Raw genomic sequence first — 115343 nt, 5'->3', positions numbered from 1 at the left:
CCTCGTGATTGACCACGTACTGCCGGTAAGAGCCGACATCACCTTCGAAAGGCATCGCCCCGCGTATCCAACGTGCCTCGTTGATGAAGACTCGGGATTGCCGGTCCGGCCCGAATGACGGGTTGTAGCAAGAGGTCTCGACGGGGAACTCGTAACCGCAGCCCACCCGGACCGTCAACGGCGACACCAGCGACACCCGGAAGTCGGGCTTGCCTCCGGTTGCGTCGATCCTGATGAACGCGAACTGCGGGTTGTGCGTCCAACTCTTGGGGTTGTCCAGCGTGAGATCGACCATCTGGGCAAATGCATCGTCACCGCCGTACATCGCCGGATCCAGACCGTCCTCGATCTCCACGGTGTATCGAAATACCTTGCCGGTACCCTGCCCTACCTGTGGCGTACCGCCTGCGACCACTCGCCACGTCTTGTCACCCGCCTGAGTGAACGGTCCCCCATCCGGCAGCGTGCCGGACGGCAGATTCGCATCGAAGGCGACCAGTCCGCGCGGCGGCGTGTCGATGATCGACGTGCCCACCGCACCGATGGTCGGCGGGTCCATGTGGGCCGCGTGGGCCGCGGGCTTCGGAGTGCTCTCGCCGGTCACTGTTTGATAGGCCACAATCAGCGTGATCACCGTCAAAACAGGCAACGCGTAAGCCCGCCAACCGTAGGTCGACACGAACCGCCCAAGCCACGTTTGTTTGCGCCATTGACGCGGCCGGTCTCGATCGGCACGGACCCGCCCCGCGTCCTGGCCGAGTGGGTCTCGCTGGGCCCGCAGCGGCTCGCGCCAATCGTCGCGCAGTACAGGCGCTCGACCGGTGCTGCGGGCAGGCCGCGGGGACGTCATTTTCCCAGGATGGCACAGCGACACGGGGCCACCTGCCCTGGCGCGCCCGAAAATCGCCGCAAACTACGGTCCGTTTGGGGCTTCCGACGCTGGAAAACGCCAGTTCGGATCGGTTAAACGCCTTTGGCAGTCCCCAGGTAGTAATGTCGTTGCGACATACTGTGCGGCCGCGGGGATGCCAATTGGCCGCAAATACGTTCGATCAGATTGAGGACGGATGAGCGAACTCGCCAAGGCGGTGCAGCGACGTTCCGTCCGCTCGGCGGACGGTGTCCGGCCGATCGAGGGCGCTCCGTCGTCGAACCGCCGAGGTAATCGGATGCCCCGCGACGAACGTCGCGGGCAACTCCTGATCGTGGCCAGTGACGTGTTCGTCGAGAGCGGTTACCACGCTGCGGGCATGGACGAGATCGCCGACCGCGCAGGGGTCAGCAAGCCGGTGCTTTACCAGCACTTTTCCAGCAAGCTGGAGCTTTACCTGGCTGTTCTGAATCGGCACGTCGACAAACTCGTGACCGGGGTGCAGCAGGCACTTGACCGGACGACCGACAACCGGCGGCGGCTGCACTCAGCGGTCCAAGCGTTCTTCGATTTCATCGAGCACGACAGCCAGGGCTACCGACTGATCTTCGAGAACGACTACGTCACCGAACCCGAAGTCGCCGCGCAGGTTCGGGCAGCCACCGAGTCATGCACCGACGCGGTTTTCGCTCTGATCGCCGAAGACTCCGGACTGGATCCGCACCGCGCCCGCATGATCGCGGTTGGCCTGGTCGGAATAAGCGTCGACAGCGCCCGCTACTGGCTGGACTCAGATCGTCCGATCTCGAAGTCGGACGCCGTCGACGGCACGGTGCAGTTCGCCTGGGGCGGACTGTCACACGTGCCACTCGCGCGGTAGTAACTCCCTCTTTACGACTTGGCCGCGTCAGCCTTCGCTGCGGTCTCCGCGCCGATACCGAAACCGACCCGGCGCGTGTCGGCGACACCGATCTCGACATAGGCGATCCTGGCCGAGCTGATCAGGAATCGACGGCCGCGTTCGTCGTTCAGGCTCAACAGACCGCCGTCGCTCAGCGCAGCGGCAACCAGTTCCTCGACCTCAGCGGGTGTCTGCGTGCTGGACAGCACCAGCTCGCGAGGACTGTCCGTGATACCGATCTTGACCTCCACGCGGGCCCCTTCCGTTGGCTTTTCCGTCTCAGGCGTCTCTGCAGAAGGCTAGTGGACGCGCTCAGTCTCCATCGCCCCCTGCCCCCCGCTCCGATGGTCTCGACCCGCTGCGCGCGGCCATGCCGCGCTTGCGATCGAGACGGGCCAGCAGTTCGCGTTTAGCGAACGAACCCATCACGATTCGGTTTAGCTACCCGGCGAGCCCCCGGTTCAGGCAGTACGCGTCGATACCATCGACACCATCAGCAACATACGTAACACCCTCTACGACACCGTCCGGGGAACCAAGGACTACCCGGATGATGACGCCTACCTCGATGACGCAGACGACTACGGCGATTACCAAGACTTCGGGGACTACGACGACGGCTATGACGACGCCGATGACGCCGACGAGACCGACGGCGACACCGACAGCTGGGACGCAGACGAAGACGAGTGGGCTTGGCCCATGGATCGCCGCTTGCGTCCGGTCGCGGTATTCGTAGGCGCCCTAGTGGCGATTGGGGCCGTCGCGACCGCGGTCATCATCAACAGCGGAGACAGCGCAACGACCAAGGCAACAGTCGCGCCTCCCATGCCTCGCTCAGCGGTGTCCACCACACCTCACACGTCGGCTCCCCCCAGCCTCTCCGCCACGCCGAGCGCACCCTCCGCCACGACGCCGCGTGCGCTACCGCCCGAGACGGTCACTTCGGTCGTCCCGCCCCGCACCGCCGACCCGCGAATGCCGACCGCGGCGCCCGCGCCGACGGCGACCATCCCCGGTCCGCCGCGCGCCGCACTGAGTCCGAGCACCGTGGTCTACAGCGTGTCCGGGTCCAAGCAGATGTTCGACCTGGTGAACATCGCCTACACCGACGCGCGCGGATTCCCGGTGACCGAGTTCAACGTGGCGCTGCCGTGGACCAAAGTGGTGGTGCTCAACCCCGGCGTCCAGACCGAGTCAGTGATCGCGACCAGCATCTACGGCCAGCTGAACTGCTCGATCGTCAACGCGCAGGGCCAGTTGGTCAAGGTGTCGGCGAACAATTCGTCGATCGCCACCTGCACCCGCTGAGTTCAGTCAGATGGTGGCGACCCGCTGCGCCCGGCTCCGCCGCGCTTGCGATCGCCACGCTGAGGGCGGGTCAGTTCAGCCCGAGTTCCTGCATCCGCTGGGTGTGAGTCTGCTGCAGCCGGTCGAAGAACGCGCCGAGCTGACTGAGTCCACCTGTGCCGGCAACAACGAGGTCGACGAGTTCATCGTGGTCAGCCAGCAGGAACTGGGCCTGGGTGATCGCCTCGCCGAGCAGCCGACGAGACCACAACGCCAGCCGACTGCGCTGCTTGCCGTTGGAAGTCACCGCCCGCCGCACCTCGGCGACGACGAACTGCGAGTGCACGGTCTCTGACAGCGCTGCCCGCACCACGTCCGCGACCTCGTCCGGCAACCCACCGGCGATCTCCAGATACAGATCGGCCGCCAGGGCGTCTCCGACGTAGGTCTTCACCAAAGCTTCGAGCCACGTACTCGGAGTGGTCAACCGGTGGTAGTTCTCCAGCGCCGAAACATACTTCGACATCGCCGGCACCACGTCGACACCGCGGCTCTCCAACGCGTCCCGCAGCAGCTCGTAGTGCCCCATCTCGGCGGCGGCGATGCCAGCCATTGAGATCCGACCGCGCAGATCCGGAGCCATCCTGGCCTCGTCGGTCAACCGGTAAAAGGCTGCCACCTCGCCATATGCAAGCAGGGCAAAGAATTCGTTGACGCCGGGATGATCCGCCGACAGCCGAGGTCTGGGCGGATCCGCCGAGTCGGTCGATGCGGGCCCGGACGAGGGCGAAGTCATGGGCAACACTGTAGTCGGCAGAAATAGAAGAATATGGGTGCCCGCTGGCCGACCAGCTATCATGCATATAAGTAGTGGCTGAATCTGTGCTGCCACCGCCCAAGAAATGTGCGTGCACTAACAGGCTTCCCCGCCCAGAACGAGATGGGTAGCTGGGCCTCGGCGACGTAATCGTAGTCGGAAATCGTGCGCGCGAACCGCGACACAGAAGTACCGACACCAGATCGATTACTGTCCCCGAAAGGCTCTCCTTCGCGTATGACCGCACTCAAAAACACACCTGAACTGACCTTTGCCAATCTCGGAGTCCGCGACGAAATAGTCCGCGCTCTGGCCGAGAAGGGCATCGAAACCCCGTTTGCTATCCAGGAACTGACCCTGCCACTCGCGCTCGACGGCGAGGACGTGATCGGCCAAGCCCGCACCGGCATGGGCAAGACCTTCGGGTTCGGCGTGCCGCTGCTGCAGCGCGTCACTACCGAAACCGCGAAGCGCCCACTGACCGGCGCCCCTCGGGCGCTGGTGGTCGTACCCACCCGCGAGCTGTGCCTGCAGGTCACCAACGACCTGGCCACCGCGGCCAAGTACCTGACCGCTCCAAAAGACGTTGAGGACGCCGAAGGTGCCCAGCGCCCGCTGTCGGTGATCGCCATCTACGGCGGCCGCGCCTATGAGCCACAGCTCGAAGCGCTACAGAAGGGCGCCGATGTCGTCGTGGGCACCCCAGGCCGGTTGCTCGACCTCTGCCAGCAGGGCCACCTGCAGCTGGGCGGGTTGTCGGTGCTGGTGCTCGACGAGGCCGACGAGATGCTGGACTTGGGCTTCCTGCCCGATATCGAGCGCATCCTGCGTCAGATCCCCGCCGACCGGCAGTCGATGCTCTTCTCGGCCACCATGCCGGACCCCATCATCACGCTGGCACGCACCTTCATGACCCAGCCGACCCACATCCGGGCCGAGGCCCCGCATTCGCTGGCCGTCCACGACACCACCGAGCAGTTCGTCTACCGCGCCCACGCGCTGGACAAGGTGGAACTGGTCAGCCGGATCCTGCAGGCCGAGGGCCGCGGCGCCACGATGATCTTCACCCGCACCAAGCGCACCGCCCAAAAGGTGGCCGACGAGCTGCAGGAACGTGGCTTTGCGGTCGGCGCCGTGCACGGTGACCTCGGGCAAATTGCCCGTGAGAAGGCACTCAAGGCATTCCGCAGCAAAGACATCGATGTGCTGGTCGCCACCGACGTCGCCGCCCGCGGCATCGACATCGACGACATCACTCACGTCATCAACTACCAGTGCCCCGAGGACGACAAGATGTACGTCCACCGCATCGGACGGACCGGCCGCGCCGGCCGCACCGGCATCGCGGTCACCCTGGTGGACTGGGACGAGCTGGAACGCTGGGCAATGATCGACAAGGCGCTGGGTCTGGGTTCACCCGATCCGTCCGAGACGTACTCGAACTCGCCGCACATGTACACCGAGCTCGGCATCCCGACCGAGGCCGGCAGCACCGTCGGCACGCCGCGTAAGGCGCCGGCCAAGCGCCGTGAGGCCAGCAGTGCAGATTCCGAGCGCCCGGCCCGCCGCGAAGACCGCCGTAAGCGCACCCGCACCCGCGGCGGCAAGCCAGCCGGACATCCAATCACCGGTCCGACCGCAGGTTCGGAGGCCGCTCCTGAAGCGGCTGCATCCGGCGCTGCAGCGACGGCACCCAGTTCTCCGTCCAGCAGCACCCGGCGTCGCCGGCGTCGCCGCAAGCCCGCCGACGCCGCTGCGGCGGCGGCCAACTAACTCCAGCCACACGCACCGAATGGTCCGACCCGAGCGCCGCACCAAGGCCGATATCGCGGCCGCCGCGACGATCGCGGTTGTCGTCGCTGTCGCCGCGGCTCTGATCTGGTGGACCAGCGACGCCCGGGCCACCATCAGCCGGCCCGCGGCGGCCCCGGCGCCCACTCCGACAGCAGCGCGAGAGGTGCCGGCCAACCTGCGCCAGCTCTGGACCGCGCCGAGTCCTGCCACCCGGGTGCCCGTGGCCGTGGCGGGCAGCGTGGCCACCGCAAGCGGGCGCGAAGTGCAAGGGCGCGACCCCAGCACGGGCCAGGTCATGTGGAGCTACTCTCGCGATGCCGATCTGTGCGGGCTGACGTGGGTCTATCACTACGCCATCGCGGTCTATCGGGACGACCGGGGATGTGGTCAGGTCAGCGCCATCGACGGGTCAACCGGCCGGCGCGGCCCCGCCCGCAGCAGCTACGCCGATCCGACGGTACGGCTGTCGTCCGACGGCACGACCGTCTTGTCAGCGGGCAGCACCCGCCTGGAGATGTGGCGTTCAGACCTGGTCCGGATGATGGCGTACGGCGAGATGGACGCACGGGTGAAACCGGTGAACCGGGGCCTGCACTCGGGCTGCGCGCTGGAGTCGGCCACCGCCAGTTCCTCGTCGGTCGCGGTGCTCGAATCCTGCACGAACCAGGCCGACATGAAGCTCGTACTGCTGCACCCGGGCAAAGAGGACGACGAGCCCCAACAGCAAGTGGTGCAAGAGTCTGGCGTGCGGCCGGGCACCGGCGCCCGCGTTCTGGTGGTGTCGCAGAACCGCACCGCGGTGTATCTGCCGACACCGCAACCCCGGTTGGACGTCGTCGACGACACCGGCACCACGGTGTCGAGCACGCTGCTGGCCAGTCCGCCGTCGGCGTCGGCCGTGGTGTCTACGAGCGGAAACCTGGTCACCTGGTGGACCGGCGATTCGCTGCTGGTGTTCGATGCGAGCAGCCTGAACCAGCGTTACACCATCGCCGCAGGTGAGACGGCGGCGCCGCTCGGGCCAGGGGTGATGATGGCCGGTCTGTTGCTGGTGCCGGTCACCGGTGCGATCGGGGTGTATGACCCGATCAGCGGTGAGGCCAGCCGCTATATCCCGGTGCAGCGCGAGCCGAGCAATGCCGCGGTGATCCCCGCCGTTACGGGTTCCGAAGTGATCGAGCAGCGCGGCGACACCGTCGTGGCGCTGGGCTGATTTTCCTCGCGCCTATTCGTCCAGGGTGAACGTCGGCAGCGCTTTACCCGTCTTCCAGTGCTTGAGCAGGGACTGCGCCAACTCTTGGTAGGCCAACGCACCCTTGTTCTTGCGGCCGGAGAGCACCGATGAGCCCGACGCGCTCGCCTCGGCGAAGCGCACTGTGCGCGGAATCGGCGGAGCCAGCACCGGCAGGTCGTAGCGGTCCGCGACGTCGAGCAACACATCGCGGGTGTGGGTGGTCCGGGAGTCGTACAGCGTCGGCAGCGCCCCCAACAGCCGCAGGTTCGAGTTGGTGATCTGCTGGACATCGGCGACGGTGCGCAGAAATTGGCCCACCCCCCGATGCGCGAGCGTCTCGCACTGCAGCGGCACGATGACTTCGTCGGCGGCGGTGAGTCCGTTGAGAGTGAGCACACCCAGCGACGGCGGACAGTCCAGGATCACCACGTCGAAATCGTCGGCGAGTTTGGCCAGTGCCCGCTTCAGCGCGTACTCGCGACCTGCCCGCATCAACAGCATCGCCTCGGCTCCCGCGAGATCAATGTTGGCCGGCAGCAACGTCATGCCCTCAGCTGTGGTTACCAGCGCGGCGCTGGGTTCTACCTCGCCGAGCAACACCTCGTGCACCGAGACGGGCAGCTTGTCAGGATCCTGGCCCAGCGAGAAGGTCAAACAGCCTTGCGGGTCCAGGTCGACGAGCAGCACCCGGTTTCCCTTTGCCACCATCGCTGCCCCCAGCGAGGCAACCGTCGTCGTCTTGGCCACACCGCCCTTCTGGTTGGCAACCGCCAGTACGCGCATTTGTGTCACGGTGCCCATCCTGACATGTATCACCTGATGTGGTACGGGTGGCGGTCCCGGCATGGCCCTGGCGTGTCTCGGGCACAATCTGTCGACATGGGCGCGCACAATTCCTCGTCAGGGCATCGTCTGCTGTTGTTGCGCCACGGTGAGACCGAATGGTCGAAATCAGGCCAGCACACCGGCCGCACCGACATCGAGTTAACCGATGCCGGTCGCACACAGGCTGAGCGCGCCGCAACAGTGCTACAGGAACTCAAGCTCGAAGACCCGTTCGTGATCAGCAGCCCGCGCAAACGCGCGCTGGTCACCGCGGAGCTCGCGGGCCTGACCGTCGATGAGGTGTCGCCGCTGCTCGCCGAGTGGGATTACGGGTCCTACGAGGGGCTGACGACTGCACAAATCCAGGAGTCCGACCCGGATTGGCTGGTGTGGACGCACGGCTGCCCCGAAGGCGAGAGCGTCCCCGAAGTCAGTGATCGCGCTGACCAGGCGATCGCGATGGCTCTTGAGCAGGCGTCGTCGCGCGACGTGGTGTTCGTCAGCCACGGACATTTCTCCCGCGCGGTGATCACCCGCTGGGTCGAGCTGCCGTTAGGCGAAGGCAGCCGTTTCGGCATGGGCACCGCCTCGATCGCTGTCTGCGGGTACGAACACGGCGTTCGTCAGCTCGCTGCGCTCGGGTTGACCGGTCATGGGCGCTTGTGAATTCCGACGAGCCGCCCTTCGTACTCAGCGGACCCAGTGGAACCCTGATCGCTGAAGGGGTGCACGCCCGCTACGGCGACATACCGTCGGCGCAAGCGGCCCTGCGGTCGGGCGAAGCCCCAATCGTGATGGGCGCGTTGCCATTCGATACAAACCGACCCGTCGCATTGCTGGCCCCGGGTGCATTGCGGCGCACTGATGCCCTACCGGACTGGCCGGTCGGATCATTGCCGACGGTCCGGATTGAAGCCGCTCTCCCATCACCCGCCGACCACCGGGCCCGGATCAGCCGCGCTCGGGAGCAGCTGGCGGCGCCCGACAATCCGCTGAGCAAGGTAGTGCTCGCTCGCGCGCTAGGACTGGCCGCCGACGCCCCACTCGACGGCCGCCTCATCCTGCGCAGGCTGGTCGACGCCGACCCGACCGCGTACGGATACCTCGTAGACCTGACCGCCGGCGGCGCGAGCTACGCCGGGTCCGCGCTAATTGGCGCCAGTCCCGAACTCCTGGTCACGCGATTCGGCGCGAATGTGATGTGCCGTCCCTTCGCCGGGTCAGCGCCCCGCTCCCCCGATCCCGACATCGACGCCGCCAACGGTGCCGCGCTCGCCGCGTCGGCCAAGAATCGTCACGAACACCAACTGGTCATCGACACCATGCGCGCGGCCTTGGCGCCGCTGTGCGATGAACTGACCTTGGCGGCCGAGCCGCAGCTCAGCCGCACCGCGGCGGTATGGCACCTGTGCTCGCCCATCGTCGGCCGGCTACGCGATACCTCCACTACCGCAATCGATTTGGCGTTGGTGCTGCACCCCACCCCCGCAGTCGGCGGGGTGCCCACCGAAGCCGCTACAAAGCTGATCGCGGAACTCGAAGGCGACCGCGGCTTCTACGCCGGTGCAGTGGGCTGGTGCGACGCGCACGGCGACGGCGACTGGATAGTCTCGATCCGGTGCGCCGAACTGTCCGCCGATCGCCGGACGGCGGTCGCGCGCGCCGGCGGTGGCATTGTTGCCGAGTCTGACCCTGACGACGAAGTTGACGAAACCACAACGAAATTCGCGACCATTCTGACCGCATTGGGAGTCGAGCAGTGACCGAGAACATCCGTCGCGCCACAACGGACGACGTTGCCGACATCACCGCCATGATTCACGAACTCGCCGAATTCGAGCACGCCGCCGACGAATGCGCTGTCACCGAAAGACAAATAGACACAGCGCTTTTCGGCGATCACCCAACGGTCTTCGGACATGTTGCCGAGGTCGACGGCGAGGTCGCCGCCATGGCGCTGTGGTTCCTCAACTTCTCGACGTGGGATGGTGTGGCCGGCATCTATCTGGAAGACCTTTACGTGCGGCCGCGCTTTCGCCGCGCCGGTCTGGCTCGCGGGTTGCTGGTCGCGCTGGCCGACGAATGCGTGCGTAATGGTTACACCAGGTTGGGGTGGGCAGTACTCAACTGGAACACCGACGCCATCGCCCTGTATGACCGTGTCGGCGGCCAGCCCCAGCGTGAGTGGACTACCTACCGGGTGTCCGGCCCCGAGCTCGCCGCGCTGGCCGGACCACGCTGATCGCCGCCGGCGGCCCAGCGCACGGCCGGAGCGCTGAACAGCAAACCCAGCGTGGCCAGTGCCATCAGCCCGACCGGGATGCCGAACACCATCTGATGCGAGCCCACCCCCAGATACCAGGCCACCGGCAGCAGCAATAGCTGCGTGAACACCGCCAACCCGCGACCCCAACGCTTTCCGATCACCAGGGCGTAGCCGCCGGCCAGTACTCCGGCGCCGATAATGGCGAACCACAGGGCGGTGCCCAGACCATTGACCACGTGCTGGTCGGCTCCCCCGAAGCTGCGGACCGCCAAGATGACGGCCACGACCAGCGCTGCCACGCCCTGCGCCACGACAATGAAACCGGCAGTTCGGACGACGGAGGGAGCGCGGGCGGTCACGACATCAGCGTAGTCAAGCGGCCCGGCCACGCGCCGCTGCGCAGCGCGCATCGCCGCCCCGCTTAAGCTCGTTGACCATGCGCGCCATGTTGATCACCAACCCGATCGCCACCACCATCACGCCGGCCGCTCGAGAACTGGTCACCCACGCGCTCGAAAGCCGCCTCGACCTCACCGTCGCTCCCACTACCCACGCCGGCCACGCGGAAGAACTCGGCGCGGCGGCCGCCTCCGAGGGGTACGACCTCGTCGTCGTACACGGCGGCGACGGCACCGTGAGCGCAACAGTCAACGGCATGCTCGGCAAGCCCGGCTCCACCCCGCCAGGCCCGGTGCCTGCGGTCGGAGTCATTCCCGGCGGATCGGCGAATGTGCTGGCCAGGGCGTTGGGGATTCCGCGAGACGCGGCCGCTGCGACCAACCAGCTGATTAAACTGCTCGATGAATACGAGCGCCACCGGCAGTGGCGCCGCATCTCGCTGATCGACTGCGGAGAGCTCTGGGCCCTCGTCAATACGGGGTTGGGCGTCGACGCGGAGGTGTTGGAGGCGGTCGAGGCGGCCCGAAAACGAGGCGTCAAGGTCACGCCGATGAACTACTGGCGGATTGCCGTGCCCGTCTCGATCAAATTCAGCCGCCGCCCGCCGAACCTGATCCTGGAGCAGCCCGGCGAGCAGGCCGTGCCGGGCGTGCACTTCGTCTGGGTTTGCAACACCAACGTGTGGACCTACAGCGACGACACGCCCATGGTCACCAACCCCGGCGCCAGCTTCGAGACGGGCCTGGGCATCTTTGCGCTCACCCGCATGAAGCTGATTCCCACCGTCAGGGTGCTGCGCCAACTTCTGGTGAAGCGACCCGATCCGAAGGCCCCCCAACTCATCCGAAATGACGATGTGAGTTACGTGACCGTCACGAAGATGGACACCCCCGCCGCCTTCCAGTGCGACGGCGAGTACCTCGGACTGCGCGAATCGATGACTTTTCGGTGCGTTCCGGACGCCTTGGCCGTAGTTGCTCCGCCACCAAAATAGGGTTCCTGACCTGCACGGAACTAACCTGTGACGAGCCCGCTACAAAAAGTGGGGCGAAATTCCCCAGATAGTGTAGTACAACTGAGTAGGGGCCTGGGTCATAGATCGTCAAAGTGAGATACCCCACGGGCTCACGTAACACTATTGACATCTGTTGAGCCTGTGAAAGCATTAAAAGGTTGCATGCAGAGATATGTAGAAGGTACGGAAACCTTTCTTGTGCAAGCGTTAACAGCCAAGGAAAACGCCCGTGCGCGTTGTCGCGCACATAGTGAGGAGTAACTACTAATGGATTGGCGCCACACTGCGGTCTGCCGTGACGAAGACCCGGAACTGTTCTTCCCAGTAGGGAACAGCGGTCCGGCGCTCGCGCAGATCGCTGACGCGAAACTGGTCTGTAATCGCTGTTCAGTCACCACAGAGTGTCTCAGTTGGGCTCTGAACACTGGCCAAGACTCAGGCGTTTGGGGCGGGATGAGCGAAGATGAACGTCGCGCACTGAAGCGACGTAACGCCCGGACGAAAGCCCGTAGCGGAGTCTGACAACTCGGTTGCGCAGCTTGTACGGGCCCCTGCAGAGACTGCCGGGGCCCGTATCTTTTGCCGCTAGTGTCGCGACTCGGGCCCGCAGCGACCCTGGTTAGACAAGCAATCGGCCCATTCGGCCGATCGGTACCCGCAGCACCACATCGGTGCCGCGGTCGGTACCTTCCCGCATTCCCAGCGAGCCGTCCAGCTCCGCAGAAACCAGAGTCCGCACGATCTGGAGCCCCAGGCTTTCGGACTGCTCCAGGCTGAACCCCTCGGGCAGGCCGCGGCCATCGTCGTGAACCACGACGTCGAGCCAGCGGGCCGAACGCTCGGCGTGGATCGTCACAGACCCGCCGGAGGCCGCCGGATCGAAAGCGTGCTCGATCGCGTTCTGCACCAGTTCGGTGATCACCATGATCAACGCAGTTGCCCGGTCGGAATCCAGCACACCCAGGTCACCGACCCGGTTGATCCGGATCGGCCGGTCCACCGACGCCACATCGTTCATGATCGGCAGAATCCGGTCGATGACCTCGTCGAGGTTGACCTGCTCGTCCACTGACATCGACAGCGCGTCGTGCACCAGGGCGATCGACGACACCCGGCGCACCGATTCGATCAGAGCCTCCCGGCCCTCCGCGTTCACGGTCCGCCTGGCTTGCAACCGCAGCAGCGCCGCCACCGTCTGCAGATTATTTTTCACCCGGTGGTGAATTTCGCGGATCGTCGCGTCCTTGGAAATCAGCGCGCGGTCGCGACGCTTCACCTCGGTGACGTCACGGATCAGGATCGCGGCACCGGCGTTCTCGCCGCGCACCACCAATGGCAGCGTCCGCAGCAGCACGGTGGCGCCGCCGGCGTCGACCTCCATGCGCATGCTCGTGCCGCCGGCCAGCAGGTTGAGCACGTGTTCGGCCACCTCCTGCGCCTCGAACGGATCCGAGATCAGGGGCCGGGTCACCTTGATGAGGTTGTGGCCTTCCAATTCGCTGCTCAAGCCCATCCGGTGATAGGCCGACAGCGCATTGGGGCTGGCGTAGGCGACGGCGCCGTCGACATCAAGTCGGATGAAGCCGTCACCGGCCCGTGGCGTCGACCGTGACATTGCCACGTCACCGACGTCGGGGAAGTTGCCCTCGGCGATCATCTGCAGAAGATCATGGGCACAGTCCCGGTACGCAGTTTCCAACTGACCGGAAAGCCGCTGAGCCGCCGATTCTGTTTGGTGCTGCGTCAGCACCGCCACCACCTGTTCGCGATACCGCACCGGCGACGTAGCCACGTGTTGGCCGGGCAAATGCCACGAAAGCGGTTCGACCGCTTCGCTTTCCTGCACGCCGGCGCCGGAGGCGAAGGTCTCGGCGACGAACGGCAACCGGTCCGCCGGGACCACGCTGCCCACCGAGTCGGTCTGCAGGACGGTCGGCGCGGTATTGGGCCGACATTGCGCGACACACACCAGCACTCCGTCGTCGCGACGCACCCACATCAGGTAGTCGGCGAAGGAAAGGTCGGCCAGCAACTGCCACTCCCCCACGACGGCATGCAAATGGTCGACGGCGTTCCCGGGCAGCACTGTGTGCTCGGCGAGCAGATTACCGAGCGTAGACACGAATTTGGCTGGCTAGCTTATGACGGCGATGAGATCGCCGGCCTGAATGACGTCGCCGACGGACACACTCACCTTGCTGACGGTTCCACCGACCTCGGCGAGGACTGGAATCTCCATCTTCATCGACTCGAGCAACACCACGATGTCGCCCTGGCCTACCTGGTCACCTTCGCTGACAACGACTTCGAGCACGCTGGCCACGATCTCGGCGCGAACCTCCTCGGACATCATCACCCCACTCGTTTCGGCCACTGTGCTTGCTGACTGCCGGTCAATCAGGCTCCTGTATATCGAACCATAAGGCCGATCGGGTCAGTGGCGCGCGGGCTACTGCGGGCGCAGTGCGGTTCGCATGAGAGACTAGGTGGCAACCGAGCGGCGTACCAGCCGCCCTGCATCTGCAGAAACATGACGAAAGAGGGTAGGACGATGGCCAAGCGTGGTCGTAAGAAGCGTGACCGTAAGAACAGCAAGGCCAACCACGGCAAGCGGCCCAACGCCTGAGATTCTCAGGGACCACCACGGATGATGGTGGTCCTACGGATCTCTAGCCGCAGGCGCTCACGCAGCCCCTCCGGCGCCTTGTCGCCACTGCACTTCGTCGAGATCAAGGACTTGATCCGCTCTTCGATCCCGTAATGCTTGAGGCAGCCGGGGCATGCCTCCAAGTGATCGCGCAGCTTCTGGCGAGTCTCCGCGGTGCATTCGCCGTCGAGCAGAGTCCAAACCTCGGCGATCACCTGCGCGCAGCCCATTCCGCCGTGCGTGTCCCTGCTGTCCGGGCAGGAGCCGGCCGAGCCGGGGAATTCACTCATGACGACACCTCCTCGTGTGCGTGCTCACCACGGATGAAGCCACGCTCTTTGGCGACATCCGAAAGCAGCTCGCGCAGCTGACGACGGCCGCGGTGCAGCCGCGACATCACCGTACCTATCGGGGTTCCCATAATCTCGGCGATCTCTTTATAGGGGAAGCCCTCTACGTCGGCGTAGTACACCGCCATGCGGAACTCCTCGGGAAGTGCCTGCAGGGCTTCTTTGATCTCGGTGTCCGGCAGCGCCTCCAGCGCTTCGACCTCGGCCGAACGCAACCCGGTGGAGGAATGCTCGGCGTTGGCCGCCAGCTGCCAGTCCGTGATCTCGTCGGTCGGATACTCCGACGGCTGCCGCTGTTTCTTGCGGTAGCTGTTGATGTAGGTGTTGGTCAGGATCCGGTACAGCCACGCCTTGAGGTTGGTGCCCTCCCGAAACGACCGGAATCCGGCGTAGGCCTTCACCATCGTCTCCTGCAGCAGGTCCTCAGCATCGGCAGGATTGCGCGTCATGCGCAGCGCACCGCCGTAGAGCTGGTCGAGCAGCGGAATTGCGTCGCGCTCGAAGCGCGCCGTGAGTTCCGCGTCCGTCTCGGGCGGGCCCGTCTGGGCAACGCCGGAGCCGGTCACCTCATCGATCTCGGCCATCTTGGTTAGCACGGTCCCTTCGGTTGCGGTGTCGCCGGACAGCGCCGACAGCGCCACCGGACTCGCAAGGAAGCGATCCAACTGCTTAGCACTGGACACGATCGTCGCAGTCGCCGTTGCAGTAGACATCAGGCTCCCTCCTCCCAATCTAAAGGCCGCAACCGACACTGTCTGCTCCGGACCGCTCGTTGTTCATTGTGAGCGATGTCGTTAAGCAAACCGTCTCAATCAACGGCAATAACCGGCGTCGTATTTCCGAGCCGTTCTCGTCGGCATCTGTCGGTGCCCCCTGGAACACTCGCGGTGTGGCTGAACGAACTCACACGAGCGACCTGGAGGTCCGCGGTCCATGGTCGCTGACCACCAGCCGCGACTTCTGGGAGGGCTTCACCCCCGCCGCTCTCGCCGGGCAGGACCGGGGGGCCACGCTGTCCACCACTTTCCTGGTCGAGGCGGACTGGTCGCGCGCCGAGGCGACTGTTTCCCAACACGGGTCGAGTGCGTCGATCACGGTGACCGGCAGCGGGGACCTTGGCCAAGCGGCCGACCAAGTGGCGCGTTTCCTGGCACTGGATGTGGACGCGCGCGGCTGGGTAGACGTCGCGCAGCGGGATCCGGTGATCGCCGACGTTCAAGCGGAGCTACCGGGATTGCGACCGTGCGGGTTCCACTCACCGTACGAAGCCGCCGCCTGGGCCGTGCTGTCACAGCGGATACGGATTGTGCAAGCAGGTCGACTGCGCGCCGATATCGTGGCGCGTCACGGCGATGGCGGCGCGTTTCCCAGCCCGCAGCGACTTGCCGCACTGGATTTGGATCTGCCTGGCCGGAAAGGCGAGTACCTGCGCGCGGTCGCGGAGGCAGCACTCGAGGGTCTCCTCGACGGCCCGCGGTTGCGCTCGATGAATGCCGACGAGGCGATCACGGCCGTGCAAGAGATCAAAGGGCTGGGACCGTTTGCCGCTGAACTGGTGGTATTGCGCGGGGCCAACGCGCCCGACGGATTGCCGACGCACGAGCGCCGGCTGGACGCCGAGATCACCGAGCGGTACGGGCCGGACCGCACCCTCCCCGAGGTATCGGCAGCCTGGCGCCCGTTTCGGACCTGGGCGGCCGTTCACCTGCGCGCGTCACGGGAGCGGCGCACCCGAGAAATCGCCGAGCCGACCGGGCGTTAGTGTGACGCCATGTCCCTTTCTGGCAAAACCATGTTCATCTCTGGCGCCAGCCGCGGTATCGGCCTGGCGATCGCAAAGCGTGCCGCCGAAGACGGCGCCAACATCGCCTTGATCGCCAAGACCGCCGAGCCGCACCCGAAGCTCCCGGGCACGGTGTACACCGCCGCCAAGGAACTCGAGGAAGCGGGCGGTCAGGCATTGCCGATCGTCGGAGACGTGCGTGACCCGGACTCGGTCGAGTCCGCGGTGGCCAAGGCCGTCGAGCAGTTCGGCGGCATCGACATCGTGGTGAACAACGCTTCGGCGATCAACCTGGGGTCGGTCCTCGATGTGCCGATGAAGCGCTTCGACCTGATGAACGGTATCCAGGTGCGGGGCACGTACGCCGTGTCCCAGGCGTGTATCCCGCACTTGAAGGGCCGGGAGAACCCGCACATCCTGACGCTGTCGCCGCCGGTGCTGCTGGGCAAGGAATGGCTCAAGCCGACCGCGTACATGATGGCCAAGTTCGGCATGTCCCTCTGCGCTCTCGGACTCGCCGAGGAGTTGCGCGAAGACGGCATCGCGTCGAACACGCTGTGGCCGCGCACCCTGGTCGCGACGGCGGCCGTGCAGAATCTGCTCGGCGGCGATGAGGCGATGGGGCGCGCACGCAAGCCCGAGGTCTACTCCGACGCCGCCTACGTGATCCTCAACAAGCCGTCCAAGGAGTACACCGGCCAAACGCTGCTGTGCGAGGACGTGCTGCTCGAGTCGGGGGTCACCGACCTATCGGTCTATGACTGCGTGCCGGGCGGGAAGCTCGGCGTCGACTTCTGGGTGGACGGGGTCAACCCGCCGGGGTACGTGCAGGCCTAACCCCGCCGTGATCGCAAGCGCGGCGCAGCCGGGTGCAGCGGGTCACGGCCAATCGGCCCCCGTGATCGCAAGCGCGGCGCAGCCGGGTGCAGCGGGTCACGGCCATCGGTGATGGCCGGAGCCGCAACACCCGGGATCGCCGCGCTCGTCAAAGCCGGTGTGCCGCACGAGATTCGGCACTTCGAGGTCGTCACTGACCTGTCCGACGGCACCGATATAGCACCGGAGCAGGTCTTCAAGACGCTGATCATCGCGCTGCCCCGCGAGCTGGCGGTGGCTATTGTTCCGGTGCCGTCGAAGTTGTCGTTGAAGGCGGCGGCAGCGGCATTCGGCGTGCCGAAGGCCAGCATGGCCGAGCCCGCGGCGGCGGAGCGCTCCACCGGCTACGTCGTCGGCGGGATCTCTCCGTTCGGTCAGCGCAGAAAGCTGCGAACGGCGTTGGACAGTTCGGCGCTGAACTGGGATCGAATGCTCTGCAGCGCCGGCAAGCGGCATTGGGATGTGGCGGTGGCCCCGCAGGATCTGATCCGGTTGACCGGCGCGATCACCTGGGATTTGATTGCGCCGCCGTAGCGCTACTTGCCTTCAGCCTCCGGAACGGTGATTTCGCGCTTGAGCACCTTGCCGGTCGGACCCTTGGGCAGCTCGTCGACCAGCCAGATCTTGCGCGGGTACTTGTAGGCAGCAACTCTGGCCTTGACGTACTCGCGGAGTTCGTCGGGTTCGACGGTCTCGCCCTCCTTGAGCGCCACCGCAGCGCCGACATCTTCACCCAACTCGGCATGCGGCACCCCGACCACGGCGGCTTCGGCCACAGCGGGGTGTTCGTAGAGCACTTCCTCGATCTCGCGTGGGTACACGTTGTAGCCGCCGCGGATGATCATGTCTTTGGTGCGGTCGACGATGTAGAAGTAGCCGTCCTCGTCGACGCGTCCGATGTCGCCGCTGGCAAACCAGCCGTCGGATGAGATCGCGGCTTTGGTGGCGTCGGGCAGATTCCAGTAGCCCTTCATCACGTTGTGGCCGCGGATCTGGATCTCGCCCGGCTCGCCCTGAGCGACCTCGGCGCCGCTCGTATCCACCACGCGCATCTCGACACCTTCGACCGGGGTGCCGATCGAGCCCGCCTTGCGCGGGCGGTCAGGGTGGTTGAACGAGGCCACCGGCGAAGTCTCCGACAGCCCGTAGCCCTCCAGGATGATGCAGCCGAACGCGTCCTCGAAGTCGTTGAGAACTTGCACCGGCAATGACGCGCCGCCGGACGCGCACACCCTCAGTGTCTTGGTGGCTTCCTTTGCCTCATCCCCCGCAAGGCTGAGCAACGCCGAGTACATCGTCGGCACGCCCTGGAACAGGGTGACCGAGTCCCGCTGGACCACCTCGATCGCCTTGCGCGGATCGAACCGGGGAATGAGTGTGAGCGTCGCTCCCGCGAGGATGGATCCGTTGAGTCCGCAGGTCAGGCCGAACACGTGGAACAGCGGTAGGCAGCCCATCACCACGTCGTCGGGACCGATCTTGAGCAGGGTGCCGACGGCGACATCGACGTTGCGACGCAGGTTGCCGTGAGTGAGCATGGCGCCCTTGGGTTTTCCGGTAGTGCCAGAGGTGTGCAGGATGACCGCGACATCGTCGTCGTCGCGATCCACCGGCGCATCCTGGGCGGGTAGATCCTTGGTCAGGTCGGCCAGCGCCGCGTCGTCGACCAGCCAGCACTGCGCATCCACCTCAGCGGCTCCGGCCTTGGCCTCGTCGGCGAACAGGGGCGTCGCGAAGATCGCCTTCGCGCCGCTGTTGGAGAGGTAGTAGGCCACTTCCCGGGACTTCAGCAGCGGGTTCATCGGGACCGCTACCGCGCCGCGATAGATGATGCCGAACAACGCGATGGCGAATGCGGGCGTGTTGGGCAGCATGATCCCGACGCGGTCGCCGGCTTCGATGCCCGCCCCTTCCAACAGCGTTGCCACGCGGGCCGCGGCGGCGTCGAACTCTGCGTACGTCAGTTCCAGGTCGTCGCAGCGCAATGCGATGCGGTCGCCGTAACGCTCCTTCGAGGCCACGAGGTTGGCGCTCAGTGCGGTCACTGTCTGCTCCCGGTTTCCGATAAGTGAGGGACGACTCCATTGTCCCAGTACCTCGATTGTGGTCACACGAAGGCGCTCAGGGCGGTCAACGGCCGCCCGACGATCAGGGTGTTCATCTCCCGCGTTCCTTCGCAGGAGTAGATCGCCTCGGCATCGGCGACGAACCGGCCGACGTTGCGCTCCAACAGGATTCCGTTTCCGCCGAGTAATTCTCGGGCCCAGCCGACGGTTTCACGCATCCGCACGGTGCAGAAAGCCTTCGCCAGTGAGGACCAGCTCGCGCATGCCGGGAACGATCTCGAGCGGGAAGGTGGCCCGCGACCAGTGCTTAAGAAGTAGCGGCGCCACATCGGTCTTCATGAACGTGCGAACCGCATACGACAGGTCGCGGTCCGTGTCACTCAACAACTGCTCGTAGGAATAGAAGTCGGCGGTGTCGAATTGGCTCATGGTCTCTCTCCTGGTTCGCGCAGAAATCTGTCGATGACGGGTGCGAGTTCGGCCGCGTTCTGCACGAGGTCGATGTGCCCGCCGGAATGCAGGTGGAGCTGCGCGCGCGGCAGCAGCGCGCGCATGATGTGGGCGTTGGCGACCGGGATGATCGGATCGTCGGTGCCTGCCACGATCAAGGTCCGCTGCCGGATCCCGGGCAGCGCGAACAGGCTGGTCCACACCGAGCCGGCGAGCAACTGGTGCAGGTAGCCGATCTTCGACCCGGCATGCAACTGCCGGACGAACAAGCGCGCCACCTCGTCGCCGTGGGCGCGGACCGTGCCCCCGTACAACTCGCCCGCGACGGACGCAGCGTAGTCAGGATCGGCGAACCTGCGCGGTGTCAGCATCTTTGCGAGCACCCGCGGATGTGCGGGCACCATCAGTGCACCGGTTCCCGTAGCTACCAGCACCAAACGCCGGCAGCGGCGCGGGTTCTGGAAGGCGAACTGCTGAGCCAGTGCGCCTCCCCAGGACAGCCCGAGCACATCCACCACGCCCATGCCCAATTTGGACAAGACGCGGCCCAGCACCCAGGCGAGGTAGGGGAACCCATAGGGGGCAAAGGATGTCGGCGATCCGCCGGCTCCGGGCACATCGAATCGCACTACCGCGCAATCCAATTGCTCAACGAGCGGATCAAGGACCTCGAGGCTGGCCCCGATGCCGTTGCACAGTACCAGCGGCACGCCGGTTCCGTGACGCACGTTGACCCGGATTCGTTGCCCGCCCGCGGTGACGTAACGCTCCTGCGTAGTGGGCATGGCTCACTTCTCCATCACGTAGCGGCCCGGAGCCGAGCCAAGCGGCGGCAGGTCCTCTCCGCCAAGCGCTTTCGGCGCGTCGATCTCTGGCCCGCTGCGCTCGGCGAGCCAGCCGACGTAGTCCGACCACCAGGAGTCACCGAGCTTCTGAGCCGAGTCCAGCCACTGCTCGGGATTCTCGGCAGACACCGAACCGACCCGATATGACGCTCTCGGATTGCCCGGCGGATTGACCAGTGCCGCAATGTGACCGTTGCTGGACAACACGTAGCGGTTGTCCTTGCTGCCGAGCAGGCGCGCGCTGCGATAGGTGGCCTGCCACGGCGAGATGTGGTCCGCGATGCCGCCGATGACGTAGGCGTCCGCGGTGATCACGGACAGATCGACCGGGCTGCCCAGCATCGTGACGGCGCCGGGGTTGACCAGCGCGTTCTGCAGTCCCATCAGGACCATGTCGCGATGCAGTGCGGCGGCCATCCGGGTGGTGTCGGCGTTCCAGAACAACACATCGAACGGTGCCGGCTTGCGGCCCTGGACGTAGTTGTTGACCCAGTAGCGCCACACCAGGTCGGTTGGGCGCAGCCAGGCGAACATCTCGGCCATGTCCCGCCCATCCAGGAAGCCTTTCCTCGCCGACGTCCGGATCGCCGCCTGGGCGGCGCGGTCGCTCATGGCCGCCGCGGCGAAACCGGCGCGGGTCTCATCGAGCACCGTGACCGCCAAGGTCAGGCCGGCGACCCGGTCCCCCTCGCCGATGTGGGCGAGGTGCGCCGCCGTCATCGCCGCGATGATGCCGCCCGAGCAGGTGGCCAACAGGTGGGTGCTGTCGCTGCCCGAGATCTTCTGGACCGCATCCATCGCTTCGACGATCGCCGCCCCGTAAGCGTCGAAGCCCCAATCACGATGGCGAGCTTGCGGATTGCGCCAAGAGATAACGAAAACCTGCTGGCCCTGCCGCACGAAGTGCTCGATCATGCTGCGCCCCGGCGCGATATCCATGATGTAGTACTTGTTGATCACCGGCGGAACCATGAGCAACGGAACCGCGCGCACCTTGGGTGTCTGCGGAACGTATTGGATCAGCTCGAACATCGAGGTCTGCAGCACCACTGCCCCTTTGGTGACGGCGACGGTCTCGCCCACCGCGAACGCGTCCGGCTCGACCATCGCCGGCACCCGAGGCTTCGAAAGCAGATCGCGAGCAAGGGCTTTCACGCCCCGCACCGCGCTCAAGCCGCCGGTGTCGATGAGCGCCTTCCAGCCGAGCGGGCTGATCAGCGGGTTGTTGCTGGGCGCCAGACCTTCCACCACATTATCGACGACGAACCGCATCTTCTCGTTGTCGCGCCAATCCAGCTGGGCGTCTTCGAGCAGCCCTTCGGCGGTCTCGGCACCCGCGAGATATGCCTGCATGATGCGGTGCAGCAGCGGATTCTGCTGCCAGGCCGGGTCGACGAATCGCTTGTCGGCACGGGCCGGCGCGCGATGGGACTTGCCCACGGCAATGTTGCCGAGTTCACGACCGAGCGAGGAGAACCGGTCCGCGACCGCGCCGGGTTGCTTGGCCAGGTTGGCACCCAGGTGGCTCCAAGTGGCGCTGGGCATCATGCGACTGGCGAACGGCTTGGTGGCGCTGGTCAGCAGCAGGTCGAGCGGTGCGGCGAGTTCGTCTGGTTTTGTCTGTTGGGTTGCCATGATCATCGTGCGCTTTCTGTTGTGGGAACGATTGCAGGAATAGCGATGTCGCGCTTTTGGACCTTTCCGGTGGGCCCCTTGGGTAGCTCGTCGACGAGCCACACCCGGCGCGGATACTTGTAGGCGGCCACTCGGGCCTTGACGTACTCGCGCAGTTCATCCGCGGTCGCCGTGGCATCTGTCTTGATCGCGACGGCGGCGCCGACTTCCTCACCGAGGGAGTCGTGCGGGATACCGACGACGGCGGCCTCGGCTACCGCCGGGTGCTCGTAGAGCACTTCTTCGATCTCACGGGGATAGACGTTGTAGCCGCCGCGGATGATCATGTCCTTGGTCCGGTCGACGATGTAGAAGTAGCCGTCGGAGTCCATGCGTCCGATGTCTCCGGTGTTCAGCCATCCGTCGGGCGTGATAGTGGCCGTGGTCGCATCGGGAAGATTCCAGTAGCCCTTCATCACGTTGTGCCCGCGAATCTGAATCTCGCCGGACTCCCCTCGAGGCACCTCGACTCCGCTGAGGTCGACCACGCGCATCTGCACGCCGTCGATCGGGGTGCCGATCGATCCGGCCTTGCGTGGCCGCTTCGGGTGATTGAATGCGGCCGCGGGAGAAGTCTCTGAAAGTCCGTAGCCCTCGAGAACAGCACACCCGAAAGCCTTTTCGAAGTCCGCGACAACCTGGACGGGCAGGGCCGCGCCGCCGGACACGCAAATCCGCAGACTGCGGGTCGCCGCTGCGGAGACCTGCCCCGCGACGCTGAGCAATGCCGAATACATGGTCGGCACCCCCTCGAACACCGTGACGCCGTCCCGCTCGATCACCTCGATCGCCTTGCGCGGATCGAACCGGGGAATCAGCGTCAACGTCGCGCCGGCCAGCACCGCGCCGTTGAGCCCGCACGTCAAACCGAAGACGTGAAACAACGGCAGGCAACCCATCACCACGTCGTCGGGGCCCGTCTCGACCAGGGTGCGAACGCTGACCTCGGCATTGCGGGACAGATTCCCGTGAGTGAGCATGGCGCCCTTGGGCTTTCCGGTGGTACCGGAGGTGTGCAGGATGACGGCAACGTCGTCGTCGTCGCGTTGCACCGGTGCGTCCTGGGCCGGTAGGTCGGCGATCATCGCCAGCAGATCGGCATCGTCGACCAGCCAGCACCGCGCACCGGCATCCTCGGCACCGGCGGTGGCCTCCTGGGCGAACGTCGGGGTGGCGAACAGCGCCGTGGCGCCGCTATTGGCGAGGTAGTAGCCGACCTCGCGCGCTTTGAGCAACGGGTTCATCGGGACCGCGGCGGCGCCGCGGTACATGATGCCGTAAAACACGACCGCGAATGCCGTTGTGTTGGGCCACATCACGCCCACCCGGTCGCCCGGGTCGACGCCGGCCCGTTCGAGCAGCGTTGCCACGCGGGCTGCCGCCGTGTGGAATTCGGTGAACGTCAACTCCAGGTCATCACACCGCAGCGCGATGCCATTGGGGTTGTTGTCCTTTGATGCAACAAGATTGGCGCTTAGAGCCGTCATGGGGTGCCTCCGTCAGGTGCTTGTGGTGCTACTTCTAGCGTGATCTGGGCGCTGCCGCGGGACAATGTTCACCGAAACAACAACATGGCCCGTTCGGTGTTGCCGTTCACACCCACCGGTGCCGGGCATAGGCTTTCACTATGGGTGTGGCATCGAAATCCCATCGCGACCGGCCAGGCGCAACAGTCGATCCGCACGTCGTCAAACTCGGCCAACTGATGTTGGATCGCGCCCAGGACCTGGGCATGGCGATGGCGGAGTTACTGTGCCGGGAGATCGACGCCTACCGCGACGGCGGCGTCGTCACGCAGCAGCAAGTGGCCGAAAGTTGCGTAGCGAACGTGACATTCATCTTCGACTCGCTCACCGGCAATGCCGACCCCGACGTCGCCCCGGCGGCGCAGACCGGTACCGAACGTGCGCTGACCGGTGTCCCACTGCCTGCGGTGATGACGGCGTACCGAATCGGCTTCCGGTTCATGTGGGAAGAGACGATCGCTACCGGGCGCGCCGCGTCCATCCCGACCGACTCGATCCTGGATGCCACCGCCCGGGTGTTCCTGGCTCAGGAGACCTTCACCCAGGCGATGAGCGACTCCTACCGTCAGCAATTGACCGCGCAGGTCCTGGAGCGGGAAGAGGAGCGATCGGCGCTGGTAGAAGCGCTGCTGTTGCACCGCATTGATGACGGTCAAAGCCTCTGGGAGGCAGCCGATCTGCTCAGGCTTCCTACCTCAGGGCCCTATGTCGTGGTGGCGGCGGAGTTGCCCGCGATCGGGAAGTTGGGCCTACCGACGATCGAGAGCAAACTGGCCGCGCGCGACATCCGGTCGGCGTGGCGACTGCTGCCCGACCTGCAGGTCGGGATAGTCCATCTGACCGACCCCGCGGTGTCAGCAACACTGAGCACGCTCGTCGAGGTGCTACGCGGCGTCGCGACTGCCCGAGTGGGCATCAGCCCGCCGTTTCAGGGACTTTCTGAGACAAGTGAGGCATTACGATTCGCTCGCCTGGCGGCGGCCGGGAAATCGTCGGAGTCGTTGGTCTGCGTGTTCGACAACACTCCGCTGGGTGTCGCGGCCGTGAGCGCTCCCGAGGTCATGACGAAAATCAGGGCATTGATACTGCACCGGCTGGACGAATTGCCCACGGAGGAAAGCACAATCCTGGTCGACACGTTTCGGGCTTGGGTAGAGGCGGGCGGTTCCGCCAATGAGACCGCGGCGAAAATCTTCTGCCACCCCAACACCGTTCGTCACCGGCTGCGTCGGATAGAGGAGTTGACCGGCCGAACGCTCTCGCGCCCGAGGGACGTCGCCGAACTCTGTCTGGCCTTTGAGGTCGACCGCCGCTTGCCTTGATCGGCAGCCGGGCTTTGTCTCCAGAAGACAAATCTGACGGTGAAATTGGTACTCCGGCGACATCGTGAAACGAGCTGGATTCCATTAATTTCTCTCACCACCGCAGCGTCGCGCCTGCGAAATCTTCTGTAACACAGTCTAGTTCCGCCGCTGCGGAGAATGTGAGCCAATCATGATGCCGTACTTGACCATCGTCGCAATGCTCGTACTGATCCTGTGGCCAGTGTTGTTGCCGGCGGGTATCACGCTGGCGCACGCCCTTTCCGAGCCGAGTTCCTGATCCGGGCTATTCCGGCCGCAAAACCGCGGTTCCGTACCAATGGCAGGCGAGTAATGCTAATTACACCTCGAGTCGGTCGCTTTCGATCTCCCGGCCGCGCCGGGCGACGGCGCGGCCGACTCGATACTTCACCGTGTTGAAGTGCATGTTGAGTTCTTCGGCGGCCGCCTTGTAGCTGGACCCGCAACTGAGAAACACCCGCAGTGTTTCGCGCAGCCGCGCGTCCGCCTCATCGTCGGCCGCGAGGTTCCCCAGTACCGCGGCCACCCATTCGCGGGTGCCCGCCACATCGCTGCTGAGCCGGGCCACTACTGACAACCCCGGGTCACTGGCCGCAATCACCGTCGGTGACCGCCGCTCGCGAACCACGGCAACGCCGCGGGCGTCGGCCGCCGCGCGATGAGAGCGGCGAAAACCCTCGATGCCGGCGGCCAGGGATCCGATTGCCACGCTGGGCGGGTCGGTCTGCGCGGACGCGAACTGGCGGACTCTTTCGACACCATCGACGGTGGGCTCCGCGCGGTACGGCAGCCAGCCCCATCCGCAGCTGCGATCGGCGGCGACGAAGAGCGGGGCGGCGTCAGTGCCCGCGGCATCCCCGAGGTCGCGCAGAAACCGTTGCAGCCGAGGCAGTTCGTCGTCCTCGGCGGCCTGGTCCGGATACCACATGACCACGCCGAGGTGATACCACTGCAGCGGGTATCGAATCGACGTGGTTGCGGCGTCGACGTCGATGGGCTTTGTCGCGGAGAGGATCTCGCGTACCCGGACGCCGCGCAAGCTGTTCTGATTTTCCAGCCAACGTTCGCGTTCGTCTTCGTAGATGACGACGACCTGCTGCGACATCCAGTCGATGTATTCGAATATCGCCGAAGTCATCGCCTCTATTACGGCTACCCGCATAGCTTCTGGCATGTCGGTCACGCGCAGTTCGGTGAAGATCAGTTCAGTCATCCGGCGCTGGCCGAGCCGGTAGGCCCGTACCAGGGCGTTGACCGGGACCCCGTGCTGAGCCAGTCGACGGGCATATTCCAGCGCCACGGTAGGCGCCTCGACGCGCTCAACGGCGATGTCGTAGCGCAACGCCCGCAACATCGTGTCCACATTGCCTTCGATGCTGGCCCCGAGCAGTTCCAGGATTCGGTCGTCGCGTTGCAGTTCGGGGATCTGATCGTCGAGGAACTGCCGAATGTCGGCCGCCGCCGCGGCCAACCGCTCGTGCAATCGGGTGGCGATCTCGGCGACGTAGTCTTTCACCTCAGCGTCGCGATCGAGGTGTGGCTTCTCCACGCGCTCGACGTTAGCCCCTTCGGGTTGTCTTCCGGCGATAACCCCTCGGCCCGGTTTTGTCGCTTCGCCACTGTGGCACAGCGCACCCGATTTCCTAGTTTGACGTGACAGCTCATCGACGACAAGGAACGAAAGTCATGGCACTCACTCAACCCCATCTTCCCGCGGTCGATCCGGACACGTTCTTACGCAAGCCATTGCTGGAGCGGATGCGCATCCTCACCCTTGACTGGGCTGAAAACGGCTTTGGCTCACCACGATTGGTCCATCTCATTTACATCGTTAAACTGGTCGTGTTCGCGATCGGCGGCATCACGGTGGCGACGGCGACTTCGGGGCTGCCGGCGTTCTGGCACGTGGCGCAGTGGTGGGACCAGCCCATCGTGTACCAGAAGGTCATTCTGTGGACGGTTCTGCTGGAATCCATCGGCATTGCCGGATCCTGGGGTCCGCTGGCCGGCAAGGTGAAGCCGATGACCGGCGGCATCTTGTTCTGGGCGCGCCCTGGAACGATCAGGTTGCGGCCGTTCACGTGGGTGCCGTTCACTGACGGTGACCGGCGCAGCTGGCTCGACATCGGGCTCTACGTGTCATTGCTGGTGAGCCTGGCCGTCACGCTGGCGTTGCCCGGCGTACACAGCGAATCGTTGTCAAACGCACTGCCGGACAACGTCTCTGGTCTGGTCAACCCTGCCTTGTTGGTGGCGCCGATGGTGCTGCTGGTGCTGATCGGCCTGCGGGACAAGGCGATCTTCCTGGCAGCGCGCGGCGAACAGTACTTTCCGGCGTTGCTCTTCTTCACCGTGTTGCCCTTCGCCGACATGATCATCGCGCTGAAGATGCTGATCGTGGTGGTGTGGGTGGGTGCCGGCTTCTCGAAGTTCGGCAAGCACTTCTCCAACGTCATTCCGCCGATGGTCAGCAACAGCCCGTTCATCCCGTTCAAATGGCTCAAGCGGGCGCACTACCGCCAGTTCCCGCACGACCTGAAGCCGTCGCGGGTGGCGGGGTTCATGGCGCACGTCAACGGAACCTTCGTCGAGATCGTCGCACCCCTGACGCTGTTCTTCTCCACCAACAAGTGGCTGACACTGGCCGCGGCGTTGCTGATGGTCGGCTTCCATCTGTTCATCATCTCGACCTTCCCGCTTGCCGTGCCCCTGGAATGGAACGTGGTATTCGCCTACACCACAGTCTTTTTGTTCCTCGGCTTCCCCGCCTGGCACGGCTATTACGTCACCGACATGTCCTCGCCGTGGTTGACGGCGGTACTGGCGGCCGGCTTGCTGTGCTTCCCGGTGCTGGGCAACCTGCGACCGGACAAGGTGTCGTTCCTGCCCTCACTACGTCAGTACGCCGGCAACTGGGCATCCGCTGTGTGGACATTCGCCCCCGGCGCGGAGGCGAAGCTGAACCGGGTCACCCGGCCGGCCGGAAATCAGCTCGATCAGTTCGTCGCCTTCGGATATGACCCGCAGTGGGCCGAGATCACCTGCCAGAAGACGATCGCGTGGCGATCCATGCACAGCCAGGGCCGCGGCCTGTTCTCACTACTCATCGGCCGGTTGCCTGACATCGACGTGCGCACCGTGCGGGAAGGCGAGTTCGTGTGCAACTCCACGATCGGCTTCAACTTCGGCGACGGGCACCTGCACAACCTAGATTTGATCCGGGCCGTGCAGCAGGAAGCGGGCTTCGCGCCGGGTGAGTGCATTATTGCGTGGGTGGAGTCCGAGGCGTTCGGTAGCGGTGTGCAGCACTACCAATTGATCGATGCGGCCCTCGGCGTCATCGAGCGCGGCACCTGGAAGGCGGCGGACGCCGTCGCCGAGCAGCCCTGGCTGCCCAATGGACCCATCCCGCTTCAGGTGACGTGGGCGCGCCCGTCGAACGAGTTGGGAGCGGTCGCATGAGTACAGCAGTGGTGGTGGGCGGCGGGCCCAACGGCCTGGCCGCCGCCATTGCCCTGGCCTCCGAAGGCGTACAGGTCACCGTGCTCGAAGCCGGCGACGAGGTTGGCGGCGGCGCCCGCAGCAGCGAAGCCATCCTGCCCGGCCTGCTGCATGATCACTGCTCGGCGATCCACCCGATGGCCGTCGGCTCTCGCTTCTTGGCCGACTTCGGCCTGCAACGGTATGGATTGTCCTGGCGCTGGCCGGAAATCGACTGCGCGCACCCACTGGACGACGGGTCGGCCGGGGTCTTGTACCGCTCGGTGGAGCAGACCGCGGCAGGTCTCGGCCGCGACGGCTCGCGGTGGCGGCGCACCTTCGGCTATCCGGCGGCCCGGTTTGACGCGTTGAGCGAGGACATCCTGCGACCGCTGTTGCGGGTGCCGCGTCACCCGTTGGCGTTGGCCCGCTTCGGCGCGCCCACGGTGCTGCCCGCCTCCGCGTTCTCCCGGGTGTTTCGCACCGAACAGGGCCGGGCGTTGTTCGGAGGCGTTGCCGCCCATGCCTTTCGGCCGCTGCACTACCCGATGACGTCCGCGATCGGCATGGGTATCCTCGCGGCCGGACATCGGCACGGCTGGGCGGTGGCTGAAGGCGGCTCGCAATCGATCACCGATGCGATGGTGGGTTTGCTCGGCGACCTGGGCGCCAAGATCGAGACCGGGGTGCGGGTTTCGGCGGCATCCCAGTTGCCCGCCGCGGATGTGACGATGTTCGATCTGGCCCCTGAGGCGGTGGCCGGGATTCTGGGTGAGCGCCTGCCGCGGCGAGTTTCTCGTGCCTTCAGCAGGTTTCGCCGTGGCCCGGGGGCGTTCAAAGTGGACTTCGCCGTCGAAGGCGGTGTGCCATGGACGAATCCGGATGCGCACCGGGCCGGCACCGTGCATGTGGTTGGCACCTATGCCGAACTGGCTGCAAACGAACGCGCGATCCACGCCGGACAGATGCCCGAGCACCCGTTCGTGTTGGTGGGTCAGCAGTATCTGGCCGACCCGCAACGTTCGGTGGGTGATGTCCACCCGGTGTGGAGTTACGCGCACGTCCCGAACGGCTACACCGGCGACGCCACCGAAGCGATCATCAGGCAGATCGAGCGGTTCGCGCCGGGATTCCGGGAGCGCATCGTCGGCACGGCCGTGCGAACAACGACCGAGATGTCATCGCACAACCTCAACTACGTCGGCGGCGACATCATGACCGGCGCCAAAGATATCCGTCAGCTGACCTTCGGGCCGCGAATCACGCTGTCGCCATACACTATTGGCGTGCCCGGCATGTACATCTGCTCGGCGGCCACTCCCCCGGGGCCCGGTGCGCACGGCATGTGCGGGGCCAATGCGGCGCGGTCGGCCCTGGCTTACCTGTCCACTAAAAAGTGACCACCACTTTGTCGGCGGCACCGGGCGTTCCGGCCAATTGCAGCGCCTCGCCGACCTGATCGAACGGAATGGTGTGGCTGACGATCAGCGCATACTTCTCCCAGTTCGCGACGAGATCCTTGGTGACCTCGAAGAACTCGTCGGGATAGCCGATGCTTCCGATGATGTTGATCTCATTGCTCATCACGTTGACGAACTCGACGGAAACCGGTTCCTTGTGCACGCCGACAACACACAGCGTGGCACCCTTTTTCGCGGCCGCGAGAGCGGTGTTGATGACGGCGGCCGCGCCCGCGGCATCGAAATAGATGTCGCTGCCGGCCTTGCCGGGAAACATGCTCTCACCGGCATCATGCAGTTCGACCAGGCGCTTCGACACATCCTCCTCAGCGGAGTTGATGACGGCATCGGCACCGATCTCGAGCGCCTTGTCCAGCCGGCCGGCAATCACGTCGACGACTACCACATGCTTCACTCCAACGGATTTGAAGGCCAGCGTCGCACCCAAGCCGATCGGTCCGGCACCGAAGACCACAACCTTGTCGGTCGGCTTGGGTTGACAGCGATTGACCCCATGACGAGCCACCGCCATCGGCTCGTTGAGGGCGGCGACGCGCCATGGGATGTGATCCGGGATGACTTCCAAAGTGTTTCCGCGAACGGCGTTTTCGATCAACAGATAATCGGCCAGCGCCCCGGCCGGGCCGCCGTTGCCGATGATGCCGCCAGGGGCGGTCATCGGATTGATGACGACGTGGTCACCGACGGCGATTCCGGGTACGTCGGCGCCGACCTCGACCACTTCGCCGGCCGGTTCGTGGCCCAACGGTGTGCACCCGTACCGCGGTGGGACGCCCCCGATGGTGATGTAGAAGGCGTCGGAACCACAGATGCCGCAGGCTCGCATCCGCACCAGCACATCGTTGGGTCCGGGTTGCGGTCGGTCGGCCTCTACGACCTCCGCTCGACCCGGGCCGGTCACCATAGCGGCTTTCATGGCGTGGCCTCCAGTTCGATGTCGAAGGTGTCGAGGTACTCGGCGAAGATCGGCTCGAGTTGTCCGACGCTCAGGTGGTACTGGTCGAGGCTGTACGCATTCAATGCGAATCGGTCCTGCGGATGTTCGGCGAGCCAATTCTGCATGCGTGCTTCGGTTTCCACGGTGAGCGCATCGCCCACCCAATCGTAGATGCGGCGCATCACGTCCATCGGGTCCCGCATCATCTCGTGGTAGTACATGTGGAAAAACCGCTCATCGCCGATTCGATCCCGCGCCCGCAGCGGCCTTTCGACGTGATAGCGCATCTGCGCCATCGCATTTCGTCCCATCGCTTCAAGATCGATGGCATCGGGATGCAGCGTCATCCCTTTCGGGAGCTTCCACAGGTTGCACAGCGATCCAGTGGCCTTGTAGGGGTCGCGGTGCGCCCAGATCAACCGCGCGTCGGGGAATACCTTCAGCAGCGCCTCGATGTGAACCGAATGCGACGGCATCTTCAGGCTCCAGGTGCCCGGCGCGGTGGACTGCAGTACCTGCAGGTAGCGCTTCTGATACTCGTAAGTGCTGGTCATGTCGGTTTCGTGGAACAGCCATTCGGCATAGCGCGCAGTCGACAGGAACGAGTCCCAGGACAATCCCTTGAAATCCTGGTTGTGGATGAACATGTCCTCGGTGGGGCCGTCGGCGTCTTCCCAGTGCGGCAGTGGAACTTTCGCCCTCCGGACCATTTCCAGGATCTTCTGCTGCTCTTCCAGCAGAGTCAGACATCGCGGGTCAGTGCGCAATGTGTCGGTGGTGGCCGGCGGAACTGGATCCACGCACTGCCAGTGCAGCAGCGAACGGCGCGCCGGATCCCGGTCGAGTAGGTAGCTGATGACAGTCGTTCCGGTACGCGGCATGCCGAGCACGATCAAGGGACGCTCGACGGGTGCGTCCAGCACTTCGGGGTGGCTCTGTATGTATGCATGGACCTGCAGTCGCCGGCCCAGGGCGTCGGTCGCGTCCTTGAGGATGCGATCGCGACCGTAGGACGTGAATGCCGGTGAGTTATTGAGGTCGTCGAGCATGATCGCCAATCCGTCACGCCAGGAATCGGATTCGACCTCGGACAGACCGGTGCGTTGGGCGGCAAGTTTGAGAACGTCGTCGGGCGTGGTGATCGCGTCGTATTCGCTCATGTCAGACCGTCAGGTATCCGCCGTCGACGGCGATGGTGCTGCCGGTGATGTAGGACGCCGCGCCCGTACAGAGAAACAATGCGGCACCGGCGCAGTCCTCCGGGAGTCCGGGTCTGCCCAGCGGCGTATGGAACCCGATCTCGACGTCCATCACCTGTGGGATGCTCATCGCCGGGTGCGTCATGCGGGTGTCGATGAGTCCCGGCGCGATGGCGTTGACGCGGATTCCGTCGTTGGCCCAGCGACGGGAGAGATTCATCGTCAACGCGATCAGTCCCATCTTGGACGACGCGTATCCGGGTACGAAGACCGCCGACCGGAACGCCGACATCGACACGATGTTCACCACGCTCGCGCCGCCGGCGGCCTGGCTCTTTTTGAGCAGGTCATAGCACCGCATGGTGAGTCGCATCGGCCCGAACATGTTCTGCGCCACCGACGCGATGTATCCGTCGGGATCGTATTCGTCGCCTGCGGGATAGGGCCCGCCCGCGTTGTTGACCAGGATGTCCAGTTCGCCGACTGTTTCGACCAGCGCGTCGACGGACTCGGGTTCCTGGATCCGGCACTGCTGATAGCTGAAGGCACTCAGGTCATCGTCGTAATCTGCTGTGCTGCTGCGCGTTCCGGTGATCGTCACGGCGGCGCCCGCGTTGGCGAACTCGGTAGCGATGGCGTTGCCGATTCCGCTGGTGCCACCGGTTACCAGAACGCGGGCACCGGTGAAGTCGAAGTTGACCTTGTTCATTGAGCGGACCTCAATTCATCGATGTGCTTGGCGAGCCAGGCTTGTTTCCAGAAGTTGTCGGTGTCGGCCAGCAGTGCCTCGTGGGCGTCGGCGGCCACCGCGCGGGCCGGCCCGTGCGCGGGTTCGACGGCCAGCACCAGGTCGGTGAGATGCAACGCCTGCACCGGCCTGGCGCCGTCGAGGTGGGCGCGTGCCGCTGCGAGCAAGGCGTCGGCTCCGGCTGCCGTAACCACATCGGCCGCAACCGAATTCGGCGCTACCCCATAAAGCTCGGTGGTAGACCGGTGTTGAAACCACCCCGCGTACATCTCCCAGATGGCCCGCACATTCCAGGAGGTCTGACCGTAGCCCTCACCAATGTCGAACTCTGCCGGCACCGAAACCTCGCGCATCGCGGTGTACAGGTCGACTCCGGAGTTCATCATCTCGATGGTGCGGTCGTGCACAGCCTGCATCGCGTCCCGCATGGCGGTGACTTCCTCGGCGATGCGATCGGCGCCCTCGATGGGCGCGAAGTGCCCGGTGATCAGACGCTTCGGGCCATGCCCCAACACCGTGTTCAGCGATTCGATGTAGTGGACCGGGTCACGGTACCTGTCACCCCGGATGGTCATCAGATTCGGCACGTGACCGAACAGCGGTCCGAATAGGTTGCCGGTGAACAGGATTCGATCCGCCGGCAGCCAGACCACCAGTGAATCGGTAGTTTCCCCGCCCGGTGTCCACGTCAGCTCAAGGGTGCGGCCGCCGACGGTCAGTTCATGGTGGGTGTCGAACGTGGTGGAAGGCTCGGGGAAGGAGAAGTCGATGGTGGCGGGATCGATCGTCTTGAAGTGCTCGAGCATTGCCTGGCTGAACTTCGCAAAGGCGAACGATGTCTTGGGCACCCGGTAGCCCATCAGTCGTTCGTTGTCGTCGCGCCAGTACCGGTAATTGCGGTGCATGACGACGTCGGAGGTGTCGGGGTCGCGCAGCGAGTTGACCCCTCCCCAGTGGTCGGCGTGCCCCTGGGTGATGACAATCGCCCGGGTGGGGCCGGGTACATCGGCAAAAGCCTTGCGGTGCAACGCACCCTCGATCACCAGTCCGGTGTTGACGATCACCCGTCCGTCGTCGGTGGCGATCGCATAGCAGTTGGAGACACCGGGCGACACCCATACCTCGTCCCCCAGCGGTGTCGCAGCCGCACCTGTCGCTGAGGCCAGGTCACCAGCCCCGGGACGCTCTCGATAGATCCCGGCCACGACACACCTTCCTCTAGAACCCTAGAGGCGATCCTCTATAGATCTAGAGGTAAAGTCAATACGCGAGAGGGGCGACCGATGGGATTGCGCGGGCTTGGGGGCAGGGTTGTCGTCGTAGCGGGCGGCGGCACCGGTATCGGGGCGGCGACCGCGGCACGACTCGGCGAAGAAGGCTGTCGGGTACTGGTCGGTGACGTCACCGCCGAACAGGCGCAACGAACCGCCGAGCGCATCGTCGCGGCGGGCGGGACGGCGACCCACGCCGCTTTCGATCTCGCCGATCCTGCGACGGTTGCCGATCTGATCGATACCGCCGCAACGACTTACGACGGCGTCGACCTACTGTTCAACGTCGGCGCGGACATGTCGACATTGCGTGCCGACACCGATGTGGTCGACATCGAATTCGATGTCTGGGATCGCGTGATGACGGTGAGCCTGCGCGGCTACGTGGCGACCATGAAATACGCGATCCCGCAGATGCTTGAGCGCGGCGGCGGCGCGATCGTCAACATGTCCTCGGCGGCGGCCTTTCAGGGCGAACCAGCGAGGCCGGCCTATGCCACCGCGAAAGCCGGCATCGGAGCGCTCACCCGGCATGTGGCCGCCCGATGGGGCAAGGAGAACATCCGTTGCAACGCCGTCGCGCCGGGATTCACCGCCACCGAGGCCATCCGCGCCGTTCCCCAGTGGCCGCACCTGGAGGCGGGTGCACTCAAGCGCATCCGCGGAAACCGCGTCGGCGAACCCGGTGACATCGCGGCCCTGGTCGCCTTCCTGTTGTCCGAGGAAGGATCGTGGATCAACGGGCAGGTCATCAACATCGACGGCGGCACGGTGCTGCGCTGAGCATGGCCACCACTAGCACAGCCCGCAAACGCGACGGCGACGAGCGTCGGCGCGAATTGTGCGACGCCGCAATACAAGTGCTGGCCGAGCACGGATCGCGCGGCCTCACGCACGGACAGGTCGACCGCTGCGCCGGGATGCCGGACGGAACCACGTCGTACTACTACCGCACCAGAGCGGCGCTGCTGCGTGGCATCGGCAAGCGGGTCGCGGAGATCGATGTCACCAACCTGAGGTCGGTGATCGACCGGCCCTTTGACCCGGAATCGCCCTTTGCGCACCTGGCCGAACTCACCCTGCTGCAGGCCGAAGGCCGCGGACTCATGCTCAACCGGGCGCGCCATGAATTGTTGCTTGCGGCGGCACGCGACCCCGATGTCGCGGCGACCTCGGCCGACTTCGTCGCCCGCGTCAACGCCATGACCCAGGAGGCCGTCGCGCACCTGCAACCGGGCACCATCGACCCGGAACTGCTTGCCGCGCAGACCACGGCCGTCACGACCTTTATCGCCGGCGTCTTCACCCGCCTGGCCGCCGGCGACCGCACGATCTACGAAGCCGGCCAACTCAGCCGGTTGCTAGAAGCGGTCGCCACCGCGGTTGCATTGGCCGCGCCACGGTCACGCTGAGCCCCGCACACGTCTTCCAGCAGCACCGATGAACCCGAGTTGGCGTCGCGGGCAAGAGCCTCTTTCCTAGCTGTCCGATTCGATCTAGCGTTAGCTGTGGATCTCCACGCTGGAGTCCCGCGCAAAGGAATGGCAAGAAGTGAAGCGATCAATTTTCAGATCTGTTTTGGCGGGTGTCCTGGCTGTCTCCGCTTTGCTGACGACCGGTGTGGCCATCAGCAGCGCCGGCACGATGCAGACCGAGGGCTCCTATCCGAATCGGGAGGCTTGTCAGAACGCCGGCCCCGCCGTGAAAGCGTCGACGCCGCCCTTTAATTGGAACAACTGGTGGTGTGTCCCAGATCCGCAAACCATCGGCAACTGGCGGTTGGTTCTCAGCGACAACTAAAAACCCCGCTCAAGACCCCGAATAGTTGTAGAAGCCCTCGCCAGTCTTGATGCCGAGTTTGCCCGCGTCGACGTAGGACTGCAGCAGGTCCCGCACGCTCTGCGGCAGGTACGGAAACTCCTGGGCGTAATTGTTTTCGATGTCCAGCACCACGTCCAGGCCGACGATGTCCATCATCTGGAACGGCCCGGCCGGCACTCCCCAGTTGACCTTGAACATGCCGTCGACATCCTCCGGGCGGGCCACTCCTTCGGCGACCACGGCCAGCGATTCGCGCTTGATGGCGGCCCAGACCCGATTGAAGATGAAGCCGGTGCATTCCTTTCGCGCTTCGAACGGATGCACCCCGAATTCGGGCAGCACCGCCAGCAGCGTGTCCAGCAGGCCGCGGTCCGTCTCGCCATCGGACATCAGGTCGAGTGCGTTGAACGCGGGCGGCATGTAGAAGTGCGTGTTGCACAACCGTGTTTTGTCCCGGACGTTCTCAGCCATCAGCCGCGACGGGTACGACGACGAATTGGTGGCGAAGATGGTGTCCGGCGGGGCCGCCCGGTCGATCTCGCCCCAGAGCGGGATCTTGATGTCGAGCCGCTCCGGAACTGATTCGATCGCTAGCCAGGCACCGTCGAGCGCCTCCTCGAGCGAGCCGGTCCCGATCGCGCTGCCCACTTCGCCAAAACCTCTGTCCCGAACCAGATTCGGCAGACTGTCGGTCACGAACTGAGTGGCTTCGGCGCGCTGCTCGGCGCGACGCGCATAGATCCGTACAGTTCCCCCGCGGCTGGCGAGCATCAGCGCGATCCGGGGACCCAACGTCCCTGCGCCGATCACCGCGATAGGGCGGTGCTGGATTTCTTCGAAGGTGTACGTGTACTTACCGGTCACACAACGAATGCTAGGCGCGGGTCGGCCAGCCACTGAGTCGCCAACCGACAAAATTGCGACGATCCTTGTTTTTCGCGGACAAACCGCAAGAATCAAGTCCGGAATTCCTGTCACGAAGGGTGGGCCGAGCGAATGGCCAGAACTTCAGACGATTCCTGGGGCGTCGGCGAGAGTGTCGGTGCGACGGCGCTGGGTGCCGCCGAGTGGCGGGCCAGGGAATCGCGAGAACCCTTTGTTCACTGATTCTTTCGCGCAGCTGTTTCTGGATGCGGTGGCCGCGCGCGGAATTCAGAACTCGGAGTTCGACGAGGCATTGATGGCGCGCCTGCAGGAGACCGACCCGCACATCGTGCGTGGGGTGCGCGCCCAGCAAGGTTTCGTCGCATCGCGGACCAAGTGGTTCGACGATTTCTTTCTCGGCGCGATCGAGGAGGGGATTCGGCAGGCCGTGATCGTCGCCGCCGGACTGGACGCCCGTGCGTGGCGTCTGCCGTGGCCCAGCGACGCCGAGCTTTTCGAGATCGACCAACCAAAAGTGTTGGTGTTCAGGGACGAGACGATGCAAGACCACGGTGCCGTACCGGCCGTGCGGCGTACCGCGGTCCCGATCGACCTGCGTTTTACCTGGCCGGCGGCACTGCGGGACGCCGGCTTCGACTCCGGCAGGCCGACGGCGTGGTCGGTCGAAGGCTTGTTCGCCTACCTGCCGGCCAGCGCTCAGGGACTGCTGCTTGACCGCCTGCCTTCGCTGAGTGCTCCGGGTAGCCGGATGGCCACCGATGCACTGAACGCGGCGTCCTTTCTGCCCGAGTACCTCACCCGACTTGGGGCCTGGTTCAACCAGATTCGGGAAGTGATGAACCGCAACGGCGGGGATCTGCCCGACACCCCAACCCTCTGGTTCGACGAGGAACGCACCGAGCTGGCCGATTGGCTAAAGGAACACGGCTGGCAGGCCGAGGAAATCGAAGTGCACGATTTGATGGCCCGTTATCAGCGCGGGGTACCCGAGCAGGATGCCGCCGGCATTCCGCATTGCGTGCTTGTCGAAGGACGACTGGGTGTCTAAAGCCCTGAAGCCGGGCGAAGTTCACAATGTCGGCTCGGTGGCTGGCACGGGGGCGCCACCAATCGGCGATATCAACGCCACCGATCTGGGCGAGATCGTCCAGTTGCCGGACCGACGACTGGTGGCGGTCTTCGGCGATTCATTCACCGATGGCGTGGCAAGCGGTCAGCACTATCCGTCGGTGGCGGTCGAGGTGACCATCGACCCGGTGACAGGGCAACTCTCCTACGGCACGGTATTGAGCGGTCCCGCTGGGAGCGGCCGCGAGTTGTTCCCGATACCGCGAACGGTGCGAAGAGCGCACCCAGAGGCGACCTTCACCCTGCCCGCGGGAACGATCACCGCCGGCAAGACCTACCTGAAAGTGGCCGCGACCGACGGGCACCTACAGCCCACCGGAGGCTCGTGGCTGGTAGAGGTCAACAACAATCCCGGTGGTTCGTCCGATCAGGCGGACCCCGAACACGGGTGGACGGCGATCGACGGCTCGTACCGGCCGTGGAAATACCGTCGCACGCCGACAAAGGAAGAGCCGTGGCGAGTCACCGGGCGGTCCCGTAACGCTTCTACCCAGATCAGCGGTTATCGGGGTTCGGACGGCAAAGTACACATCGTCGCCAACTCATTCGACCGCAGTCGCGGCGTCACCCTGTACCGAGTCGACGATCCCGCCGAAGTCGCTGATCCCGGCACCTGGCGGCCGCTGCTGCGTGATGGAACCTACGGACGCCGAGGACGGCTGGCCACCGTGCCAATTTCGCGGCCCGGGGATCTTTTCGGCGAACTCAGTTTCCGGGAAATCGACGGTCGCCCAGTTCTCTCTGCGCTGAACCTCGGCGGCGCGGGCGTGGAGGTCCGCGTCGGCGCTCCCGGTCAACCCGAAGCAATCTTCAGCAGCAGACCCACGGTGGTCGGCGGCTTCGCGCCCGGTCCAGGCCATGTGCCGTATCCGTACAGCGGATTTATCGTCCCGGATGCCGACGGGAACATGCCCCGTTTGGACAGGATGGGAATCCTGGTCAGTCAGTGGACCCCGGCGGGTGATTACAACACTCAGCACGTGTGGGCCAACGTGACTCCGTCGCCGTAGCCACCGCTACCTCGGCTTGATCCCGAACCGCCGCGCACCCCGCGCCGCCGACGCACGCAACAGCCCCATGGCAAATTTCGTGCGCCGCCGCGACGCGGGATACCAGAGCACTTCTTTTGCTTGCGTCGGGATGCGCGGCGACGTAATCGCCTGTGCCCGGCAGTATTTGAGCAAGCCCGCGGCGCCGCCCAGACGGGTACCGATGCCAGACTGCTTCCAACCGCCCATCGGGAGATCGAGGGCAAATCCGTTCGACATCATGTCGTTGATGTTGACCCCGCCGACGTCGAGTTGCCGGGCGACGCGTTCGCCGCGCTCCTTGTCGCGGGTCCACACCGTGGCGGACAAACCGTAATTGGAGTCGTTGGCCAACCGGATCGCCTCCTGCTCGTCGGCGACCTTGACCACAGGGAGGGTGGGCCCGAAGGTTTCCTCGGTCATGCAGGACATTGATTGGTCGACGTCGACCAACACCGTCGGCTCGAAGAATGTCCCGGTTCCGGTCGGCTTGCCCCCAGTCGTCACGCGGGCGCCGCCCGCGACCGCCTCGTCGATGTGCCGTTGCACGATGTCGCGCTGTGCGCTCGTTGCAAGCGGCCCGACGTCGAACGCAAAATTGCGGCCGTCCTTGCCCTGCCGCAGCACGCGGACCTTTTCAGTGACCTTGGCGACGAACTCGTCATACACGGGCGCCTCGACGTAGACCCGCTCAACGGAGACACAGGCCTGCCCTCCGTTGAACATGCCACCCCACACGATCCCGTTGGCGGCACGTTCGAGGTCGGCGTCGGCCAGCACCAGGGCCGGGTCTTTGCCGCCGAGTTCGAGGCTGTAGGGAATCAGCCGCTGTGCGCAGGCGACCGCCACTTTTCTCCCGGTCGCCGTCGACCCGGTGAACTGCACGAAATCGACGTTGTTGATAACGGCGGCACCCGTCCCGCCCGCCCCGGTCGCCAGTGCAAGTACCGGCGGGGCGCCGATCTCGGTCCACCCGCGGACGAATTCGACCGAGGACAGCGGCGTCACTTCCGACGGCTTGAGCAATACCGCGGCGCCGGCGGCCAGGGCCGGTACGGCGTCCATCAACATCATGAACGGGAAATTCCACGGGGTGATCACGCCGACCAGCGGATAGGGCCGGTAGGTCGTGGTGAGTTTTTTGGTCACCGCCATCGGATTGAAGGATCGCGGATGTTGGTCGGCAAGGAACTGCTCCGCACGACTGGCAAAGTAGTCGAGCACCGTGGCAATGAGGGGCGCTTCGATGCTGGCGTCAGACCGTATCTTGCCGGCCTCGGACTGCACCACGTCGGTGATGCGCTCGGCGTTGTCCAGAATCCAGTCCTGCAGCGCCAGCAGCCAGCGTTCACGGCCGCGCGGACCCATTGCTTCCCATTCGGGCTGGAAAAGGCGCAGCTCACGGGCCTTCTGGGCAACCGCGTCCGGCGTCTCGATGGGAACGGCGCCGACGACGGATTCGTGTGCGGGATTGCGGACGGTAATCGACGCCGAATCGGTCTTGGGCTGCACAGTGGTCATCGACGACCCTCTCTCCGGTTGATCCCCCGCAACCGAAGCATCTCACCGCACCAACGGGCTGCCTAGAGTAATCGGCTACTCCTTCCTTCCCCGGGGGCAATGGCCGGCGGCCTACAGCAGCGTGATCTGCTCGGGCTCGGGCGTGGCCGGCTCCAGCAACTCCGGCCCGTTGTTGCGGATGCTGTTGACCAGCTTCGACACCTCGCGCAGTTCGATCTGGCTGGCGTCCGGCGGCCTCGACAGAAAGTCGGGATCCAGCGCGGCGTCCGGGTTCAACCACGCATCCCAGTCGGCCTCGGCCAACATCAATGGCATCCGGTCGTGGATCTCGGCCAACTCCCCCACCGCGTCGGTGGTGATGATCGTGCAACTCAGCAACGGGCTGGCCTCCTTGTCGGCCTTCCATACCGACCAGAGCCCCGCGGCGAACAACGGTTCGCCGTCACTTCGGTGCATGAAGAACGGCGTTTTGCCCGCTTTCTTGCCCGCCCCCGGCTCGGCGTTGACCCGCCACTCGTAGTAACCGTCCATCGGGATCAGGCAGCGCTTGGACTTCGCGCTGCCGCGAAAAGCTGGTGAGGTCGCGACCTTATCTGCCCGCGCATTGATCAGCAGCGGGCCTTTGTTGTTCGGAGAGCCGTCTTCATCGGGCTTGACCCACGGCGGGATCAGGCCCCAGCGCATCAGCCGCACCCGGCGGGTGGCCTCGTCCTCTGGCTCGTTGTGCCTGGTCACCACGGTCGCGACCTTGGTGGTGGGAGCTACGTTGTAATTGGGCTCAGACGATCGATCCGAGGCGCCGGTGGCCTCGTCGATCGCTTTGATCTTCTCGGCCAGCAGTGCTGGATCGGTTGTCACCGCAAAACGCCCACACATCACTCCATGTTGGCAGATGTGGCCGACAAGGCGGGACAAGGGAAGATGGACCAGTGAGCGCATGGCAGGCCCCGTCCATACCGACAGCAGTGCACGCGACCGTGACCGTTCCCGGCTCGAAATCGCAGACCAACCGGACCCTGGTGCTTGCCGCCCTTTCGGCCGCTCAGGGGCAGGGGACCTCGACCATCACCGGCGCACTGCGCAGTCGCGACACCGACCTGATGATCGGCGCCCTCGCCACGCTGGGCCTGAAAATCGAGGGTGACGGCTCCGAATTGACGCTCAGCGGCGGTATTGCACCCGGCCCCGACGCCCGGGTCGACTGCGGCCTGGCCGGCACGGTCCTGCGGTTCGTCCCACCGCTGGCAGCGCTCAGCGCACTCCCGGTCACCTTTGACGGAGACGAGCAGGCCCGCTCACGGCCGATCGCACCGCTGCTGGAAGCGATGCGTGGCCTCGGCGTTCCCGTCGACGGGACCGGGCTGCCGTTTCGGGTGCAGGGCAGCGGTTCGGTTGCCGGCGGCACTGTGGCGATCGACGCGTCCGCCTCATCGCAGTTCGTGTCCGGCCTGCTGCTGACCGGAGCTTCGTTCACCCAGGGACTGACCGTGCAACATACGGGTGCTTCGCTGCCGTCGGCGCCACACATCGCGATGACGGTGGCGATGCTGCGCCAGGCGGGCATCGAGGTCGACGATTCGGTTGCCTACCGCTGGCAGGTGCTGCCGGGCACGGCGGCGGCCCGGCACTGGGAGGTCGAACCCGATCTCACCAATGCGGTCGCGTTCCTGGCTGCGGCCGTGGTCACCGGGGGCGCGGTACGCATCACCGGCTGGCCGCAGACCAGCGTGCAGCCCGCCGAGCACATCCTTGATGTCCTGAAGAAACTGAATGCCGTTGTCAATCAGAGTGATTCGACCCTCGAAGTGCAGGGTTCCGAACAGTACGACGGCTTTGAGGTCGACCTGCGCGACGTCGGCGAGCTGACTCCGGCGGTGGCGGCGCTGGCAGCATTGGCCGCGACGGGATCGGTATCGCGCCTCACCGGCATCGCCCACCTGCGCGGACACGAGACCGACCGGCTCGCCGCGCTGAGCGCCGAGATCAACCGACTGGGCGGCGACTGCCAGGAAATCGAAGACGGCCTGGTGATCACCGCAACGCCTTTGCGACCCGGCCTGTGGCGCGCGTACGCCGACCACCGGATGGCAATGGCGGGCGCGATCGTGGGGCTGCGAGTCCCCGGAGTCGAGGTCGACGACATCGCCGCCACCACCAAAACGCTGCCGGAATTTCCGCAACTGTGGGCAAAGATGGTCGCGGGGACCGCCGGTTGAGGGAGTACGACGAGTCAGACGTCAAGGTCCGGTCCGGTAAGCGGACGCGGCCCCGGACCAAGACTCGTCCGGAGCACGCCGATGCCGAGTCCGCCATGGTCGTCAGCGTCGACCGTGGCCGCTGGGGATGCGTGCTGGGCGGGAGCCCCGATCGCCGGGTAACGGCCATGCGCGCACGGGAACTCGGCCGCACCCCGATCGTGGTCGGCGACGACGTCGATATCGTCGGCGATCTGTCCGGGCGGACCGACACCCTGGCCCGCATCGTGCGGCGGGGGCCGCGGCGAACGGTGCTGCGGCGTACCGCCGATGACACCGACTCGACCGAACGGGTTGTCGTCGCCAACGCCGACCAACTCTTGATGGTGGTCGCGCTGGCCGACCCGCCACCACGCACCGGATTGGTCGACCGCGCGCTGATCGCCGCCTACACCGGCGGGCTCACGCCGATTCTGTGTCTGACCAAGACCGATCTCGCTCCGCCAGAGCCGTTCGCCGAGCAATTCGTCGACCTGGACCTGACGGTGGTGGCCGCCGGCGTAGACGACCCACTGCTCGCGGTGGCCGAGTTGCTGCCCGGCAAGATGACCGTGCTACTCGGACATTCCGGGGTGGGCAAGTCAACGCTGGTGAATCGCCTTGTGCCAGAAGCAGATCGGGCGGTCGGCGTCGTCACCGACATCGGCCGGGGACGACACACCTCGACCCAGTCCGTCGCACTACCGCTGGGTGATTCTTTGCCGGGTTCCGGTTGGGTGATCGACACTCCGGGCATCCGGTCATTCGGGTTGGCACATATCAAGCCCGACGACGTGCTGCTGGCATTTTCCGATCTGGCCGAGGTGATCGAGGACTGTCCGCGGGGTTGCGGACACATGGGCCCGCCCGCGGACCCCGAATGCGCTCTGGACACCGTTACCGGGGCCGCCGCTCATCGCGTCGCGGCGGCCCGACGGCTGCTCACTGTCCTCAAAGAGGCTTGACCAACCGCATGCCGAGTTCGTCGGGTGGCACCAGATGCCCTTCAGTACAACGAATTTCGACATCAGCGTCAGCGTCACAGCCCAGATGGGTGAGACGCAGCCGATGACGGCCCGGCAGATGACGCTGCCCCCACTGGAACATTGACCACACCACCGGCATGAAATCGACGCCGGCCTCGGTGAGCACGTACTCGTCGCGGCTGCGTTGTCCCGGCTCCTGATAAGGCTGACGGGTCAACAGTCCGAGTTCTACCAGTTCGGCCAACCGCGCCGAGGTCGCGGCCTTGGTGATGCCCACCCGGCGGGCGAAATCGTCGAACCGGGTAGTGCCGTAGTAGGCCTCACGCATGATCAGCATGGCGGACTTGGTTCCGACGACGGCCATGGTCTTCTCGACCGCACACTCCCCGATCGCCGACCACGCATCCCGATCGACGAGCGGCCCCTGCAGCATTGTCATCTAAATCACCTCCGGTCTGGGTTGTATTCAGTATACCCAGGTGTTTACCTAGGTATAGAGCTAAATACTCAGCTCGTGACTCAAGGAGGAGCCATGTCCCGTGATGCCGTGATCGTCGGCGCAGTTCGCACCCCGATTGGCAAAGGAAAAGCCAACGGCGCCCTGCACGACGTGCTGCCGGCCGACATGCTGGCCCACAGCCTGCGCGAAGTGGTGGCCCGCACCGGAGTAGACCCGGCGCAGATCGACGACGTCATCGCCGGTGCCGTCACCCAGGTGGGCGACCAGGCCTACAACATCGCGCGGAACGGACTCCTCGGCGCAGGATTCCCGGAGTCGGTACCTGGAACCACCGTCGATCGTCAGTGCGGCAGTAGCCAGCAGGCCATCAGCTTCGCCGCTCAGGGTGTCGTCGCCGGCGCCTACGACATCGTCATCGCCGCCGGCGTGGAGTCGATGGGCCGCGTCCCGATGGGCACCTCGGTGCTGCCGGGCAGTAACCCGTTCGGCGCGGACATGTCCGCCCGCTATCCGGACGGCCTGGTGCCGCAGGGCATCAGCGCCGAGTTGATCGCCGCGAAATGGGGCTTCTCCCGTGCCCAGCTGGACGAGTTCTCGGCCGCCAGTCACGAGAAGGCCGCGGCGGCAACGAAAGAAGGCAGGTTCGACAACGAGTTGATCCCTCTCGCTGGGCTCACCACTGACGAACTCATCCGCCCGGGCACCACTGTCGAGACGCTGGCGAACCTCAAGCCGGCGTTCTACAGCGAGGCGATGGCGGCGCGCTTCCCGCAGATCAATTGGCACATCACGGCGGGTAACTCGTCACCGCTGTCCGACGGCAGCGCCGCGGTGATGATCACCAGCAGCGAGGTTGCCAAGAATCTGGGACTGCGACCGCTGGCCCGCATCCACACCGCCACCGTGGTGGGATCCGACCCGCTCTACATGCTGACCGGTGTCATTCCGGCGACCGAGAAGGTGCTCAAGCGTGCTGGGTTGCAACTGTCCGACATCGACCTCTTCGAGGTCAATGAGGCTTTCGCCCCGGTCGTTCTGGCGTGGGCCCACGATTTGGGGTCGGACCCGGCCACGATTCTGGCCAGGACCAACGTCAACGGCGGGGCCATCGCGATCGGACACCCGTTGGGCGCCAGCGGATCCCGGATCATGACGACCATGGTGAACGCGCTCGAGCAGCGTGGCTGCCGGTTCGCGCTGCAGACCATGTGCGAGGCGGGCGGCATGGCCAATGCCACCATCATCGAGCGTTTGACCTAAGAAAAAGGGAATGGCGATGACCGTAATCCGGGCTGCCGCAGTGCAAATGAGCCCCGCGCTGTACAGCCGAGAAGGCACAGTGCAGAAGGTGGTCGCCAAGATCGCAGAGCTGGGCGCCCAAGGCGTCCAGTTCGCGACCTTTCCCGAAACGGTGATCCCGTATTACCCCTACTTCTCTTTCGTTCAGCGCCCCTTCGAAATGCGTTCGGAACACTTGAGATTGATGGATCAGGCAGTGACGATTCCGTCACCGGAGATTGACGCGATCAGTTCGGCTGCCCGAGCTGCCGGACTGGTGGTGTCCATCGGGGTCACCGAACGCGACGGCGGGTCGCTGTACAACACCCAGTTATTGTTCGACGCCGACGGCACTTTGCTGCAGCGTCGCCGCAAGATATCGCCCACCTACCACGAAAAGGCGATCTGGGGACAGGGCGACGGCAGCGGATTGCAGGCAGTCGATAGCGCGGTCGGCCGCATCGGGCAGTTGGCCTGCTTCGAGCACTTCAACTCGCTGGCACGCTACGCCCTGATCGCTGACCACGAGCAGATCCACTCGGCCATGTGGCCGGGTTCGTTCGGAGGCGACCTGTTCGCTATGCAGACCGAGATCAGCGTGCGCAATCACGCGCTCGAGTCGGGCGCTTTCGTGGTGAACGCCACCGGCTGGCTCGACGCTGACCAGCAGGCGCAGATCATGGCAGATACCGGTAGCCCGATCGGACCGATCTCGGGCGGCAACTTCACCGCGATCATCACACCCCAGGGCGAGTTCCTCGGGGATCCGTTGCGCTCCGGAGAAGGAGAGGTCATCGCCGACCTCGACCTGTCGTTGACCAACGCCCGAAAGGTCTTGATGGATGCCGCCGGGCACTACAGCCGGCCCGAACTGCTAAGCCTGAAAATAGATCGCACGCCGGCCGCGCAGGTACATACCGAACTAGAGGAGGTCAATCATGTCCACATCTGAAACCCGCTTTGACGGCGTACGGGTTCGCTATGAGAGCACCAAAAGCTACGACGAACTCATTGCCGCGCTGCTCGCCGACATCGGCGAAACGCCGGTGCCGATCAACGAGATCGGGGCGTCCAACAACGATTGGGAGTCGTATCGACGCAACGTCGAAACCTACGTCGGCCCAAGCGGCTTCATGCTTTTCGCGCTGCTGGATCACGGTGCCTGGGTTACCAAGACCGGCATCGACCGCAAAGTGTTGCGCGTCATCCTCGGCAATCCGCTGATCGCGATCACGATGATCCGCCACGACGTCACCGCGGCGCTGTTCGCCCCGGTCGAACTCTTGATTCTCGACGAGCCGGGCGGCAGCAGTCTCACCTACGTCAAACCGTCGTCACTGATGGTGGTCGAGGAGAATGCCGAATTGCTCAGCGCCGCAGAGGCACTCGACGCCAAGCTGGCGGCGCTGGCCGCCAAAGTGGTTGCGCCCTAAATTTTCATCTCCGCGAGTCCCTCGGCGAGCGGCACTTTCGGGGTGTACCCGAGTTCGGTTCGGGCGGCGTTGATGTCGTAGCTGCGATCGCGCCCCAGGAAGGTGACGAGCCAATTGGTCAGCATGGGCGCCTTGGGGCGTCGCAGCGCCCGGTAGCTCGCGTCGAGTGCGGCGCCGAAGGGTGCGGCGATGGCGAACGGCACGCTACGGCTGTCGCTGATATCGACGCCCTGGGTCGCCAGCAGTGGGGTGAGGAACTCACGAATCGGCATCGGAGTGCCGTCGGTGACGTAGTAGATCCCGCCGGATCGACCTTGTGTCAGCGCACGTTCGACGGCGTGGGCGAGGTTGTCGACATGGACGAAGTCCATGATGTGCTCGCCGTGGTCGATCCACATGAACTGGCCGGCCCTCGCGGCGTCGGCCATCTCATTCGCCGTGGTCATGCCCGCGCCCCAGATGAATGGTGGCCGCAGGACGACGGTGGCCATCGCGGGAGTGTTCGCGCCGAGCAAAGCTCGTTCGGTTTCCAGTTTCACCCGGCTATAGGCGATGTTGGGTCGCCCTTCGTCGGTGGTCTCGTCGACGACCGCCGCACGCTGGGTGCCGGTGGCGACACTGGCCGCGCTGACCAAGACGAACCGCGTCACGCCGGCGGCGGCAGCAGCGCGATGCAGGGCGACGCTCGGTTCCAGGTTGGCGCGGCGGAACGTCTCGTCCTGTCCCCAGAACTCCATGAACGCAGCTACATGGACGACGGTGTCTATGCCGTCTAACGCCTCGGTCCACTGAGGTAGGCCACCGGCCCCGGCGAAGTCAGCCATATCGCCGCTGACGGCCTCGGCACCGGCGCCGCGGACGAGGGCGGCGGCCAGGTCGGAGCGCGCCAGTGCGCTGACCTGGTGGCCTTCGGCGACGAGCCGACGCAGAACATGCTGGCCGACGAATCCGCTGCCGCCGGTGACGAAGACCTTCACTCGAACTCCTATTGCCATCAAATAGTTTGTCATCAAACTATATGGCGGTTGATATTCTGGCGTCAACATGAGCGACGACGAAAATTTGGCGGACTCCGCATCGCGCGCCGAGCGCGTGGGCCGATTGGCCGACTCGTTCGGTCGTGCCGGCAAGTCGGTGGTGCGAGCCTTCGATGACCGTCTGGGCGAGCACGGTGTGTCGACGCCACGGTCCAAGCTGCTGGCCGAGGTGCTACGTATGCAACCCGTGCGACTGGCCGACTTGGCCCGGGCCGTCGGCATCACTCAAGGGACCGCGTCGACGCTCGTCGAGGCGCTGGTCCGAGAAGGCATGATTGCCCGCAACACCGACGAAAAGGACCGTCGCGCAATACGACTCACCACCACCGCCGCGGGTGGAGAGCGAGCGCAACGATGGCTCGCCGACTACCTCGCCGCCGCCGATGAGCTGTTCGCCTGCTTGGATGCAGACGATCAGGTTCAACTCACCCGCTTGCTGGAACGACTCGCCGACGCGCTGGACGCCCGCGACTAGAAGCTACTGCTGCTGCAGACTTCCGATGACCTGAACGGTCAGTGCCAAGATCACCGTTCCGAACAGATACGACACCATCGCCTGCTGCAGGGCTGTGACCCGGATCCGGCGAGTCTGCAACGAGGTGTCGGTCACCCCGTAGGTCGCGGCGACCGTGAAGGCCAGGTAGGCGAAATCGGCAACCGCGGGCCGTTCGTCATGGTCTTGTTCTTCGTTGAAATTGATCCCGCCCACCGGAGCGGTGTAGTAGTGCACTGCGTAACGCAGGGTGTACACCGTGTGCACGACAAACCACGAAGCAATCACGCTCAAGAATCCGATCGCGGCCGCAATGGTCGTATCGGGCCCTTTGACGTTGCTCGCCGCGAGCAGGAAGCCGACGCCGGAAAGACTTGCGATGCTGGCGACAACCACGATGGAGTCAGCGAGCCGGCGTCTCAGATGTCGTTGATGCACCAGTCGTTCGATGTCGTCGGCACTCATCGGCGTGATTCGCGCCCAGATCCACACGAGGTAAACGACCGCGGTGGCGATCCATCCGCCGGCCACGGCGTACTTCCAGCCCGCTGTGGTGCCGACTGCGATGGCGGTGGAAACCCCGACCACCGCTGGGATTCCATACAGCAGCGGGGCGCCGAACTGTCGCACGCTGTGAGCTAAACACACTGGTGCCGTTGCTAAGGCAAACAACACGCGTGGGCAGCGGCCATCAATGCCATGGCAAGCATTGGCGGACCGTGCGAATTGCCATGTGCGCAACGAGGCGTTGGTCTTCTGGGTTCGGGGGGTCGGCGTGTATCCGCTTTTGCCGGTGGTGCATGCAGTTGGTGCGCAGAACGTTCTCTGGAAGGCGAAAAATATTTCGCGACAACCTATTTGCCGAGCGGCCACACCTACTGCCGTGCCGCCACCGACGGATCGGCGGAAGACGAGGCGAGCAGGAAGTCCGCGCAGCGTTCGCCGATCATGATCGACGCGGCGTTGGTGTTGGCGCGAGGAATCCGAGGTAGTGCAGAGGCATCGGCGACGCGAAGATTGTCGACACCGCGGACTCGGAGATACTCGTCGAGTGGGCTGTCGGGTTGACTACCCATCGCGACCGTGCAGGATCCGTGGTATGTCGTGATCGCGGTCTCCCTGATGCGGGCCTCGACGTCCGGGCCCGGGCCGGGAAGAAGTTCGGGCCCGACGGCGGAAGCGATCGGGCCGGTCCCCACAATCTCGCGGGCACGTTGCACCGCGCGGACGAGCGCTTCGACATCCTCGCGCTCGGAGAGCAGGTTCAGCCGAATCGCCGGTGGCGTTGCGGGATCCGATGAGCGGATCAGCACGCTGCCACGGCTTTTAGGTGTCCAGTACGAGCACCCCACGGACAATGCAGGCTCGAACTTTCCCGTGGGGTCGCCCGTGGCATCGGCGAGTACCGGGACCAGTTGAAAGTCGCATGCGGGGAGGTCGGCAGTCGACCGAATATGGGCGACCGCTTCCACGGCGCTGTTGGCGAACTTGCCCCGTCGACCGAACAGCCACTGCAGCAACCACTTTGGGTTTGAGGCATCCGACAGGCCGACATTTCCGGGTTCCAGCGACCAGACTGACCAGGCGTGCGGGTGATCGGTAAGGCCCTGGCCGACAAGGGGACTGTCGACAACCGGGGTGACCCCGACGCCGCGCAGGTGCTCCGCCGGACCGATGCCCGACAACTGCAGCAGGTGCGGCGTGCCGTAGGCGCCTGCGCTCACGACGACCTGTTGATCGGCAAAAGCCTGCTGGACGCGTCTATTCCGGCGGTATTCGACCCCGACGGCGCGACCGTTGCGGATGATCACTTGGCGGACCTGGGCCCTTTTGAGGACCGTCAGATTCTTGTGCTGCCCAAGGTAGCCACGTGGCGTGCTCCAGCGTTGACCGTTGTAAATGGTGACGGGAGCGATTGCGGCACCCTCGAGTTCAGGTCCGCTGACGTCGTCGGCGGCCCGAACACCCGCCGCGCGCGCCGCGGCGACGAACCGCTCCGAGAGTTCGTCAGGGTATGGCGTTCGACCAATTCGCATCGGGCCCTGTTCAATTCGCGCGAAGACTGGCGCCACATCGTTCCACGACCAGCCGGGCAACTGCCACCCGTCGTAATCGAGATTGCTGCCCTTGACCCACACCATCGCGTTCATCGCACTGGTACCGCCGACGACCCGACCTGCGTGTAGCGGGATCCGGCGATTGGCACAGCCGGGTTCCGGGTCGGTCTCGTAGGCCCAGTCCATCGACGTCCCGAACTGCCGCAGGCCCGCCAGTGGCGCTCGCACCGCCAATCGTCGGTCCGATCCGCCGGCTTCGATCAACAGCACCCGAGCCGAGGATTGCGCAGCCAACCTCCCCGCTAACGCGCACCCAGCAGATCCCGCTCCCACCACGATGTAGTCATATGCCGCCACGGAGCACCTTCTTGCGTCAAAGGATCCAGCAACAGCTAGTAAACACCCTCAGGTCAGGGCAGATCGAGAATTCGCGCGGCCTCCTCAGGCGTCGCAACGGTACGGCCATACTGCTCGCACAGGCTTACCGCCTCAGCCACCAACTCCACATTGGTCGGGGTGCGGTCACCGCGATAGAACTCCAGGCCCAGGTGTAGGTGCCCGCCGCGTTCGAGCGCGAGTCGGGCGATCGGGTCGGCGCAAAGATCGCCGCCGACGACCGATACTGCCCACGGAATGTCTTGTCCGTCAAACAAATCCAGGTACGCGTCGAGCGCACGCTCGGTCGGGGGCAGCCCGAACGGCGCTCCCAGGTAGCCGTGCTCGGTGGAGAAATAGAGCTTGATCATCGCCCCTTGCGGCAGCCTGCCCGCCCGCGCCCACGCGAGCGTGGTCCGCAGGAAGCCAGGTTCATAGATCGCCAGACTGGGCCCCAGTTTCGCTTCGCGGCAGATGTCGAAGGCACGGCTGATCGTTTCAAATGAGTTGCTGTAGACCAGGTTTCCGGTGGGAGTGCCGTCGGGATCGATGCCGCCGAGGTTGACCGATCCGGGGTCGGTGAGCCCGACACGCAGCCCGGCCGCCGCGAGTGGGATGAGGTGCTCGTATGAAATCGAGAAGCCCGCGCCGAAGTGGACGGTCGGGTACAGCAGGGCGTCCGGTCGGGCGGTGAGGACGGGCCGCCATGCTTCGAGGTAACGCGCCGCAGCCTCCTCCACACTGACGCCGTAGAGGTCGATGTGGTTGTGAATGATCGCCGCACCCGCCGCCATACAGGCGAGCGCATCCGCGGTGATCTCCGAAGGTGCAACCGGCACATGGGGATTCGCTGCCTTCGACGTGACGCCGTTGATGGCGCACTCGATGATGACCGGAACCATGCGAGAAGCTCAGAGCCAGCCGGTACGGGCGGCGGCAACCGGCTCGGCGGGCGACGGCGCCAATTCCCCGTCCCGCACGCCATCGAGCATTCGTTTCACCGCGGCGATGATCTCCGGTGCTGCCGCGGCGAGCCCGGTCACGTCGGCTTCGGTGACTTCGTCGGCTCCGACGCCGGAGCGCTCCAGCACTGCGGACGGGTCGGCCAGTTGACCGGCCAGCCACGTCAGTGGGTCGGCCGACAGTTCGGGGACGAAATGCCTGCGCCCCGGTTCCCAGCCATCGAAGCGGGGGTGGTGGTGGGCCCGGTCCAGCGTCCCGGGCGGACTCTCGGCGTTGCCGAACAGGTCCACCCGCCAGACCGGGCGGTTGAAGCCGATCGGAATGCCGGCATAGATCGAGCCGTGCGGCGCGGCCCGGTCGACGATGCGTAGTTCCAGCCTGACTCCCCGTTCCGGGGTCTCCTGACCGACGTTCGGGGAGGGGTCGACGAAATACATGTCCCCGACGACCACGCCCAGGGCTTCAAATCCGAATGCTGCAAGCACGCTATTGAGCGTAAACCCGGTCCGACGGCAGCGCCCCCGGCGCACTTGCCGGGACGGCGGGATTGACCGGAGCCACAGGAGTGATGCGCTCGTAGTCGGCACCAACCGGCGGGCGTGGGTCAGGCTCGCCCTTGTTGGGCCACAGCGACGTGGCACGCTCGGCCATGGCAGTGATGGTGAGCGACGGGTTCACACCCAGGTTCGCGGTGATGGTGGAACCGTCGATGACGTGCAGACCCGGGTATCCGTGCATGCGGTGGTAGGGATCCACGACGCCGTCGTCGGCCGTTTCGCCGATCACGCAACCGCCGATGAAGTGCCCGGTCATCGGGATATCCGCCAGATCGGCCCAGGCCCCGCCGGCGATCCCGTCCAGATGGTCAGCCGCACGACGGGCGACCTCATGGCCGACCGGTATCCAGCTCGGGTTTGGCTCGCCCACGCCCTGACGCGAGCGCATCCGCCGGCCGAACAGCGAACGCCGGGTGAAGGTGGTGAGCGAGTTGTCATGGGTTTGCATCACCAGCAGCGGGATGGTCTGTTGGGACCAGCGCCTCGGGTTGAGCAGGCGGCGGAGATCTCGGCGCTGTCGGAGGAGTTCCTTCATCCCAGTCCGCCAGCGTCTGCCACCGTCCAACCCGTCAACCAGAATGGTGCCCATCAGTCCCATCGCGTTGGAACCGTGGCCGTAACGGCATGGCTCCACATGGGTATGGCTGTCCGGGTGGATGGACGAGGTGATGGCGACGCCTTCGGAATAGTCAACGTCGTCGCCGCGCGCACGCACAGCCAGGATCGATTCGGAGTTGGTCCGCGACAACTCACCGAGCTTGCGTGAGACTTTCGGTAGGCTGCCGCCGTCGCGCAACCGGTGCAGCAGTCGCTGGGTGCCGAGTGCGGCGGCGGAGAACACCACGTGCTCTGCGGTGTAGGCACTACGTCGCCGACGAATCTTGGCCCCGGTACGCCGCGTGACCACGTCGTACCCGCCGCCGGAACGCGGCCGAACGTCAGTCACAGTCGTCAGCGGGTGGACCTTGGCGCCGAGCCGTTCGGCAAGGTACAGGTAGTTTTTGACCAGCGTGTTCTTGGCGTTGTGACGACACCCGGTCATGCATTCACCGCAGTGCAGGCACGCGTTGCGGTCTGGGCCGGCCCCGCCGAAGTAGGGGTCGCCGACAGGGCTGCCAGGCTCGGCCAGATTGCCGTCATCGCCAGTGAAACACACCCCGACGCGGGTTGCGTGAAAGGAATCAGCGACGCCCATGTCGGTGGCTACCTGCAGCATCACCTTGTCCGAAGGCGTTGTCCGCGGATATGTTTCGACGCCGAGCATTCGGTTGGCCTGGTCGTACCAGGGGGCGAGCTCGTCCTTCCAGTCGGTGATGCCGCTCCAGCGTCGGTCGGCGTAGAAGGGGTCGCCGGGCTCGTACAGCGTGTTCGCGTATACCAGTGAGCCGCCACCCACCCCGGCACCGCTGAGCACGACAGCGTCGGAGAGCACGTCGATTCGTTGGATGCCGTAGCAGCCGACCGAGGGCTTGAAGAGGTAGTCGCGGACATGCCAGTTGTTGGTGGCGAAGTCTTCGTCACGGAACCGTCGGCCCGCCTCCATTACGCCGACCCGGTAACCCTTCTCGCTCAGCCGCAGCGCGGTGACACTGCCGCCGAATCCGGAACCAATCACAAGCACGTCGTAATCGAACGATTCCTGCGTCATGCTCTGACTTCCTCGGCTTCGAATTTGGGCAGAACTTCCTGGTAGTCCTCGAGAACCGCAATCCGGGTGCGGCGCTGATACTCGTGAACCAGGCCTGGCCAGTTGGTGGTTACCCTCCCGGAGCCGCTCCGATACCAAGAATCGCACTCGGTCCAGACGCCCTTCTCCAGCCGGGACTGGACTTCTGCGTCGTAGGCCTCTTCCACGGAACGCCACACCTCGAATGCGTGACCCGCACCTCGACGAGCCAGCGCCTCGGTGACCTGGCGGATGTAACGGGCCTGCTGCTCCATCATCAAAATGACCGAGCTGCTGCCCAGATTGGTGTTCGGGCCATAGATCAGGAACATATTCGGGAAACCTGGCACGGCCATGCCCAAATGGGCACGGGCACCTGCGGCCCACTCCGAATGCAGGTCCAGTCCGTCACGGCCGGTGATCGTCATCGGAGCGAGGAACTCGGTGGCCTTGAATCCGGTGCCGTAGATAATCACATCGACGTCGTGCTCCCGGCCGTCGGCGGTGCGCACGCCGGTGCTCGTCACCTCGGTTATCACCTCGGTCTCAACGTCGACGTTGGCGCTGGCCAGCGCCGGATACCACTGGCTGCTGAACAGCACGCGCTTGCAGCCGATCGGGTAGTCGGGGGTTACTTTGGCGCGCAGCACCGGGTCCTTGATGTGGCGCTTGAGGTTCCTCGATGCGACGGCCTTCAGCACCCGGGCCAACGGCTTGGCTCTGACCAGGGCAAGGCCTAGGAGTTCGGTGGTCTCCCAGATCGCGCCGCGCATGGCCGCAGCGAATCCGGGAACCTTCTCGAACGCGTCGTGGTGGGTCTGGGTGTAGGCGCGGTCCAACTTCGGCACCACATACGGCGCGGAGCGCTGAAACACCGTGACCCGCCCCGCGGTCTCGCGGATGCGGGGGACGAACTGGATCGCCGATGCGCCGGTGCCCAGCACCGCGACGCGCTTGCCGGTCAGGTCCACGTCGTGGCGCCAGTGGGCCGAATGGAAGGACGGACCCTCGAACGAATCGAGTCCGGGGATCGCCGGTAGCGAGGGCCGCGACAACTGACCGACGGCGGGTACCAGGACGTCGGCCAGGTAGACGTCGCCGTCCGACGTGGTCACCTCCCAGACACACGTGCCGGAGTCGTACTCCGCCGAGGTGACCTCGACTCCGGTACGCACCAGGTCGCGCAGTCCGAATTGGTCGGCGGTGTCGTGGATGTAGCCGAGGATGTCGGGCTGTTCGGCGTACCGGCGCACCCAGTCGGTCTTGCGGGCGAAGGAATATGAATACAAGTTCGACGGGACGTCACACGCCGCACCGGGATAGGTGTTCTCCCGCCAGACACCGCCGATATCATCGGCCTTCTCCAGCACGGTCACGTCGGCAAGACCGTCTTTCGACAGCTCGTAGGCGGCGGCGAGGCCACCGAAACCGGCGCCGATCACCAGCACCCGAGGACGATTGGCCGGCGGACGAGCCGCGCTAACGTCGCTGGAAGTCATAACTCCAACGTAGGAGCGCGCGACGGGTTACCGGCAGCCGATTGCGGACGGAAAATCCATAATTCCGGCCAAAGCCGACTCAGACCGTAAGCAACCTGGCCCGCGGCGCCACTGAGCGCTGGTAGCGGGCCGGGGTGGTGCCCGTCCACCGTTTGAACGCGGCGATGAAACTCGTCGCTTCCGCGTAGCCCAGCCGCAGCGCGACGTCGTCGACCGAAAGGGCGCCGGTTGCCAACAGTTCCTCGGCGAGCACGCGGTGCACTTCCTCGAGCAGATCCCGGAACGTGGTGTTCTCCTCGGCGAGTCGGCGCCGCAGGGTCCGCTCGCTCATCGCCAGTTGCCGGGCGACGCTGGCGATCGTGTGTGGTTTCCCGTCGATCTTCCCGTCGAGAGAGGCCAGTCGGTCCCGGACGCGCCGGGCGACGCCGGTCCGCTGTCGACGGCGTTCCAGCAGGTCCTGGCACTGCTGCTCGCACATCGACACGCTCATCTCGCTGGCCTGTGGCAACCGGTTCGCCAGGAGCGCGGCTGGCCAGCACGCCACGTTGGCGGGTGCGTCGTAGCGCGGAATGACACCGAACGCCTCGTGGGCCGCGCTGTCACCGCCCGCGGGAGCGGGACCGTCGAACTCGATCGAGGTGAAAGGGACCGGGCTGCCCAACAACTCCGCGATGACACGGGCGATCGCCGCCAGGTCGCGCCGCACCAGAAAGTCCGCCACGGGACCGGTCAGATCGGGCAGGTCGAGTCGCAGCATCGCCACCGACCCGTCCACAGTGACCGTCGGCAGCCCGAATCCGTAGCTGAGCTCATAGAACCGCGCGGCGAACCGCGCGGCATCGCCCAGCGTCGAACTGGTCAGACAGGCGAAACCGAAAATACCGAACGATCCGACGTGATAGCTGGCGCCGACCCGCACCCCCAGGTCAGCGGCCCCAGCGACTTCGCCCAACAGGTTGACCAGGTTCGTCGCGACCGCCAGTTCCTGACGGCCCACGATCATCTGCTTGTGGTCGCTCAGATCTGCCTCGGACAGGCCCGAACCCTCGAGCACATCAAGCACGGCGAGCCCATTCGCGCGACCGAACTCGGCCATCAGCGCGACGCTGCCGGTGTTGCGGGCAAAGTCCCAGTGCGACACCTGCCGTCCGGCGAACACCTGCACGTTTCCCAGTATGGCCGCGCTGGGAAATTAAGCCGCCAAGTCGTCGGAGTCGCTCGCCGATCCTGCCCCGCGCCGCTTCGTCGCCCGCTTGTCGCGACGCCATCCCCGTACGGTGGCGATCGCCGTCTTCAGCCCACGCCGTCGACCGGTCGCCGGGTCGGTGCCCGCGAAGTCGGCCTCCAGATCAACGAACATTCGCTCGCTGCGAGTCTCGGGCGCGTCGTCAGCATTGTCGCGGAGGTACTTGTCCGGCAGCGACAACTTGGCCAGCGTGCGCCACGTCCTGCCGTACTGCATCAGGAAAGACCCTGTGGTGTAAGGCAAGTCGTACTTGTCGCAGATCTGACGAACCCGTATCGAGATCTCGTGCAGGCGGTTGCTCGGCAGGTCGGGGTACAGGTGATGCTCGATCTGGTGACACAGGTTGCCACTCATGAACCGCAGCGCCGGGCCGCCCTCGAAGTTGGCACTGCCCAGCATCTGTCGCAGGTACCACTGACCCTTGGTCTCCCCGACCATGTCCGTCTTGGTGAATTTCTCTGCGCCGTCTGGGAAGTGGCCGCAAAAGATGACGGCGTTGGCCCAGATATTGCGCATCACGTTCGCCGTCGCGTTGGCCGTCAGAGCGGACCGGTAGGTCGCGCCGGGTGACAGCGAGGTCAGCGCCGGAAACGCCACATAGTCCTTGACTATCTGTCGGCCGGCCTTGCTCAGGAAGTCGTCGATGCGTTGGCGGGCTTCCTCGTGGTCCATCCGCTTCTTCATGATCTTGCCGAGTTCGACGTGCTGCATGCCGACGCCCCACTCAAACAGCAAGCACAGCAACGTATTCCAGACGATATTGAAGATGTTGAAGCGCTTCCAGGGTTGATCCCGGGTAACGCGCAACAATCCATAGCCGACGTCGTCATCGATGCCGAGGATGTTGGTGTACTTGTGGTGGACGAAATTGTGGGTGTATCGCCAGTGCTTGGACGACCCCATCATGTCCCACTCCCACGACGAGGAGTGGATTTCGGGATCGTTCATCCAGTCCCACTGGCCGTGCATGACGTTGTGGCCGATCTCCATGTTCTCGATGATCTTGGCCACGCCCAATGTCGCGGTGCCTGCCCACCACGCCGAGCGCCGTGAACTGGCAGCCAAAATCACCCGACCAGACACCTCGAGCGCGCGCTGTGCGGCGATGGTGCGGCGGATGTAGCGGCTGTCCCGGGCTCCGCGCGAGTCCTCAACATCCTGGCGAATGGCGTCCAACTCCATCGCCAGGTTCTCGATGTCGGCATCCGTCAAATGTGTGAATACGTCGACGTCTGTGATCGCCATATAAAGTGCTCTCCCCTGCGTCGTGCGGTCTCAAAGCGACTAGCCAGACCTACGCTATCGTAACCTACGTACTCGTAGGTTACTTGTCGGTAACCCTAGATGTCGACAACGCAATCTCCTGATGCCGACGATACGCAGGTCTGGACCCGTGACCCGGGGTCGTGCTCTTGACCCGTGCGCAGATCACGAACATGACCTTCCACGAGTTCGACCACGCAGGACTGACAGATGCCCATCCGGCAGCCGAACGGCATCTGCACACCGGCTCCTTCGCCGGCGTCCATCACCGAGGTAGCCGCATCAGCGGTCACGCTCTTGCCACTACGGGCGAACGTGACCGTGCCACCGGCACCGGTCGGTGCCGCCTTGGACACCGCGAACCGCTCCAGATGCAGCTGATCACCGATACCGGCCGCCGACCACACCTTTTCGGCTTGGTTGAGCATGCCTTCGGGACCGCACGCCCAGGTTTGGCGCTCGCGCCAGTCCGGCACCTCGAGGTCGAGCCGGGACAGGTCGAGCCGTCCCCGGGTGCGAGTCTCCCGCACCGACAGGCGGTAGCCCGAGTGGCTGTCGGCCAACGCGGCCAGTTCGGCGGCGAACATCACGTCGGACTCGGTGGGCGCGGAATGCAGGTGAGCGATATCACCAATCTGGCTGCGCCGATCCAGCGTTCGCAACATCGACATCACCGGCGTGATGCCAGACCCCGCAGTGAGGAACAGGATCGACGACGGCGCCGGGTCCGGCAGCACGAAGTTGCCCTGCGGCGCGGCGAGTCGCACCACGGTCCCCGGCTCGACGCCCGCGACCAGGTGGGTCGACAGGAAGCCTTCGGGCATCGCCTTGACGGTGATGGTGATCGTGTTGGCAGCACCGGATCCGGCCATGTCAGCCGGACTCGAGGTCAGCGAATAGGACCGCCACCGCCAGCGCCCGTCCACCAACAGCCCGATACCGATGTACTGGCCGGGCTGATAGTCGAAGGTGAAACCCCAGCCTGGCTTGATGACCAGGGTCGCCGAATCTTCGGTCTCCCGGCGAACCTGCAGGATGCGCCCCCGCAGCTCCCGGGCAGACCACAGCGGATTGGCCAGGTGCAGGTAGTCGTCGGGCAGCAGTGGCGTGGTGATGCGAGCGGCGATCTTTCGCAACGCGTGCCAGCCGGGGTGCTCGTCGGCTCCGGCGACCTTCGGACGCTTCGTGCTGACGACTCGGGCGGAAAGCGCGACGTGCTTTGTGCTCATGAAAAGCTCCTGCTCATTCTGCGGCCGCTCCGCACTGAAGAGGCTACGGTCCCGTAAGTTACGGTACCGTAGCCAGAGCGGCTTCACAGTAGCTCGAGCAGGAACGGCAGTTCCTGGTTCGCGTACCAGGCCAGATCGTGATCCTGGGCATCGCCCACGACCAGATCGGCATCTTCGTCTCCGAGATCCGCTTCGTCGATGACCTCGATCGCAGCCGTTACTGCCTGCTCGGCGTCGGCGTTGTCCACATACGCGGCGACGATTTGGTCTCTGGCAACGGGCCCAGACAGCCTGACGACGGCGTCGTCGAGATCGGGGCGGTAGCTCACGCCATCGACGTCGGGGTCAATCTCGACCGCAAGCACCGCACGTCGCGGCGTGAAGTCGCCGCCCAGGCCGGATGCCAGCAGCCGCAGCGATGCCAGCGCCGCCTCACGCAGCGCCACCTCCGCGAGTTCGTCGTCGTCGCCCTCGGCGTAGGACTCCCGCAATTTCGGCGTCACCGCGAAAGCCGTGCCGTTGACCGGCTGCACGGAGCCGTCGGCGACGAGTTGCTGAAGCATGGCCAGCGTGGCCGGGATGAAGATTTGCGTCTTGGCCACTAGAAGAGGCTCGAGACGTGATCGTCGACATAGTTGGACAGCTCGCGCGGCGGCCGCTGGTAGTTGCCGGCCACCACGGGGCGATCCGGCAGCTTGACCTCGGGCCTCTCCACCTCGACGTAGTCGATGGTCGACAGCAGATGGGCGATCATGTTGATACGCGCGTGCTTCTTGATTTCGGATTCCACCACGTACCACGGGCTGGCTGGGGTGTCGGTGTGCACCATCATCTCGTCCTTGGCGCGTGAGTAGTCATCCCACCGGTACACCGATTCCAGGTCCATCGGACTGAGTTTCCATTGCCGGACCGGGTCGTTGAGCCTGGCCTTGAACCGGCGCAACTGTTCGGCCTCCGAGACCGAGAACCAGTACTTGCGCAGCAGGATCCCCTCATCGATGAGCATCTGCTCGAAGATCGGTGTTTGTCGCAGAAACAGCACGTGTTCCTGCGGAGTGCAGAATCCCATCACCCTTTCGATCCCGGCGCGGTTGTACCAGGACCGATCGAAGAGAACGATCTCTCCTTTGGCCGGCAGATGCGCGATGTAGCGCTGGTAGTACCACTGACCGCGTTCGCGATCGGTCGGGACGGGCAGGGCGGCGATGTGCGCCACCCGGGGGCTGAGGTACTCGGTGATGCGCTTGATGGCGCCGCCTTTACCAGCGGCGTCGCGGCCCTCGAAGACGATCACCACTCGGGCGCCAGTGGCCCGGACCCACTCCTGCAGCTTCACCAACTCTGTCTGCAGCCTGAATAACTCGGCTTCGTAGACCGCGTCGGGGATCTTCTGGCCGGCCCCAGACTTCTTTTTACTCACGACCAGGGATGTTATCGCTACTGCCCGGTAACTTCCGAACCTACCGAGAAGCTTCCAGCAGCTCTTCCAAGGACTGATTGAGCAGACCAGGCAGCAGGTCGACGTCGCTCATCGCGTCGCGGTCGGCGTTGATCCCGAAATACAGCATGCCGTTATAGGAGGTGACGCTGATAGCCAGCGCCTGCTTGTGCAGCAGTGGCGGCACTGCGTAGGTCTCCAGCAATTTGGTGCCGGCGACGTACATCTGCGACTGCGCGCCCGGGGCGTTGGTGATCAGTAGGTTGAACGGTTTTTTGGACAGGGTGGGGAAACTCGTCGCCACCCGGATGCCCATCGCGTGCAGGGTGGGTGGCGCAAAACCCGACAGCGTGACGATCGTCCTGGCGTCGACCAGGCTGCCCGCTCCGGGATTTGACTCGGTGTCGTGCGCAATCTGCGACAGCCGGACCACCGCGTTGCCCTCCCCTACCGGCAGGTCGACCAGGAACGGCGTCACCTCGCTGATCGCCTGGCCGGGGCCGGTCGAGTCGATCTGGTCGTCGGCATAGACCGACAGCGGTGCCATGGCGCGCACCGAGGCGGTCGATCCCACCGGCTCGCCGCGCGACATCAGCCAGTTGCTCAGTGCGCCGGTGACCACGGCCAACACCACGTCGTTGATGTCGCAGTCATAGCGGGCGCGCACCGCACGGTAGTCGTCGAGCTTGCCCCGGGCGACGGTGAACCGCCGGTTGCGCGACACCGTCGCATTGAGCGGGCTGCTGGGCGCGGTGCCGCGGGCTACCGCGCGCGCAACGTCGAAGAACCGACGCGCGGCATCGACGAGTTCTCCGGTGTTGGTGGCCACCCCGGCGATGGCGGAACCCACCGCCTGCAGTTGTGCGCCCGGCCCCACGATCCAGTCGCCGATGGCGCCCAGCACCAGTCTGCTGCTGCCCGGCTCGCGCTCCGGTATCCAGATGTCTTCGGGGAACGGTGGTGGCCGCCGCGTCCGGTCGGCGATCACATGGTTGATCTCCAGCGCGCTCATGCCGTTGATCAGCGACTGATGCGACTTGGTGTACAGCGCGACGCGGTTCTTTTCCAGACCCTCGACGAGGTACATCTCCCACAGCGGACGCGACTTGTCCAAGGGGCGGGCGGCCAGCCTGGCGACCAGCTCGTGCAATTGCTCATCACTGCCTGGGGACGGTAGCGCCGAGCGCCTGACGTGGTAGGTGATATCGAAGTCGGCGTCGTCGAGCCACACCGGTCTGGCCATCCCGACGTTCACCTCGCGCACCTTCTGCCGGTAGCGCGGAATCTGCGGCAACCGCTTTTCGACGGTCGCCAGCAACGTCTCGTAGCTCAACCCGGCTCGCGGACGGCGCAGGATCGACAGTGATCCGACGTACATCGGAGTGGCCGTGTTCTCCAGCCGATAGAAGGACGTGTCCGCAGGGGACAGCCGGGTCACCATTACGGCCCTGTCCCTCTCGTCAATTCGCCCCCCATTTTCGTAATCAGGATGATGCTGCCGCCCACGGTAACCGCAATCACGGCTCCATGATGGTTCGGGTGCGCGCTGGCGTATGTGGATGAAGGTCAAGGCTGAATACCGCAGAGACCGATCATCTGACACTCTCCAACAGCAATTATCGAGTCCAGAGTTGGAGAGTGCCTGTTGCCCGTCACTTCAGTTGTGGGCCCACCACGTAGCAACGCCCTCGCCGTCATGCCGGTGGTCGACTACGAACCTCCGACCCGCAACCTCCCCCGGTGCCTGCCATCGTCGCATGCCGCAGTTCGGCAATCCGGCCCGCGTCCGCGGGCTCGCAGCGCGCCCGGCAGTGGCGATGTCGAAGGTGCCGAGATCACGACGGCGGCGCTCTCCGCACAGATGCGCGAGGCGGCCGTCTTCGCCGACGCAGCACTGCGCCGGGTTCTAGAGGTCATCGACCGGCGCCGACCGGCCGCCCAGCTCCGCTCGGTGCTGGCTCCAGGTTTGGTCGACGCCGTGCTCACGGTCTGCCGGTCGACGGACGGCCGGCCGGGTGCGGCGGTGCTACGACGGATGCGGCTGCAGCCGGCGGTCGGCAATATGCCCGATAGCGCCGCCGAGGTGTTCGGCACCTTCAGCCGCGGGAAGCGGATTCACGCGATCGCCTGCAGGGTGGAACAGCTGCCCGGTTCGTGCCGATGGCTGGTGGTCGCCCTGCATATCGGCTGAACGTAGTGTTGATCGATGGACGGAAACACGGTCAGTGTGGAGCGAGTCATCAAGGCATCGTCCGACAAGATTTTCGCGCTGCTGGCCGATGCGGGTAAGCACGCCAGCTTCGACGGTTCACAATCGCTGAATCACGCGACCCAGCCCTCCGCGCCGCTGTCAAAGGGAGCGACATTCGGGATGGCGATGCGCGGCCGCAAAGAGACGCTGTTCATCCCGTACCGCACCACCAACACCATCATCGAGTACGAACTCAACCGGCGGATCGCCTGGAAGACCACCTTTGCCGGGGGCCGCGTTGGCGGCCGGATCTGGCGCTATGAACTCTCCCCGGCCGACGGCGGCACCCTGGTGCGCGAGACGTGGGATGTGTCTGAGGACAAGCAGCAGTGGATGGTCAAGAACGGCTCGATAGCCAAGCAGAACGCCGAAGGCATGCGCGCCACTCTGGCGCGGATCGCTGAACTTCTCGAAAATTAGTGTTGACCAATGGTTTTCGCGGCCTCTGGCTTGACGGGCACGGGAACCAGCATCGGCACCCGCCGCCGGTAGTCGCGATATCGATCGCCCAGCGCCGCCACCAGGTCACGCTCCTCCAGCTGCAGAGCCATCAATATGTAGGTCGAGGTGCCGACCGAGAACAGTAGGTGGCCCGTCGTCATCGTCGGTGTCGCCCAGAACGCGATCAGGAACCCGAGCATGATCGGGTGGCGAACCAGTCGGTAGAGCAGATTTGTCCGGAAATCCAGTTCGGCATAGGGCTTTCCGCGCCAGAACAGATACACCTGCCGCAACCCGAACAAGTCGAAATGGTTGATCATGAACGTCGAGGTGAACACGATCGTCCAGCCCAGCCAGAACAGCGTCCACAACGCCAGACGGCCCGCCGGCCAACGCACATCCCACACCGCAGTCGGCATCGTCCGCCACTGCCAATAGAGCAGAATCAGCGCCGCGCTGGACAACAGCACATAGGTGCTGCGCTCGATCGCCGGTGGAATGAACCGCGTCCACCACCGCTTGAATCCCGGCCGCGCCATCACGCTGTGCTGCACGCCGAACACCGCCAGCAGCGCGGTGTTGATCAGCAACGCCTGCCACGGCGGTGCGGTGATCCCGTGATCGACGTTGCGGGGCACCAGTATTGCGGCGACGAAAACGGCGGCGTAGAGAAAGGCACCCAGAAATAACAGGTAGCTGGCTGCGCCGTAACCAATTGTCAAGTATCGCTTCATGAATCGATTGTGGGCGCAAGACGCCGTGCGGCACATGGGGCTTATGCCTCACATACCCCACGGATCAGGTCAGATTGGTCGATAGTCAGGCGCTGACCAGACCGTGGCGCAGCGCAAACATGCTGGCACCGATCCGGTTCGACACACCGATCTTGGCGTAGGTGCGCTCCACGTGGTTGCGTGCGGTCTTCTCGCTGATCACCAACGCTGCTGCGATCTCCTTATTCGAGGCACCGCGAGCGACCAGGCACAGCACCTCCACCTCTCGCGGCGTCAGGCCGGCCGGACGTCCGCTCGGCCGTTGTGTCCGATGCCCGGCCACGTGCAGGACGGCATCGACGGCCATCGGGTCGAGCTCACCGGCCCGTTCCCGGTCCCGGAGCCGTCGCGCCGCCGACTCCGGGGTCAGTTGCTCCCGGTACGGCCTTGGCTCGCAACCGGATTGGTAGCTGACCGCGGCGGCGAGGATACGGTCCGGCGGGCCCAATGCCGAACCGGGCAGACCGCGTGGGTATCCCGAACCGTCCAGACATTCATGGTGGTTGCCGGCCACTTCCGCGAGCTTGCGTAGCCCGGGCACCTGGTTGAGGATTCGCACCGTGAAATAGGGATGCAGCCGGACCCGCTCGAACTCCCCTGACGCCAATGCACCGGGCCTGGACCAGATCTGATTGGAGATACCGATGCGTCCCAAATCATGGACGTGGCCGGCCCTTCGGGTCAGTGCAGCCAGATCCGCGTCCAGCCCGGCGGCGTCGGCAGCATCGCCGGCAAGCCGCGCCACCGCGCGTGAGTGCCCCAGGGTGAACGGACACTTCAGGTCGACGAAGTCGCCGAGTGCCACCAACAGCGTGTCCAGCATTTGATCATCAACGCGCACTTGATGATCTGGTGCCGCGCGCAGCGCCGCGTCCCAGACATCACCGGTGCGCGGACCGGCGAGGATCGCGTCGGCCTCGCGCACGAATGCGTCGGCGACCTCGGGGTCGAACTGTCCGCCCCGCCGAGCCCGCACCATCGCGATCGCACCCTCGACGCCGTAAGTGCGGTGGTGCACTTCGGCCATCTCGGCGAGTTGCGCGACCCGCATCTGAATCGGGATGGCGTCACCGCCGGCACCGGTGGGCAAGCCGCCACCGTCGTAGCGCTCGAAGGCGTAGCCCAGCGCCGCCTGCACGTTGGGACCCAGCCCCATTCGATCGGCCAGCAGCGCCGCCGACATGCAGTGTGAATGGATCAGCTTGGACAGCTGGCCGCGCGCGTTGGCGAAAAGCGTTGCCATCAAGCTCAATCGGTGCAGCGGCGACTGCCCACGACCAACATTCGTCAGCAGGAACCGCCAGTACGGCAAACCGGACCAGTCGAGCAGGTAGGAGTCGTGGCGCACCGCGATGTCGTCGCCGAACCAGCGCGCGTATTCATGCGAATCCGCGTGACAGCCGATCCACATGATCAATGTCGAGTAGTACGTGCAGGCGCGCCGTTCGGCGTCCAGACCGAGCCGATCGGCGAGGCGGGTTGCGATCAGGGCGGCCCGCAGCATGTGCTCGGCAGGCTGCCCCAGGCCGAGGTCGATCGCCACCGACAGCGCGGCCAACAACTCCGCACGCGTCGGTAGTTCCGAAGCCTCGGCCCCAGACGGCATCAAATCATTGTGCCGCTCAGCCAATCGAAACGGTGCGCCGGACGGCATGATGGCGACCCGCGTCGAAGTTCTCGAAGTGCCCCGAGCCCACGACGAACAGACCCCGTTGCGGCGGACGGAAATCCGCGAGCCGGGCCTGATCGGTCAGCGCTCCGAGGGGTCCGAGGTCGTGACCGTTGAGAACCGCGTGGGACTGTGCCACCGCCCAAACCTGCCGCGGCGCAATCGTGAAGCGCTGACCGTTGGGGGCCGTGCCGGCCAGACGTAGCTGACCGGCGTGCAGGGTCGCCCCGGCCGCGCGGCCGATCACGCCCAGCACCGCCCGGTTCGTCCAGGCGCCGGTTGTCAGATTGCGGCCGACGGCGCTCATCAATCTCGTCGAGACCGTGGCGCGCAGGTCGATCTCCCATTCCAGTAATCCCGCGATCCCGACGTACAGCGACCACGGGGTGACCCAGGCGATGTCGATGTCGCACTGCACCGCGTCCTGCGGGGTCGCCGAACTGAAGTACCGGGCACAACTCTGCGGGCCCGGGGTGGTGGCGTAGAAGGTCCAGATTCCATCGGGATCGCGGTGCCACACCGAGCGGTAGCCGGGGGCAAAGGTTGCGGCCGGAAAGTGGCGCAGCGCAAGGTAATGCCCGCTGGCGAACGGAAGACCCATGACACCGAAGCCGACGAAACGCTCGTCAGTTCCGGTGGGCAGGGTGGGATTCTGCAGCACCGCTGTGGCGGCATCGAGAGGGGTGCGAATTTTGTTCATGCCCAAGATGGTTCACGGATCGGCGGGTTCCTCGCATGGGGCAGGTGCCTCAAATCGCTTCCGGATCTGATACGCGACCAAGATGACCACAAGGGTCAACCCGCTCATCAAGAACTGCGACCTGGTGCTCGACAACACCGCCATCGCGATGATGACCGTTGCCATCAGCGCGATGGTCAGATAGCTCAGCCACGGGAAGAGCCACATCTTCAGCTTGAGGGCGGCGGGGTCATCGCGATCGAGTCGCTTACGCAAGACCACCTGCGCGGCGGCGATGATCAGATAGACGAACAACGCAACCGCGCCGTAGGAGTTGACCAGAAACGTGAAAACCGCCTCGCCCCATAGGTAAGTGGCGGCAACAGAGAGATAGCCCACCGTCGTTCCCAACAGGATCGCCCGCCGCGGGACACCGCTGCCCGACAACACGGCGAAGAACTTGGGTGCATCGCCATTCTTGCTCAGCGCGAACAACATTCGCGACGCCGTATAGAGCGCGGAGTTGAGGCAGGACAGCACCGCGGTGAGGACCAGGACGTTCATCACGGCGCTGACGCCGGGCAGGCCCAGGACCGAAAGCACTGACGCATAGGGGCTGACGTTCACGCCGGGCGCATTCCACGGGCGCACGACCACCACGACGAATATCGAGCCGACGTAGAAGGCGACGATGCGCACCACGATGGACTTCATCGCCCGGGCCACCGCCTGTTGCGGTTCGCTCGACTCCGCCGCCGCGATGGTCACGATTTCGGCGCCGGTGTAGAACGCGACGCACGGCACCACCGCGGCCAGCACTGCGGCCCACCCCATCGGGGCAAACCCGCCGTGGTTGACCAGATTTCCCAGCCCCGGGGTGGAGTGCGGCCACAGGCCGGTAATCCACAGCACTCCCATCCCGAGGAAGAGCGCTATCGCGACGACCTTGATCGAGGAGAACCAGTACTCGAACTCACCGAAGGATCGAGCGGAGACCAGGTTGGTGGCGGTCAATGCCAGCATGAGCGCCAGACTCAACACCCACAGCGGCGCCGTCGGGAGCCAAAGCTGCAGAATGCGCCCGCCGGCAACAGCTTCCACCGCGACGACGATCACGAAGAAGTACCAGTACATCCACCCGGTCGCGAAGCCGGCGCGCCGGCCCAACGCCTGGCCCGCGTAGACATAGAACGACCCGACCACCGGGCGGGCCACGGCCATCTCGGCCAGCATCCGCATGATCAGCGTCGTGACGATTCCGCCGATCAGTATCGAAATGACTGACGCGGGTCCGGCCGCCCCGATGACTACTCCAGAACCGACGAACAAGCCCGCACCGATCACGCCGCCGAGGGCGATCAGGTTCATGTGCCGACGTTTGAGCCCCGTCGCCAGTCCGGAATCGTCGCCACGATCTGTGCCCGCGGCAGCCACGAATCCCCCAGTCGACCGACCCCGCAGCGGCGTGCGGCTAACTGATCACTTTCGGCGCAGCGAACAGTGGCCGACAAGGGTTTACCTCACCGCCAGCAATATCCCGGTTGCGAAGATTGCCCGAGAAGACGTAAAAGTGCCCCAAATCTAGCGATTTGGGGCACTTTTACGTCTGCTCGCGAGGTCGGGGTGACCCTAACGCTTCTTGACCGACTTCGGCGGCTTGGCGCCGCGGCCCTGCTGCCGGGCTGCCGCCCGACGCTCTCGACGGCTGCCCCCGGCACCGGCACCGGCGGATGTCCTGGCCGCCGCGCCGCCATTGCGCTGCACCTGCGCCGAACCGTCCTCCGACGGTCCCGAGTAAGTGAGCGCCGGGCCGTCGTCACCGTTGTCAATGCCCTTGGCACGCAAGGTGCTAACGGGTTCCTTCGGCGGCTGCGTGCGAGCCGGCGGCTCGTCCTCGGTGGCGGGCGTTGTCCCGAATTCCGCCAGGCCCTCGGGCGCTTCGACCGGGGCCACCGCGACCTGTGGCGCGGGAACGGCCTCCACGCTGACGTTGAACAGGAACCCGACCGACTCCTCTTTCATGCCGTCGAGCATGGCCGTGAACATGTCGTAGCCCTCACGCTGGTACTCGACCAGCGGGTCGCGCTGGGCCATCGCGCGCAGCCCGATGCCCTCCTTGAGGTAGTCCATCTCGTAGAGGTGCTCGCGCCACTTGCGGTCGATCACGTTGAGCAGCACGTTGCGCTCCAATTGGCGCATCGCTCCTTCGCCGGCGATGCCCTCGAGCTCGGCTTCCCGGGTGGCGTATGCCTTGTCGGCGTCCTCGAGGAGCGACTCGAGCAACTCTTCGCGGGTCAGGTCGTCGCGCTCGGACTCCTGGTCGTGGTGGGTGAGCGCCTCATGGTCGATCCCGACCGGGTAGAGCGTCTTGAGGGCGGTCCACAGCGCGTCCAGATCCCAGTCCTCGGCGTAACCTTCGCCGGTCGCTCCGTCGACGTAAGCGGTGATCACATCGCGGAGCATGTCCAATGCCTGCTCCTTGAGGTTCTCGCCCTCGAGGATGCGGCGACGCTCGGCATAGATGACCTTGCGCTGCTGGTTCAGCACCTCGTCGTACTTGAGCACGTTCTTGCGCATCTCGAAGTTCTGCTGCTCGACCTGGGTCTGCGCGCTCTTGATGGCCCGGGTGACCATCTTCGCCTCGATGGGCACGTCGTCGGGCAGATTCAGCCGGGTGAGCAGGGTCTCCAGCGCGGCCCCGTTGAACCGCCGCATCAATTCGTCACCCAGCGACAGATAGAAGCGTGATTCGCCCGGGTCGCCCTGGCGGCCGGAACGACCGCGCAACTGGTTGTCGATACGCCGCGACTCGTGGCGCTCGGTACCGAGCACGTATAGGCCGCCGGCCTCGATGACCTCGGTGGCCTCCTTGCTGGCTTCCTCTTTGACCTTCGGGAGTTCCTCGTGCCAGGCCGCGTCGTACTCCTCCGGCGTCTCCACCGGGTCCAGGCCGCGCTCGCGCAGTCGCTTGTCGGCGAGGAAGTCGACGTTGCCGCCGAGCACGATGTCGGTGCCACGACCGGCCATGTTGGTGGCGACGGTGATGCCGCCGCGCCGACCCGCCTCGGCGATGATGCCCGCCTCTTGCTCGTGGTACTTGGCGTTGAGCACGTTGTGCGGAACGCGCCGCTTGGTGAACTGGCGGGAAAGATACTCCGAGCGCTCCACGCTGGTGGTACCGATCAGCACCGGCTGGCCCTTCTCGTACCGCTCGACGACATCGTCGACCACAGCGATGTACTTGGCCTCTTCGGTCTTGTAGATGAGGTCGGACTGGTCCTCGCGGATCATCGACTTGTTGGTCGGGATGGGGACCACGCCCAGCTTGTAGATCTCGTGCAGCTCGGCCGCTTCGGTTTGGGCGGTGCCCGTCATGCCCGAGAGCTTGTCGTAGAGCCGGAAGTAGTTCTGCAGCGTGATGGTCGCCAGCGTCTGGTTCTCGGCCTTGATCTCGACGTGTTCCTTGGCCTCGATCGCCTGGTGCATGCCTTCGTTGTAGCGGCGGCCGAGCAGCACACGCCCGGTGAACTCGTCGACGATGAGCACCTCGCCGTTGCGGACGATGTAGTCCTTGTCGCGGTTAAACAGCTCCTTGGCCTTGAGCGCGTTGTTCAGGTAGCTGACCAGCGGCGAGTTGGCGGCCTCGTAGAGGTTGTCGATGCCGAGCTGGTCTTCGACGAACTCCACGCCCTTCTCGTGCACACCGATGGTGCGCTTACGCAGGTCGACCTCGTAGTGGGTGTCCTTGTCCATCAGCGGGGCCAACCGGGCGAACTCGGTGTACCAATTGGACGCGCCGTCGGCCGGGCCGGAGATGATCAGCGGGGTGCGGGCCTCGTCGATCAGGATCGAGTCGACCTCGTCGACGATGGCGAAGTTGTGGCCACGCTGCACCAGGTCGTCGAGCGAATGCGCCATGTTGTCGCGCAGGTAGTCGAAGCCGAACTCGTTGTTGGTGCCGTAAGTGATGTCGGCGTTGTAGGCGACGCGCCGTTCTTCCGGGGTCATCTGCGCCAGAATGACGCCGACGTCCAGGCCGAGGAAGCGGTGCACCCGGCCCATCCACTCACTGTCGCGCTTGGCCAGGTAGTCGTTGACGGTGACGACGTGCACGCCCTTGCCCGCCAGCGCGTTGAGATAGGCCGGCAGCACACAGGTCAGCGTCTTGCCCTCGCCGGTCTTCATCTCGGCGACGTTGCCCAGGTGAAGGGCGGCCGCACCCATCACCTGGACGTCGAAGGGACGCTGGTCGAGGACCCGCCACGCGGCTTCGCGGGCGACCGCGAACGCCTCGGGAAGGATGTCCTCGAGCTCTTCGCCCTCTTTGAGCCGCTTCTTGAACTCCTCGGTCTTGTCCCTCAGCTCGGTGTCGGTGAGTTTTTCGACATCGGCAGACAGCGTGTTCACATAGTCAGACACCTTCTTGAGGCGCTTGACCATGCGACCTTCACCAAGGCGCAGCAATCTCGACAGCACAGCTTTTGTCCCCTGTTGGTTAGGAGTCGTTCCTCGTAAGCGACCCCCATCCTAGGTGACAACCAGCAGATGACCGCCGATCGTCAGCTCAGCCTGGGCTCAAGCCAGTCGATCAGGCCAGCCTGATCAACCCGTAGTCATAGGCATGTCGGCGGTAGACCACCGACGGCCGTTCGGTCTCCTTGTCGAAGAACAAGAAGAAGTCGTGTCCGACGAGCTCCATCTCGTACAGCGCGTCATCGACCGACATCGGCGCGGCCGAGTGGTCCTTCGTGCGGACGATGTGCCCGGGCTCGTGCCCGTTAACCGCGCCGTCGTGGTCGTGCGGCTCTGCCGGTTCGGAGTCGAAAGCCTTCTCCGCCGGCGGCAGCACCGCGGTGGCCTCGGCCAGTGAGACGGGCGTCTTGTCGCCGTAGTGCACGTTGCGGCGGTCCTTGCCGCGACGCAGCCGGCTCTCGAGTTTGACGACGGCAGATTCGAGCGCGGCGTAGAAGCTGTCGGCGCACGCCTCGCCGCGAACCACCGGACCGCGTCCACGAGCGGTGATCTCTACGCGTTGGCAGGCCTTGCGCTGACGACGATTGCGTTCATGGTCGAGCTCGACATCGAAAAGGTAGATGGTCTTGTCGAAGCGCTCGCAACGAGCAAGCTTCTGTGAAACGTAGATGCGGAAATGATCGGGGATCTCGACGTTGCGGCCCTTGAATACGATCTCGGCGTTGGCAGTCGGTTCGGCCTGGTCTTCGTTTCCGGCCGGTGCGTCGTTGTGGATGTCTGACCGGTCCAGAACTTGCTGGGAATCAACGGTAAGCCTTGACATTCGTGACAGCTCGTTTCTCTTCAAAGATCACACGCACTCTGCGTGTGCGGCATTCAGATGCGCGCCGACGAGGGTGAGAGCGGTCTCAACAGACGTACCGCCGCAGGCTGCCCGCCGGAGCTAGAAGTCGATTACTCACCTCCTCCCGCAGGTGCTGCTCAACCCGGGAATCGCGTCCGTGGAGTCGAGAGTCTGGTATCGACGTTAGCCCGTGTTCGCCTCACCGTGCCACCCCATTCGCAGACCTGTTGCTAGTTCTTCACGTTCTCTTGCTGAGTTCTTGGGTTCAGCCGGATTTCAATGGTTCTAAGTGGATCTTGTGTGCTCTTAGTGGATTCCGTCATGCCGCCGCGATGGTCAGCACGGCGGCCACCCGAACGCCGGCGGCCTGCAGCACGCGGACCGATTCGCGCGCGGTGGATCCCGTGGTGATGATGTCGTCGACGATCAACACCTCGGTGCGTGGCCGTCGACCGCTCAGCAGTACCCGGCCGGCAACGTTGCGTTCGCGGGCCGTGGTGTCCAGGCCCACCGAGTCGCGGACGAGCGCTCTCATGCGCAACGCCGCGGTGACGGTGATGTCCGGGTGCGCCGCAACGGCGAGTCGCGCGATCCGGGCGACGGGATCGCCACCGCGTCGTCGCGCCGCCGACCGACGTGTCGGCGCGGGGACCACCGTCAGCGGGGTGTCGATCATGCGCCAAGACAGCAGTCGGTGGATTCCGACAGCCAACGCACGCCCCAGTGGACTCACGAGGTCGCCGCGGCCACGCTCCTTGGAGGCGAGGATTGCTTGTCGTCGCGCGCCGTCGTACCGGCCGAGCGCGAACACCGGAACCTGCGGGTCGACACGGGGACTCACCACACGTGGTTCGCCGGTCCTGAGCGTCAATTCGGCGGCGCAGGCAGGACACCACCGTGTTGCCGGAGCACCGCAACCGCCGCACTGTAGCGGCAGGAACAAGTCGAGCATGGTGTCAGTGTCGCGGTGGGGTGTGACATCGATGAGCGCCCTCGGTGTTCAGTCGGAGACCGACCTGTTACCAAACACTGACCGAATACCCACGCGCGCTTGCATATTCAGCCGCCATCCCACAAATACCATCGCCCTTGACGACTACTGGCAAATTTTGGAGAGAATGCGATGCGGGCGACAGTACGGTCCCTTATTGCAGTGATGGCGATCGCTGCATCGGTTTTCGCCGGGCGGGCCGATGTGTCGCTGACGGCCGTGAGCGCCTCGCCCGGCTACTCCGAAATCGCAGCGATCGCGCCCGTCCGGGGCGCTGAGGTTGGTGTCGCGCACCCCGTGGTGGTGACCTTCAACAACCCCGTCGCCAACAGGCAGGCCGCCGAGCGCGCCATCGCAGTGAAATCGGTGCCCGCAATGACCGGCAAATTCGAATGGATCGACAGCTACGTCGTGCAATGGGTGCCCGACCGGTTCTGGCCGGCGCACAGCACGGTGGCGCTGTCGGTGGGCGGCATACGCACGGACTTCAAGACGGGTCCGGTCGTCCTGGGTGTTGCCGATATCGCGAACCACACCTTCACCGTGACCATCGACGGAGTCGAGGCGCAACCTCCCCCTTCGGTCGCATCACCACATCACCGACTGCACTTCGGCGAAGCAGGGGTGCTGCCGGCGTCGATGGGCAGGCCGGAGTACGAGACGCCGGTCGGCACTTACAGCGTGCTCGCGAAAGATCGCTCGGTGATGATGGATTCGAGCAGCGTCGGCATTCCTGTCGAAGCCAACGACGGCTACCGGTTGCAGGTCGAGTACGCCGTCCGCATCACCAACCGCGGCCTCTACGTGCACTCGGCTCCGTGGGCGGTCCCTGCGATGGGAGTCGAGAACGTCAGCCACGGGTGCATCAGTCTGACCCCCACCGACGCCGAGTGGTATTTCGACACGGTCCACCTCGGCGACCCGGTGATCGTCAAAGACGGCGTTCCGAGTGTGGTGACCGACAAGCAGGCCGACGAAGGAAAGAAGGCGGACCCGGTCTTACCGCCGCACGCCTAGCCACCGCCGGGCCCGCCGGCGCCGCCGGTGCTGCCGGTGCCACCCTGACCGCCGGTGTTACCGCTCGGCCCGCTTCCGAGGTTGCCGCTGGTACCCGAGACACCGGCGCCGCCCGCGTTTCCGGTGGGTCCGGCGCCGCCGTGGCCGCCATTGCCGCTGGCACCGCCAATCGCGCCGTTACCGCCTATGCCGCTGTAGTGGCCGGTGCTGCCGCCGCCACCGCCGTCGCCTCCGTTGCCTCCGGCACCGCCGGAGCCACCCACGCCGCCGCTACCGGCGATCGGCGCGGGGCTTGGAAACGGGTCGTATCCATTTGGCGAATAACGAACCGGCGCGCCGGCGCCGCCAACACCACCTGTGCCGCCGTGACCGCCCGCAAAGCCGGAACTGCCACCGATACCCGAACCGCCAGTTACGCCGTTGTCACCGATGCCGCCGATCCCGCCAGACCCACCATGGCCGCCCGGTGCGCTGTCGCCAAAACCGGCATAGTTCGGGTCTTGGACCGGATGCGCCGTGAATCCCCATTGAGTGAACACGCCTTGACCGCCAAAGCCTGACGCGCCCGCTTGCCCGCCGGCTCCGCCGGTACCGCCGTCGCCGCCCGCCACGCCGTAGCCCAGACCGGAACCGCCGGCTCCGCCGGACCCGCCATCGCCGCCGCGACCTGCCGCCCCACCGCTACCACCGTCGCCGGCGCCGCCGTTGGCGCCGGTGCCGGCTCCGCCGGTGCCCCCAGCGCCCCCAATGCCCCCTGCGAAACCATTCCCGCCGGTCCCGCCGGGCGTCGTTGCGGCGGCACCGGCATCACCTGTGCCACCGGCCCCACCCACGCCACCGACTCCACCCTTAGCGATGCCGAAGTAGCCGTCGTCTATGGCCGCCCCTCCGGTGCCGCCGGCGCCGCCATTGCCACCGGCCACAACAAAGCCCACGCCACTGCCGCCGTTTCCGCCGGGACCGCCAACGCCGCCGCTGAAGGACTGGTTCAGCAGGGCAGAGAGCGCGGAGTTCGTGCCGACACCACCGGTCCCGCCGGTCCCGCCGGCAAAACCAGCGACGCCGGTGCCGCCCCTGCCACCGGTGCCGCCTAAGCCACCAAGAAACCCGCCGTTGCCGCCCGCCCCACCGCTGGCACCGGCGCCGCTCGTGCCGGTTCCGCCCGCTCCGCCCGTGCCCCCGCTTCCCCACCAGAAGGCGTCGCCGCCGCGACCGCCGGTCTGGCCGGGCGCTCCGGATCCGCCCGTACCGCCGTTACCCCACAAGATGCCGCCCGGCCCGCCGGCCTGCCCCGTCCCCGGCGCGCCGTTGCTGCCGTTGCCGATCAGTGGGCGGCCCAGCAGCAGGTTTGTGGGCGCGTTGATGACCCACAGCACCAAATCCTCGAGGCCCTGCAACGGCGCAGCACTGGCCAGCCAGCTGCTGATAGTCCTGGGCGTATCCGGAGAAGAGGCGCGCGACGGCGGTGGACACTTCGTCCGCTGCCGCCGGCGGCAGCGCGATGGTCGAGGCCGCCGCGGCCGTCTGCGCCTTAACAAGCGATGAGCCGATCGACGCCAGATCCGTTGCGGCCGAATGCATTAACTCCGGTACCGCTACCACATACGACATGTCCGCACTCCCGCCGAGTCGCCGCCGACTCATCGCGCGCTCCGGGCGAGGCGTCCACCCACGAAGCGAGGGCGGGTCGGCGGCCTGATCCGGCTGCCGCGCATATGTGTTTCAAATATGCAACAGCGTTCAGGTTATAGCTCTACAGAGTCGCAGATATGCGGAATTGGCAGAAATTGTGGATTGAATTCAAAGATGGAACGCGGCGCGAGCAGATCCGGCCAGCCGGTTGCGGGCCACCGAGGGCACCGAGTCTGCACTGGCGGCGGCGAGTCTGCGCTCGCTGCGCCCAAACCGCTAAGACAGCGCAATCGCAGCCAAACTACCGCTTTCGTCGCGGTCTCGCGGCAGTTGACGCAGTCTCGTCGCACTTAGCGCAGTTTTGGGGCGATCGACGCACACCCGGCCGAACTAGGCCGCGATTGCTGCCGATGCTCAGCGCGCAGCATTAGGGGGCATGCCTGAACCGCGGCTTCGAGATGGGACGGTCGCTGCCGGCGTCACCACCGGCAGCGACCCCTCCCCATCTATTACTGAGCCGGGCTCAGGGCGGCCCCGCAAGTCGCCGCGGTGGTCGCAGCCAAGACAGCGGGAATCGGTGCGGACGGCGGCAGTTCAGCTGCCACCGCCGCCACCGGACCGGGCAGCACAACCGGCTCGGCCAGCGGAGCGGACGCAGTCGCGATCGGCGCCCCCTTGCCCGTACCGCCAGCCATCGTTATCGGCGCTGCTCCCACTCCATCGGCTATCGCAGCGCCACCGGCGACCGGCACTACCGGAAACACCGGCGGGATCGGCGGCACGATCGGCGGAACCGGCGGCACGATGGGCGGTACGGGCGGCACGACCGGAACCACCGGCGCGACGGGAATGGGTCCGGGCAGGACCACCGGCGCTCCCGCAATCGGTAGCGCACCGAACCCCGCCTGGGTCTCGAGGCAGTTTGCGCCGCCGGTCGCGAACGGAGTGGCTACCGCGCCCGGACTCAGCGCTAGAGCGGCTCCGCACAACCCCGCGCCCGCAACGATCGCAACGCAGAATCGATCAATAATTCGCAACGCCAACTCCATTCATTCCCTGCCCCCGACCTCCCCGTGATTAACGGGACAATGGGGAACCGTATAGGCGCACGGAATTCTTTACTAGACAACTAATTATTGGTTGCCGAACCGATACCTGCCACGGGTCACGTCGTGACCACTACTTTCCCAAAAGGTTACGAGCGGAACAGTTTTGGCGTGACATACGGGCGCTCTCAACCACCGACGGACGTCCGTGAGACCGCTTTGCGAATCGCAGTTCATCAATTTCCAGAGATTGCTCAGCAAATGTTTGCATCAAATTACATGCATGTAATTTACAACTATGTAATTCATCGGACGGCACGTCGATCGGCACGGGTGAAATGGAGAAGATCGAGGACACGGCCGCTGGGCGGACGCCAGCCGGGCCGACAGCTAGTCAGAGCCCCAGAATAGTGATGGCCAGCTGAAACTCAGTGCCCCCTGGCTCAACTGAGTCAGCAAGTCTTCGAGGGCACGCAGCGGCAACTCCATCCGCCACTCCGGCAGCAGACCGGTCAGCAGCAGCGCCTCAGATCCGAGCTCGACCCCGGTGATCATCAGTCCGTGCGGCAACTCTGGCAACGCCACCCGATAGGACGGCGTCCGCGCCGGCAACCTCCAGCGCCGCTGTCGGGTAACCACCGCGCGCGGGCGCAACCACAGGGTCGTCCCCACGACGTCAGCGTCGACCTCCAAGCCGCCCCATCCGGGCCGGCGCGCCCAGCGCAGCCGGGCCGTCCCGTCCATGCCCGATTCACTGAGCAACTGCGGCGCCGCCTGCTCCAGCACGCCGTCGAAGATGTCCTTCGGCAACTCCGTCGTCAACTCGGTCGGAGCCGCGACGATCAGCGGCGGCACGCCGGGCCGAATGTGCACATTGCGCAGCACCGCCTCGGCGCTGGCCAGTCGGTTGTCGCCCCAGCGGATGTCCTCGGCGGCCACCCGCACCTCACCCAGCTGACCTACCGCCAACCCCTGCGGGTCCAGCTCCGACTCGAGTTCGGTGACCGTCAGAACGACGTCGTAGTCGCTGATGCGCACGGTGACTCGCTTGCCGACGAGCAGCTGTTGCAGGGCCATCAGCAATGTCCGATAGGGCACGGCGACCGCCTGCGCGGCGCCCGCGCTGACGGACGGCAGTCCGGTCGATGACCATAAGGAACCCAGCACATCCAGCGCCCGGAATGCATCTTCCCAACGCAACCGGGGAACCTTGGGCAACATCCGACGCGCCTCCTCTAGGCGAGGGTAGTCGGTTTGGCCCGTCGCTTGGAATGCGGCGCAGAACTTACCCCGGCAAGACCGGAGCCGCGCCGCCGATCATCAATCCGGCCACCTCTGACCAGCCCTGTTGGTTCTCAGCGGCCGACGCCGAATACATCAGCACGCCTTGCGGACCGGCGACGTAGACCGTGGACGGGCTGGCCGCGATCGCGAACAGCGGAATCTGCAGACCGCGAGACGGCGCGTCGGAGTTCACTCCGTCGAGGTTGACGTAGGACACCGGGTGCGTCGCGTCATTGCGAGTCACCACGACGTCATCACCGGTTCGCCAGTAGAGAGACACCACCGAAGTACCCAGGCCGAAGCCGAGCCGGCGCGGGTAGGTCAGGGCGAACTGGCCCGCCTGGGTCTGCTCGACGCCGGCCATGATCACCTGTCCCCCGATCACCATCGCCGCACGCGTCCCGTCCCGGGACAGCTGCAGGTCGGTGATCGGCCCCGGGAAGCGGCTGGAAACGGCGGTGGAGTCCACCGGGATCCGCGCCGGTTGTCCCGATGCGGGTTCCTGAATCGCGCGCAGCACGTTGTTCGTGTCGACGACCACCCAGACCGCGTCGTCCAACGACCAACTGGGCCGCGACAGGTTGTGCCCGTCAGCGCCCTGCACCGCCTCCCCGCCGAGATCTCCGATCCACAACGAGGCCGCCATGTCCGGGGCGCCGCGGCGCAACGTCACCACCGACGCCACCTGCCGGCCACTGCGCGACAGTGCTGCGCCGGTCTGATCTCCCATGTGGCCGAAGGCGCCGGGCACCGTGGTGATGTGCTGACCGTCCAGCGACGCCAGTGATCCACCCACCAGCGCATGCAACCCGGCGCCGGCGCCGTCCGCCACACCCGGGTCGGTAGCGGCCACGTCAGAGGTGTTCCAGCCCTGCGCAAATCGGTCATCCAGGGGAGCGCCGTCGGCGTTGATCACGTACGGGCCGCGGATGTCGGCACGGGCGAGCGTCCAAATGATCTGCGCGGCAAGCAATGCACGGCTGTGCGGATCGGTGGTCGCCAATTTCTCCAGCTCGATGCGGGCGCCGCCGTAGCCCTTACCGACCCCGCTCTTGCCGCCGTCGGCCCTGGTGACCGGACCACGCAGGCGAAGCGGTGGAGACAGCAGATTACGCACCGTGTGCGCCATCTCGGGCCGTGGACCAGCCAGCAGTTTGGAGATGAGCTCGGTGGCCAGCTGGTCGTGGTCGGACACCGCCACGTATCGCGGGTCGGGCACCACGGTCTTGCCGGTCGGATCGGCGAAGTACAGCGTGTTGCGCTTATAGGTGGACTGGAACTGCTGCCAGTCCAGGAAGACCCCGTTGGGCAGGCGGTCGATGCGCCAACCACCGGATGTCTTGACCAGCTCGATCGGGCCGGGATCGGGTAGTTGGCCCTCGGCGGTCTCGAAGACGCCCACATCAGACAGCGAGCCCAGAATGTCCGCCCGCATCGTGGCTGAAACCCGTTCGGCACCACGGGTTTCGACGAAAACCACGTGGTCGATCAGCAGTGCGCTACCGGCATCGTCCCAGCCGTTGGAGGCCGATTGGGTGAGGAACTGGCGGGCGGCCAGATGCCGGTTGGCCGGGTCGGCAGTGGCCTTGAGGAATTCGCGGAGCAGCACGTCGGGATCCATGCCCGGGGTGGGCTTGGGCAGGTTCGACGGCGCCGGCCGCTCCACCGTGCCGATGGCTTGGGGCGCAGACGAGCTGGGCACGCTCGCACAGCCGGCAGCCAAGGCGGCCACCGCCAGCAGGGCCGAGATCCTGCGAAGCCGCATTACCCACTCCATTCGGCATGCTCACGGGTGCGCTGCAGCTCGGCTTGCGGATTGGGCTGGCCGTGCGGATGCGGGGCGAGTTGTGGGCTCGTCTGCGGGATGGGTTTCATCGGCAGCGGGCTGGTGGTGACCTTGTGGCCGCGGACCAGTGGCAGCGTGAGCCGGAAACAGGCGCCCTCCCCCGGCTCACCCCAGGCCTCCAGCCGGCCCTGGTGCAAGCGGGCGTCCTCGATGCTGATGGCCAGACCCAGGCCGGTGCCGCCGGACCGGCGCACCCGCGACGGATCGGACCGCCAGAACCGGCTGAACACCAGCTTCTCCTCGCCGGGACGCAGCCCCACTCCGTAGTCGCGAACGGTTACCGCCACGGTGTCCTCGTCGGCACCCATCCGGATACGCACCGGTTTGTGCTCGGCGTGGTCGATGGCGTTGGCGATCAGGTTGCGCAGGATCCGTTCCACCCGGCGCGCGTCGACCTCCGCGATCACCTCCTCGGTGGGCATGTCCACCAGCAGCTCGATACCGGCGTCCTCCGAGAGGTGGCCGACGTTAATCAGCGCGTTGTTCACCGTGGTGCGCAGGTCGACAGCCTCGACGGACAGCTCGGCAACACCGGCGTCGTGGCGGGAGATCTCCAGCAGGTCGCTGAGCAGTGACTCGAACCGGTCCAGCTCGTTGACCATCAATTCGGTGGAGCGCCGCAGCGCCGGATCCAGGTCCTCGCTGTGGTCGTAGATCAGGTCGGCCGCCATCCGCACCGTGGTCAGCGGCGTGCGCAACTCGTGGCTGACGTCGGAAGTGAACCGACGCTGGAGGTTGCCGAACTCTTCGAGCTGGGCGATCTGCCTGGACAAGCTCTCGGCCATGTCGTTGAAGGACACCGCAAGCCGAGCCATATCGTCCTCGCCGCGCACCGGCATGCGCTCGGACAGATGACCCTCAGCGAAGCGCTCGGCGATCCGCGATGCCGATCGAACCGGATTCACCACCTGGCGTGAAACCAGCAGGGCGATGCCTGCCAGCAGGACCAGCAGCACCACGCCGCCGGTGGCCATCGTGCTGCGCACCAGCGTGATAGTGGCTTGCTCGTTGACCAACGGGAAGATCAGATACAACTCGAGGTTGGCCACCCGCGACGACGTCGGCGTACCGACGATCAGGGCGGACCCGGAGAAACCCTCGGTGTGCACAGTGGCGTACTGATAGGCGGCCTGACCGGCCTTGACGAAGCCGCGCAACGCGTTCGGCACCTGATCGACCGGCCCGGCCGAGGTGGCGGCGCGCGGCCCGTCGCCCGGGACCATCAGCACCGCGTCGAACGCACCGGCGAGACCGGCGCCGGAGGCGGGATCGGTTTTGGACGTCAGTGTGTTGCGCGCGAGCTGGAGGCTGCTGTCGAGCGAGCGGGTTTCTTCACCGTTGACGATGCCGCTGACGGTGCCGCGAGCTCGTTCGATCTGATCGGTCGCGGCGCGGACTTTGACGTCGAGCACCCTGTTGGTGACCTGACTGGTCAACACGAAGCCCAGCGCCAGGATTACCGTCAGCGAAAGGCCAAGCGTCAGCGCCACGACCCGTAGTTGCAGCGATCTGCGCCAGATAACGGCCACGGCGCGGCTCACCGCACCCATACCGCGCGTCATGGGGCCGGAACGCCCCCAACGACTTCGAGTCCGTCGCCGCGAACCCCAAATCAATGCCGCGACTCCGCATTACGGCCAGGGATCACGGAGGTCCGGCCTTGTATCCCACTCCTCGAACGGTCAGAACCACGGTCGGGTTCTCAGGGTCTTTCTCGACCTTGGCCCGCAGGCGCTGGACGTGCACGTTCACCAGGCGGGTGTCCGCCGGGTGCCGGTATCCCCATACCTGTTCGAGCAGCACATCACGAGTAAACACCTGGCGGGGTTTACGTGCCAACGCGACCAACAGGTCGAATTCCAGCGGGGTCAGCGAGATCTGCTCACCGTTGCGGGTGACCTTGTGCGCCGGCACGTCGATGTCGACGTCGGCGATGGACAGCATCTCGGCCGGCTCGTCGTCGTTGCGGCGCAGCCTCGCCCGCACCCGGGCGACGAGTTCCTTCGGCTTGAACGGCTTCATCACGTAGTCGTCGGCGCCGGATTCCAGGCCGAGCACCACGTCTACCGTGTCGGTCTTGGCCGTCAGCATGACGATCGGGACACCCGAGTCGGCGCGCAGCACCCGGCACACGTCGATACCGTTCATCCCCGGCAGCATCAAGTCCAACAGCACCAGGTCGGGGCGCAACTCCCGCACCGCCGTCAGGGCCTGAGTCCCGTCGCCGATGACCGCGGTGTCGAAACCCTCCCCACGCAAAACAATGGTGAGCATCTCGGCCAGCGATGCGTCGTCGTCAACGACCAAAATCCTTTGCCTCATGCTGTCCATGGTGTCACCAGATCGCGACAAAACTCCGATACCACACGGGCGTTTTGCACTTGATAAGGGCAAATAGGTAACAAATCGGCGTCAAACGGGCTCTAGACACCCGTCAACTGATCGGCCAGCCCGCCCGCATCGACTTCAGCGTCCACGACAAGCCATCGTCCACACCACTGCGCGGCGGCCAGTTCGGCGTAGACCGCACCGGTTCGTCGCTGCAGTCCGTCGTCGCGCTCGTAGCTGTCGCGCGCCCGGCTTGGATCGCTCTCCGCCCGACTGCGCGCCCGCTGCCCGGCGAGTTCGGTCGGCACCGCGAGCAGGATCTGCCAGTCCGGCGCGGGCAGTGCGAGTCGCTCGTACTCCATCCGCTGGACCCAGGCCACCGCATCGCCGGCCGCGTCCTGGTGCAGGCGTGCCGCGCTGTAGGCCGCGTTGGAAGCCACGTAACGATCCAAGACCACCACATCGTGTTGCCGACTGAGCCGCTCGATCTCGCCGACCGCCCCGGCACGGTCCAGCGCGAACAGCGTCGCCATTGCGTAGACCGACTCAGCGAGGTCACCGTGCTGGCCGTGCAGCGCTTCGGCCGCAAGATCTGCGGTTATCGACTGCCCGTAGCGCGGGAACGCCAGCGTCGCCACCGACCTGCCGGCCCGCGCAAAAGACTTGCGCAGGCCGTCGGTCAGTGTCCGCTTGCCGGAACCGTCAACGCCTTCGATCGCGATCAGCACCGCGCGAGCCTACTCGGGCACCTCGAACGCCACGCTGGCGTGACGCTCGACGGCGGCTGCCACGCTAGTGTGACGCTCGGCGGGTAGGCCGCGGCTCAGTAGCGGTAGTGGTCCGGCTTGTACGGGCCCTCGACGTCGATCCCGAGGTACTCGGCCTGGTCCTTGGTCAGCTTGGTGAGGCGTCCACCGAGTGCCTCGACGTGGATGCGGGCCACCTTCTCGTCGAGGTGCTTGGGCAGCCGGTACACCTCGTTGTCGTACTCGTCGTTCTTGGTCCACAGCTCGATCTGCGCGATCGTCTGGTTGGCGAAGCTGTTGCTCATCACGAACGACGGGTGTCCGGTGGCGTTGCCCAGGTTCAGCAGCCGGCCCTCGGACAGCACGATGATCGACTTGCCGGAGTCCCCGAAGGTCCACAGGTCAACCTGCGGCTTGATGTTGAGCTTGGTGGCGCCGGAGCGCTCCAGCGCGGCGATGTCGATCTCGTTGTCGAAGTGGCCGATGTTGCCCAGGATCGCGTGGTCCTTCATCGCCTTCATGTGTTCCAGCGAGATGATGTCCTTGTTGCCGGTCGAGGTCACGACGATGTCCGCGTCGGCGATGGCATCCTCGACGGTCACCACGTCGAAGCCCTCCATCATCGCCTGCAGCGCGTTGATCGGGTCGATCTCGGTGACGACGACGCGCCCGCCCTGGCCCTTCACCGCCTCCGCACAGCCCTTGCCGACGTCGCCGTAGCCGCAGATCAGGACTTTCTTGCCGCCGATCAAAGCGTCGGTGCCGCGGTTGATGCCGTCGATCAGAGAGTGCCGGGTGCCGTACTTGTTGTCGAACTTGGACTTGGTCACCGAGTCGTTGACGTTGATCGCCGGGAAGGCGAGGTCGCCGGCCGCGGCGAACTGATACAGCCGCAGTACGCCGGTGGTGGTCTCCTCGGTGACGCCCTTGACCGACTCGGCGATCTTGGTCCACTTGTCTTTGTCGGTCTCGAACCGGCTGCGCAGCACGCTCAGAAAGACCTTCCACTCCGCGGAGTCGTCGTCCTCGGCGGGCGGGACCACGCCGGCCTTCTCGTACTGCATTCCGCGCAGCACCATCATGGTGGCGTCGCCACCGTCGTCCAAAATCATGTTGGCCGGCTCGCCTGGCCACGTCAGCGTCTGCTCGGCCGCCCACCAGTACTCCTCGAGCGTCTCGCCTTTCCAGGCGAACACCGGGACACCCTTGGGCTCTTCAGGAGTGCCATGCGGGCCGACAACAACGGCGGCCGCCGCATGGTCCTGGGTGGAGAAGATGTTGCACGAGGCCCAGCGGACCTCGGCACCCAGCGCGGTGAGGGTCTCGATCAACACCGCGGTCTGGACAGTCATGTGCAGCGAGCCCGAAATACGGGCCCCCTTCAGCGGCTGCACCTCGGCGTACTCGCGGCGCAGTGACATCAGGCCGGGCATCTCATACTCGGCCAGGTCCAGTTCCTTACGGCCGAAATCCGCCAGCGACAGGTCGGCAACTTTGAAATCGATGCCGTTGACAACGTCGGCAGTCAGCGAATTTTCGGTCGTGGTCATCGGGGTTTCTCATCCTTACTTTGGGGGCTTTGGTTGAGTGCGTGCAGTCTCTTGGCCGTCTAAACAGGCCGTCAAGACATGCCTCTCTTCCTTCACTCTAACCCCCGGTCATGTGCCCGACTGGCGTCAGGGCACGTTGATGACGCCGTGACGCTCCGCGAACGGGGTCATCATCCGGGCCAGGTCCACCGCTACGTCGTGGTCAGCCTCAGGCGGCATCGACACGTAGCTCAAGCACAACCGCACGATCGCCCGCGCTAGAACGTTGGCGTCGTCATCGCTGGTGGCCAGCCAGGTCTGGGTGAAAGCCATCGCCAGCCGCGAGGACGCCCGGGTGATGATGGGCGCGCTGTCGGTGGTGATGAGCTGCAACAGATCGGGCTTGGCCACACCGGTCAGCAATGAGATCACCAGCGGGTCGGCAGCGGTCTCGGTGAAGAACGACCGGAACCCCTGCAGGAACGACTGGTAGATATTGCCGATGTTGGCATCCAGTGCGGCCCTGACGGTGTCCACCAGCCTGTCGGCCAGGCGCACGGCGTAGCCCTGCGCCAGCCCCTGGCGGGAACCGAACTCGTTGTAGATGGTCTGACGGCTGATGCCGGCGGCCCGGGCCACGTCCGAGAGAGTGATGGCCGACCAGTCGCGGGTCAAAAGCAAATCCCGCATGGCGTCCAGCACCGAATCTCGTAACAGGGCCCGCGATGCCTCGGCGTAAGGTATCCGCTTCATTGGCGCGTGAGTCTCACTTCTCGTAACGAAGTCCGTGCTCATCAAGACCTAGCCACTTCTACCATGATGAAGTCCGCCTTAGCGGCGCCGCAGTCCGGGCAGCTCCAGTCCTCGGGGATATCGTCCCAGCGGGTGCCGGGCTCGATTCCGTCCTCGGGCCAACCCAGCTTCTCGTCGTACTCGAAGCCGCACTGGACGCATTGGTAGAGCTTGTAGTCGTCGTTCATCGTCCTGTTCCCCTATCACTGTTGGACGAGTTGGAAATCTGGTTTCTCGCGGACCGAGCAGTCGGGACAGCACCAGTCATCTGGCACCTGGTCCCAGCCGGTGCCGGCTGGGAACCCTTCGCGTACGTCTCCCTTGGCCTCGTCGTAGACGTAGTCACAGACGGGGCACTGGTAGGCGGCGCTCATGCTGCGGGCTGTTGGGCCTCAGCAGAGGCGCCGTACTTGGCCAGCATCTTCGCGCGCAGCCGCGGCTGCAGATTGACCCTGGTGATATCGCCGTTGTAGTGCTCGAGCACCCGGTGGTCCATCACCTTGCGCCACAGCGGCGGGAGGTAGGTCAGACCGATCATCGACGCATAACCGCTGGGCAGGTTGGGTGCACCTTCCATGCTGCGCAGCGTCTGGTAACGCCGCGTCGGGTTGGCGTGGTGGTCGCTGTGCCGCTGCAGGTGGTACAGGAACAGGTTGGTGACGATGTGGTCGGAGTTCCAGCTGTGCACCGGGGCGCAACGCTCGTAGCGACCGTTGGCGTTCTTCTGCCGCAACAGGCCGTAGTGCTCGAGGTAGTTGACGGCTTCCAGCAGCGAGAAACCGAAGATCGCCTGGATGACGATGAACGGGATGACGCCCACACCGAAGGCCGCGGTCAGCCCACCGAACAGCACCGCTGACATCGCCCACGCGTTCAGCACGTCGTTGGACAGGTAGGTCGTGGGGTTCCAGGGACTCTTGCCGAGCCGGCGAATCCGCTGCGACTCCAGGTGAACCGAGGAGCGTGCGCTGCCGATGACGCTGCGGGGCAGGAATTCCCAGAAAGTCTCACCGAAGCGGGCCGACGCGGGGTCCTCAGGAGTCGAGACGCGCACGTGGTGGCCGCGGTTGTGCTCGATGAAGAAGTGGCCGTAAGCGGTCTGCGCCAGGGTGATCTTGGACAGCCAGCGCTCCAGCGACTCTTTCTTGTGGCCCATTTCATGGGCGGTGTTGATGCCGACGCCGCCGAGCACGCCGACCGAGAGGGCGACACCGATCTTGCCCAGCCAGCCCAGCCCACCCGGGAACCCGAGCCAGCTGAGGTTCGAGGCGGTGAACAGGTATGCACCCATCACCACGCTCGCGTACTGGAACGGGATGTAGATGTAAGTGCAGTAGCGGTAGTACTTGTCGTTCTCGAGACGCTCCATGATTTCGTCCGGCGGGTTCTGCCCGTCGGGACCGAAACGCAGGTCAAGCATCGGCAGCACCAAGTAGACCAGGATCGGGCCGATCCACAGCGGCACCTGTGCCGATACGTGCCAACCCCACTGGTTGATTCCCCAGACGATCGGCAGCATCACGAACAGCGCCGTCGGGGGGATCAGGCCCATCAGCCATAAGTAGCGCTTCCTGTCGCGCCACTCGGCCTCGGGCACAACTTGCCCGCCCGTCGACTCCGCCTCAGCGGAAGTGAATTGCGTGGTCATATGTCAAACCTCCTTGTGTGAGTCACACCACCTTGAGGTTGGACATTACGCCAGTTGCCGTCTCATGTCTAGACACGAGAAGGTATTTTGTAAAGCAAGTATTCAAATGATCCTGAATGTCCAGGTGAGAGCTAGCTGTCCACGGGAAGCTCCGGGTTGTTCGCACCTGGTCCAGTAAGTTCGTTCTGCCGCTTCCCCTGTACCGAGTGCCGGCGCCCGTAGCCGAGGTAGATAGCGGCGCCGATCACCAGCCAGACGCCGAACCGCACCCAGGTCAGCGCGGTCAGGTTGAGCATCAGCCACAGGCAAGCCACCACTGAGGCGATCGGCAGCAGCGGCACCCACGGGGCTTTGAACCCACGCTCGAGATCCGGGCGCGTCCGGCGAAGGACGATCACACCGGCCGACACCAGCACGAATGCGAACAGCGTGCCGACGTTGACCATTTCCTCGAGCTTGTCGATGGGAAACGCCGACGCGGTCGCGGCGATCACCACCGCCACCAGCACGGTGATGCGCACCGGTGTGCCCCGTTTACTGGTCTTGGCCAGCCCGCGCGGCAGCAACCCGTCGCGAGCCATCGCGAAAAGCACCCGGCATTGGCCGAGCATCAACACCATCACCACGGTGGTCAGCCCGGCCAACGCGCCGACCGAGATGATGCCGCTGGCCCAGAAGACGCCGTTGGCCTGGAAAGCCGTGGCCAAGTTCGCCGAATGGTGACCCGCGGTTTTGAGCTGGGTGTAAGAAATCATGCCGCTCAGCACCACCGAGACCGCCACATACAGCACGGTGACGATCGCCAGCGACGCGAGGATCCCGCGCGGGACGTTGCGCTGCGGCTCCTTGGTCTCCTCGGCCATGGTGGCAACGATGTCGAAACCGATGAACGCGAAAAACACGATCGACGCGCCGGCCAGCACCCCGTACCAGCCGTAGTGGCTGCTTCCGGCACCGGTGATCATCGACAACACCGATTGGTCGAGGCCGCCGCCGCCGTGTTGGACCTCGGGCTCGGGAACGAACGGCTTGTAGTTGGCCGCCTTGATATAGAAGGCGCCCACGATGACGACCAGAATCACCACCGCCACCTTGATGGCGGTGACCACGGCGGAGAATCGTGACGACAACTTGGTGCCCAGCGCCAGCAGCACGGCAACGAGCGAGACGATCAACAGCGCGCCCCAGTCAAAAGGGAACGAACCGATATGGGCGATGCCGCCGGCAAAGCCGAACACCGTGCCCAGATAGCTGGACCAGCCTTTGGCAACCACGGCTGCGCCGATGGCCAATTCCAGCACCAGATTCCAGCCGATAACCCAGGCCAGGAACTCGCCGAAGGTCGCATACGAGAAGGTGTACGCGCTGCCCGCCACCGGCAGGGTCGAGGCGAACTCGGCATAACACAAAGCCGCCAGCGCACAGGTGGCCGCCGCGATAAGAAACGAGATCCCGATGGCCGGGCCGGTGATATCGCCGGTGGTCGACGCCGTCACGGTGAAGATCCCGGCCCCGATCACCACCGAGACGCCGAAGACCACCAGATCCCACCAGGTGAGGTCTTTGCGGAGCCGGGTGCCCGGCTCGTCGGTATCGGCAATCGATTGCTCGACCGATTTCATGCGCCAGCGACCGGCCATCTAACCCGCCCCTTTTCGTCACACCTACATTTCGGCAGCTCTGTTCGGCGCCGTTGTGACCGCACAGTACTGGGTACGCTGCGGAGATGGTGGGGAGCTCCAAATCTGGAAATGCAACTGGAAATGCGACCGAAAACGAGAACAAGAATCACGCGATAGTCATCGGGGCCAGCATCGCGGGCCTGTGTGCAGCTCGGGTGCTGTCGGACTTCTACGACCGGGTGACGGTGTTCGAGCGCGACGATCTGCCGAGCACGCCGGCCAACCGCGGCACGGTCCCTCAGGACCAGCACTTACACCTGCTGATGGCCCGCGGGGCATACGAATTCGAAAGCCATTTCCCAGGTCTGCTCGAGGACATGGTGGCCGCGGGTGTGCCGATGCTGGAGAACCGGCCGGACTGCATCCACCTCGGCGCGGCGGGCTACGTGCTGGGCACCGGGCACACCCTCCGCGACGAGTTCACCGCCTACGTACCCAGCCGACCGCATCTGGAGTGGCAGATCCGGCGGCGCGTCTCCGGCATCGACAATGTCGAGATTGTGCAGCGCCCCGTCGCCGAGCCGCGGTTCGAGCCGGCCTTGCAGCGGGTGACCGGAGTGCTGTTGGCCCCCCCGAAATCCTCGGCGCCGGGCGAGGATCCCGAGTTTGTGGCCGCCGACCTGGTGGTCGACGCGGCCGGCCGCGGCACCCGGTTGCCGGTGTGGCTGGAGCAGTGGGGATATCAGCGCGCCCCGGAGCACACCGTGGATATCGGCATCCACTACGCCACCCACCGGTTCCGCATCCCCGAGGGCCTGGTGCAGGAGAAGGTCGTGGTGGCGGGCGCGTCACACGAAAAGTCGCTTGGTGTGGGCATGCTTTTCTATGAGGACCGCACCTGGGTGCTGACCACCTTCGGCGTGGCCAATCAGAGACCGCCGCGAACCTTTCCCGAAATGGTCAAGCTCGTCGACGAGCTACTCCCGCCGCACTTCAGCGCGGCGCTGGCGGAGGCCGAACCCGTCGGCGAACCGGCGTATCACGCGTTTCCGATGAGCCGATGGCGCCGGTACCACAAGTTGGACCGCTTCCCCGAGGGGATCATCCCGTTCGGCGACGCGGTGGCCAGTTTCAACCCCACCTACGGGCAGGGTATGACGATGTCGTCGCTGCAGGCCGGACATCTGCGTCAAGCGCTGGAAGCCATCCGCGGTGGTCAAGAAGGCACGCTGGCGGCGGAACTCAGTCGGTTGACCGCAAAGACGACCTTTCCGGTGTGGCTGATGAACGCTATTGGCGACGTCAATTTTCACCACGCCACCGCCGATCCCGAACCCCGCTGGTGGAAGTCGGTCGGATCGCTATTCGAGCAGTTTCTCGGCGCCGCGGAGACCGACCCGGTTCTCGCCGAATGGTTTCTACGCCGGTTCTCATTGCTGGACAGCCTGTACATGGTCCCGCCGGCGCGGATCTTCGGCCGTACCGTTGCGCACAACGCCCGGTTGTGGCTGGGCGAGCAGCGGGAGCGTCTGCAGGAACGGCGAGCCGCTACAAGCCGACGGTAGCGCGGAACAGCTTGGCCGGTTGCGTCGCGGACAGCCGGATCGGGCCGTCGTCGGCACCGACCCACGCAGCCGCGCCACGGTCGAGGGTCAGCGTGTCCGACTTTGCGTGCACGGTCACCGATCCCTCGGCACACAGCAGGATCTGCGGGCCGTCGTGGCGCGATGGCGCGTCCACCTCGTGTCCAAGCTGATCGCCGTCGAGCACCAGCAGCGCCGCCGCAAACTCGTCGGTCGGCGTGTCATAGACCAGCGCCAACCCATCGCGGTGCACGGGTGCCCGCAGTTGCGCTTCGACGCTGGGCGCGAAGTCCAGCACCCGCAGCAGTTCCGGCACATCGACGTGCTTGGGCGTCAGGCCGCCACGTAACACATTGTCGGAGTTGGCCATTACTTCCAGCGCGAATCCGCGCAGGTAGGTGTGCAGGTTGCCGGCCGGCAGGAAGATCGCCTCACCCGGGGCCAGGCTGATCCGGTTGAGCAGCAACGCCGCCAGCACCCCGGCGTCGCCGGGATAGCGTTCGCCCAGTTCCAGCACCGTCCTGACCTCGGCGGCGAATTCCGTTGCGCCGGAACTGACGTACTGGATAGCGCCGTCGAGCACGGCGGGTACCAGCACATCGATGTCGGGCTGGGGTGCGGTGATCCAGGTGGTGAACAGCGCGCGCAGGCCGTCCGCGTCGGACTGGTCGCTCAGCAAATCGATGAAAGGGTCGAGGTCCGATACAGCTAACGCCCGCAAGAGTTCCCGGGTGCGCGACGCGTGCCGAAAACCGGCCAGCGCTTCGAACGGTTGCAACGCCACCAGCAACTCGGGTTTGTGACTGGTGTCCCGATAGTTGCGGACCGGCGACGAAACCGGAATGCCCCGTCGCTGTTCACGCCGAAAGCCCTCAAGCGCCTGCACGGCACTCGGGTGAGCTTGCAGCGACAGTGGTTCGTCGGCAGCCAGCACCTTGACCAGGAACGGGAGCACGTCCCCGAACCGCGCGCGCGATGCGGTACCGAGTTGCCCTTCCGGATCCTCGGCCAGCGCCGTCAGCAATGACTTTTCCCCACCCGGAGTCTGCAGCCGGGCCGGGTCGCCGGGATGCGCACCGAACCAGAGTTCGGCTTCGGGATGCGCGGCCGGGACCGGCCGGCCGGTGAATTCGGCGAGAGCGGTGCGGGATCCCCAGGCGTACGTGCGTAACGCTCCGCGTAGAAGTTCCACTGTCTAGCTATCCCCGCGCCAGTCGCAAATAAACTGCGGCCATCTCCAGCCGAACGGCCAATACTGCCAGTTGCTGCTCGGCGCGCTGAGTGCTGGTGGGAGCAGGCGCCTCGGGCACATCCTCAGCGCCTACCAGGAAGACGTTGTCGAGTCCGGCAACCCGCGCGGACGTCACCGTGCGCTCGTCGGCCAGCGTCAGCGCCAGCACGCGCAACCGCTGGGGCAGCGGCCCGTCGAGTTGCTCGTCGTGAAACAGCGACTCGGTGGGGTCGGCGAAACCGCGTGGTCCATCGCGTAGCGCCGCTACCGCATCGCCCAGACCGGTCGCGGCGACGGCCTGGTGCCCGATCCGCAGCATTACCGAGCTGCCGTGCCGGGCCAGCGCCAGCGTCGCGGCGCTGTCTCCGGCCAACGCCACCGCCGCATCAGTCATGCGGGTGGCGAGTGTCTTGGCTGGATTGGTGAACAAATCGCGCCCGGCGCTGTTGCGCAGCGCCTCGGCATCCAACTCGTCGGCAAGCGTGGCCAGGTCGATACGCAGCCTGGGGTCGACAGCTTGCAGAACTGCCAGGCCGGCGGCGAGGTACCGGCACAAGCCGAACTCGACCGGCCCCCACAAGCGGGGCGCCAGCACGGCGACGCGGCCCGCTGTCGAGTCTCGCAACGGCCCCTCGAAGGGGGCGACCACAACAACCCGCGCTCCCCTACGCACGCCGGTCGCGGCCGCCCCGACCAATGCCGGATCACCGGGATCATCACCGGCGACGATCATCACGTCGAGTGGACCAACCCACGGCGGCGCCTCGTTGACCAGCGCGATCGGCTCGCCGACCGACGCGGCCAGGGTCGCCGCCAGCAGCGCTCCGGCCGTCTCGGCAGCCCCGCGCCCGGCCACCCAGATCACACTGCGGGCACGGTCGTCGCCGCGCAACGAATCCAGCTCACCTTCGTCAACCGCGGCGGCGACCGTCCGAACGTGCGCCCCGGCATTCGACGCGGCGCGCAGCAGTCCGTCCCGGTCTGCGGCAATCAGACCATCGGCGTCCTCGAGATCGACCGCCTTGACGGAATTCACGGACCGCCCCCGGCGCGGGCCGACTGAGCCGCGATCTCATCACTGACTTGCCGGACCACCGCGTCCACATCTTCGATGCTGCGCCCCTCCACATTCAGCCGCAACAACGGCTCGGTGTTGGAGGTGCGCAGGTTGAACCAGTTGTCCTCACCGAGGTCCACCGTCACCCCGTCCAGGTGGTCGAGGGACTGAATCCGGCTCGCGAACGACTTCAACACGGTGTCCACGCAAGCCGGTGCGTCGGCCACGGTGAAGTTGATCTCGCCGGACGACTCGTAGCGCTGGTAGTCGGCCGTCACCTCCGACAGCGGCCGCTCCTGCTCCCCTAGCGCGGCCAGCACATACAGCGCGGCCAGCATGCCGGAGTCGGCGCCCCAGAAGTCGCGAAAGTAATAGTGCGCCGAATGTTCCCCGCCGAAGATCGCGCCGGTTTCGGCCATCAACGCCTTGATGTAAGAGTGGCCGACGCGCGAGCGCAGCGGTGTGCCACCGCGTTCGGCCACCAGCTCGGGGACCGCCCGGGAGGTGATCACATTGTGAATCACGGTGGCGCCGATCTCACGGCCCAGCTCGCGTGCGGCCACCAGGCTGGTGACGGTCGACGGCGACACCGCGAGGCCGCGCTCGTCGACGACGAAGCAGCGATCGGCATCTCCGTCGAAGGCAAGTCCGATATCGGCGCCGGTCTCGAGCACGAAGTTCTGCAGGTCGACCAGGTTCGCCGGGTCCAGCGGGTTGGCCTCGTGATTGGGAAACGACCCGTCCAACTCAAAATACAAGGGCAACAAGGTGATCGAGTCGATCGCACCGAGCACCGCCGGCGTGGTGTGCCCGGCCATGCCGTTGCCCGCATCGACCGCCACCCGCAGCGGACGCAGGTCGGAGTTGTTCACCAGCGACCGCAGGAAAGTCCCGTAGTCGGCCAGCACATCTCGGTCGGTGACTGCTCCCTGCGGCCCGTCATGGGCCGGCACGCCGGCGATCAGGTCAGCACTGATGGTCTTCAGCCCGGTGTCGGCACCGACCGGCAACGCCGCTGCCCGACATAGTTTGATGCCGTTGTAGGCCGCGGGGTTGTGGCTCGCGGTGAACATTGCGCCGGGGCAGTTCAGCAGACCCGAGGCGAAGTACAACTGATCGGTGGACGCCAACCCGATACGCACTACGTCCAGACCCTGGCCGGTCACCCCGGTGGCGAACGCGGCGGACAGCGACGGTGAACTGTCGCGCATATCGTGACCGATCACCACCTGGCGCGCACCCTCGGCGTGCATCAGTCGAGCGAAGGCGGCGCCGACATCGGTGACCAGCGACTCGTCGATTTCTTCGCCAACCAGACCACGTATGTCATAGGCCTTGATGACGCGATGAATAGCCTCGGCGGGCCACGACATACTCCGTTGCTCCTGACGACCTGGGTTGCTTCGCTTCTTGGTCGCCAGCCTATCGGCCCGCAGCGGAAGCCGAACCCATCGGTCTGCGTGGCGATCGCAAGCGCCGCGCAAGCGGGGTGCAGCGGGTCGCCACCATCCGGGTCGTGGCGATCGCAAGCGCCGCGCAAGCGGGGTGCAGCGGGTCGCCACCATCGGGGTCAGCCGGACGGGTCTGGCAATACCCGCAAGTGTCCGCGCCGACGTCCCGACCGATGTTCGTGGGATGCCATCATCCCGCCACTCGGCACGGTCGCGTGTGCGGCCGCGTGATGCAGTTGCGAATCGCCACCGCCGCCGGCCAGCGCGACTTCGTCGTAGTCGTTGTGCGCGGCGAAGCCGGTGATCAGGCCGCCGGCACGTGCGGTGGCCAAACCACTTTCGCGGCCACCTTCGCGCACCGCGTCGGCCAGCGCCACCAGGTCATCGTCATCGGGATTGGTGGGCTCGGCACCGAGTGGCGCGGCATGGCGGACGAGTTCCCAACCGCGCGGTGCGGTGATGCGGCCGGCATGTTTGACGCACAAATCCCAGGAGTGGGGTTCCCGCACAGTAGCGAGTGGCCCGACGACCGCGGTGGAGTCCGAGTAAACGAACGTCAACGTCGCTACTGCATAGTGCGGACACCCGGGCCGGCAGCAGCGACGGGGTACGTTCACGAGCGAAAGGCTATCGCGCTCAATCGCTGGTGAAGTGCCGGACACGCGCATCCACACCCCCGATGTGTAACCGTTACCATCGGCCAGTGAGCGATTCCCGCGGCTCCGCACGAGGCGGTGGGTCTGGGCAAGGATCGTCCTCGTACCGGGGACGGCGGGGCCGAGATATGCGCGGGCCGTTGCTGCCGCCGACGGTGCCCGGGTGGCGCAGTCGGGCCGAGCGGTTCGACATGGCAGTGCTGGAAGCCTACGAACCCATCGAGCGGCGCTGGCAGGAACGGGTGGCCGAACTCGACGTCGCGGTCGACGAGATCCCGCGCATATCGGCCAAGGATCCCGACAGTGTGCAGTGGCCACCCGAGGTGATCGCCGATGGACCGATCGCGCTTGCCCGACTGATACCCGCCGGAGTCGATGTCCGCGGCAACGCCACGCGGGCACGAGTTGTCTTGTTCCGCAAGCCAATTGAGCGACGGGCGAAAGACACCGTCGAACTCGGGGACTTGCTGCATGAAATCTTGGTGGCCCAGGTCGCCATCTACCTGGACGTAGAACCCTCAGTCATCGACCCCACGATCGATGACTGATCCGCGTCTACGAGGCTAGATGATCCCGCGCTTCAGCCGGCGGCGTTCACGCTCGGACAGCCCACCCCAGATGCCGAACCGCTCGTCATGCGCCAGGGCGTAGTCCAGGCACTCATGACGGACCTCGCAGCCCAGGCAGATCTTCTTCGCCTCGCGGGTGGAACCACCCTTTTCCGGGAAGAAGGCTTCCGGGTCGGTCTGTGCGCAGAGCGCCTTTTCCTGCCAGAGATCGGCAGCATTGTCTTCCTCGGGCTCAGGTTCGAATGCGACTGGCGCATCGGGAACCACGCTCAGATGAGGACGTACATATGCCACCGGCGCCGGCACGGGTGCCACGGCCGAGTCGGAAGTGGTCTGCGGTCCGCTCCCCATTACGCCCCGAAGGTACTCATAGGACATGCCTCCGCCTCCTCACTAATAGAGAATGAAATGGTTTCCCACTGTTTTGATGTGCAGTTGCCAAAATTCGAACAAGTGATCGAATCTCGGTCTGCGACACCGGAACCGGCCGGCCAACCGGGAAATGACACTGATGTGATTAGACACGGGTTGTTGAACCTGGTCAAGCACTTCCGCGTATTTCCATACCATCTCGTGATCAATTATCGGCAGTTCTGTTGTTTGTGCGTTCCGGCGTGTCGAGCACGAATTGATCACACCTCGGTCAAGCCAGCTTCTTGCGTCCGTGCCGAATGCCGGTCACCGCGCCTCTTCTCGATGCGGTCGGCAGGTACTGTCCTGCGGTGTGAAGGTCACCGTTCTCGTCGGTGGAGTTGGCGGCGCCCGCTTCCTGCTCGGGGTCCAGCAGCTCCTCGGCCTGGGTCAGTTTGCACGCCCCGACAATACCCGCCACGAGCTGACCGCCGTCGTCAACATCGGTGACGACGCCTGGATCCACGGGGTGCGCGTCTGCCCCGACCTGGATACCTGCATGTACACCCTCGGCGGGGGCGTGGACCCGGAGCGCGGCTGGGGCCATCGCGACGAAACTTGGCATGCCAAAGAGGAACTCGCGCAATATGGCGTCCAACCCGACTGGTTCATGCTCGGCGACCGCGACCTGGCCACCCATCTGGTGCGCACCCAGATGCTGAACGCCGGCTACCCGCTGTCACAGGTCACCGCCGCGCTGTGCGACCGCTGGCAACCCGGCGCGCGTTTGCTGCCGGCCACCGACGATCGTTGCGAGACGCACGTCGTGATCACCGATCCGGCAGATCAAACCCGCAAGGCGATTCACTTTCAAGAGTGGTGGGTTCGCCATCGCGCCCAGGTGGCTACCCACAGCTTCGCCTTCGTCGGTGCCGAAAAAGCAAGTGCTGCAACCGAAGCCGTGTCTGCCATCGAGGATGCCGACATCATCATGCTGGCCCCGTCCAACCCGGTGGTCAGCGTCGGCGCCATTCTGGCCGTGCCGGGCATCCGGGCGGCGCTGCGCAGCGCCGCCGCCCCGGTCGTCGGCTACTCCCCGATCATCGGCGGAAAACCGTTGCGCGGCATGGCCGATACCTGCCTTGCGGTGATCGGAGTGGACCCCACCGCCGAGGCGGTGGGCCGCCACTTCGGCGCCCGCAGCGCAACCGGGATACTGGACCATTGGTTGGTGCACGACGGCGACCCGGCCGATTCCGAAGCCGCCATCGATGGAGTCACCGTGCGGTCAGTACCGCTGTTGATGACCGATCCGGCGACCACCGCTGACATGGTCCGCGCCGGTCTGGATCTTGCCGGGGTGTCGACGTGACGGGCCCCGAGCGGTCACCGCGCGAGCACGGGTCCGCCGCGAGCATTGAAATCCTGCCGGTCGCAGGTCTTCCGGAGTTCCGGCCCGGCGACGATCTCAGCGCGGCGCTCAGCGCGGCCACGCCATGGCTGCGCGACGGCGATGTCGTGGTGGTCACCAGCAAGGTGGTGTCCAAGTGCGAAGGCCGGTTGGTGCCGGCCCCCGAAGATGACGAGGAACGAGACCAGCTGCGGCGCAAACTCGTCGACGACGAGGCCGTGCGGGTGCTGGCCCGCAAGGAACGAACGCTGATCACCGAGAACCGGATTGGGCTGATTCAGGCCGCGGCCGGCGTGGACGGATCCAATGTGGGGCGTGCCGAACTCGCGCTGCTGCCGCTCGACCCGGACGCCAGCGCTGCGTCGCTGCGGGCCGGCCTGCGAGAGCGACTCGGCGTCGACGTCGCTGTGGTCATCACCGACACCATGGGCCGCGCCTGGCGAAACGGCCAGATCGACGCCGCCATCGGCGCCGCGGGCCTGGCGGTGCTGCATAACTATTCAGGTGCCGTCGATCAGCACGGCAACGAGTTGGTGGTCACCGAGATCGCCGTCGCCGACGAGATCGCGGCCGCCGCCGATCTGGTCAAAGGCAAACTGACCGCGATGCCGGTGGCCGTGGTGCGCGGACTCGACCTGGCCGACGACGGTTCGACGGCACGGAACCTGGTGCGCGCCGGTGAGGAAGACCTGTTCTGGCTCGGTACCGCCGAAGCCATCGACATGGGCCGCCGGCAGGCCCAGTTGTCCCGTCGCTCAGTGCGTCAATTCAGCGACGAACCGGTGCCACCGGATCTGGTGGAGTCTGCGGTCGCCGAGGCGCTGACCGCACCGGCGCCCCACCACACCCGTCCGGTGCGGTTCGTCTGGCTGCAGGACAACGGCACCCGGATCGGGCTGCTGGACCGGATGAGAGACAAGTGGCGGTTCGACCTGACCGGTGACGGCAGGCCCGCCGACTCTGTCGAACGCCGGGTGGGTCGCGGCCAAATCCTGTACGACGCACCAGAAGTCATCATCCCGATGATGGTGCCCGACGGTGCGCACAGCTACCCGGACGTCGCCCGCACCGAGGCCGAGCACACCATGTTCACCGTCGCGGTCGGTGCGGCCGTGCAAGCCCTGTTGGTCGCGCTTGCGGTGCGCGGAATCGGCAGTTGCTGGATCGGTTCGACGATATTCGCCGCCGATCTGGTTCGCGAAGAGCTCGCGCTGCCTGCCGACTGGGAGCCGTTGGGAGCGATCGCGATCGGTTACGCCGCCGAGTCCCCCGGGTTGCGCGATCCGGTGGACGTAACGGACCTATTGGTCCGCAAGTGAGCACCGCCGTGACCACGTTCGCGGGCAAGACGGCAGCGTCCGCGGACAAGGTTCGCGGCGGCTACTACACACCGCCCGCGGTGGCCAGATTCCTCGCTCGCTGGGTCGGTGTCGCGGGCGGTCGGATACTCGAACCATCCTGCGGCGACGGACAGATCCTTCGCGAACTGGCGGCTTTGACCGGCGCGGCGCACGGTGTGGAACTCGTCGCCGCCGAAGCAGCGAAGTCGCGCGAGTTCGCTTCCGTCGACAACGAGAATCTCTTCACCTGGCTGCGCGGCAGCGGAGCCGGCGACTGGGACGGCGTCGCGGGCAACCCGCCCTACATAAGGTTCGGCAACTGGCCCGCGGCGCAACGAGAACCGGCGCTGGAACTCATGCGGCAGAAGGGCCTGCGGCCGACGAAGCTGACGAATGCATGGGTGCCCTTCGTCGTGGCGAGCACCACCCTGGTGCGCGACGGCGGCCGGGTGGGCCTGGTGCTTCCGGCCGAACTGCTGCAGGTCACCTATGCAGCGCAGCTGCGCGAATTCATCCTGAGCCGCTACCGAGAGATAACCCTGGTGACCTTCGACCGCCTGGTGTTCAACGGGATCCTGCAAGAGGTCGTGTTGTTCTGCGGCGTTGTCGGCGCGGGCCCCGCGCAGGTACGCACGGTGAACCTGAACGACGCGACCGACCTGAGCGCATTGACGGAAATGGACCTCGCCCAAACGCAATCCGCTCCCGCGCTGCTGCACGAGGACGAGAAGTGGACCAAGTACTTCCTCGATTCCGCACAGATCCGCGGCCTTCGGGAGCTGCGGAAGTCCAGCTCGATGATCCGGCTCGGCGCCATCGCCGATGTCGATGTGGGCATCGTGACGGGCCGCAACAGCTTCTTCACCTTCACCGATGCCGAAGCCCAAGCCCTGGGACTCACAGCGCACTGCGTTGCGCTCGTCTCACGTAGCGCACAGCTGACCGGCCTGGTGTACGACGACGAGTGCCGGGCCGGCGACATCGCCGCCGGACACCGGACGTGGCTACTCAATGCGCCGGCCGATCCCGTCGGTGGTCCGCTGTCCGCGCACATCGCGGCCGGCGAGGTCGCCGGTGTGCACCTCGGCTACAAGTGCTCGATCCGCAAGCCCTGGTGGGGCACTCCGTCGCTGTGGATCCCGAATCTGTTCATGCTGCGCCAGATTCATTTCGCGCCGCGCCTGACCGTCAATGCCACCGGGGCGACCAGCACCGACACCGTGCATCGCGTCCGGCTGGATCCGGGCATCAGCCCGCTGGCGCTGGCCGCGGTGTTCCACAACAGTGCGACCTTCGCATTCGCTGAGATCATGGGCCGCAGTTACGGCGGCGGCATCCTGGAGTTGGAACCCCGGGAAGCCGAGCAGTTGCCCGTCCCGCCGCCTGCCTGCGCCGGCGCAGAACTCGCCGCAGATGTCGACCTGCTGCTCAAGGCCGGTGACACCGAGAAGGCGCTCGACATCGTGGATCGGCGCATCCTGATCGATCAACTCGGTATGTCGCCGCGCCTGGTCGCGGACTGCCGGGCCGCATGGATCACGCTGCGCGATCGCCGCACCAGGCGCGGATCCCGCCGACCGCCGGCGAACCCATGACCACCCTGCGCGACTCGGTGATCGCCACGCTCACCGACTGGGCAGCACCCAACGACGCCCAGGACTCGCTGCGGCAGGCCGTCCTGGGCTTCGTCCTCGCCCGGGAGGACGCCTGCCTGCGCGCGTGCGAACCCGGCCACGTCACCGCCTCCACGCTGGTGCTCGACGACAGCGGCGGCCGGGTGCTGCTCACGCTGCATCCGCGTCTCGGCCGCTGGGTGCAACTCGGTGGACACTGCGAAGACGACGCCGACATCCTGGCCGCGGCGCTACGCGAGGCCACCGAGGAGTCCGGTGTCGCCGATCTGCGGATGGGGCCGAACCTGGTTGCGGTGCATGTGCACGCGCTGACCTGCTCGCTGGGCGTGCCGACCCGTCATCTCGATCTGCAGTTCGTGGCGCACGCACCGGCCGGTTCGCAGATCGTGCTCAGCGACGAGTCCGTCGATTTGCGGTGGTGGCCGGCCGACGCGCTGCCCGAGGGCACCGATCCCGCGCTGAAGTATCTGGTGGAGCAGGCCACCCGCTAGGTTGCGCGAGCAGACAAACTAGACGTCGGACGAGTAGCGGATTCCGCCGTCGGGAATCGATACGCCGGGCCACACCCGCGCGCCACGCAGCAACTCACAACGCGCACCGATGTCGGCGCCGTCGCCGATCACGCCGTCGCGGATCAGGGCCCGCGGGCCGATGCGGACACCGAAGCCGATGATCGAGCGCTCGATCACGGAGCCGGCTTCGACCTTCACGCCGTCGAAGATGACCGCGCCGTCCAACCGGACGCCGGCACCGATCTCGGCGCCCCTGCCCACGACCGTGCCGCCGATCAGCAGCGCGCCGGGCGCCACCGCCGCGCCGTCGTGCACGAGTTTCTCGCCACGCTGACCTTGCAGGGCCGGTGACGGCGCGATGCCACGCACGAGATCCGCGGATCCGCGCACGAAGTCGTCCGGTGTGCCCATGTCGCGCCAATACGTGGCATCGACATAACCGCACACCTTGACGTCGTCGGCCGACAGCAGCGACGGGAAGACCTCGCGTTCCACCGAAACCTCGCGGCCGCGCGGGATCCGGTCGATGATTTCGCGCTTGAAGACGTAGCAGCCGGCGTTGATCTGATCGGTCGGCGGATCTTGTGTCTTCTCCAGAAACGCGGTGACCCGGCCTTCGCCGTCGGTGGGCACGCAGCCGAACGCCCGCGGATCGCCGACCCGCACCAGATGCAGCGTGACATCGGCTTGGTGTTCGCGGTGGAAGTCCAGCAGCTGGCCCAGGTCAGCGCCGGAAAGGACGTCACCGTTGAACACCATCACAGTGTCGTGGCGCAGCTTGCCGGCGACGTTGGCGATCCCGCCTCCGGTGCCCAAAGCGTTTTCCTCGGTCACGTAGTCGATCTGCAGACCCAGCTTGGATCCGTCGCCGAACTCCGCCTCGAACACCTCGGCCCGGTAGGAGGTGCCGAGCACCACGTGCTCGATCCCGGCCGCGGCGATCCGCGACAACAGGTGAGTCAGGAACGGCAATCCCGCGGTCGGCAACATCGGCTTGGGCGCGGATAACGTCAACGGCCGCAGCCGGGTGCCCTTGCCACCGACCAGAATTACCGCATCGACTGGATGGGTTGCCACGTCAGCGCCGCCCTTCTGCCAGATCCAGCTCTCGTGAAGCCTTTCGCGACCTGCGGATCGCGTTGCGCACCATCACTCGCGAGCGCATCTCCAACGACCCGCGCAGCGTCCAGCGCAGCGGGGCCCGCCACCATCCGGAGTGCCGATCGGCCAGGAATATATAGGTACTGCGGTGATGCGTGGCCAGGTGCCGGGCCGGATCACGTCCGGTCGAATGGCCCTTGTGGTGCAACACCTCGGCCGACGGCACATAGACCGACAGCCAACCGGCTTTGCCGAGCCGGTCGCCGAGGTCGACGTCCTCCATGTACATGAAGTAGCGCTCGTCGAAGCCACCGATCTGATCGAACGCCGACCGGCGCACCAACAGGCACGACCCGGACAGCCAGCCGACCGGCCGCTCGCTGGGTTCCACGTGCTCCTGGCGATAGGCCATCGTCCAGCGATTGCGCGGCCAGACCGGTCCGAGCACCGCGTGCATGCCGCCGCGAATCAGGCTGGGCAAGTGCCGCGCCGACGGATACACCGACCCGTCGGGGTCACGGATCAGCGGACCCAGCGCACCCGCGCGCGGCCAGCGGGCTGCCGCATCGAGCAGCGCGTCGATGCTGCCAGGGCCCCACTGCACGTCCGGATTGACCACGATCACCCACTCGTCGACCCACTGCTGGTGGTTCGCGTCGTATTCGGGGCCATGCTGATCGAGCTTGGCGACGGTGCGGTTGACCGCCGTGCCGTAACCGAGGTTGGCCCCGGTGGGCAGCAACCGCACGTTGGGATAGCGCTCGACGGCGGCTTCCGGAGTGCCGTCGGTGGAGCCGTTATCGGCCAACAGCACGCTGACCGGACGGTCGGTGGCAAGCGACAGCGACGCCAAGAACCGCTCCAGATGCGGACCCGGCGAGTAGGTCACCGCTACTACCGGCAGGACGTCAGTCACGCGTCGAGGGTAACGGTCGATCGGTCGGAGTCGCGCCGGATTCAACTGTGAGAGCGGCGACAAGCGCACTGCGCCAAGGCCGTAACGGGGTCAGCCCGGCGGCGTCCCATGACAGGCCGGACAGCGCCGAGTAGGGCGGTCGCTGCGCGGGACGCGGAAACTCGTCGGTGGTGCACGGATTCACCCGCGCCGCGTCGGCACCGCTTATTTCGAACACCGCGCGGGCCTGCTCGTACCGCGAGGTCACCCCGGCATTGGCGGCGTGCAATAGGCGCCCGCGGACGTCACTGTCAGCCAGTTCCAACAACGCGGCGGCCAGGTCAACGGCGTAGGTGGGTGAGCCGACCTGGTCGTCTACCACCTTGATCGGCCCGTCGCCGGCGGCCAACCGCTGCATCACTGCGACGAAATCGCCTCTGCCCACCCCGCCGGTGTAAACCCAGGCGGTGCGCACCACGACGGCCTGCGGAAACGCCGCCAACACGGCTTGTTCGCCCGCGAGCTTGCTGGCCGCATAGACGCCCTGCGGACCGGTGGCGTCACCCGGTTCATACGGGCGCGGTTCGGCGTCCCCGAAGTCGCCGTTGAAGACATAGTCGGTCGAAACGTGAATCAGCTGTGCACCTACCCGGGCGCAGACCCGAGCGATGTTCTCGGGAGCGGTGGCGTTGACGGCATATGCCCGCGCCTCGTCACTCTCGGCGCCGTCGACGTTGGTGTACGCCGCGCAGTTCACCACGACGTCACCGCTACCGATGATCTCTTCGGCCGCGGCGGGGTCGGTGATGTCCCATTCCGCCGACGTCCTGGCCAGCACATTGCGGCCCGCACTGACCGCTTGAGCTGCCAGAATGCCGCCCAACTGACCACCCGCCCCGGTGATCACTAACCTTCCCGACCTGCTCGACATGTGTTCGAGTCTGGCACGCCGGGCCGGGCTAACCAGAAAGCGGCTGTTGCACAAGTAGCCTACAGTGATGCCTGCGCAAAGTGTGGCTCGTGTGATTCGTGTGATTTCCACCGCTCTGGCTTTGGTGGTGGTGATTGGCACCGGGGTGGCGTGGACCAACGTCCGGTCATTCGAAGACGGAATCTTCCACATGTCCGCGCCCTCGCTGGGCAAAGGCGGCGACGACGGCGCGATCGACATTCTGCTGGTCGGCCTGGACAGTCGCACCGACGCGCACGGCAACCCGCTGACGGCCGAGGAACTGGCGACACTGCGGGCCGGCGACGAAGAGGCCACCAATACCGACACGATCATCCTGATCCGGATCCCGAACAACGGGAAGTCGGCGACCGCGATCTCGATCCCCCGCGACTCCTATGTTCAGGCACCGGCACTGGGCAAGACCAAGATCAACGGCGTCTACGGACAGACTCGCGAGGCCAAGCGGACCAGCCTGGTTCAGGCGGGCGCGTCTGCTGCCGAAGCCGCCGCGGCAGGCACCCAGGCCGGCCGCGAGGCCCTGATCAAGACGGTGGCCGATCTCACCGGCGTCACCGTCGACCACTACGCCGAGATCGGCTTGCTCGGCTTTGCGCTGATCGCCGATGCACTGGGCGGCGTCGATGTCTGCCTCAAAGAGGCTGTTTTCGAACCTCTTTCGGGCGCGGACTTCCCGGCCGGCCGGCAGAAACTGAACGGCCCGCAGGCACTCAGCTTCGTCCGCCAGCGCCACGAACTGCCGCGTGGCGACCTCGACCGCGTGGTGCGTCAGCAGGTAGTAATGGCGTCGCTGGCCCACCGGGTCATCTCCGGCAAGACGCTGTCCAGCCCCGCCACGTTGCAGCGGCTGGAGGCCGCCGTACAGCGCTCCGTGGTCATTTCGCAGGGCTGGAACATCATGGATTTTGTCCAGCAGCTGCAGCAGCTGGCCGGCGGCAACGTCGCATTCGCCACCATTCCGGTGCTCGACGGCGCCGGCTGGAGCGACGACGGGATGCAGAGCGTGGTGCGGGTTGATCCGCACGAGGTGCAGGACTGGGTCGGGGGCCTGCTGCACGAGCAGGCCCAGGGCAAGACCGAGGAGATCGCCTACACGCCGGGCAAGACGTCGGTCAACGTCGTCAACGACACCGACATCAACGGCCTCGCGTCGGCGGTGTTGGACGTGTTGAGTTCCAAGGGGTTCACCGCCGGCTCGGCCGGCAACAACGACAGTGGCCACGTCAAGGGCAGCCAGGTGCGGGCCGCCAAGGCCGACGACCTGGGAGCCCAGGAGATCGCCAAGCAACTGGGCGGACTGCCCGTCGTCGCCGACACGTCGATAGCGGCCGGATCGGTGCGGGTGGTACTGGCCAACGACTACAGCGGCCCGGGCTCGGGACTCGAAGGCGGCGCATCGGTCACCCCGGCACGCGCATCGACCGTCGGGGCCAACAACAGCACCGTTCCCCCGCCGTCACCAATCCTCACCGCGGGCTCGGCGAATCCCGAGTGCATAAACTGATCGATCCAGTGCCGCAACTGACCGAGCCCACACTCAGCGGGGCAATCCTGAACCCGATGCTGCGCGCCGACCCCGTCGGCCCGCGCATCACCTACTACGACGACGCAACCGGCGAGCGCATCGAACTGTCGGCCGTGACGCTGGCCAATTGGGCCGCCAAGACCGCCAATCTGCTGCGTGACGAACTGGGCGTGACACCGGGCAACCGGGTCGCCATCTTGCTGCCCGCACATTGGCAGACGGCGGCGGTGCTGTTCGGGGTGTGGTGGATCGGGGCTGAAGCGGTATTGAGTTCGGCAGACCCGGCCGATGTCGCCCTGTGCACGTCGGATCGACTCGACGAAGCCGACTCCGTCGTCAGCGGCGGGGAGGTCGCGGTGCTGTCCCTGGATCCGTTCGGCCGGCCCGCTGCCGACCTGCCCTTCGGCGTCACCGACTACGCCACCGCGGTGCGGGTCCATGGCGACCAGATCGTGCCCGAGCGCCACCCCGGCCCGGCGCTGGACGGACGACTGGCCGGTCAACTGGTGGCCGACTGCGCACAATCGGCGGCGACACGAGGTCTCACGGGTAAGGATCGAGTGTTGTCCACCGCATCGTGGGAGCGACCCGAAGACCTGGTGGACAGTCTGCTGGCGGTGCTGTCCGTAGGCGGGTCCTTGGTCCAGGTCGCGAACCTCGATCCGGCCGCACTGCCGCGCCGGATCGAGACCGAGAAGGTGACGCGGGTTCTGTAGGGGCTCCGCAAGCGCGAGCGGCGCACCGCGACCCGCCGGATACATGTTGATATCGCAATATTTGGATGTTAGCGTCGAAGGCCAGAGGATATCCCCCAGAGAAAGGTTGCGCGATGCCGGTGCAGGTGCTTTTCGCGAAAGCGGCGACGACGGTGGTCACTGGATTGGCCGGGGTAACCGCGTACGAGTTGTTGCGCAAGGCCGCCAAGAAGGCGCCGCTGCACCAAACCGCGGTCGCCACCGCCGAACTGGGGCTGCGCGGCACCCGCAAGGCTGAGGAGGCCGCGGAGTCGGCCCGGCTCAAGATCGCCGACGTGATGGCCGAGGCACGTGAGCGGATCGGCGAAGAGGCGCCTACGCCCGCCGTCGGCGGTCACGACCACGACCACTGATCTCCGCCGGTTATGACCCTCACACTTGTCAGGGATATTGAAGCTGCGGAAGACCCTGCTCTGGAAGTGATTTCGGATGCGGCCGGCCGCATGCGGGTCGGGGTCGACTGGGTCCGTTCGGACTCGCGGCGCGCGGTCGCCGTCGAGGAAGCCGTCGCCAAGGAGAACGGCGTGCGGGTGGTGCACGCTTACCCGCGCACCGGTTCGGTCGTCGTCTGGTACTCCCCCAGACGCTGCGACCGGACCGCGATACTTGCCGCGATCAGCGGCGCCGCAAAGGTGGCCGCCGAACTGATCCCGGTGCGCGCCCCGCACTCGGCGGAGATCCGCAACACCGACGTGCTGCGCATGGTCATCGGCGGGGCTGCCCTGGCACTACTCGGCGTGCGCCGCTATGTATTCGCCCGGCCACCGCTGCTCGGACCAAGTGGCCGACTGGTGGCCACCGGCGTCACCATCTTCACCGGTTATCCGTTCCTGCGCGGTGCTTTCCGGTCGGTGGGCTCGGGCAAGCTCGGCACCGACGCACTTGTGTCGGCGGCGACGATCGCCAGCCTCATCCTGCGCGAGAACGTCGTCGCTCTGACCGTGCTGTGGCTGCTGAACATCGGTGAATACCTACAGGACCTGACGCTACGACGGACCCGTCGCGCCATCTCGGAGTTGCTGCGCGGCAGCCAGGACACAGCCTGGATCCGCCTCACCGACGGCACCGAGGTCCAGGTCGCGATCGACTCCGTCGAGATCGGCGACGAGGTGGTGATTCACGACCACGTCGCAATCCCGGTCGACGGCGAAGTCGTCGATGGCGAGGCCGTTGTCAACCAGTCCGCGATCACCGGGGAGAACCTGCCGGTCAGCGTCACCACCGGCACGCGCGTGCACGCCGGATCCGTTGTGGTGCGCGGTCGCCTGGTGGTGCGCGCGCATGCCGTCGGCAACCAGACCACGATCGGGCGCATCATCACCAGAGTCGAGGAAGCCCAGCACGACCGGGCCCCGATCCAGACGGTCGGCGAGAACTTCTCCCGCCGCTTCGTGCCGACGTCTTTCATCGTGTCGGCCCTTACCCTGCTGGTCACCGGCGACGTCCGGCGCGCGATGACGATGCTGCTGATCGCCTGCCCATGCGCGGTCGGCCTGTCCACGCCGACGGCCATCAGCGCCGCCATCGGCAACGGCGCCCGCCGCGGCATCCTGATCAAGGGCGGATCCCACCTCGAGCAAGCCGGGCGGGTGGACGCGATCGTGTTCGACAAGACCGGAACGCTCACCGTCGGCCGCCCGGTAGTCACCAATATCGTTTCCCTGCACAAGGATTGGAAACCCGAGCAGGTGCTGGCCTATGCGGCCAGCTCGGAGATCCACTCCCGGCATCCGCTGGCCGAGGCCGTCATCCGCTCCACCGAGGAACGCCACATCAGCATTCCGCCGCACGAGGAGTGCGAGGTGCTGGTTGGTCTGGGCATGCGGACCTGGGCCGATGGGCGCACGCTGCTACTGGGCAGCCCGGGTCTGTTGCGCGCTGAGAAGGTCAGGGTGTCCAAGAAGGCGTCGGACTGGGTCGTCAAGCTGCGCGCCCAGGCCGAGACCCCACTGCTGCTCGCCGTGGACGGCACGTTGGTGGGTTTGATCAGCCTGCGCGACGAGGTGCGACCCGAAGCCGCCGACGTGCTGACTCAGTTGCGGGCCAGCGGTGTCCGCCGAATCGTCATGCTGACCGGAGATCACCCCGAGATCGCCAAGGTCGTCGCCGACGAGTTGGGCATCGACGAGTGGCGCGCCGAGGTGATGCCCGAGGACAAGCTCGAGGTCGTTCGTCAGCTACAAGAGGAGGGCTATGTCGTCGGGATGGTCGGCGACGGCATCAACGACGCCCCCGCACTGGCGGCTGCCGACATCGGAATCGCGATGGGCCTGGCCGGAACCGATGTCGCGGTGGAGACCGCCGATGTGGCGCTGGCCAACGACAACCTGCACCGTCTGCTCGACGTGCGGGACCTAGGCGCCCGCGCGGTGGACGTCATCCGAGAGAACTACGGCATGTCGATCGCGGTCAACGCCGTGGGTTTGTTGATCGGTGCCGGCGGCGCGCTGTCGCCGGTGTTGGCGGCGATTCTGCACAACGCCTCGTCAGTTGCGGTGGTGGCCAACAGTTCCCGGCTTATTCGGTATCGGTTGGACTGACACACACAGCTATCCTTAAGCACGCGTCGTTACTCTGGCTAAAGACACGCGAAACGAGGGGGCGACGAGGTGGCACGTACCGACAACGACAGCTGGGACCTGGCAACGAGTGTGGGAGCGACCGCGACCATGGTGGCCGCGGGCAGGGCCAGGGCCACCCGCAACGGGGTGATCGACGACCGATTTGCCGAGCCGCTGGTGCGCGCCGTCGGCGTCGACTTCTTCACCCGGTGGGCAGCCGGAGAACTCGACGCGAGCGACGTCGACCTACCCGACGCCCCCTGGGGCATGCAGCGCATGACCGACCTACTGGCCGCGCGCACCCGCTACATCGACGCGTTCTTCGGCGAGGTCGCGGCCGCCGGCATCCAGCAGGTGGTGATCTTGGCCGCCGGTCTCGATGCGCGCGGATACCGGCTGCCGTGGGCACCTGGAACCACAGTGTTCGAGATCGACCAGCAGCAGGTCATCGATTTCAAGACCGCCACAATCGCCGCGCTCGGAGCCGAACCCACCGCCGACGTGCGGGCGGTTCCGGTCGACCTGCGCCATGACTGGCCCGCCGCCCTGCGCGAGGCCGGCTTCGACGCCGACCAACCCTCCGCGTGGGCCGCGGAGGGCCTGTTGGGGTTCCTGCCGCCGGAGGCCCAGGACCGGCTGCTGGACAACATCACCACGCTCAGCGCCGACGGGAGTCGCCTGGTCGCCGAGGTTTTCCTGAACAGCTCGGACAACCAGGACGCGTTGAACGGCGCCACCCAGCGGTGGCAGGAACACGGTCTTGATGTCGAGTTGGACAACCTCGGCTACCCCGGCGACCGCAACGACGTGGCGACGTACCTTGCCGAGCGTGGCTGGGATGCGGTCAGCTCACCGCTGAATCAACTGCTGGCAGACAGCGGCCTACCCGCGCAAACCACCGACGCCGACGCCGCCTTCGGTAAGAACTACTACTGCTCAGCGACGCTGCACCGGGCCGGGTAGGTCAGCAACAGTCCTTGCCGCGCCAGGCCAGTACGCCCTGCCACACGGCAACGCCGGCGACGGCAAGGCCGATCACCGGGTCGATCCACCAGCCGCTCGGCCAGGCTGCGGTGATCGCCAGCCCCAGCAGCACCCCCGCGGCCTGGATGGCGCACAGATAGTTCTGGGTGCCTTCACCCGCAGTGGCGCCGGAGTGCAACCGCGCACCCACGCGGTGGTTGGCCCAGCCCAGAACCGGCATCAGCACCAACGCGAGTGCGGTCAGACCGATGCCGATCACCGAGGTCTCGGCGTGCTCACCGTCGATGAGGTGGCGGACGGACTCGGCGGCCACGTAGGGCGCGACCAGCCAGAAAGACAGCGCGACACCCCGCTGGGCGCGTCGTTCAGAAGTCTCGGACAGCACGCGGTCGCCGGTGAACCGCCACAGCACCATGGCACTGGCCAGGCCCTCGGACGCCCCACCCAGCGCCCACCCGGTCAGCGCGACGGATCCGACCGCCAGTCCCTGCCAGATCCCGATGCCGCCCTCGATCAGCAGCACCGCCAGGCTGACCCAGGCCAGTCGGCGCGCCAGCACCACATTGCGCTGCCAGTCGGGTGTCGACGCCGCCTCGGGCGCATCGCAGGCGGCGCCATGAGAATGCTCCTGGTGGGAACTGGTCGCCATTTCCATCTCACGATGTTAACGGCGCTGCGGGCCCTGACCCTGCAACGAATGTCCGCACCGACAATGCGGGTTAGGTAGGAACCTGCTGCGGTTTTCCTGCATGGGCCGCGCGCTCGGCGTCACGGGTGTCGTTACTGTGTCTAACCAGTAGCTCGCGGCGTAAGGAAGGCCTACCGATGCCGAATAACGTTCCCGCCAAGCCACTTGACGGGTTTCGGGTCCTCGATTTCACCCAGAACGTCGCCGGACCGCTGGCCGGGCAGGTACTCGCCGACCTCGGGGCCGAGGTCATCAAGATCGAGGCGCCCGGGGGCGAGCAGTCCCGCCGTCTCACCTCGGTGCTGCCTGGGCGACCGCCGCTGGCCACCTATTTCCTGCCGAACAACCGGGGCAAGAAGTCGGTCACCGCAGACCTGACCGACGACGAAGTCCGCGAACAGATTCTGAACCTGGCCGACACCGCTGATGTCGTGCTGGAGGGTTTTCGGCCGGGCATCATGGAACGGCTGGGTCTGGGTCCCGACGAACTTCGCGCGCGCAACCCCAGACTCATCTACGCGCGGCTGAGCGCTTTCGGCGGCAACGGTCCCAACGGCACCCGTCCGGGGGTAGACCTGATGGTCGCCGCCGAGGCCGGTATGAGCACCGGCATGCCGACCCCGAGCGGAAAGCCGCAGATCATCCCCTTCCAACTGGTGGACAACGCCAGCGGGCACGTGCTGGCCCAAGCGGTGCTCGCGGCGCTACTCAACCGCGAACGGCACGGGGTGGGCGACCTGGTTCAGGTCGCCATGTACGACGTCGCCGTCGGACTGCAAGCCAATCAGCTGACCATTCACCTGAATAAGAACAGCGGGGCCCAGCCGACTCCGAAACCCGCCGCAGCACCGGTAAAGAAGCGCAAAGGAGTCGGCTTTGCCACCCAACCGTCGGACGCCTTCCGCGCGGCGGACGGGTACCTCGTCATCAGCGCCTATGTGCCCAAGCACTGGACGAAGCTGTGTCAGATCATCGGCCGTCCCGAACTCATCGACGACGAGCGGTTTGCCGATCAGCGCTCACGGGCGATCAACTACCCCGAGCTGACCGAGGAACTCGAGGCCGCGCTGGCCACCAAGAATGCCGCCGACTGGGTCGAATTGCTGCAGGAAGGCGGCCTGATGGCTTGTCTGGCCTACTCCTGGAAACAGGTCGTCGACACACCGCTGTTCGCCGAAAACGACCTTGCCTTGGAGGTTGGCAGCGGCGACGACGCCATCACGGTCATCCGCACCCCGGCGCGCTATGCGAGCTTCGACGCCAGGGTCTACGAACCGCCGCCCACCGTCGGCCAACACAATGATTTGTTCCTGGCCGAACCCACATCCTCGTAGATTCGGCGCGGCAGCTGCGCAATCATTATTTGAATTGGCAATGAATTCTCGCTCGGCGACGGAATCCCTCACGCGCGCGTGGAGTATTTGGACATATGCCGGTGAGGGGATTCACATATTTGCTCACAACACATATGACGTATCCCTGTTTTCGACTCTCAGTGGACACCTAATTGGCCCAACACGTTTACCCCGATCCTGCAGGGTCGTCAGCCAGCGGTTGCCCACCGCAAACTGACGAGCCTGCCATCCCGGCTGGGCCCGGTATGCCATCGAAGACCGGCAGTGACCCGTCTCAAGGAGTCATATGAGTACCGCCGTCAAGACCGATAAGAGTTCCGCCGGTCCCGCCGAAGCGCCGCAAGCTACGGGGATCCTGGCGAATCTTCGATACGACATTCCCGCATCTCTCGTCGTCTTCCTGGTCGCGTTGCCCCTGTCGCTGGGCATCGCGATCGCCTCGGGGGCGCCACTCGTCGCCGGCCTGATCGCCGCGGTGGTCGGCGGCATCGTCGCCGGGACACTCGGCGGTTCGGCAGTTCAGGTCAGCGGCCCGGCAGCGGGTCTGACCGTCGTGGTCGCCGAGCTGATCGACCAGCTCGGCTGGCAGATGCTGTGCCTGATGACCATCGCGGCAGGAGCGCTGCAGATTCTGTTCGGCATCAGCCGGATGGCACGCGCCGCGCTGGCAATAGCTCCGGTCGTGGTGCACGCCATGCTCGCCGGCATCGGCATCACCATCGTCTTGCAGCAATTCCATGTGCTGATCGGCGGTAAGTCCTACAGCTCGGCCTGGCAGAACCTGATTGCGATCCCCAATGGCATCCTGCACCACGAACTGCACGAGGTGATTGTCGGCGGCACCGTGATTGCCATCCTGCTGGTGTGGGGAAAATTGCCGCCCAAATTGCGCATGATCCCTGGCGCTCTAGTGGCCATTATCGCCGCGACGGTGCTCGCCAAGGTGCTCGGCCTGGATGTCGAACGCATCAACCTCTCGGGCGGCTTCTTCGATGCCATCAGTCTTCCGCACCTGGAGCCTAAGAGTCCGGACGGCCGGCCCTGGACACAGGAGATCAGCGCCATCGCCTTCGGCGTCCTGACGATCGCACTGATCGCCAGCGTCGAGTCGCTGCTGTGCGCGGTCGGCGTCGACAAGCTGCACAACGGCCCGCGCACCAACTTCAACCGGGAGATGATCGGTCAGGGCAGCGCGAACATGCTCTCTGGATTGCTCGGCGGGCTGCCCGTCACCGGCGTCATCGTGCGCAGTTCGGCCAACGTGGCCGCCGGCGCACGAACCCGGATGTCGGCGATATTGCACGGCGTGTGGGTTCTGCTGTTCGCGTCGCTGTTCACCAACCTCGTGGAACTGATTCCCAAGGCGGCACTGGCCGGCCTGCTGATCGTGATCGGAACCCAACTCGTCAAGCTGGCACACGTCCAACTCGCCTGGCGTACCGGCAACTCCGTGATCTACATGATCACCATCGTGTGCGTCGTCTTTCTCAATCTGCTGGAGGGTGTGGCGATCGGACTCGCCGTCGCGATCGGTTTCCTGTTGGTCCGCGTGGTGCGGGCTCCCATCGAGGCCAGGCCGGTCGGTGACGCGAAGGAGTGGCACGTCGACATCGACGGCACCCTGAGTTTCCTGTTGATGCCTCGGCTGACCGGCGTGCTGGCGAAGTTGCCGCAGGGCTCCGATGTGACGCTCAACCTCAACGCCGACTACATCGATCACTCGATCTCGGAAGCGATCTCCGACTGGAAGGCCAGCCACGAAGCCGGCGGTGGAACGGTGATCATCGTCGACACGTCAACCGCGAACATCTCCAACACGCACAGCAGCACGCCCAAGCGTCACTTCAGATCCAGGTCGCTCAGCGAGGAAACTCCCTGGACCTCGCGGCGCGACGGCCATCATGACGAGAATGAATCGTCGATTCGGCACGGCGTCAAGGAGTACCACCGCAATGGGGCCGGCGCGCTGCACCACCATGTGCCCGAACTGGTCGACTCGGCCAACCCCGACACAGTGTTCCTCACCTGCGCCGATTCCCGGATCCTGCCGGACGTCATCACCGCGAGCAGGCCGGGCGATCTCTACATAGTCCGCAACGTCGGCAACCTGGTCCCGACGGATCCGGCCGAGCACTCCGTCGATGCGGCACTGGACTTTGCGGTCAATCAACTGGGCGTGAGTTCGGTTGTGGTCTGCGGACATTCGTCATGCCGCGCGATGCAGGCGCTGTTGGACGACACCACGGACGACCCAGCCAGCCAGCTGAGCCCGATTGAGCAATGGCTCGAACAAGCCAACGAGAGCCTGGCCGGATACCGGGACGGCCATCCGGCGCGCGTGAGCGCCACATCGAACGGTTACCACTTCAGCGAAGTTGACCAACTGGCGATCGTGAATGTGGCCGTGCAGGTGGAGAGGCTCTCTAGGCATCCGATCCTGGCGCCGGCAGTGGCTTCCGGTGCGATACAGGTCGTCGGCATGTTCTTCGATTTCTCGACCGTGCACGTGCACGAGGTGGACAGGAACGGCTTCATCCACGAGGAGACGGCGCACGACGTCAGCTCGCGAGTTTGACCAAGGTGCCGTTCTACACCGACCATTGGCGATTCTCAGCGGATCAGCAGGGTCATTTTGGTGACGCGCGATGACCTGCGACGGCAGGCTTGACTAGGAAGGGTTATCAAGCACCCGGGGAAGCGAGACGGCAGTGAAGGCCATGGACGTTCGATTACGTGCGCTGTTGATCGGAGCGCCGCTGATTTTGGTCGCGGCCTGCGGCATAAGCACTGCCGGTGGCTCCGCAAACCCCGGTGCCGGCCATATGCCCAGCCCGGCCGCCTCGCCCGCGACGTCGAACGTGGCGTTGTCCGAGACCGGTGCTACCGAACTATTTGCGTTGATGAACCGGTGGGGTAACGAGTATCACGCCAAATATCCAAACGTCACGATCACTACGGCCGCTACCGGGTCCGGAGCGGGAATCGCGCAGACCGCCGCGGGCGCGGTCACGCTCGGCGCTTCGGGCGCCTACCTGTCCGACGAAGACATGGCCGCGCATAGGGGATTGACCAACATCGCGCTGGCCCTCTCCGCTGTGCAGGTCAACTACAACCTGCCCGGTGTCATCGAGCACGTAAAACTCAACGGCAAAGTTCTTGCCGAGATCTACGAGGGCACCATCAAGACCTGGAACGACCCGCAGGTCTCCGACCTCAACCCGGGGGTGGGTCTGCCGGCCATCCCGGTCGTCCCACTGCATCGTTCAGACCGGTCCGGTGAAACTTTTGCGTTCACTCAATATCTGGCCAAGCAGGACCCGGACGGCTGGGGCAGGTCGACGTTCGGGACCACCGTAGGCTTCCCGGCAATCCCCGGGGCACGCGGTGAAAGCGACGCCGAGGGCATGGTCACCGGCTGCGCTCAGACACCGGGATGTGTTGCCTATATCGGCCTCAGCTTGCTGGACGAGACCACCGGGAAGGGGCTCGGTGAGGCCAAGTTGGCCAACGCCTCGGACCATTTTCTGCTGCCCGACGCCCAGAGCGTGCTGGCCGAAGCTGACGGGTTCGCTTACCGGACACCGGCCGATCAGGTGATTTCGCTGGTCGACGGACCGGCCGCCAACGGTTACCCGATCGCCAACTATGAATATGCCGTTGTCTACACCAAGCAGAAAGATCCCGCGGTCGCCCGGACGCTGCAGGCGTTTTTGCATTGGGTGGTGACCGACGGCAGCAATCGCTCATACCTCGATCAATTCCACTTTCAGCCGTTGCCGGCCCCGGTAGCCAAGTTGTCCGAAGGCCAAATCGCCGGGATTACCTAGCGGCTGGTCGAGCAGCTTGATCCGATGGCGGCGACCCGCTGCGAGTCAGCTCGGCGGCAACCGCACGACCTGCAAAAAGAACTCGTCGATCTGACGCACCGCGGTCATGAACTGATCCAAGTCCACCGGCTTGGTGACATAGGCGTTGGCATGCAGTTTGTAGCTGCGCAGAATGTCCTCTTCGGCCGAGGATGTCGTCAGCACCACCACCGGGATACGGCACAGATCGGGGTCGGACTTGATCTTCTGCAATAGCTGCCTGCCGTCGTACTTCGGCAGGTTCAGGTCGAGCAGAATGAGGTCGGGCCGCGGCGCGTGCTCGTAGGCACCGCGCTGGTACAGATAGTTCAGGCCCTCCTCGCCGTCGTGCGCGACGTGCAGCCTGTTCTTGAGCTTGTTGTGCTCGAACGCTTCTCGGGTGATCAGCTCGTCTCCCGGGTCGTCCTCGACGAGCAGGATGTCTATCGCTCGACCTGCAGATGTCATTGGTGCGCTCCTTCTCGAGTGGCCAAGCTGGGTTCATTGTCCGGTAGAGCAGCGGGCGTAGCGACAGGCAAGGTGAACTCGAACCGTGTTCCATCGTTGAACGAG

111 protein-coding genes and 1 pseudogene (2 of these 112 cut by a window edge) are annotated in these 115343 nt (G+C 65.5%); 44 read left to right on the top strand and 68 right to left on the bottom strand.

Annotated elements, in window-relative coordinates:
* A protein-coding gene (locus tag ACZY1I_RS03555) for a DUF3152 domain-containing protein (RefSeq protein WP_463752871.1) crosses the window boundary here: on the bottom strand, positions 1–850 show its 5' portion. The gene continues 182 nt to the left of window position 1, outside the view; only the first 850 of its 1032 coding nucleotides appear in the window; it begins with the start codon at positions 848–850; the stop codon falls past the left edge of the window.
* Positions 851–1067: 217 nt separating this feature from the next.
* Between ACZY1I_RS03555 and ACZY1I_RS03550 the strand changes: the two genes are divergently transcribed.
* Positions 1068–1751, top strand: coding sequence for a TetR/AcrR family transcriptional regulator (locus tag ACZY1I_RS03550; protein WP_463752870.1), 684 nt, complete (start codon positions 1068–1070; stop codon positions 1749–1751).
* Between the two features lie 11 nt (positions 1752–1762).
* Here the strand turns inward: ACZY1I_RS03550 and ACZY1I_RS03545 are convergent, their stop codons facing one another.
* Entirely contained in the window at positions 1763–2023 is a 261-nt protein-coding gene (locus ACZY1I_RS03545; RefSeq protein WP_463752869.1) for a DUF3107 domain-containing protein, read from the bottom strand.
* A gap of 250 nt (positions 2024–2273) precedes the next feature.
* On the opposite strand from ACZY1I_RS03545, the gene ACZY1I_RS03540 reads away from it, so the two are divergent.
* Positions 2274–3083: an MmpS family transport accessory protein gene (locus tag ACZY1I_RS03540; protein WP_463753493.1), complete on the top strand. Its 810-nt coding sequence runs from the start codon at positions 2274–2276 to the stop codon at positions 3081–3083.
* A 70-nt stretch (positions 3084–3153) separates the two neighbouring features.
* Here ACZY1I_RS03540 and ACZY1I_RS03535 read toward each other — a convergent pair whose 3' ends face one another.
* Positions 3154–3858, bottom strand: a complete 705-nt coding sequence (locus ACZY1I_RS03535) for a ferritin-like fold-containing protein (protein WP_463752868.1) — start codon at positions 3856–3858, stop codon at positions 3154–3156.
* A 258-nt stretch (positions 3859–4116) separates the two neighbouring features.
* Between ACZY1I_RS03535 and ACZY1I_RS03530 the strand changes: the two genes are divergently transcribed.
* Both ACZY1I_RS03530 and ACZY1I_RS03525 read left to right on the top strand, forming a co-directional pair.
* On the top strand, positions 4117–5652 hold the full coding sequence (locus ACZY1I_RS03530; RefSeq protein WP_463752867.1) for a DEAD/DEAH box helicase: 1536 nt from the start codon (positions 4117–4119) through the stop codon (positions 5650–5652).
* A gap of 19 nt (positions 5653–5671) precedes the next feature.
* The gene (locus tag ACZY1I_RS03525; protein ID WP_463752866.1) at positions 5672–6886 is read left to right on the top strand and encodes an Rv3212 family protein; all 1215 of its coding nucleotides are present in this window, start codon (positions 5672–5674) and stop codon (positions 6884–6886) included.
* 12 nt (positions 6887–6898) lie between these two features.
* Here ACZY1I_RS03525 and ACZY1I_RS03520 read toward each other — a convergent pair whose 3' ends face one another.
* A complete protein-coding gene (locus ACZY1I_RS03520) occupies positions 6899–7699 on the bottom strand; it encodes a ParA family protein (RefSeq protein WP_463752865.1) in 801 nt (266 codons plus the stop codon).
* Positions 7700–7786: 87 nt separating this feature from the next.
* Between ACZY1I_RS03520 and ACZY1I_RS03515 the strand changes: the two genes are divergently transcribed.
* Genes ACZY1I_RS03515 through ACZY1I_RS03505 form a run of 3 tightly spaced genes read left to right on the top strand, consistent with a single transcriptional unit; the run spans position 7787 to position 9974 of the window.
* Positions 7787–8398, top strand: a complete 612-nt coding sequence (locus tag ACZY1I_RS03515; protein ID WP_463752864.1) for an acid phosphatase — start codon at positions 7787–7789, stop codon at positions 8396–8398.
* Positions 8395–9495 (top strand): isochorismate synthase, encoded by a 1101-nt coding sequence (locus ACZY1I_RS03510; RefSeq protein WP_463752863.1) that lies wholly within the window; start codon positions 8395–8397, stop codon positions 9493–9495. Before ACZY1I_RS03515 ends, ACZY1I_RS03510 begins: the two co-directional genes overlap by 4 nt.
* Positions 9492–9974: an N-acetyltransferase family protein gene (locus tag ACZY1I_RS03505; RefSeq protein ID WP_463752862.1), complete on the top strand. Its 483-nt coding sequence runs from the start codon at positions 9492–9494 to the stop codon at positions 9972–9974. The genes ACZY1I_RS03510 and ACZY1I_RS03505 overlap by 4 nt, the downstream gene beginning before the upstream one ends.
* Here the strand turns inward: ACZY1I_RS03505 and ACZY1I_RS03500 are convergent.
* Complete coding sequence (locus ACZY1I_RS03500; RefSeq protein WP_463752861.1) at positions 9926–10357, bottom strand: hypothetical protein; 432 nt, start codon at positions 10355–10357, stop codon at positions 9926–9928. The genes ACZY1I_RS03505 and ACZY1I_RS03500 overlap by 49 nt on opposite strands.
* 77 nt (positions 10358–10434) lie before the next feature.
* Here ACZY1I_RS03500 and ACZY1I_RS03495 point away from each other — a divergent pair, with 77 nt between their 5' ends.
* Both ACZY1I_RS03495 and whiB1 read left to right on the top strand, forming a co-directional pair.
* Positions 10435–11391 carry a diacylglycerol/lipid kinase family protein gene (locus tag ACZY1I_RS03495; RefSeq protein ID WP_463752860.1) on the top strand — a complete coding sequence of 319 codons (957 nt, stop codon included), beginning with the start codon at positions 10435–10437 and terminating at the stop codon, positions 11389–11391.
* Between the two features lie 288 nt (positions 11392–11679).
* Complete coding sequence (gene whiB1, locus ACZY1I_RS03490; RefSeq protein WP_463752859.1) at positions 11680–11934, top strand: transcriptional regulator WhiB1; 255 nt, start codon at positions 11680–11682, stop codon at positions 11932–11934.
* Between the two features lie 97 nt (positions 11935–12031).
* Here whiB1 and ACZY1I_RS03485 read toward each other — a convergent pair whose 3' ends face one another.
* Together ACZY1I_RS03485 and ACZY1I_RS03480 are read right to left on the bottom strand one after the other, a co-directional pair.
* Positions 12032–13534, bottom strand: coding sequence for a sensor histidine kinase (locus ACZY1I_RS03485; RefSeq protein WP_463752858.1), 1503 nt, complete (start codon positions 13532–13534; stop codon positions 12032–12034).
* A gap of 12 nt (positions 13535–13546) precedes the next feature.
* Positions 13547–13762: a biotin/lipoyl-binding carrier protein gene (locus ACZY1I_RS03480; protein ID WP_463753492.1), complete on the bottom strand. Its 216-nt coding sequence runs from the start codon at positions 13760–13762 to the stop codon at positions 13547–13549.
* A 201-nt stretch (positions 13763–13963) separates the two neighbouring features.
* Between ACZY1I_RS03480 and ACZY1I_RS03475 the strand changes: the two genes are divergently transcribed.
* Positions 13964–14038, top strand: coding sequence for a 50S ribosomal protein bL37 (locus ACZY1I_RS03475; protein ID WP_463753491.1), 75 nt, complete (start codon positions 13964–13966; stop codon positions 14036–14038).
* 5 nt (positions 14039–14043) lie between these two features.
* On the opposite strand, the gene rsrA is transcribed toward ACZY1I_RS03475, so the two are convergent.
* Entirely contained in the window at positions 14044–14349 is a 306-nt protein-coding gene (rsrA, locus tag ACZY1I_RS03470) for a mycothiol system anti-sigma-R factor (RefSeq protein WP_463752857.1), read from the bottom strand.
* Positions 14346–14993 carry a sigma-70 family RNA polymerase sigma factor gene (locus ACZY1I_RS03465; protein WP_463753490.1) on the bottom strand — a complete coding sequence of 216 codons (648 nt, stop codon included), beginning with the start codon at positions 14991–14993 and terminating at the stop codon, positions 14346–14348. The genes rsrA and ACZY1I_RS03465 overlap by 4 nt, the downstream gene beginning before the upstream one ends.
* 305 nt (positions 14994–15298) lie before the next feature.
* Between ACZY1I_RS03465 and ACZY1I_RS03460 the strand changes: the two genes are divergently transcribed.
* The 3 genes from ACZY1I_RS03460 (at position 15299) to ACZY1I_RS03450 (ending at position 17602) form a co-directional block, all read left to right on the top strand.
* The gene (locus ACZY1I_RS03460; RefSeq protein ID WP_463752856.1) at positions 15299–16171 is read left to right on the top strand and encodes a DNA-3-methyladenine glycosylase family protein; all 873 of its coding nucleotides are present in this window, start codon (positions 15299–15301) and stop codon (positions 16169–16171) included.
* A 9-nt stretch (positions 16172–16180) separates the two neighbouring features.
* Entirely contained in the window at positions 16181–17029 is an 849-nt protein-coding gene (locus ACZY1I_RS03455) for an SDR family oxidoreductase (protein WP_463752855.1), read from the top strand.
* Positions 17030–17140: 111 nt separating this feature from the next.
* Positions 17141–17602, top strand: a complete 462-nt coding sequence (locus ACZY1I_RS03450) for a YbaK/EbsC family protein (protein WP_463752854.1) — start codon at positions 17141–17143, stop codon at positions 17600–17602.
* 2 nt (positions 17603–17604) lie between these two features.
* On the opposite strand, the gene ACZY1I_RS03445 is transcribed toward ACZY1I_RS03450, so the two are convergent.
* The 6 genes from ACZY1I_RS03445 to ACZY1I_RS03420 form a co-directional block, all read right to left on the bottom strand.
* Positions 17605–19113: a long-chain-fatty-acid--CoA ligase gene (locus ACZY1I_RS03445; RefSeq protein ID WP_463752852.1), complete on the bottom strand. Its 1509-nt coding sequence runs from the start codon at positions 19111–19113 to the stop codon at positions 17605–17607.
* Between the two features lie 62 nt (positions 19114–19175).
* Entirely contained in the window at positions 19176–19352 is a 177-nt protein-coding gene (locus ACZY1I_RS03440) for an acyl-CoA dehydrogenase family protein (RefSeq protein ID WP_463752851.1), read from the bottom strand.
* Entirely contained in the window at positions 19345–19563 is a 219-nt protein-coding gene (locus ACZY1I_RS03435; RefSeq protein ID WP_463752850.1) for a hypothetical protein, read from the bottom strand. Before ACZY1I_RS03435 ends, ACZY1I_RS03440 begins: the two co-directional genes overlap by 8 nt.
* Entirely contained in the window at positions 19560–20369 is an 810-nt protein-coding gene (locus ACZY1I_RS03430) for an alpha/beta fold hydrolase (protein ID WP_463752849.1), read from the bottom strand. Before ACZY1I_RS03430 ends, ACZY1I_RS03435 begins: the two co-directional genes overlap by 4 nt.
* Before the next feature lie 3 nt (positions 20370–20372).
* The gene (locus tag ACZY1I_RS03425; RefSeq protein WP_463752848.1) at positions 20373–22070 is read right to left on the bottom strand and encodes a PHA/PHB synthase family protein; all 1698 of its coding nucleotides are present in this window, start codon (positions 22068–22070) and stop codon (positions 20373–20375) included.
* Positions 22067–23590 (bottom strand): long-chain-fatty-acid--CoA ligase, encoded by a 1524-nt coding sequence (locus ACZY1I_RS03420; RefSeq protein ID WP_463752847.1) that lies wholly within the window; start codon positions 23588–23590, stop codon positions 22067–22069. The genes ACZY1I_RS03425 and ACZY1I_RS03420 overlap by 4 nt, the downstream gene beginning before the upstream one ends.
* A gap of 140 nt (positions 23591–23730) precedes the next feature.
* Between ACZY1I_RS03420 and ACZY1I_RS03415 the strand changes: the two genes are divergently transcribed.
* The gene (locus ACZY1I_RS03415; protein ID WP_463752846.1) at positions 23731–24951 is read left to right on the top strand and encodes a PucR family transcriptional regulator; all 1221 of its coding nucleotides are present in this window, start codon (positions 23731–23733) and stop codon (positions 24949–24951) included.
* A 340-nt stretch (positions 24952–25291) separates the two neighbouring features.
* Here ACZY1I_RS03415 and ACZY1I_RS03410 read toward each other — a convergent pair whose 3' ends face one another.
* Complete coding sequence (locus tag ACZY1I_RS03410) at positions 25292–26521, bottom strand: PucR family transcriptional regulator (protein WP_463752845.1); 1230 nt, start codon at positions 26519–26521, stop codon at positions 25292–25294.
* A 137-nt stretch (positions 26522–26658) separates the two neighbouring features.
* On the opposite strand from ACZY1I_RS03410, the gene ACZY1I_RS03405 reads away from it, so the two are divergent.
* Positions 26659–28434, top strand: coding sequence for a DUF3556 domain-containing protein (locus tag ACZY1I_RS03405; protein WP_463752844.1), 1776 nt, complete (start codon positions 26659–26661; stop codon positions 28432–28434).
* Positions 28431–29852 (top strand): phytoene desaturase family protein, encoded by a 1422-nt coding sequence (locus tag ACZY1I_RS03400; RefSeq protein WP_463752843.1) that lies wholly within the window; start codon positions 28431–28433, stop codon positions 29850–29852. The genes ACZY1I_RS03405 and ACZY1I_RS03400 overlap by 4 nt, the downstream gene beginning before the upstream one ends.
* On the opposite strand, the gene ACZY1I_RS03395 is transcribed toward ACZY1I_RS03400, so the two are convergent.
* From ACZY1I_RS03395 to ACZY1I_RS03380, 4 genes are read right to left on the bottom strand one after another with little or no spacing between them, the layout of a single operon-like run.
* Positions 29842–30849 (bottom strand): zinc-dependent alcohol dehydrogenase, encoded by a 1008-nt coding sequence (locus tag ACZY1I_RS03395; protein ID WP_463752842.1) that lies wholly within the window; start codon positions 30847–30849, stop codon positions 29842–29844. The genes ACZY1I_RS03400 and ACZY1I_RS03395 overlap by 11 nt on opposite strands.
* Positions 30846–32030, bottom strand: coding sequence for a sulfotransferase family protein (locus ACZY1I_RS03390; protein ID WP_463752841.1), 1185 nt, complete (start codon positions 32028–32030; stop codon positions 30846–30848). Before ACZY1I_RS03390 ends, ACZY1I_RS03395 begins: the two co-directional genes overlap by 4 nt.
* Before the next feature lies 1 nt (position 32031).
* On the bottom strand, positions 32032–32778 hold the full coding sequence (locus ACZY1I_RS03385) for an SDR family NAD(P)-dependent oxidoreductase (RefSeq protein ID WP_463752840.1): 747 nt from the start codon (positions 32776–32778) through the stop codon (positions 32032–32034).
* Positions 32775–34022 (bottom strand): alkyl sulfatase dimerization domain-containing protein, encoded by a 1248-nt coding sequence (locus ACZY1I_RS03380; protein ID WP_463752839.1) that lies wholly within the window; start codon positions 34020–34022, stop codon positions 32775–32777. Before ACZY1I_RS03380 ends, ACZY1I_RS03385 begins: the two co-directional genes overlap by 4 nt.
* Positions 34023–34100: 78 nt before the next feature.
* On the opposite strand from ACZY1I_RS03380, the gene ACZY1I_RS03375 reads away from it, so the two are divergent.
* Both ACZY1I_RS03375 and ACZY1I_RS03370 read left to right on the top strand, forming a co-directional pair.
* On the top strand, positions 34101–34871 hold the full coding sequence (locus ACZY1I_RS03375; protein WP_463752838.1) for an SDR family NAD(P)-dependent oxidoreductase: 771 nt from the start codon (positions 34101–34103) through the stop codon (positions 34869–34871).
* Positions 34872–34873: 2 nt separating this feature from the next.
* Positions 34874–35500 carry a TetR/AcrR family transcriptional regulator gene (locus ACZY1I_RS03370; protein WP_463752837.1) on the top strand — a complete coding sequence of 209 codons (627 nt, stop codon included), beginning with the start codon at positions 34874–34876 and terminating at the stop codon, positions 35498–35500.
* Positions 35501–35897: 397 nt separating this feature from the next.
* Here ACZY1I_RS03370 and ACZY1I_RS03365 read toward each other — a convergent pair whose 3' ends face one another.
* Positions 35898–36773: a 3-hydroxyacyl-CoA dehydrogenase family protein gene (locus ACZY1I_RS03365; protein WP_463752836.1), complete on the bottom strand. Its 876-nt coding sequence runs from the start codon at positions 36771–36773 to the stop codon at positions 35898–35900.
* A gap of 232 nt (positions 36774–37005) precedes the next feature.
* Between ACZY1I_RS03365 and ACZY1I_RS03360 the strand changes: the two genes are divergently transcribed.
* Positions 37006–37842 (top strand): SAM-dependent methyltransferase, encoded by an 837-nt coding sequence (locus tag ACZY1I_RS03360; protein WP_463752835.1) that lies wholly within the window; start codon positions 37006–37008, stop codon positions 37840–37842.
* Positions 37835–38932: a DUF4185 domain-containing protein gene (locus ACZY1I_RS03355; protein WP_463752834.1), complete on the top strand. Its 1098-nt coding sequence runs from the start codon at positions 37835–37837 to the stop codon at positions 38930–38932. The genes ACZY1I_RS03360 and ACZY1I_RS03355 overlap by 8 nt, the downstream gene beginning before the upstream one ends.
* 6 nt (positions 38933–38938) lie before the next feature.
* On the opposite strand, the gene ACZY1I_RS03350 is transcribed toward ACZY1I_RS03355, so the two are convergent.
* On the bottom strand, positions 38939–40471 hold the full coding sequence (locus ACZY1I_RS03350; protein WP_463752833.1) for an aldehyde dehydrogenase family protein: 1533 nt from the start codon (positions 40469–40471) through the stop codon (positions 38939–38941).
* A gap of 111 nt (positions 40472–40582) precedes the next feature.
* Entirely contained in the window at positions 40583–41347 is a 765-nt protein-coding gene (locus ACZY1I_RS03345; protein ID WP_463752832.1) for an SOS response-associated peptidase, read from the bottom strand.
* Between the two features lie 53 nt (positions 41348–41400).
* On the opposite strand from ACZY1I_RS03345, the gene aroA reads away from it, so the two are divergent.
* Together aroA and rsgA are read left to right on the top strand one after the other, a co-directional pair.
* Positions 41401–42687 (top strand): 3-phosphoshikimate 1-carboxyvinyltransferase, encoded by a 1287-nt coding sequence (aroA, locus tag ACZY1I_RS03340; RefSeq protein WP_463752831.1) that lies wholly within the window; start codon positions 41401–41403, stop codon positions 42685–42687.
* A complete protein-coding gene (gene rsgA, locus ACZY1I_RS03335; RefSeq protein WP_463752830.1) occupies positions 42684–43670 on the top strand; it encodes a ribosome small subunit-dependent GTPase A in 987 nt (328 codons plus the stop codon). Before aroA ends, rsgA begins: the two co-directional genes overlap by 4 nt.
* Here the strand turns inward: rsgA and ACZY1I_RS03330 are convergent.
* The gene (locus ACZY1I_RS03330; protein ID WP_463752829.1) at positions 43657–44130 is read right to left on the bottom strand and encodes a winged helix-turn-helix transcriptional regulator; all 474 of its coding nucleotides are present in this window, start codon (positions 44128–44130) and stop codon (positions 43657–43659) included. The two genes, rsgA and ACZY1I_RS03330, sit on opposite strands and share 14 nt — an antisense overlap.
* A gap of 93 nt (positions 44131–44223) precedes the next feature.
* Between ACZY1I_RS03330 and ACZY1I_RS03325 the strand changes: the two genes are divergently transcribed.
* Genes ACZY1I_RS03325 through ACZY1I_RS03315 form a run of 3 tightly spaced genes read left to right on the top strand, consistent with a single transcriptional unit; the run spans position 44224 to position 46862 of the window.
* Positions 44224–45411: a thiolase family protein gene (locus tag ACZY1I_RS03325; protein WP_463752828.1), complete on the top strand. Its 1188-nt coding sequence runs from the start codon at positions 44224–44226 to the stop codon at positions 45409–45411.
* Between the two features lie 16 nt (positions 45412–45427).
* Entirely contained in the window at positions 45428–46381 is a 954-nt protein-coding gene (locus ACZY1I_RS03320; protein WP_463753489.1) for a carbon-nitrogen hydrolase family protein, read from the top strand.
* On the top strand, positions 46368–46862 hold the full coding sequence (locus ACZY1I_RS03315) for a DUF302 domain-containing protein (protein ID WP_463752827.1): 495 nt from the start codon (positions 46368–46370) through the stop codon (positions 46860–46862). The genes ACZY1I_RS03320 and ACZY1I_RS03315 overlap by 14 nt, the downstream gene beginning before the upstream one ends.
* Here ACZY1I_RS03315 and ACZY1I_RS03310 read toward each other — a convergent pair.
* Positions 46859–47839 carry an NAD-dependent epimerase/dehydratase family protein gene (locus ACZY1I_RS03310; protein WP_463752826.1) on the bottom strand — a complete coding sequence of 327 codons (981 nt, stop codon included), beginning with the start codon at positions 47837–47839 and terminating at the stop codon, positions 46859–46861. The genes ACZY1I_RS03315 and ACZY1I_RS03310 overlap by 4 nt on opposite strands.
* A 67-nt stretch (positions 47840–47906) precedes the next feature.
* Here ACZY1I_RS03310 and ACZY1I_RS03305 point away from each other — a divergent pair, with 67 nt between their 5' ends.
* Positions 47907–48374, top strand: a complete 468-nt coding sequence (locus tag ACZY1I_RS03305; RefSeq protein ID WP_463752825.1) for a MarR family winged helix-turn-helix transcriptional regulator — start codon at positions 47907–47909, stop codon at positions 48372–48374.
* A gap of 3 nt (positions 48375–48377) precedes the next feature.
* Here ACZY1I_RS03305 and ACZY1I_RS03300 read toward each other — a convergent pair whose 3' ends face one another.
* The 12 genes from ACZY1I_RS03300 to ACZY1I_RS03245 form a co-directional block, all read right to left on the bottom strand.
* Positions 48378–49022: a DUF1345 domain-containing protein gene (locus tag ACZY1I_RS03300; RefSeq protein WP_463752824.1), complete on the bottom strand. Its 645-nt coding sequence runs from the start codon at positions 49020–49022 to the stop codon at positions 48378–48380.
* A gap of 245 nt (positions 49023–49267) precedes the next feature.
* On the bottom strand, positions 49268–50806 hold the full coding sequence (locus ACZY1I_RS03295) for a GMC family oxidoreductase (RefSeq protein WP_463752823.1): 1539 nt from the start codon (positions 50804–50806) through the stop codon (positions 49268–49270).
* A gap of 53 nt (positions 50807–50859) precedes the next feature.
* On the bottom strand, positions 50860–51726 hold the full coding sequence (locus ACZY1I_RS03290; protein ID WP_463752822.1) for a beta-keto acid cleavage family enzyme: 867 nt from the start codon (positions 51724–51726) through the stop codon (positions 50860–50862).
* 9 nt (positions 51727–51735) lie between these two features.
* Entirely contained in the window at positions 51736–52272 is a 537-nt protein-coding gene (locus tag ACZY1I_RS03285) for a hypothetical protein (RefSeq protein ID WP_463752821.1), read from the bottom strand.
* 1 nt (position 52273) lies between these two features.
* Entirely contained in the window at positions 52274–53992 is a 1719-nt protein-coding gene (locus ACZY1I_RS03280; RefSeq protein ID WP_463752820.1) for a GMC oxidoreductase, read from the bottom strand.
* Positions 53989–55509, bottom strand: a complete 1521-nt coding sequence (locus tag ACZY1I_RS03275; protein ID WP_463752819.1) for a flavin-containing monooxygenase — start codon at positions 55507–55509, stop codon at positions 53989–53991. Before ACZY1I_RS03275 ends, ACZY1I_RS03280 begins: the two co-directional genes overlap by 4 nt.
* A gap of 79 nt (positions 55510–55588) precedes the next feature.
* Positions 55589–56674, bottom strand: a complete 1086-nt coding sequence (locus ACZY1I_RS03270; protein ID WP_463752818.1) for an AraC family transcriptional regulator — start codon at positions 56672–56674, stop codon at positions 55589–55591.
* 27 nt (positions 56675–56701) lie between these two features.
* Entirely contained in the window at positions 56702–58000 is a 1299-nt protein-coding gene (locus tag ACZY1I_RS03265; RefSeq protein ID WP_463752817.1) for a fatty acid desaturase family protein, read from the bottom strand.
* A 95-nt stretch (positions 58001–58095) separates the two neighbouring features.
* The gene (locus ACZY1I_RS03260; RefSeq protein WP_463752816.1) at positions 58096–59247 is read right to left on the bottom strand and encodes a ferredoxin reductase; all 1152 of its coding nucleotides are present in this window, start codon (positions 59245–59247) and stop codon (positions 58096–58098) included.
* An 83-nt stretch (positions 59248–59330) separates the two neighbouring features.
* A complete protein-coding gene (locus ACZY1I_RS03255; protein ID WP_463752815.1) occupies positions 59331–59849 on the bottom strand; it encodes a DUF6912 family protein in 519 nt (172 codons plus the stop codon).
* Positions 59849–60667: a polyphosphate kinase 2 gene (ppk2, locus tag ACZY1I_RS03250; RefSeq protein ID WP_463752814.1), complete on the bottom strand. Its 819-nt coding sequence runs from the start codon at positions 60665–60667 to the stop codon at positions 59849–59851. Before ppk2 ends, ACZY1I_RS03255 begins: the two co-directional genes overlap by 1 nt.
* 40 nt (positions 60668–60707) lie before the next feature.
* The gene (locus ACZY1I_RS03245) at positions 60708–62126 is read right to left on the bottom strand and encodes a WS/DGAT/MGAT family O-acyltransferase (protein WP_463752813.1); all 1419 of its coding nucleotides are present in this window, start codon (positions 62124–62126) and stop codon (positions 60708–60710) included.
* Between the two features lie 255 nt (positions 62127–62381).
* On the opposite strand from ACZY1I_RS03245, the gene ACZY1I_RS03240 reads away from it, so the two are divergent.
* Positions 62382–62876: an Rv3235 family protein gene (locus ACZY1I_RS03240; RefSeq protein ID WP_463753488.1), complete on the top strand. Its 495-nt coding sequence runs from the start codon at positions 62382–62384 to the stop codon at positions 62874–62876.
* Positions 62877–62891: 15 nt separating this feature from the next.
* Positions 62892–63356, top strand: a complete 465-nt coding sequence (locus ACZY1I_RS03235; RefSeq protein ID WP_463752812.1) for an SRPBCC family protein — start codon at positions 62892–62894, stop codon at positions 63354–63356.
* Here ACZY1I_RS03235 and mddA read toward each other — a convergent pair.
* The 7 genes from mddA to ACZY1I_RS03200 all read right to left on the bottom strand — a co-directional run bounded on the left by mddA (position 63353) and on the right by ACZY1I_RS03200 (position 72767).
* On the bottom strand, positions 63353–64111 hold the full coding sequence (mddA, locus tag ACZY1I_RS03230; protein WP_463752811.1) for a methanethiol S-methyltransferase: 759 nt from the start codon (positions 64109–64111) through the stop codon (positions 63353–63355). The two genes, ACZY1I_RS03235 and mddA, sit on opposite strands and share 4 nt — an antisense overlap.
* Positions 64112–64196: 85 nt before the next feature.
* Positions 64197–65756: an HD domain-containing phosphohydrolase gene (locus ACZY1I_RS03225; RefSeq protein WP_463752810.1), complete on the bottom strand. Its 1560-nt coding sequence runs from the start codon at positions 65754–65756 to the stop codon at positions 64197–64199.
* A gap of 16 nt (positions 65757–65772) precedes the next feature.
* Entirely contained in the window at positions 65773–66519 is a 747-nt protein-coding gene (locus ACZY1I_RS03220) for a hypothetical protein (protein ID WP_463752809.1), read from the bottom strand.
* Between the two features lie 12 nt (positions 66520–66531).
* Positions 66532–67866: an amino acid permease gene (locus ACZY1I_RS03215; RefSeq protein WP_463752808.1), complete on the bottom strand. Its 1335-nt coding sequence runs from the start codon at positions 67864–67866 to the stop codon at positions 66532–66534.
* 261 nt (positions 67867–68127) lie between these two features.
* Positions 68128–70974: a preprotein translocase subunit SecA gene (secA, locus tag ACZY1I_RS03210; RefSeq protein WP_463752807.1), complete on the bottom strand. Its 2847-nt coding sequence runs from the start codon at positions 70972–70974 to the stop codon at positions 68128–68130.
* 112 nt (positions 70975–71086) lie between these two features.
* On the bottom strand, positions 71087–71794 hold the full coding sequence (gene hpf, locus ACZY1I_RS03205) for a ribosome hibernation-promoting factor, HPF/YfiA family (protein WP_463752806.1): 708 nt from the start codon (positions 71792–71794) through the stop codon (positions 71087–71089).
* Between the two features lie 340 nt (positions 71795–72134).
* A complete protein-coding gene (locus tag ACZY1I_RS03200; RefSeq protein ID WP_463752805.1) occupies positions 72135–72767 on the bottom strand; it encodes a ComF family protein in 633 nt (210 codons plus the stop codon).
* A gap of 171 nt (positions 72768–72938) precedes the next feature.
* Here ACZY1I_RS03200 and ACZY1I_RS03195 point away from each other — a divergent pair, with 171 nt between their 5' ends.
* Complete coding sequence (locus tag ACZY1I_RS03195) at positions 72939–73823, top strand: L,D-transpeptidase (RefSeq protein WP_463752804.1); 885 nt, start codon at positions 72939–72941, stop codon at positions 73821–73823.
* Here the strand turns inward: ACZY1I_RS03195 and ACZY1I_RS03190 are convergent.
* Positions 73820–75374, bottom strand: a pseudogene (locus ACZY1I_RS03190) (PE family protein). The gene ACZY1I_RS03195 and the pseudogene ACZY1I_RS03190 sit on opposite strands and share 4 nt — an antisense overlap.
* On the opposite strand from ACZY1I_RS03190, the gene ACZY1I_RS03185 reads away from it, so the two are divergent.
* Positions 75289–75522, top strand: a complete 234-nt coding sequence (locus ACZY1I_RS03185) for a hypothetical protein (RefSeq protein WP_463753543.1) — start codon at positions 75289–75291, stop codon at positions 75520–75522. The pseudogene ACZY1I_RS03190 and the gene ACZY1I_RS03185 sit on opposite strands and share 86 nt — an antisense overlap.
* Positions 75523–75964: 442 nt before the next feature.
* Here ACZY1I_RS03185 and ACZY1I_RS03180 read toward each other — a convergent pair whose 3' ends face one another.
* The 12 genes from ACZY1I_RS03180 to ACZY1I_RS03125 all read right to left on the bottom strand — a co-directional run bounded on the left by ACZY1I_RS03180 (position 75965) and on the right by ACZY1I_RS03125 (position 88314).
* Complete coding sequence (locus ACZY1I_RS03180; protein ID WP_463752803.1) at positions 75965–76492, bottom strand: hypothetical protein; 528 nt, start codon at positions 76490–76492, stop codon at positions 75965–75967.
* 399 nt (positions 76493–76891) lie between these two features.
* A complete protein-coding gene (locus ACZY1I_RS03175) occupies positions 76892–77722 on the bottom strand; it encodes a hypothetical protein (protein WP_463752802.1) in 831 nt (276 codons plus the stop codon).
* 64 nt (positions 77723–77786) lie between these two features.
* Entirely contained in the window at positions 77787–79550 is a 1764-nt protein-coding gene (gene lpqB, locus ACZY1I_RS03170; protein WP_463752801.1) for an MtrAB system accessory lipoprotein LpqB, read from the bottom strand.
* Complete coding sequence (mtrB, locus tag ACZY1I_RS03165) at positions 79550–81247, bottom strand: MtrAB system histidine kinase MtrB (RefSeq protein ID WP_463752800.1); 1698 nt, start codon at positions 81245–81247, stop codon at positions 79550–79552. Before mtrB ends, lpqB begins: the two co-directional genes overlap by 1 nt.
* 28 nt (positions 81248–81275) lie before the next feature.
* A complete protein-coding gene (gene mtrA / locus ACZY1I_RS03160; RefSeq protein ID WP_463752799.1) occupies positions 81276–81962 on the bottom strand; it encodes a two-component system response regulator MtrA in 687 nt (228 codons plus the stop codon).
* A 92-nt stretch (positions 81963–82054) separates the two neighbouring features.
* Entirely contained in the window at positions 82055–82687 is a 633-nt protein-coding gene (locus ACZY1I_RS03155) for a dTMP kinase (protein ID WP_463752798.1), read from the bottom strand.
* 95 nt (positions 82688–82782) lie between these two features.
* Complete coding sequence (ahcY, locus tag ACZY1I_RS03150; protein WP_463752797.1) at positions 82783–84255, bottom strand: adenosylhomocysteinase; 1473 nt, start codon at positions 84253–84255, stop codon at positions 82783–82785.
* 126 nt (positions 84256–84381) lie between these two features.
* Positions 84382–85029, bottom strand: coding sequence for a TetR family transcriptional regulator AlkX (gene alkX, locus ACZY1I_RS03145; RefSeq protein ID WP_463752796.1), 648 nt, complete (start codon positions 85027–85029; stop codon positions 84382–84384).
* Positions 85029–85214, bottom strand: coding sequence for a rubredoxin (locus ACZY1I_RS03140; protein WP_463752795.1), 186 nt, complete (start codon positions 85212–85214; stop codon positions 85029–85031). The genes alkX and ACZY1I_RS03140 overlap by 1 nt, the downstream gene beginning before the upstream one ends.
* A 15-nt stretch (positions 85215–85229) precedes the next feature.
* Positions 85230–85400 carry a rubredoxin gene (locus tag ACZY1I_RS03135; protein WP_463752794.1) on the bottom strand — a complete coding sequence of 57 codons (171 nt, stop codon included), beginning with the start codon at positions 85398–85400 and terminating at the stop codon, positions 85230–85232.
* Positions 85397–86674: an alkane 1-monooxygenase gene (locus ACZY1I_RS03130; protein WP_463752793.1), complete on the bottom strand. Its 1278-nt coding sequence runs from the start codon at positions 86672–86674 to the stop codon at positions 85397–85399. Before ACZY1I_RS03130 ends, ACZY1I_RS03135 begins: the two co-directional genes overlap by 4 nt.
* Before the next feature lie 131 nt (positions 86675–86805).
* Positions 86806–88314, bottom strand: coding sequence for an amino acid permease (locus ACZY1I_RS03125; RefSeq protein WP_463752792.1), 1509 nt, complete (start codon positions 88312–88314; stop codon positions 86806–86808).
* 155 nt (positions 88315–88469) lie between these two features.
* On the opposite strand from ACZY1I_RS03125, the gene ACZY1I_RS03120 reads away from it, so the two are divergent.
* Complete coding sequence (locus tag ACZY1I_RS03120; protein ID WP_463753487.1) at positions 88470–89861, top strand: FAD-dependent oxidoreductase; 1392 nt, start codon at positions 88470–88472, stop codon at positions 89859–89861.
* Here the strand turns inward: ACZY1I_RS03120 and manA are convergent.
* The 4 genes from manA to ACZY1I_RS03100 form a co-directional block, all read right to left on the bottom strand.
* Positions 89845–91071 carry a mannose-6-phosphate isomerase, class I gene (gene manA / locus ACZY1I_RS03115; RefSeq protein ID WP_463752791.1) on the bottom strand — a complete coding sequence of 409 codons (1227 nt, stop codon included), beginning with the start codon at positions 91069–91071 and terminating at the stop codon, positions 89845–89847. The genes ACZY1I_RS03120 and manA overlap by 17 nt on opposite strands.
* Positions 91072–91078: 7 nt before the next feature.
* Positions 91079–92146, bottom strand: coding sequence for a TobH protein (locus ACZY1I_RS03110; RefSeq protein ID WP_463752790.1), 1068 nt, complete (start codon positions 92144–92146; stop codon positions 91079–91081).
* The gene (locus ACZY1I_RS03105) at positions 92143–93540 is read right to left on the bottom strand and encodes a phosphomannomutase/phosphoglucomutase (protein ID WP_463752789.1); all 1398 of its coding nucleotides are present in this window, start codon (positions 93538–93540) and stop codon (positions 92143–92145) included. The genes ACZY1I_RS03110 and ACZY1I_RS03105 overlap by 4 nt, the downstream gene beginning before the upstream one ends.
* 197 nt (positions 93541–93737) lie before the next feature.
* A complete protein-coding gene (locus ACZY1I_RS03100) occupies positions 93738–94235 on the bottom strand; it encodes a DUF3499 domain-containing protein (RefSeq protein ID WP_463752788.1) in 498 nt (165 codons plus the stop codon).
* A gap of 167 nt (positions 94236–94402) precedes the next feature.
* Between ACZY1I_RS03100 and ACZY1I_RS03095 the strand changes: the two genes are divergently transcribed.
* A complete protein-coding gene (locus ACZY1I_RS03095) occupies positions 94403–94822 on the top strand; it encodes a metallopeptidase family protein (protein ID WP_463753486.1) in 420 nt (139 codons plus the stop codon).
* A gap of 15 nt (positions 94823–94837) precedes the next feature.
* Here ACZY1I_RS03095 and ACZY1I_RS03090 read toward each other — a convergent pair whose 3' ends face one another.
* On the bottom strand, positions 94838–95194 hold the full coding sequence (locus ACZY1I_RS03090) for a WhiB family transcriptional regulator (RefSeq protein ID WP_463753485.1): 357 nt from the start codon (positions 95192–95194) through the stop codon (positions 94838–94840).
* A 373-nt stretch (positions 95195–95567) separates the two neighbouring features.
* On the opposite strand from ACZY1I_RS03090, the gene cofD reads away from it, so the two are divergent.
* The 4 genes from cofD to ACZY1I_RS03070 are packed head-to-tail and all read left to right on the top strand — an operon-like array spanning position 95568 to position 100070.
* Positions 95568–96566 carry a 2-phospho-L-lactate transferase gene (gene cofD, locus ACZY1I_RS03085; protein WP_463752787.1) on the top strand — a complete coding sequence of 333 codons (999 nt, stop codon included), beginning with the start codon at positions 95568–95570 and terminating at the stop codon, positions 96564–96566.
* Positions 96563–97924: a coenzyme F420-0:L-glutamate ligase gene (locus ACZY1I_RS03080; RefSeq protein WP_463752786.1), complete on the top strand. Its 1362-nt coding sequence runs from the start codon at positions 96563–96565 to the stop codon at positions 97922–97924. Before cofD ends, ACZY1I_RS03080 begins: the two co-directional genes overlap by 4 nt.
* Positions 97925–97932: 8 nt before the next feature.
* A complete protein-coding gene (locus tag ACZY1I_RS03075) occupies positions 97933–99540 on the top strand; it encodes an Eco57I restriction-modification methylase domain-containing protein (RefSeq protein ID WP_463753484.1) in 1608 nt (535 codons plus the stop codon).
* Entirely contained in the window at positions 99537–100070 is a 534-nt protein-coding gene (locus tag ACZY1I_RS03070; protein ID WP_463752785.1) for an NUDIX hydrolase, read from the top strand. The genes ACZY1I_RS03075 and ACZY1I_RS03070 overlap by 4 nt, the downstream gene beginning before the upstream one ends.
* Before the next feature lie 18 nt (positions 100071–100088).
* Here the strand turns inward: ACZY1I_RS03070 and manB are convergent, their stop codons facing one another.
* Genes manB through rfbD form a run of 3 tightly spaced genes read right to left on the bottom strand, consistent with a single transcriptional unit; the run spans position 100089 to position 103018 of the window.
* Positions 100089–101168 carry a mannose-1-phosphate guanylyltransferase gene (manB, locus tag ACZY1I_RS03065; RefSeq protein ID WP_463752784.1) on the bottom strand — a complete coding sequence of 360 codons (1080 nt, stop codon included), beginning with the start codon at positions 101166–101168 and terminating at the stop codon, positions 100089–100091.
* Position 101169: 1 nt separating this feature from the next.
* Positions 101170–102108: a glycosyltransferase family 2 protein gene (locus tag ACZY1I_RS03060; protein ID WP_463752783.1), complete on the bottom strand. Its 939-nt coding sequence runs from the start codon at positions 102106–102108 to the stop codon at positions 101170–101172.
* Positions 102101–103018 (bottom strand): dTDP-4-dehydrorhamnose reductase, encoded by a 918-nt coding sequence (gene rfbD, locus ACZY1I_RS03055; RefSeq protein ID WP_463752782.1) that lies wholly within the window; start codon positions 103016–103018, stop codon positions 102101–102103. The genes ACZY1I_RS03060 and rfbD overlap by 8 nt, the downstream gene beginning before the upstream one ends.
* 64 nt (positions 103019–103082) lie before the next feature.
* On the opposite strand from rfbD, the gene ACZY1I_RS03050 reads away from it, so the two are divergent.
* The 5 genes from ACZY1I_RS03050 (at position 103083) to ACZY1I_RS03030 (ending at position 108861) form a co-directional block, all read left to right on the top strand.
* Positions 103083–104561 (top strand): LCP family protein, encoded by a 1479-nt coding sequence (locus ACZY1I_RS03050; RefSeq protein ID WP_463752781.1) that lies wholly within the window; start codon positions 103083–103085, stop codon positions 104559–104561.
* A 56-nt stretch (positions 104562–104617) separates the two neighbouring features.
* Positions 104618–105298 carry a TIGR03089 family protein gene (locus ACZY1I_RS03045; protein WP_463753483.1) on the top strand — a complete coding sequence of 227 codons (681 nt, stop codon included), beginning with the start codon at positions 104618–104620 and terminating at the stop codon, positions 105296–105298.
* 113 nt (positions 105299–105411) lie between these two features.
* Complete coding sequence (locus ACZY1I_RS03040) at positions 105412–105690, top strand: DUF1490 family protein (protein ID WP_463752780.1); 279 nt, start codon at positions 105412–105414, stop codon at positions 105688–105690.
* A 12-nt stretch (positions 105691–105702) separates the two neighbouring features.
* Positions 105703–107877: a manganese-exporting P-type ATPase CtpC gene (gene ctpC / locus ACZY1I_RS03035; RefSeq protein ID WP_463752779.1), complete on the top strand. Its 2175-nt coding sequence runs from the start codon at positions 105703–105705 to the stop codon at positions 107875–107877.
* A 69-nt stretch (positions 107878–107946) separates the two neighbouring features.
* Positions 107947–108861: a class I SAM-dependent methyltransferase gene (locus ACZY1I_RS03030; RefSeq protein WP_463752778.1), complete on the top strand. Its 915-nt coding sequence runs from the start codon at positions 107947–107949 to the stop codon at positions 108859–108861.
* Between the two features lies 1 nt (position 108862).
* On the opposite strand, the gene ACZY1I_RS03025 is transcribed toward ACZY1I_RS03030, so the two are convergent.
* Entirely contained in the window at positions 108863–109531 is a 669-nt protein-coding gene (locus tag ACZY1I_RS03025; protein WP_463753482.1) for a cation efflux transmembrane domain-containing protein, read from the bottom strand.
* A 176-nt stretch (positions 109532–109707) separates the two neighbouring features.
* Between ACZY1I_RS03025 and ACZY1I_RS03020 the strand changes: the two genes are divergently transcribed.
* The 3 genes from ACZY1I_RS03020 (at position 109708) to pstS (ending at position 114752) form a co-directional block, all read left to right on the top strand.
* The gene (locus tag ACZY1I_RS03020) at positions 109708–110904 is read left to right on the top strand and encodes a CoA transferase (protein WP_463752777.1); all 1197 of its coding nucleotides are present in this window, start codon (positions 109708–109710) and stop codon (positions 110902–110904) included.
* 307 nt (positions 110905–111211) lie between these two features.
* Positions 111212–113500: a SulP family inorganic anion transporter gene (locus ACZY1I_RS03015; protein WP_463752776.1), complete on the top strand. Its 2289-nt coding sequence runs from the start codon at positions 111212–111214 to the stop codon at positions 113498–113500.
* A 142-nt stretch (positions 113501–113642) separates the two neighbouring features.
* On the top strand, positions 113643–114752 hold the full coding sequence (gene pstS / locus ACZY1I_RS03010) for a phosphate ABC transporter substrate-binding protein PstS (protein WP_463753481.1): 1110 nt from the start codon (positions 113643–113645) through the stop codon (positions 114750–114752).
* A gap of 45 nt (positions 114753–114797) precedes the next feature.
* On the opposite strand, the gene ACZY1I_RS03005 is transcribed toward pstS, so the two are convergent.
* Both ACZY1I_RS03005 and ACZY1I_RS03000 read right to left on the bottom strand, forming a co-directional pair.
* Positions 114798–115238 (bottom strand): response regulator, encoded by a 441-nt coding sequence (locus tag ACZY1I_RS03005; protein WP_463752775.1) that lies wholly within the window; start codon positions 115236–115238, stop codon positions 114798–114800.
* Positions 115235–115343 carry the final stretch of a sensor histidine kinase gene (locus tag ACZY1I_RS03000; protein ID WP_463753480.1) on the bottom strand. The gene runs 1433 nt beyond the window's last position, so the window shows 109 of its 1542 coding nt (coding positions 1434–1542); its start codon lies beyond the right edge, outside the window — the gene reads right to left on this strand; the stop codon is at positions 115235–115237. The genes ACZY1I_RS03005 and ACZY1I_RS03000 overlap by 4 nt, the downstream gene beginning before the upstream one ends.

Source organism: Mycobacterium sp. IDUB_37 (assembly GCF_055419245.1).
Note: the sequence above shows the minus strand (reverse complement) of the source record. Positions and strands in the feature narration are given on the sequence as shown.

Excerpts from the sequence above, each read along its gene's own strand:
- ACZY1I_RS03550 (WP_463752870.1), top strand. The coding sequence starts at position 1,068 with ATGAGCGAACTCGCCAAGGCGGTGCAGCGACGTTCCGTCCGCTCGGCG.
- ACZY1I_RS03045 (WP_463753483.1), top strand. The coding sequence starts at position 104,618 with ATGCTGCGCGCCGACCCCGTCGGCCCGCGCATCACCTACTACGACGAC.
- ACZY1I_RS03525 (WP_463752866.1), top strand. The coding sequence starts at position 5,672 with ATGGTCCGACCCGAGCGCCGCACCAAGGCCGATATCGCGGCCGCCGCG.
- ACZY1I_RS03175 (WP_463752802.1), bottom strand. The coding sequence starts at position 77,722 with ATGTTGCCCAAGGTTCCCCGGTTGCGTTGGGAAGATGCATTCCGGGCG.
- ACZY1I_RS03025 (WP_463753482.1), bottom strand. The coding sequence starts at position 109,531 with ATGGCGACCAGTTCCCACCAGGAGCATTCTCATGGCGCCGCCTGCGAT.
- ACZY1I_RS03305 (WP_463752825.1), top strand. The coding sequence starts at position 47,907 with ATGAGCGACGACGAAAATTTGGCGGACTCCGCATCGCGCGCCGAGCGC.
- ACZY1I_RS03345 (WP_463752832.1), bottom strand. The coding sequence starts at position 41,347 with ATGTGTGGGCGTTTTGCGGTGACAACCGATCCAGCACTGCTGGCCGAG.
- ACZY1I_RS03095 (WP_463753486.1), top strand. The coding sequence starts at position 94,403 with ATGCGCGGGCCGTTGCTGCCGCCGACGGTGCCCGGGTGGCGCAGTCGG.
- ACZY1I_RS03455 (WP_463752855.1), top strand. The coding sequence starts at position 16,181 with ATGTCCCTTTCTGGCAAAACCATGTTCATCTCTGGCGCCAGCCGCGGT.
- rsrA (WP_463752857.1), bottom strand. The coding sequence starts at position 14,349 with ATGAGTGAATTCCCCGGCTCGGCCGGCTCCTGCCCGGACAGCAGGGAC.
- ACZY1I_RS03370 (WP_463752837.1), top strand. The coding sequence starts at position 34,874 with ATGGCCACCACTAGCACAGCCCGCAAACGCGACGGCGACGAGCGTCGG.
- alkX (WP_463752796.1), bottom strand. The coding sequence starts at position 85,029 with ATGAGCACGGACTTCGTTACGAGAAGTGAGACTCACGCGCCAATGAAG.
- ACZY1I_RS03480 (WP_463753492.1), bottom strand. The coding sequence starts at position 13,762 with ATGTCCGAGGAGGTTCGCGCCGAGATCGTGGCCAGCGTGCTCGAAGTC.
- ACZY1I_RS03005 (WP_463752775.1), bottom strand. The coding sequence starts at position 115,238 with ATGACATCTGCAGGTCGAGCGATAGACATCCTGCTCGTCGAGGACGAC.
- hpf (WP_463752806.1), bottom strand. The coding sequence starts at position 71,794 with ATGTCAAGGCTTACCGTTGATTCCCAGCAAGTTCTGGACCGGTCAGAC.
- ACZY1I_RS03465 (WP_463753490.1), bottom strand. The coding sequence starts at position 14,993 with ATGGCCGAGATCGATGAGGTGACCGGCTCCGGCGTTGCCCAGACGGGC.
- ACZY1I_RS03135 (WP_463752794.1), bottom strand. The coding sequence starts at position 85,400 with ATGAGCGCCGCCTACCAGTGCCCCGTCTGTGACTACGTCTACGACGAG.
- ACZY1I_RS03105 (WP_463752789.1), bottom strand. The coding sequence starts at position 93,540 with ATGTCGTGGCCCGCCGAGGCTATTCATCGCGTCATCAAGGCCTATGAC.
- ACZY1I_RS03430 (WP_463752849.1), bottom strand. The coding sequence starts at position 20,369 with ATGCCCACTACGCAGGAGCGTTACGTCACCGCGGGCGGGCAACGAATC.
- ACZY1I_RS03015 (WP_463752776.1), top strand. The coding sequence starts at position 111,212 with ATGAGTACCGCCGTCAAGACCGATAAGAGTTCCGCCGGTCCCGCCGAA.
- ACZY1I_RS03320 (WP_463753489.1), top strand. The coding sequence starts at position 45,428 with ATGACCGTAATCCGGGCTGCCGCAGTGCAAATGAGCCCCGCGCTGTAC.
- ACZY1I_RS03330 (WP_463752829.1), bottom strand. The coding sequence starts at position 44,130 with ATGACAATGCTGCAGGGGCCGCTCGTCGATCGGGATGCGTGGTCGGCG.
- ACZY1I_RS03235 (WP_463752812.1), top strand. The coding sequence starts at position 62,892 with ATGGACGGAAACACGGTCAGTGTGGAGCGAGTCATCAAGGCATCGTCC.
- pstS (WP_463753481.1), top strand. The coding sequence starts at position 113,643 with ATGGACGTTCGATTACGTGCGCTGTTGATCGGAGCGCCGCTGATTTTG.
- ACZY1I_RS03200 (WP_463752805.1), bottom strand. The coding sequence starts at position 72,767 with ATGCTCGACTTGTTCCTGCCGCTACAGTGCGGCGGTTGCGGTGCTCCG.
- ACZY1I_RS03140 (WP_463752795.1), bottom strand. The coding sequence starts at position 85,214 with ATGAACGACGACTACAAGCTCTACCAATGCGTCCAGTGCGGCTTCGAG.
- ACZY1I_RS03375 (WP_463752838.1), top strand. The coding sequence starts at position 34,101 with ATGGGATTGCGCGGGCTTGGGGGCAGGGTTGTCGTCGTAGCGGGCGGC.
- ACZY1I_RS03350 (WP_463752833.1), bottom strand. The coding sequence starts at position 40,471 with ATGACCACTGTGCAGCCCAAGACCGATTCGGCGTCGATTACCGTCCGC.
- mddA (WP_463752811.1), bottom strand. The coding sequence starts at position 64,111 with ATGAAGCGATACTTGACAATTGGTTACGGCGCAGCCAGCTACCTGTTA.
- ACZY1I_RS03275 (WP_463752819.1), bottom strand. The coding sequence starts at position 55,509 with ATGACTTCCAGCGACGTTAGCGCGGCTCGTCCGCCGGCCAATCGTCCT.
- ACZY1I_RS03415 (WP_463752846.1), top strand. The coding sequence starts at position 23,731 with ATGGGTGTGGCATCGAAATCCCATCGCGACCGGCCAGGCGCAACAGTC.
- ACZY1I_RS03020 (WP_463752777.1), top strand. The coding sequence starts at position 109,708 with ATGCCGAATAACGTTCCCGCCAAGCCACTTGACGGGTTTCGGGTCCTC.
- ACZY1I_RS03290 (WP_463752822.1), bottom strand. The coding sequence starts at position 51,726 with ATGGTTCCGGTCATCATCGAGTGCGCCATCAACGGCGTCACGTCGAAG.
- ACZY1I_RS03090 (WP_463753485.1), bottom strand. The coding sequence starts at position 95,194 with ATGGGGAGCGGACCGCAGACCACTTCCGACTCGGCCGTGGCACCCGTG.
- ahcY (WP_463752797.1), bottom strand. The coding sequence starts at position 84,255 with ATGACCACGACCGAAAATTCGCTGACTGCCGACGTTGTCAACGGCATC.
- rfbD (WP_463752782.1), bottom strand. The coding sequence starts at position 103,018 with ATGTCGAGCAGGTCGGGAAGGTTAGTGATCACCGGGGCGGGTGGTCAG.
- ACZY1I_RS03385 (WP_463752840.1), bottom strand. The coding sequence starts at position 32,778 with ATGAACAAGGTCAACTTCGACTTCACCGGTGCCCGCGTTCTGGTAACC.
- ACZY1I_RS03515 (WP_463752864.1), top strand. The coding sequence starts at position 7,787 with ATGGGCGCGCACAATTCCTCGTCAGGGCATCGTCTGCTGTTGTTGCGC.
- ACZY1I_RS03530 (WP_463752867.1), top strand. The coding sequence starts at position 4,117 with ATGACCGCACTCAAAAACACACCTGAACTGACCTTTGCCAATCTCGGA.
- lpqB (WP_463752801.1), bottom strand. The coding sequence starts at position 79,550 with ATGCGGCTTCGCAGGATCTCGGCCCTGCTGGCGGTGGCCGCCTTGGCT.
- ACZY1I_RS03240 (WP_463753488.1), top strand. The coding sequence starts at position 62,382 with ATGCCGGTGGTCGACTACGAACCTCCGACCCGCAACCTCCCCCGGTGC.
- ACZY1I_RS03425 (WP_463752848.1), bottom strand. The coding sequence starts at position 22,070 with ATGATCATGGCAACCCAACAGACAAAACCAGACGAACTCGCCGCACCG.
- ACZY1I_RS03395 (WP_463752842.1), bottom strand. The coding sequence starts at position 30,849 with ATGAAAGCCGCTATGGTGACCGGCCCGGGTCGAGCGGAGGTCGTAGAG.
- ACZY1I_RS03125 (WP_463752792.1), bottom strand. The coding sequence starts at position 88,314 with ATGGCCGGTCGCTGGCGCATGAAATCGGTCGAGCAATCGATTGCCGAT.
- ACZY1I_RS03405 (WP_463752844.1), top strand. The coding sequence starts at position 26,659 with ATGGCACTCACTCAACCCCATCTTCCCGCGGTCGATCCGGACACGTTC.
- ACZY1I_RS03195 (WP_463752804.1), top strand. The coding sequence starts at position 72,939 with ATGCGGGCGACAGTACGGTCCCTTATTGCAGTGATGGCGATCGCTGCA.
- ACZY1I_RS03130 (WP_463752793.1), bottom strand. The coding sequence starts at position 86,674 with ATGACCACGCAATTCACTTCCGCTGAGGCGGAGTCGACGGGCGGGCAA.
- ACZY1I_RS03220 (WP_463752809.1), bottom strand. The coding sequence starts at position 66,519 with ATGAACAAAATTCGCACCCCTCTCGATGCCGCCACAGCGGTGCTGCAG.
- ACZY1I_RS03325 (WP_463752828.1), top strand. The coding sequence starts at position 44,224 with ATGTCCCGTGATGCCGTGATCGTCGGCGCAGTTCGCACCCCGATTGGC.
- ctpC (WP_463752779.1), top strand. The coding sequence starts at position 105,703 with ATGACCCTCACACTTGTCAGGGATATTGAAGCTGCGGAAGACCCTGCT.
- mtrA (WP_463752799.1), bottom strand. The coding sequence starts at position 81,962 with ATGGACAGCATGAGGCAAAGGATTTTGGTCGTTGACGACGACGCATCG.
- whiB1 (WP_463752859.1), top strand. The coding sequence starts at position 11,680 with ATGGATTGGCGCCACACTGCGGTCTGCCGTGACGAAGACCCGGAACTG.
- ACZY1I_RS03435 (WP_463752850.1), bottom strand. The coding sequence starts at position 19,563 with ATGAGCCAATTCGACACCGCCGACTTCTATTCCTACGAGCAGTTGTTG.
- ACZY1I_RS03390 (WP_463752841.1), bottom strand. The coding sequence starts at position 32,030 with ATGAGCGAATACGACGCGATCACCACGCCCGACGACGTTCTCAAACTT.
- ACZY1I_RS03440 (WP_463752851.1), bottom strand. The coding sequence starts at position 19,352 with ATGCGTGAAACCGTCGGCTGGGCCCGAGAATTACTCGGCGGAAACGGA.
- ACZY1I_RS03450 (WP_463752854.1), top strand. The coding sequence starts at position 17,141 with ATGGCCGGAGCCGCAACACCCGGGATCGCCGCGCTCGTCAAAGCCGGT.
- ACZY1I_RS03265 (WP_463752817.1), bottom strand. The coding sequence starts at position 58,000 with ATGGCGATCACAGACGTCGACGTATTCACACATTTGACGGATGCCGAC.
- ACZY1I_RS03315 (WP_463752827.1), top strand. The coding sequence starts at position 46,368 with ATGTCCACATCTGAAACCCGCTTTGACGGCGTACGGGTTCGCTATGAG.
- ACZY1I_RS03260 (WP_463752816.1), bottom strand. The coding sequence starts at position 59,247 with ATGAGCACAAAGCACGTCGCGCTTTCCGCCCGAGTCGTCAGCACGAAG.
- ACZY1I_RS03040 (WP_463752780.1), top strand. The coding sequence starts at position 105,412 with ATGCCGGTGCAGGTGCTTTTCGCGAAAGCGGCGACGACGGTGGTCACT.
- ACZY1I_RS03420 (WP_463752847.1), bottom strand. The coding sequence starts at position 23,590 with ATGACGGCTCTAAGCGCCAATCTTGTTGCATCAAAGGACAACAACCCC.
- ACZY1I_RS03535 (WP_463752868.1), bottom strand. The coding sequence starts at position 3,858 with ATGACTTCGCCCTCGTCCGGGCCCGCATCGACCGACTCGGCGGATCCG.
- ACZY1I_RS03280 (WP_463752820.1), bottom strand. The coding sequence starts at position 53,992 with ATGACGCAGGAATCGTTCGATTACGACGTGCTTGTGATTGGTTCCGGA.
- ACZY1I_RS03215 (WP_463752808.1), bottom strand. The coding sequence starts at position 67,866 with ATGAACCTGATCGCCCTCGGCGGCGTGATCGGTGCGGGCTTGTTCGTC.
- ACZY1I_RS03070 (WP_463752785.1), top strand. The coding sequence starts at position 99,537 with ATGACCACCCTGCGCGACTCGGTGATCGCCACGCTCACCGACTGGGCA.
- ACZY1I_RS03400 (WP_463752843.1), top strand. The coding sequence starts at position 28,431 with ATGAGTACAGCAGTGGTGGTGGGCGGCGGGCCCAACGGCCTGGCCGCC.
- ACZY1I_RS03495 (WP_463752860.1), top strand. The coding sequence starts at position 10,435 with ATGCGCGCCATGTTGATCACCAACCCGATCGCCACCACCATCACGCCG.
- ACZY1I_RS03245 (WP_463752813.1), bottom strand. The coding sequence starts at position 62,126 with ATGGTGACCCGGCTGTCCCCTGCGGACACGTCCTTCTATCGGCTGGAG.
- ACZY1I_RS03225 (WP_463752810.1), bottom strand. The coding sequence starts at position 65,756 with ATGCCGTCTGGGGCCGAGGCTTCGGAACTACCGACGCGTGCGGAGTTG.